The organism is Streptomyces sp. NBC_01283 (genome assembly GCF_041435335.1).
Classification (GTDB): domain Bacteria; phylum Actinomycetota; class Actinomycetes; order Streptomycetales; family Streptomycetaceae; genus Streptomyces.
In genome coordinates this window covers 5,503,429-5,618,771 of sequence record NZ_CP108430.1, presented here as the reverse complement: position 1 = coordinate 5,618,771, position 115,343 = coordinate 5,503,429, and the positions used below count along the sequence as shown (strand labels likewise).

Annotated in this window: 81 protein-coding genes, 3 rRNA genes and 1 pseudogene (2 of these 85 only partly in view); 35 read left to right on the top strand and 50 right to left on the bottom strand. The window is 70.6% G+C overall.

The genetic code is table 11. The features are described 5' to 3' along the window. The 6 genes from OG302_RS25565 to OG302_RS25540 form a co-directional block, all read right to left on the bottom strand. Positions 1-1,467, bottom strand: partial view of a CDP-glycerol glycerophosphotransferase family protein gene (locus OG302_RS25565; RefSeq protein WP_371528910.1) — the 5' portion only. 1,350 nt of this gene lie to the left of the window's left edge; only the first 1,467 of its 2,817 coding nucleotides appear in the window; it begins with the start codon at positions 1,465-1,467; the stop codon falls past the left edge of the window. Next, positions 1,464-4,958, bottom strand: a complete 3,495-nt coding sequence (locus tag OG302_RS25560) for a CDP-glycerol glycerophosphotransferase family protein (RefSeq protein ID WP_371528909.1) — start codon at positions 4,956-4,958, stop codon at positions 1,464-1,466. Before OG302_RS25560 ends, OG302_RS25565 begins: the two co-directional genes overlap by 4 nt. Before the next feature lie 219 nt (positions 4,959-5,177). Continuing rightward, the gene (locus OG302_RS25555; RefSeq protein WP_371528908.1) at positions 5,178-5,999 is read right to left on the bottom strand and encodes a TylF/MycF/NovP-related O-methyltransferase; all 822 of its coding nucleotides are present in this window, start codon (positions 5,997-5,999) and stop codon (positions 5,178-5,180) included. 56 nt (positions 6,000-6,055) lie between these two features. Then, entirely contained in the window at positions 6,056-6,796 is a 741-nt protein-coding gene (locus OG302_RS25550; RefSeq protein WP_371528907.1) for a class I SAM-dependent methyltransferase, read from the bottom strand. Between the two features lie 71 nt (positions 6,797-6,867). Beyond that, positions 6,868-8,040, bottom strand: coding sequence for an acyltransferase family protein (locus OG302_RS25545; RefSeq protein ID WP_371528906.1), 1,173 nt, complete (start codon positions 8,038-8,040; stop codon positions 6,868-6,870). Continuing rightward, positions 8,037-9,773 carry a hypothetical protein gene (locus OG302_RS25540; RefSeq protein ID WP_371528905.1) on the bottom strand — a complete coding sequence of 579 codons (1,737 nt, stop codon included), beginning with the start codon at positions 9,771-9,773 and terminating at the stop codon, positions 8,037-8,039. Before OG302_RS25540 ends, OG302_RS25545 begins: the two co-directional genes overlap by 4 nt. A 133-nt stretch (positions 9,774-9,906) precedes the next feature. Between OG302_RS25540 and OG302_RS25535 the strand changes: the two genes are divergently transcribed. Then, positions 9,907-10,875, top strand: coding sequence for a hypothetical protein (locus OG302_RS25535; RefSeq protein ID WP_371528904.1), 969 nt, complete (start codon positions 9,907-9,909; stop codon positions 10,873-10,875). A gap of 24 nt (positions 10,876-10,899) precedes the next feature. Then, the gene (locus tag OG302_RS25530; RefSeq protein WP_371528903.1) at positions 10,900-13,749 is read left to right on the top strand and encodes a stealth conserved region 3 domain-containing protein; all 2,850 of its coding nucleotides are present in this window, start codon (positions 10,900-10,902) and stop codon (positions 13,747-13,749) included. Positions 13,750-13,771: 22 nt separating this feature from the next. On the opposite strand, the gene OG302_RS25525 is transcribed toward OG302_RS25530, so the two are convergent. Both OG302_RS25525 and OG302_RS25520 read right to left on the bottom strand, forming a co-directional pair. Next, positions 13,772-14,200 carry a hypothetical protein gene (locus tag OG302_RS25525; protein ID WP_371528902.1) on the bottom strand — a complete coding sequence of 143 codons (429 nt, stop codon included), beginning with the start codon at positions 14,198-14,200 and terminating at the stop codon, positions 13,772-13,774. 119 nt (positions 14,201-14,319) lie between these two features. Next, positions 14,320-16,404 (bottom strand): CDP-glycerol glycerophosphotransferase family protein, encoded by a 2,085-nt coding sequence (locus OG302_RS25520; RefSeq protein ID WP_371528901.1) that lies wholly within the window; start codon positions 16,402-16,404, stop codon positions 14,320-14,322. Positions 16,405-16,567: 163 nt separating this feature from the next. Between OG302_RS25520 and OG302_RS25515 the strand changes: the two genes are divergently transcribed. From OG302_RS25515 to OG302_RS25495, 5 genes are all read left to right on the top strand, one after another. After that, positions 16,568-20,050 (top strand): CDP-glycerol glycerophosphotransferase family protein, encoded by a 3,483-nt coding sequence (locus tag OG302_RS25515; RefSeq protein WP_371528900.1) that lies wholly within the window; start codon positions 16,568-16,570, stop codon positions 20,048-20,050. After that, positions 20,047-21,654: a hypothetical protein gene (locus tag OG302_RS25510; RefSeq protein ID WP_371528899.1), complete on the top strand. Its 1,608-nt coding sequence runs from the start codon at positions 20,047-20,049 to the stop codon at positions 21,652-21,654. The genes OG302_RS25515 and OG302_RS25510 overlap by 4 nt, the downstream gene beginning before the upstream one ends. A 35-nt stretch (positions 21,655-21,689) precedes the next feature. After that, the gene (locus tag OG302_RS25505; protein ID WP_371528898.1) at positions 21,690-23,327 is read left to right on the top strand and encodes a glycosyltransferase family 2 protein; all 1,638 of its coding nucleotides are present in this window, start codon (positions 21,690-21,692) and stop codon (positions 23,325-23,327) included. A 108-nt stretch (positions 23,328-23,435) separates the two neighbouring features. Further along, positions 23,436-24,419 carry a UDP-glucose 4-epimerase GalE gene (galE, locus tag OG302_RS25500; protein WP_371528897.1) on the top strand — a complete coding sequence of 328 codons (984 nt, stop codon included), beginning with the start codon at positions 23,436-23,438 and terminating at the stop codon, positions 24,417-24,419. Positions 24,420-24,450: 31 nt separating this feature from the next. Continuing rightward, entirely contained in the window at positions 24,451-24,618 is a 168-nt protein-coding gene (locus tag OG302_RS25495) for a hypothetical protein (RefSeq protein WP_371528896.1), read from the top strand. 42 nt (positions 24,619-24,660) lie between these two features. Here the strand turns inward: OG302_RS25495 and OG302_RS25490 are convergent, their stop codons facing one another. Further along, positions 24,661-25,281 (bottom strand): TetR/AcrR family transcriptional regulator, encoded by a 621-nt coding sequence (locus OG302_RS25490; protein ID WP_371528895.1) that lies wholly within the window; start codon positions 25,279-25,281, stop codon positions 24,661-24,663. Between the two features lie 142 nt (positions 25,282-25,423). Here OG302_RS25490 and OG302_RS25485 point away from each other — a divergent pair, with 142 nt between their 5' ends. Together OG302_RS25485 and OG302_RS25480 are read left to right on the top strand one after the other, a co-directional pair. Next, entirely contained in the window at positions 25,424-26,344 is a 921-nt protein-coding gene (locus OG302_RS25485; RefSeq protein WP_371528894.1) for an ABC transporter permease, read from the top strand. A 19-nt stretch (positions 26,345-26,363) separates the two neighbouring features. After that, positions 26,364-27,170: an ABC transporter ATP-binding protein gene (locus OG302_RS25480; RefSeq protein WP_371750228.1), complete on the top strand. Its 807-nt coding sequence runs from the start codon at positions 26,364-26,366 to the stop codon at positions 27,168-27,170. A 22-nt stretch (positions 27,171-27,192) separates the two neighbouring features. Here OG302_RS25480 and OG302_RS25475 read toward each other — a convergent pair whose 3' ends face one another. The 3 genes from OG302_RS25475 to OG302_RS25465 all read right to left on the bottom strand — a co-directional run bounded on the left by OG302_RS25475 (position 27,193) and on the right by OG302_RS25465 (position 36,347). Continuing rightward, complete coding sequence (locus OG302_RS25475; protein WP_371528893.1) at positions 27,193-28,353, bottom strand: glycosyltransferase; 1,161 nt, start codon at positions 28,351-28,353, stop codon at positions 27,193-27,195. Further along, positions 28,350-31,238, bottom strand: a complete 2,889-nt coding sequence (locus OG302_RS25470; protein WP_371528892.1) for a CDP-glycerol glycerophosphotransferase family protein — start codon at positions 31,236-31,238, stop codon at positions 28,350-28,352. The genes OG302_RS25475 and OG302_RS25470 overlap by 4 nt, the downstream gene beginning before the upstream one ends. A gap of 162 nt (positions 31,239-31,400) precedes the next feature. Next, positions 31,401-36,347 carry an NAD-glutamate dehydrogenase gene (locus OG302_RS25465; RefSeq protein ID WP_371528891.1) on the bottom strand — a complete coding sequence of 1,649 codons (4,947 nt, stop codon included), beginning with the start codon at positions 36,345-36,347 and terminating at the stop codon, positions 31,401-31,403. A gap of 516 nt (positions 36,348-36,863) precedes the next feature. Between OG302_RS25465 and OG302_RS25460 the strand changes: the two genes are divergently transcribed. After that, positions 36,864-37,430, top strand: coding sequence for a DJ-1/PfpI family protein (locus tag OG302_RS25460; RefSeq protein ID WP_371528890.1), 567 nt, complete (start codon positions 36,864-36,866; stop codon positions 37,428-37,430). A 6-nt stretch (positions 37,431-37,436) separates the two neighbouring features. On the opposite strand, the gene OG302_RS25455 is transcribed toward OG302_RS25460, so the two are convergent. Together OG302_RS25455 and OG302_RS25450 are read right to left on the bottom strand one after the other, a co-directional pair. Then, positions 37,437-38,117 (bottom strand): HAD family hydrolase, encoded by a 681-nt coding sequence (locus tag OG302_RS25455; RefSeq protein ID WP_371528889.1) that lies wholly within the window; start codon positions 38,115-38,117, stop codon positions 37,437-37,439. A gap of 661 nt (positions 38,118-38,778) precedes the next feature. After that, positions 38,779-39,291, bottom strand: coding sequence for a hypothetical protein (locus OG302_RS25450; RefSeq protein ID WP_371528888.1), 513 nt, complete (start codon positions 39,289-39,291; stop codon positions 38,779-38,781). A gap of 355 nt (positions 39,292-39,646) precedes the next feature. Between OG302_RS25450 and OG302_RS25445 the strand changes: the two genes are divergently transcribed. After that, positions 39,647-40,126 carry an Rv3235 family protein gene (locus OG302_RS25445; protein ID WP_371528887.1) on the top strand — a complete coding sequence of 160 codons (480 nt, stop codon included), beginning with the start codon at positions 39,647-39,649 and terminating at the stop codon, positions 40,124-40,126. Between the two features lie 70 nt (positions 40,127-40,196). Here OG302_RS25445 and secA read toward each other — a convergent pair whose 3' ends face one another. Continuing rightward, positions 40,197-43,040: a preprotein translocase subunit SecA gene (gene secA / locus OG302_RS25440; protein WP_371528886.1), complete on the bottom strand. Its 2,844-nt coding sequence runs from the start codon at positions 43,038-43,040 to the stop codon at positions 40,197-40,199. Between the two features lie 223 nt (positions 43,041-43,263). On the opposite strand from secA, the gene OG302_RS25435 reads away from it, so the two are divergent. Together OG302_RS25435 and OG302_RS25430 are read left to right on the top strand one after the other, a co-directional pair. Continuing rightward, complete coding sequence (locus tag OG302_RS25435; RefSeq protein ID WP_371528885.1) at positions 43,264-43,863, top strand: GNAT family N-acetyltransferase; 600 nt, start codon at positions 43,264-43,266, stop codon at positions 43,861-43,863. A 61-nt stretch (positions 43,864-43,924) separates the two neighbouring features. Next, positions 43,925-45,112, top strand: a complete 1,188-nt coding sequence (locus OG302_RS25430) for a winged helix-turn-helix domain-containing protein (protein WP_371528884.1) — start codon at positions 43,925-43,927, stop codon at positions 45,110-45,112. Here the strand turns inward: OG302_RS25430 and OG302_RS25425 are convergent. The 7 genes from OG302_RS25425 to mtnA all read right to left on the bottom strand — a co-directional run bounded on the left by OG302_RS25425 (position 45,105) and on the right by mtnA (position 53,807). After that, positions 45,105-45,848: a response regulator gene (locus tag OG302_RS25425; RefSeq protein ID WP_371528883.1), complete on the bottom strand. Its 744-nt coding sequence runs from the start codon at positions 45,846-45,848 to the stop codon at positions 45,105-45,107. The genes OG302_RS25430 and OG302_RS25425 overlap by 8 nt on opposite strands. 198 nt (positions 45,849-46,046) lie before the next feature. Then, positions 46,047-46,739 carry a ribosome hibernation-promoting factor, HPF/YfiA family gene (gene hpf / locus OG302_RS25420; protein WP_371528882.1) on the bottom strand — a complete coding sequence of 231 codons (693 nt, stop codon included), beginning with the start codon at positions 46,737-46,739 and terminating at the stop codon, positions 46,047-46,049. A gap of 315 nt (positions 46,740-47,054) precedes the next feature. Continuing rightward, positions 47,055-47,822, bottom strand: a complete 768-nt coding sequence (locus OG302_RS25415) for a ComF family protein (RefSeq protein ID WP_371528881.1) — start codon at positions 47,820-47,822, stop codon at positions 47,055-47,057. 102 nt (positions 47,823-47,924) lie between these two features. After that, positions 47,925-49,778, bottom strand: coding sequence for an LpqB family beta-propeller domain-containing protein (locus OG302_RS25410; RefSeq protein ID WP_371528880.1), 1,854 nt, complete (start codon positions 49,776-49,778; stop codon positions 47,925-47,927). Continuing rightward, a complete protein-coding gene (mtrB, locus tag OG302_RS25405) occupies positions 49,768-51,894 on the bottom strand; it encodes an MtrAB system histidine kinase MtrB (RefSeq protein ID WP_371528879.1) in 2,127 nt (708 codons plus the stop codon). Before mtrB ends, OG302_RS25410 begins: the two co-directional genes overlap by 11 nt. A gap of 1 nt (position 51,895) precedes the next feature. After that, complete coding sequence (gene mtrA, locus OG302_RS25400) at positions 51,896-52,585, bottom strand: two-component system response regulator MtrA (protein ID WP_361836743.1); 690 nt, start codon at positions 52,583-52,585, stop codon at positions 51,896-51,898. A gap of 4 nt (positions 52,586-52,589) precedes the next feature. After that, positions 52,590-53,807, bottom strand: coding sequence for an S-methyl-5-thioribose-1-phosphate isomerase (gene mtnA / locus OG302_RS25395; protein WP_371528878.1), 1,218 nt, complete (start codon positions 53,805-53,807; stop codon positions 52,590-52,592). 140 nt (positions 53,808-53,947) lie between these two features. On the opposite strand from mtnA, the gene OG302_RS25390 reads away from it, so the two are divergent. From OG302_RS25390 to OG302_RS25370, 5 genes and pseudogenes are all read left to right on the top strand, one after another. Then, complete coding sequence (locus OG302_RS25390) at positions 53,948-55,309, top strand: glycerophosphoryl diester phosphodiesterase membrane domain-containing protein (protein ID WP_371528877.1); 1,362 nt, start codon at positions 53,948-53,950, stop codon at positions 55,307-55,309. Positions 55,310-55,343: 34 nt separating this feature from the next. Beyond that, a complete protein-coding gene (locus OG302_RS25385) occupies positions 55,344-56,039 on the top strand; it encodes a DUF4129 domain-containing protein (RefSeq protein WP_371750227.1) in 696 nt (231 codons plus the stop codon). Positions 56,040-56,905: 866 nt separating this feature from the next. Next, positions 56,906-58,075 (top strand): annotated as a pseudogene (locus OG302_RS25380) (DUF4350 domain-containing protein); the annotation flags it as partial. Next, positions 58,075-59,055, top strand: a complete 981-nt coding sequence (locus OG302_RS25375; protein WP_371528876.1) for an AAA family ATPase — start codon at positions 58,075-58,077, stop codon at positions 59,053-59,055. The pseudogene OG302_RS25380 and the gene OG302_RS25375, both read left to right, overlap by 1 nt. Continuing rightward, positions 59,055-60,365, top strand: coding sequence for a DUF58 domain-containing protein (locus OG302_RS25370; RefSeq protein ID WP_371528875.1), 1,311 nt, complete (start codon positions 59,055-59,057; stop codon positions 60,363-60,365). The genes OG302_RS25375 and OG302_RS25370 overlap by 1 nt, the downstream gene beginning before the upstream one ends. A 110-nt stretch (positions 60,366-60,475) precedes the next feature. Here OG302_RS25370 and rrf read toward each other — a convergent pair. From rrf to OG302_RS25350, 4 genes are all read right to left on the bottom strand, one after another. Continuing rightward, positions 60,476-60,592: ribosomal RNA gene (rrf, locus tag OG302_RS25365) — 5S ribosomal RNA — on the bottom strand. Positions 60,593-60,683: 91 nt separating this feature from the next. Then, a 23S ribosomal RNA gene (locus OG302_RS25360) occupies positions 60,684-63,808 on the bottom strand. Positions 63,809-64,106: 298 nt separating this feature from the next. Further along, positions 64,107-65,632 (bottom strand): 16S ribosomal RNA (locus OG302_RS25355). The 16S, 23S and 5S rRNA genes sit together here, the layout of an rRNA operon. A gap of 593 nt (positions 65,633-66,225) precedes the next feature. Next, positions 66,226-67,233, bottom strand: coding sequence for a stage II sporulation protein M (locus tag OG302_RS25350; protein ID WP_371528874.1), 1,008 nt, complete (start codon positions 67,231-67,233; stop codon positions 66,226-66,228). Positions 67,234-67,322: 89 nt separating this feature from the next. Between OG302_RS25350 and OG302_RS25345 the strand changes: the two genes are divergently transcribed. Then, positions 67,323-68,255, top strand: a complete 933-nt coding sequence (locus OG302_RS25345) for an RDD family protein (protein ID WP_371528873.1) — start codon at positions 67,323-67,325, stop codon at positions 68,253-68,255. 12 nt (positions 68,256-68,267) lie between these two features. On the opposite strand, the gene OG302_RS25340 is transcribed toward OG302_RS25345, so the two are convergent. Together OG302_RS25340 and ahcY are read right to left on the bottom strand one after the other, a co-directional pair. Beyond that, positions 68,268-68,882 (bottom strand): hypothetical protein, encoded by a 615-nt coding sequence (locus tag OG302_RS25340; protein ID WP_371528872.1) that lies wholly within the window; start codon positions 68,880-68,882, stop codon positions 68,268-68,270. Between the two features lie 566 nt (positions 68,883-69,448). Continuing rightward, positions 69,449-70,906 (bottom strand): adenosylhomocysteinase, encoded by a 1,458-nt coding sequence (gene ahcY, locus OG302_RS25335; RefSeq protein WP_371528871.1) that lies wholly within the window; start codon positions 70,904-70,906, stop codon positions 69,449-69,451. A 395-nt stretch (positions 70,907-71,301) separates the two neighbouring features. Here ahcY and OG302_RS25330 point away from each other — a divergent pair, with 395 nt between their 5' ends. After that, a complete protein-coding gene (locus tag OG302_RS25330; RefSeq protein ID WP_371528870.1) occupies positions 71,302-73,407 on the top strand; it encodes a fructose-specific PTS transporter subunit EIIC in 2,106 nt (701 codons plus the stop codon). A gap of 78 nt (positions 73,408-73,485) precedes the next feature. Here the strand turns inward: OG302_RS25330 and OG302_RS25325 are convergent, their stop codons facing one another. The 7 genes from OG302_RS25325 to OG302_RS25295 form a co-directional block, all read right to left on the bottom strand. Next, positions 73,486-74,445: a cation diffusion facilitator family transporter gene (locus OG302_RS25325; RefSeq protein WP_361832756.1), complete on the bottom strand. Its 960-nt coding sequence runs from the start codon at positions 74,443-74,445 to the stop codon at positions 73,486-73,488. A 105-nt stretch (positions 74,446-74,550) separates the two neighbouring features. After that, on the bottom strand, positions 74,551-75,705 hold the full coding sequence (gene manA, locus OG302_RS25320; RefSeq protein WP_371528869.1) for a mannose-6-phosphate isomerase, class I: 1,155 nt from the start codon (positions 75,703-75,705) through the stop codon (positions 74,551-74,553). Positions 75,706-75,881: 176 nt separating this feature from the next. Next, positions 75,882-77,090: an SIS domain-containing protein gene (locus tag OG302_RS25315; RefSeq protein ID WP_371528868.1), complete on the bottom strand. Its 1,209-nt coding sequence runs from the start codon at positions 77,088-77,090 to the stop codon at positions 75,882-75,884. 124 nt (positions 77,091-77,214) lie between these two features. Beyond that, positions 77,215-77,391 (bottom strand): Trm112 family protein, encoded by a 177-nt coding sequence (locus OG302_RS25310; protein ID WP_361832750.1) that lies wholly within the window; start codon positions 77,389-77,391, stop codon positions 77,215-77,217. A gap of 388 nt (positions 77,392-77,779) precedes the next feature. Continuing rightward, positions 77,780-79,144 (bottom strand): phosphomannomutase/phosphoglucomutase, encoded by a 1,365-nt coding sequence (locus OG302_RS25305; RefSeq protein WP_371528867.1) that lies wholly within the window; start codon positions 79,142-79,144, stop codon positions 77,780-77,782. 143 nt (positions 79,145-79,287) lie between these two features. After that, complete coding sequence (locus tag OG302_RS25300) at positions 79,288-80,904, bottom strand: L-lactate permease (RefSeq protein WP_371528866.1); 1,617 nt, start codon at positions 80,902-80,904, stop codon at positions 79,288-79,290. A gap of 188 nt (positions 80,905-81,092) precedes the next feature. After that, the gene (locus tag OG302_RS25295) at positions 81,093-81,467 is read right to left on the bottom strand and encodes a DUF3499 domain-containing protein (protein ID WP_371528865.1); all 375 of its coding nucleotides are present in this window, start codon (positions 81,465-81,467) and stop codon (positions 81,093-81,095) included. A gap of 365 nt (positions 81,468-81,832) precedes the next feature. Here OG302_RS25295 and OG302_RS25290 point away from each other — a divergent pair, with 365 nt between their 5' ends. Continuing rightward, positions 81,833-82,297 carry a metallopeptidase family protein gene (locus OG302_RS25290; RefSeq protein ID WP_371750226.1) on the top strand — a complete coding sequence of 155 codons (465 nt, stop codon included), beginning with the start codon at positions 81,833-81,835 and terminating at the stop codon, positions 82,295-82,297. 64 nt (positions 82,298-82,361) lie between these two features. Here the strand turns inward: OG302_RS25290 and OG302_RS25285 are convergent, their stop codons facing one another. The 3 genes from OG302_RS25285 to OG302_RS25275 all read right to left on the bottom strand — a co-directional run bounded on the left by OG302_RS25285 (position 82,362) and on the right by OG302_RS25275 (position 88,008). Continuing rightward, positions 82,362-83,879, bottom strand: coding sequence for a DUF5719 family protein (locus OG302_RS25285; RefSeq protein WP_371528864.1), 1,518 nt, complete (start codon positions 83,877-83,879; stop codon positions 82,362-82,364). Continuing rightward, the gene (locus tag OG302_RS25280) at positions 83,876-87,553 is read right to left on the bottom strand and encodes a glycosyltransferase (protein ID WP_371528863.1); all 3,678 of its coding nucleotides are present in this window, start codon (positions 87,551-87,553) and stop codon (positions 83,876-83,878) included. The genes OG302_RS25285 and OG302_RS25280 overlap by 4 nt, the downstream gene beginning before the upstream one ends. A gap of 191 nt (positions 87,554-87,744) precedes the next feature. Beyond that, on the bottom strand, positions 87,745-88,008 hold the full coding sequence (locus OG302_RS25275) for a WhiB family transcriptional regulator (protein ID WP_016642094.1): 264 nt from the start codon (positions 88,006-88,008) through the stop codon (positions 87,745-87,747). A 714-nt stretch (positions 88,009-88,722) separates the two neighbouring features. On the opposite strand from OG302_RS25275, the gene OG302_RS25270 reads away from it, so the two are divergent. From OG302_RS25270 to OG302_RS25260, 3 genes are read left to right on the top strand one after another with little or no spacing between them, the layout of a single operon-like run. Next, positions 88,723-89,238, top strand: coding sequence for a cysteine dioxygenase family protein (locus OG302_RS25270; RefSeq protein WP_371528862.1), 516 nt, complete (start codon positions 88,723-88,725; stop codon positions 89,236-89,238). Between the two features lie 34 nt (positions 89,239-89,272). After that, complete coding sequence (cofD, locus tag OG302_RS25265; protein ID WP_371528861.1) at positions 89,273-90,229, top strand: 2-phospho-L-lactate transferase; 957 nt, start codon at positions 89,273-89,275, stop codon at positions 90,227-90,229. Beyond that, positions 90,226-91,536, top strand: a complete 1,311-nt coding sequence (locus OG302_RS25260; RefSeq protein WP_371528860.1) for a coenzyme F420-0:L-glutamate ligase — start codon at positions 90,226-90,228, stop codon at positions 91,534-91,536. The genes cofD and OG302_RS25260 overlap by 4 nt, the downstream gene beginning before the upstream one ends. 31 nt (positions 91,537-91,567) lie before the next feature. Here the strand turns inward: OG302_RS25260 and OG302_RS25255 are convergent, their stop codons facing one another. From OG302_RS25255 to OG302_RS25245, 3 genes are all read right to left on the bottom strand, one after another. After that, positions 91,568-92,572, bottom strand: coding sequence for a DNA-3-methyladenine glycosylase (locus OG302_RS25255; protein WP_371528859.1), 1,005 nt, complete (start codon positions 92,570-92,572; stop codon positions 91,568-91,570). Positions 92,573-92,614: 42 nt separating this feature from the next. Beyond that, complete coding sequence (locus OG302_RS25250; RefSeq protein WP_371528858.1) at positions 92,615-93,697, bottom strand: sugar phosphate nucleotidyltransferase; 1,083 nt, start codon at positions 93,695-93,697, stop codon at positions 92,615-92,617. 117 nt (positions 93,698-93,814) lie between these two features. Beyond that, positions 93,815-95,191 carry an N-acetylmuramoyl-L-alanine amidase gene (locus tag OG302_RS25245; protein ID WP_371528857.1) on the bottom strand — a complete coding sequence of 459 codons (1,377 nt, stop codon included), beginning with the start codon at positions 95,189-95,191 and terminating at the stop codon, positions 93,815-93,817. Between the two features lie 137 nt (positions 95,192-95,328). On the opposite strand from OG302_RS25245, the gene OG302_RS25240 reads away from it, so the two are divergent. The 4 genes from OG302_RS25240 (at position 95,329) to OG302_RS25225 (ending at position 101,220) form a co-directional block, all read left to right on the top strand. Continuing rightward, complete coding sequence (locus tag OG302_RS25240; RefSeq protein WP_371528856.1) at positions 95,329-96,084, top strand: TIGR03089 family protein; 756 nt, start codon at positions 95,329-95,331, stop codon at positions 96,082-96,084. A gap of 158 nt (positions 96,085-96,242) precedes the next feature. Beyond that, positions 96,243-97,547 carry an LCP family protein gene (locus OG302_RS25235; RefSeq protein ID WP_371750225.1) on the top strand — a complete coding sequence of 435 codons (1,305 nt, stop codon included), beginning with the start codon at positions 96,243-96,245 and terminating at the stop codon, positions 97,545-97,547. Positions 97,548-97,775: 228 nt separating this feature from the next. Further along, positions 97,776-99,506, top strand: coding sequence for an LCP family protein (locus OG302_RS25230; protein ID WP_371528855.1), 1,731 nt, complete (start codon positions 97,776-97,778; stop codon positions 99,504-99,506). Between the two features lie 73 nt (positions 99,507-99,579). Further along, a complete protein-coding gene (locus tag OG302_RS25225) occupies positions 99,580-101,220 on the top strand; it encodes an LCP family protein (RefSeq protein ID WP_371528854.1) in 1,641 nt (546 codons plus the stop codon). A 74-nt stretch (positions 101,221-101,294) separates the two neighbouring features. On the opposite strand, the gene OG302_RS25220 is transcribed toward OG302_RS25225, so the two are convergent. Further along, positions 101,295-102,335, bottom strand: a complete 1,041-nt coding sequence (locus OG302_RS25220) for a glycosyltransferase family 2 protein (RefSeq protein WP_371528853.1) — start codon at positions 102,333-102,335, stop codon at positions 101,295-101,297. A gap of 287 nt (positions 102,336-102,622) precedes the next feature. Here OG302_RS25220 and OG302_RS25215 point away from each other — a divergent pair, with 287 nt between their 5' ends. Continuing rightward, positions 102,623-103,990: an LCP family protein gene (locus OG302_RS25215; RefSeq protein WP_371750224.1), complete on the top strand. Its 1,368-nt coding sequence runs from the start codon at positions 102,623-102,625 to the stop codon at positions 103,988-103,990. Between the two features lie 46 nt (positions 103,991-104,036). Here OG302_RS25215 and OG302_RS25210 read toward each other — a convergent pair whose 3' ends face one another. Then, positions 104,037-104,585 (bottom strand): acyl-CoA thioesterase, encoded by a 549-nt coding sequence (locus OG302_RS25210; RefSeq protein ID WP_361832714.1) that lies wholly within the window; start codon positions 104,583-104,585, stop codon positions 104,037-104,039. 129 nt (positions 104,586-104,714) lie between these two features. On the opposite strand from OG302_RS25210, the gene OG302_RS25205 reads away from it, so the two are divergent. Together OG302_RS25205 and OG302_RS25200 are read left to right on the top strand one after the other, a co-directional pair. Then, entirely contained in the window at positions 104,715-106,043 is a 1,329-nt protein-coding gene (locus OG302_RS25205) for an LCP family protein (RefSeq protein WP_371528852.1), read from the top strand. A gap of 162 nt (positions 106,044-106,205) precedes the next feature. Then, on the top strand, positions 106,206-107,315 hold the full coding sequence (locus OG302_RS25200) for a dipeptidase (RefSeq protein ID WP_371528851.1): 1,110 nt from the start codon (positions 106,206-106,208) through the stop codon (positions 107,313-107,315). 13 nt (positions 107,316-107,328) lie between these two features. Here the strand turns inward: OG302_RS25200 and OG302_RS25195 are convergent, their stop codons facing one another. Both OG302_RS25195 and OG302_RS25190 read right to left on the bottom strand, forming a co-directional pair. Beyond that, on the bottom strand, positions 107,329-107,736 hold the full coding sequence (locus tag OG302_RS25195; protein ID WP_371528850.1) for a VOC family protein: 408 nt from the start codon (positions 107,734-107,736) through the stop codon (positions 107,329-107,331). Positions 107,737-107,750: 14 nt separating this feature from the next. Beyond that, positions 107,751-108,119: a VOC family protein gene (locus tag OG302_RS25190; RefSeq protein ID WP_371528849.1), complete on the bottom strand. Its 369-nt coding sequence runs from the start codon at positions 108,117-108,119 to the stop codon at positions 107,751-107,753. A gap of 92 nt (positions 108,120-108,211) precedes the next feature. Between OG302_RS25190 and OG302_RS25185 the strand changes: the two genes are divergently transcribed. Next, entirely contained in the window at positions 108,212-108,778 is a 567-nt protein-coding gene (locus OG302_RS25185) for a CGNR zinc finger domain-containing protein (RefSeq protein WP_371528848.1), read from the top strand. Here OG302_RS25185 and OG302_RS25180 read toward each other — a convergent pair. Beyond that, positions 108,748-110,091, bottom strand: coding sequence for a UDP-glucose/GDP-mannose dehydrogenase family protein (locus tag OG302_RS25180; RefSeq protein WP_371528847.1), 1,344 nt, complete (start codon positions 110,089-110,091; stop codon positions 108,748-108,750). The genes OG302_RS25185 and OG302_RS25180 overlap by 31 nt on opposite strands. Positions 110,092-110,280: 189 nt before the next feature. On the opposite strand from OG302_RS25180, the gene OG302_RS25175 reads away from it, so the two are divergent. After that, positions 110,281-111,438, top strand: coding sequence for an acyl-CoA dehydrogenase (locus tag OG302_RS25175; protein WP_361832700.1), 1,158 nt, complete (start codon positions 110,281-110,283; stop codon positions 111,436-111,438). A gap of 80 nt (positions 111,439-111,518) precedes the next feature. Here OG302_RS25175 and OG302_RS25170 read toward each other — a convergent pair whose 3' ends face one another. Next, on the bottom strand, positions 111,519-111,968 hold the full coding sequence (locus tag OG302_RS25170) for a MarR family winged helix-turn-helix transcriptional regulator (protein ID WP_371528846.1): 450 nt from the start codon (positions 111,966-111,968) through the stop codon (positions 111,519-111,521). Between the two features lie 110 nt (positions 111,969-112,078). Here OG302_RS25170 and OG302_RS25165 point away from each other — a divergent pair, with 110 nt between their 5' ends. Together OG302_RS25165 and OG302_RS25160 are read left to right on the top strand one after the other, a co-directional pair. Further along, on the top strand, positions 112,079-112,636 hold the full coding sequence (locus tag OG302_RS25165; RefSeq protein ID WP_371528845.1) for a quercetin 2,3-dioxygenase: 558 nt from the start codon (positions 112,079-112,081) through the stop codon (positions 112,634-112,636). Continuing rightward, positions 112,633-113,490 (top strand): alpha/beta hydrolase fold domain-containing protein, encoded by an 858-nt coding sequence (locus OG302_RS25160; protein WP_371528844.1) that lies wholly within the window; start codon positions 112,633-112,635, stop codon positions 113,488-113,490. The genes OG302_RS25165 and OG302_RS25160 overlap by 4 nt, the downstream gene beginning before the upstream one ends. Positions 113,491-113,547: 57 nt before the next feature. Here the strand turns inward: OG302_RS25160 and OG302_RS25155 are convergent, their stop codons facing one another. The 3 genes in view from OG302_RS25155 to OG302_RS25145 are tightly spaced (at most 5 nt apart) and all read right to left on the bottom strand, a layout consistent with a single transcriptional unit that may run on beyond the window. Beyond that, on the bottom strand, positions 113,548-114,738 hold the full coding sequence (locus OG302_RS25155) for a dipeptidase (protein ID WP_371528843.1): 1,191 nt from the start codon (positions 114,736-114,738) through the stop codon (positions 113,548-113,550). Between the two features lie 5 nt (positions 114,739-114,743). Beyond that, positions 114,744-115,286 carry a 5-(carboxyamino)imidazole ribonucleotide mutase gene (gene purE, locus OG302_RS25150; RefSeq protein WP_371528842.1) on the bottom strand — a complete coding sequence of 181 codons (543 nt, stop codon included), beginning with the start codon at positions 115,284-115,286 and terminating at the stop codon, positions 114,744-114,746. After that, positions 115,283-115,343, bottom strand: the end of a protein-coding gene (locus tag OG302_RS25145) for a 5-(carboxyamino)imidazole ribonucleotide synthase (RefSeq protein WP_371528841.1). Its footprint extends 1,127 nt past the window's final position; 61 of the gene's 1,188 nt are visible here — the last part of the coding sequence; its start codon lies beyond the right edge, outside the window — the gene reads right to left on this strand; the stop codon is at positions 115,283-115,285. Before OG302_RS25145 ends, purE begins: the two co-directional genes overlap by 4 nt.

Sequence of the window (115,343 nt, the reverse complement as noted above, 5' to 3'; positions counted from 1 at the left end):
GCCCTGGCTCTCCCCCACGGTCTCGGGCTCGGCGACGAGTTCGGTGGTCACGTCCTGGCCGCCGGCGGCCAGGTGCAGCCGCGGCTCCCACGCGCGGTCGCGGATGCCGAGGTCGCGCAGCCGGGCGGTGAGGACCGCCGTGGCCCGCCAGAGGACCGCGCCGCCGTCGTAGTGGACCTCCTCCACGGGTACGCGGAAGCCGCGCCGTCCGGTGCCGTGCGCCCGTACGTCGAGCCAGGCGGTGAGCGGCGGCCGGTCGGGCAGCAGGCCGCCGGGCAGCACGACGTGCCCTTCGAGGACCGCAGTGCCGCCGTCGACGTCGCACCGGGTGAGGCGGTTCAGGAGCCGGACCTCGTCCAACTGCCGGTGCTGGTGGCCGAGTTCGGTGACGTCGAGCAATTCTCGTACCTGGGGGTCGTCGAGTCCGTCCGTGCGCCAGTAGACCTTGCCCTCGCGTTCGGTCAGTTCCGAGACGACGACCCCGGGCCGCCCCAGCGCGTACGCGGCGGCGAGGACGCCGTCCGTGTCGCCCTCCGCGAGCAGCCGCACGCACACCCGCTCCACGGGGTCGAGGGCGTCCAGGGCGCGCAGGTCCGCGCGGCCTTCGAGACGCGGGGCGACGCGGGCCGTGGCCCGGCGCCGCTCCTCGGCGGTGAGCTGCGGGAACGTACGGGCGCAGGGCAGCACGTGGTCGACGAGGAAGGCCCGTTCGCGCCGGTCGGCCAGGTCGAGGCGGCCCAGGCTCACGAGGAGCCCGGCGACGCGGTCGTTGGCGGCGGCGAGTGCGGGGGTCTCGCGGGCCGGGTCGGCTGCCGCGCGGCGGGTGGTGATCAGGTTGGGCACGAGGGTGATGGCGCGGACCACGAGGGCGGCCTCGACGCCGAAGAGGACCTCGCTGTGGGCGAGGTCCTCCGCGTACCGCAGGTGTGTCCGGTGCAGGAGGTCACGGCGAACGCAGAAGCCGGTGACCAGGGAGTCCCTGGCGACGAGTTCGGGGGCGTCGGCGAGGTCCCCGACCGTCCGCGTCCTCGCGTGCAGCGGGGCCTGCCAGCCGGGGCCCCGCTCCTTTTTGCCGTTGCCGGTGAGCCGCGTCCAGCGCCCCGCCACCAGGTCGGCCCCGCTGGAGCGGGCCGCGTCGAAGAGGTTGCGGCAGGCGTGCCGCTCCAGGAGTTCGCCGTCGCCCAGCACGATGACGTACCGCCCGCGTGCCGCGTCGAGCCCGAGGTTCCGTGCGGCGGCGACCGGCAGTTCGCTGTCGGCGCCGACCAGGCGTACCCGGTGCGGGTGTTCGGCGGCGAGCTCCCGCGCCGCGGCGCGGGCGGGGGCGTCCGTCCCGGGGTCGACGACGACCGCCTCGACGTTGCCCATCGTCTGGTCGAGCACGGACCGCACCGATTCGCGCAGCGCCTCGGTGTCCGGTCCCGCGACCACGACGCAGCTCACGTCGTGCAGTTCCGGCGTGCTCATGCGCGGCCTCCTTCGAGCATGGCGTCCGCCACCCCTGCGGCCGCGCGCCCGTCGTCCAGGTCGCAGAAGACCTCGCGGAACCTGTCGTAGGCGTCGGCGTACGCGGCGGTGGCGGCGTGCGGGTCGCGCAGCGCCGCGATCACCTCGTCGCCGGTGCCGAGCAGCGGTCCTGGCGCCTGCGCCGCGAAGTCGAAGTAAAAGCCGCGCAGGGTGTCTCGGTAGTGGTCGAGGTCGTAGGTGTGGAAGAGCATCGGGCGCCCGGTCTGCGCGAAGTCGAACATCAGGGACGAGTAGTCCGTCACCAGGACGTCGCTGATCAGGAGCAGTTCGCTGACGTCGGGGTGGCGCGTGACGTCGCGCACGAAGTCCGATTCGGGGACGGAGCCGCCGACGAGGTAGTGCCTGCGGACGAGGAGCGTCTGGTCGTCACCGATGGCGCGTTCGGCGGCTTCGAGGTCCAGCTGGAGGTCGAGGGCGTAGCGGCCGGCCTGCTTGGGCTGGTTCTCGCGCCACGTGGGCGCGTACAGGACGACGCGTCTGCCCTCGGGGATGCCGAGCCGTTCGCGCACGGAGGCGGCGACCTTCGCGCGGTCGGCGGCGTGCAGCAGGTCGTTGCGCGGGTAGCCGCGTTCCAGGACCTCGCCGGTGTAGCCGAAGGCGCCGCGCAGGACGGGCGTCGAGAAGCGGTTAGGGGAGACGAGCACGCTCCACTGGTCGGCGCGGCCGGGCAGGGTCGCCATGTAGGCGCGGTCCCCGGAGGCGTGGCCCGCGAGGTCGCGGCCGATGCGCTTGAGCGGGGTGCCGTGCCAGGTCTGCACGACGTACTGGCCCTCGGCGCGCTCGAACCATTCGGGCAGCTGGGTGTTGGTCACGACGTAGCGGCAGCGGGCGAGGGCCTCGTACCACTCGGCGCTCCACAGGGCGACCGGCGTGGCGCTCCCGGGCAGCGCCACCTGCTGGTCGCGGACCACCCACAGGTGCTCCAGGTCGACGCCTCTGGCGACCAGTTCCTCGTGCACGGCGCGGGGCGAGTCCGAGTACTGGCGTCCGTCGAAGCTGCAGTACAGGACGGCGTCCCGGAGCGGGCCGCCGCGCCGGACCGCGTACTCCTCGCGCAGTCTGCGCTGGCGCGGGCCGCCCCGGTCGGCGTCGGGCAGCGCGGAGCCCGAGCGCAGGTGGAGGCCGTCGTGGGCGTGCCGCTTCAGGCTGATGTCGCGGCCTGACCTGGTGCGTACGAGCGGCAGTTCGCGGCCCTTGCCCGGCGCCACGCACACAGGCGTGTACTGCTCGGGGTCCGTCGTGCCCCGCTCGCGCAGGAAGAGGTTCCAGCGTCCTTCTGCGAGCGGCAGCGTGCCTCCGGGGCCGGGCACGGCCTCGGGACGCAGCGCGGACGAGAACCGGCCGTCCGCGATCCGCACCGGCACCACGGCCTCGTCGCCGTGTCCGGCGTGCACGAGGACCAGTTCCCCGGTGCGGGTCTCCGCGTCGGGGTGGCTGCCCTCGATGCGCAGCTCGTCGTCCCAGGTAACGGTGGAGACGAGCGGTCGCACCGTCTGGTCGCGCAGCTCCAGGTTCCCCGACGCGTTGGCGAGGACGAGGAGTTCACGCCCCGGCAGCAGTCCGTAGCGCCCCGCGGCTACCTCGGGGCAGGCGGCGAGCGGGGTGCGCTCGCCGCCCTCGCGGACCAGTGCGACGCCCCACGGGTCGGCCTTGCGCGGCTCGCCGGTGCGCTCGTCCGTACCGGCGTGGAAGAGGCCGAGCGGCACATCGGCGCTGAAGTCGCGGCCGTTCACCAGGGCGGGGACGTAGTGCGCCTCCTTGGTGGCCCAGTTCTCGACGCGCAGGGCATCGACGGCCTGCGACTCCCCGGGCGCGAGCCGCCCGTGCAGCCGGACGGCGGTGCCGCAGCCCTCGTGCGTGACGAGCCGCGCCGCCACCCGCTCCGTGCGCAGCCGCAGCCGCCCCTTGCTGAGGGTGACGGCCGCCCGCAGGAACTCCTCCAGATACCGCACGGGGAGCCGCGGCGGGCTGCTCGTCCTGACCGGCCCGGTGCGCGGCAGGAATCCGCTGACCACGCCCATCTCCACCTTCCAGGTGGTGCTGCGCCGCTTGGTCACGGTCCTGCGGGGGTCGATGACCGTCTCGAACCCCGACCGGTCGTAGCTGTGCAGGCCCTGCTTGGAGCGGTACGTCGCCTCGCGCGCCCGCACCGTGCGCAGCGCCAGCGGCAGCACGCGGCGCCGTCCCGACCGCAGCCAGGCGACCCTGGCGCGCGCCCCGACGCGCCCCGCGGGCAGGTTGGGGATGTAGGCGAAGCCCTTGAGCCGCAGCCTGCCCTGCTCGTCCCAGGCGATGTGCGTGAGTTGTGCGGTGAGCGGCAGATCGGAGCGTTTCAGGGCGACGGTCTCGCGCGGCAGTCCGCCGATCCCGGGGAACTCGGCGCGGCGCCCGCGCAGGCCGCGGACCCGGAAGGCGTCGGGGTGGGACTTCTCGTACGCCATGAAGGTGAGCAGGTCGGTGACCCGGCGCTGGCGGATGAGCTGCCAGCGCACGCGCAGCGGGGGCGGCAGTGCGGCGACGACCGCGGGGTCGACGGTGTCGGCGAAGGCGTTGGCCTGCTCCATGAAGACGTCGTGGTACGTGGAGTCGCCGTGCGGCAGGGCCTCCATGAACAGCCACAGGTCCCCGGACAGGACCGTGGTGTCGTAGCGCCGCTTGGCCTTCGCGAACACCACCCCCCGCGGGGTGCCCGCCGCCTCGGCGGCCCGCGCCGCGAGGAAGCCGCTGGCCGCAAGGACGGCGGCGGTGCGGTCGCGGACGGCGCGGGGCTTGGCGCGGCGGGTGGTGATGGAGCCGTCGCGGTCGCGCCAGAGGTAGACGGGTTCCTTCAGTACGTCGACGGCACCGGCGAGGAAGTGGGCGGGGATCATGACGGGGGTGTCCTCGAAGAGCACGCCCTCGGGGAAGGTGAAGGCGTGCTTGTCCCAGAAGTCCCTGCGGAAGACCTTGTTGCAGGCGATGCGGTCGCCGAGCAGGTCCCAGTCGCGGGTGACGTGCGTGCCGCTGCGGTCCTTCTCCATCATCTTGCGGAACATCGGCGACTGCTCGCTGCGGCCCGCGGAGCGCAGCCGGTGGACGTTGCCGGTGACGAAGTCGGAGCCCGACTCCTCCAGTGCGGCGAGCATCCGCTCGTACGCGTCCCGTGGGACGACGTCGTCGCTGTCGACGAACGTCAGGTACGTGCCCCGCGCCTCGCGCACCCCCGCGTTGCGGGCCGCCCCGAGCCCCGCGTTCTCCTGCTCGATCAGGCGGAATCTGGTGTCCCCGGCGGCGAACTCGCGGGCGATGCGTGGACTCCCGTCGGTGGAACCGTCGTTGACCATGACGACCTCGAGGTCCGGCATGGTCTGCTCGGCCAGTGACCGGAGGCAAGGGGCGAGAAACTCCTCGACGTTGTAGACGGGGACGACGACGGCGAGTCGGGGTGTCATGCGCTGCGCACATTCCTTCCGGAGAGCTGACGGGCACGGCTGCGCGTCCTGCTGAGGGCCACCCGGTTAACAACGACCGCCCTTCCGGGTCACCCGCACAGAGCCATTCGGGTGATCACGCGGGCAGGCCCGGTACCCGGCGGCGCGGGGCCGCCGGGCACTGGGCCCGCTCACATGCCTGACGTATTCGGTTGGTCCGGGCCGGGGCGCGCCGCCGGGTCAGGGCTTCACGGCGATGCGGCCCTCGTCCATGCGCAGGAGCAGCAGCCGTTCGCCGGTCTTCTCCATGAACTCGTCGACCGCCTGGCGGGACCCCTGCCAGTAGCCGTAGTCGTCGATGAGCAGGACGCCGCCGCTGACCAACCGTGCGTACAGGTGCTCCAGTTCGTGCTTGGTGGAGGCGTACCAGTCGGTGTCCAGGCGCAGGACGGAGATCTGCTCGGGCGCCTCGCGCGGGACGGTCTCCTCGACCCTTCCCTGGACGTAGTGCACGCGCTCCTTGGGGTAGGGCACCTTCTCGAAGCCGGACCTGACGTCGTCGAGGGAGGCGACCGCCCAGATCGGGCGGTCCTTCCCCTGCGCGTTGAGCAGCTCCTCGGCGGACTTGCCGTCGAGGCGCAGGTCCTCCTCGGTGGGCGGGGTCATGCCCTCGTACGTGTCGAAGAGGTACAGGTCGCGCTCGGTGTCACCGGCGGCGAGCAGCGCCTTGGCGCACGCCTGCATCGAACCGCCGCGCCACACACCGCACTCGACGATGTCGCCGGGAATGTTGTGCCGGACGACGTGCCGGGTCGCCAGGATGAAGGCGTTCAGCCGTTCGGGAGAGGTCATCGTGTACGGCTTCACCGCACGGATGATCTCCTTCGCCTCGTCGTCGTAGTCGGCGGGGAGGTTCAGGGCCTTCGGCTTCGGCTTGGGCTTCGATGCCGGGGCGGGCTTCGGCACCGGGGCCGCCGCGCGCTGGGCCGGCACCGGGGTGCGCCTCAGCTGGTATCCGGTCAGTTGCTTCAATGCGCCATTCACAACGCGTCGCCATGCCATGGGAGCGGACAGTACGCGCAAAGTCACCCGTGATGCCACATTTCGTCAACATAGTTTCATCTGGCGTCACTTGCGGCCGAAACGGACTGCTCGTCCTCCTCGCGCGGTGCCACCACCTTCGGCCTGCCGCAGTCGGCGCGGCCGTCGACGGGCTTCGGCAGCGGGACGCCGTCGACCCCGCCGATCCTGTTCGCCCACCAGGTGGTCGTGGAGCGCACGAAGGCCATGGTGAGGGCCGGGTAGTTCTTGGGCCGCTGGAACACGCCGACGGAGTCACCCCAATAGGCGTGCTTGGCGTCGATGCTCCCGTACGCGTGGCGGATGCCCTTCATGGGCGGGAAGTCCGTGTAGGCCTCGCGGAGTTCGAGCCGGGTGTACGCGGCCAGGGCGCGGAACCCGTCGGGGTAGTAGCGCCAGCAGTCCTGCGCGTCGTGCACATGGCCGCGCGAGGGCGCCGTCACGAAGGCGATGCCCTGCGGCTTCAGGACGCGGGCGATCTCCAGCATCGTCGCCCAGAAGAAGGGGATGTGCTCGAAGGCCTGCCCGGAGATGACGAAGTCGGCGCTGCGGGACTTCACGGGGATGCGGTACGGCTTCGTCATCACCGCGTCGACGTTGCGGCCGTCGAGGACGTCGACGCCCACGTACTCGGTGTCACGCCCTTCGAGCAGGGTCTTGTGGGTGCGGGTCTGCCCGTCGGAGACCCGGGCCCCGAGGTCGATCACCCGGTGGCGCTTCCCCGCGGGCATGTACTGCTCCACACAGAGTTCCATCTGTTCGTACGCGGACTGGTGCACGTATCCTCCGAGATTGGTCGTATCCGGGCGCTGATCGCTTTCAACGCCCACTCGCCGAATGGGTCACGCCGTCACCTCACGTCCGCCGCCGCTCTTTTACGGCTCCATGCGCGCGGGGTCCGCCGGAGGCACCACTTCCTGGCCGGTTCCTCGACGAAGGTGAACATCGCCCAGGACAGCGCGAGCACGGTGACCCCGACGCCGAGGAGCGTGAACACCGCGAAGTTCTCCGGCTGCGGGCGGCCCCAGGTGTCGAGGATCTGCCGGTTGACGGTCTGGTGCAGCAGATAGAAGGCGTACGACCAGAGCCCGAGCAGCACCATCGGGCGCGAGCAGAGCCAGCCGCGGTGCCCGGCGAGCTCGCGCTGGACGTAGGCGGCGATGAAGAGGACTGCGAAGAGCGCCGCGACCGAGCGCAGGGCCCAGGTGAGCTGGCCTGCCGCGTACGGGCCGAACAGCTCCGCACGGTGGCTGTGCAGGACGGCGTACGCGACGAGGCAGGCGAAGAGCACCGGCGGGTCGAGGCGGATGCGGTGTCCGCGGCGCAGCGCCAGGGCGCAGGCCATGCCCACGCCGAACTCCGGCAGCCGGGTCAGCGGGTGCCGCATGACCCATTCGCTGGCGAAGGGCGAAAGGTGGGTGGCGGTCCACCAGTTGAGCAGCCACATCGCGATGAGCCCGCCGACCGCGAGCAGGGCCAGGGTGCGGGTGCGCAGGCGCAGGACGCCGCGGATCGCGAACGGGAAGAGCAGATAGAAGAAGACCTCGACGCTGAGGGTCCAGGCGACGCCGTTGCCGGGGAACATCGGGGTGACCCCGGGAAACCACGTCTGCACGAGGAACAGCGAGGAGACGAAGCTGAGGGCGTCCGTGGGGACGCCGCCCCAGAGGTAGAAGACCCAGATGCAGGGCACGGTCGCGACCAGGTGGGCGGGCCAGATGCGGCCGAACCTGCGCCAGTAGAAGAGGCGGGCACGGGCGCCGGGGCGGTGTCCCCAGGTCAGCAGGAACCCGGAGAGCACGAAGAAGAAGTCGACACCGGTCGCGCCCAGCCTGGAGTACGGGAAGAGCAGCGGCGCGTGGGCGACACCGCCGTACGCGCTGAGTCCGGTGAAGTGGTGCACGAACACCGCGAAGGCGGCGAGGAAGCGCATCCCGGTGAGGGAGTCGACCCGGGCCGCGGGGTCGGCGGAGGGGCCGGGTCCGGGGAGGGGCCGGGTCTGCCGCGGGAGAGCTGTCGTCATGCCGGGGCCCCCTCTCCCGCGCGCAGGGTCGGTCCGCAGCCGGCCGGGCGCATCTCGGCGGCCATGGCCTCCAGGGTGGGGCGCACACGCTCGCGGAGGGCGGTGATCCGGTCCGGGTCGCGCACCGCGTCCGCCCGGACGTAGTCGCCTCCGTTGCCCTCGGTGTAGAGCGGGACGTATCCCGCGGCGCCGAGGCGGGCCGCGGTCAAGCCCGACTTGGCGGTCCAGGCGGCGTGGACGTGGAGCAGTTCGGGGCGCACGCCGTTCAGGACGTGGTGGCGCAGGGCTGCCGTGTCGCGGGCCGCGTACGCGTCGGCCACGCGGCGGTCGGTCAGGCCTGCCAGGTCGAGGACGCGCAGTCGCGAGGTCAGCAGGGTGCCTCCCAGGTCGGGCAGGGCTACGGTGCCGTCGCGCAGGCCCAGATACCCGGCGTACGCGTTGAAGGTGTGGCCGTAGCGCTCGACCACGAAGCACATGGACAGGGTCGGGCGGTGGACGAACCTGTCGTTCCGCGCGGCCTGTCCGGTGACCGAGAGCAGCAGGGCGCCCGCGAGCGCGCAGCCGGTCAGGGCCCGCGCGCGCGGGCCTTCCGCGCGCCAGACGGCGCCCGCGGCCAGGGCGAACGCCGTCGCGGCGAGCACCCACACCGGGGTCGCGAAGCGGTACAGCGCCATCCAGTCGCGGCCGAGCACGCCGTACGCGACCAGGGTCAGGGCCAGCGGGACGAGCAGCGCGGCCAGGGCTCTGCGGGGCGGCCCCGGGCGGGCGAGCGCGATGCCGGCGCAGGCCGCGCCAATCAGGGCGAGCGCCCAGCCGCCGTACGTCAACAGCTCACCCGCGGTGGCCAGTTGGCCGAGGCGCGGGGGCTGCTGCGCCTTGGCGACCGCCGTGTTGGGCACCCAGAGGCCGAAGGTCGCGCGCCGCCACAGCAGGAACGCCGCGTACGGCAGCGCGAACGTGGCACTGCTCAGCGCCACCGCCCGCACGGCCCGCGCGAGGCCGTCCCGGCGCAGGTACAGCAGGACGGCCACCGGGTACGCCGCGGCGAGCACCGCGCCGTCCGGGCGGGTCAGCGCGGCGAGCAGGGCGACGGCTCCCGCGGTCGCGGCGACGACGGGCCGCAGCAGGGTGCCGCGCACGGCTCCCCGGACGAGCAGCGCCCCGGTCGCGGCGGCGGTCAGGGCGTACAGCGGGTTCTCCAGGCCGGAGAAGGACCACGCCACGTACGACAGGTTCGCGGCGAGGAGACCGCCGGCCAGCAGCGTGACCGCCCAGGACCGGCCCGGCAGCACGGCCCGCGCCGCCACGGCGACACAGGCGAGGACGCCCGCCGTGCAGAGCAGCGCCAGGGCCTTGGGGTAGAGCACCAGGTCGCTGACGCCGAGGAGCGCGCCGTGGTCGAAGAGGCCGAGCCTGCGGCCGATGACGAGCAGGGCGAGCCAGGAGGGGTTGGAGTAGCCCTCGACGGGGTCGGCGCCCGGCTGCTGGACGGGGCCGAGGCCCTCGTCGACGCTGCGGGCGTAGGCGAAGGTGATCGCCGCGTCGTCGACGATCCACTGGCCGAGCGCGCTCGCGCGCCAGGCGACGAGCAGGGTCGTGAGGGTCACGGCCGTCGGGTCGGCCCAGCGGCGGCAGAGGGCGAGGGCGGTCGGTCTGCGGGCCGAAGAGGGGGCTTCGGCCGGTGGTACGGAGGGTTCCTTGCGGCGCTGGAACTGCGCGAGGGGACTGATCATTAAGGGGCTAACCTACACAAACACCCTCAGGTCACTCTCCCGTCCGCCAGGCGGGTGACCCGTACGCGGCCACACGCTCCCCTGGGGCGAACTACGGGCAAAGTGGCCCAATGCACCACATTGGGTTCACCCCATGACCCCGGCTCTGCCGCCCGCGGCCCGGCGGCTCATCGCCACCGCACGGACCGCCCGCTTCCGCGCGGAACGCGCCGCCGCGGGCCGGGTGGGCGGGGGCCGGTTCGGCGGTGGGGCTCCGGCGCTCGTGGGGCCCGTGCATCTGTCGATCCGGGACAGCCGCACGCTCAACGTCGCCGTCGCCGCCCTCCCCGAGGAGCGGGTCGAGCGGGCCCAGCTGATCGTCTCGCGCGGTCACCGCCGGTTCCGGATCCCGCTCGCCTTCGAACAGCACGCCCACGGTGGCCTGCTGCTCGCCGGGACCGCCACCCTGCGCGATCCCGGCGAGGGTGTCTGGCGGCTCACGGTCGTCACCGCCGACAGCGGCGGACGCGTACGGCGGCGCGGCATCGGCATCGACGGGGACACCGACCTGCCGCCCACGCCCACCGTCCGGCACGCCCCCGACCCCCGCACCGGCACGCTCATCCGCGTCGTCCGGTGCCGCAGTGGGCGCGCCGTGCTGCAGGTGACCCGGTCCAGGCCGCGCGCCGAGCTGGTGCGGTTCGTACCCGGCGGTGACGGCATCGTCGTGCACGGGCGGCTCGTCAGGGCGGGATCGTCGCGGCGCTGGCGGGCCAAGGCGGTGCGGCGGCGGGACGGGGTGACCGTGCCGGTCGGGGCGGTGTGGGAGGGCGCCGAGTTCAGCTTCCGGCTGCCGCTGGGCGAGATGGCGGGGGCGAGCCCCGGGCAGTGGGTGTGGGACTTCCACGTCACCGGGGACACGGGCAACGCGGCGGACACGGACGGGCCTTCGCTGCCCCTCGGCCGCTGGCTCTCCGACGTACGCGACCCCTCGGCCGCCTACCCGACCCCCTTCCGCGTGTTCGCCCTCCCCGGCGGCTCCCTCGTCCGCGCCCACGCGCACTTCACCAAGTCCGGCGCCTTCGCGGTCACGTGCTGGGACATCACGGATCAGACCTCATGAACGAGACCTCGTGAAGGAGTCCTCATGAAGATCACGTACCTCCTCGGCTGGGGCGACGAGATGGGCGGCACCGAGCTGGCCACCTACACCCAGGCGCAGCACCTGGCGGACCGGCACGACGTCGAGGTCATCTCCGTCTTCCGCACCCGCCCCGAGCCGTTCTTCCCCGAGGCCCGCAGCCTCCCCGTGCGCTATCTCGTCGACCGCACGGCGTCCCCCGAGCGTCCGGTGCGCGGCACGCGCCTGGGCGAGGCCGCCTGCCGCACCCTGGCCTCGCTCCCCAGCGAACTGATCAAGCCCTCCTGGGAGTCCGCCTTCGACCGCCTCTCCGACATCGAGATGGCCGCCGCCCTGACCACCCTGGACACCGACGTCCTGGTCACCACGACGCCCGCCCTCATGGCCGCGGCCGTCGGGCTCGTCCCGGCCAGGGTCGTCACCGTGCACCAGGAGCACCGTCCCACCCAGCGCCGCGGCCCCTCCGGCGAACCCCTGCTCCTGCACGCGCCGCGCCTGGACGCCCTGGTCACGCTCACCGAACGCACCCGCGACTGGATCGCGGAGTCCCTCGGCGCCACCGCCCCCGAGCTCGCGGTCATCCCGAACGCCGTGCCGGACGGCTTCCGGCCGCGCGCCGACGGCGAGAGCAAGGTCATCGTCATGGCCGCGCGCCTCACCGGCGAGAAGCGCGTCGACCACGCCGTACGGGCCTTCGCCGAGGTCGCCGACGCCTACCCGGACTGGACGCTGCGCGTCTTCGGCGGCGGCCACCGCGAGCAGCACCTGCGCCGCCTGGTCGACGGCTTCGGTCTCCAGGACCGGGTCGAACTCCTCGGCCCCTGCCAGGACATGGCCGCCGAGTGGGCCAAGGCGGGGCTCACGCTGATGACCGCCGGGCACAACGAGGCGTTCCCGCTGGTGCTGCTCGAAGCACTCGCCGCGGGCGTGCCCGTGGTGGCGTACGACGTGCTCACCGGGCCCGCCGAGATCGTCAGGCACCGCGTCGACGGCCTGCTCGTGCCGCCCGGCGAGATCAGTGAACTGGCCGCCGCCATGAGCGAGTTGATGGGCGACCCGGAGACGCGGCGCGGCTATGCGCACGCGGCCCGCGAAGGCGTCTACGCCCGCTTCTCCTCCACGGACGTCACGGCCCGCTGGCAGGAGCTGTACTCCCGGCTCGTGGCCCGGCGCGACGCCCCCGAGCGGCTCGACGACCGTGCGGACCGGGTGGCGCTCGGCGTCGCGTCCGGCGGCAGCGGATTCCGCCCGACGACGCCGTACACCCTGGACGCCGCGCCCGGCGCCGAGGAGCGTGCCCGCGAGGACGAGATCCTCGCGGCCGACACCAGCGGACTGCTCATCCGCTCGGTGGGCCGGCTCGCCGAGCGCCGCGACGACATCCTCGCGCCCGGCATGACCGACTGGAACCTCGAAATCGCCGCCACCGCCCTTGAGTCGGAGGACATCCCGTACGTCCTCGTCCGCACGTCGGGCACCACGCACACGCTCGCCGTGGCCGACGACGAACGCGACGGGGCGCTCAAGGCCCTCGCCGGGTCCCTGCACGGCCAGCCCGTCTACGCCGAGCTGATCCACCCCCGGGACGCGGCCCCCGGCGTCGTGCTCGCCGAACGGCTCGACGGCATCGGCGAGGTCGCGGGCGTCAAGCTCTTCAAGCCGGTGACCACGACGACGCTCTCCCTGCGGCACGGCGTCCAGCAGGCCTGCACGGTGGCGTTCTGGCCTCGGCTCGCGGCCGAGGGGGCGGAGGGGGCGGAGGGGGCCGGCGGCACAGACACCCGCCGGGCGCCCTTCGGCACCACCCTGGCCGGGTCCGAGCTGCCCTCGCTCGCGCCCACCGCCACGCTCCGCGTCGCCGACCGCACGTACCCCACGCTCGACGTGTTCTCCCAAGTCCTCATCGGGGACGTGGACTTCCCCATCGACGCGGTCTACACCTGGGTCGACGACTCCGACCCCGAGTGGCGCGCCCTCCGCGAGGCGGCCCTCGGCGGCCCCGACGACGGATCGTCGCCGGACCACGGCGCCGTCCGCTTCCGCAACCGCGACGAGCTGCGCTACTCGCTGCGCTCCCTGGCGATGTACGCGCCGTGGATCCGGCACATCTACCTCGTCACCGCGGGCCAGCGGCCGTCCTGGCTGAACGAGGAACACCCCGGCATCACGGTGATCGACCACCGCGACCTCTTCGCAGACCCCGATGCGGCGCTCCCCACCTTCAACTCCCACTCCATCGAGAGCCAGCTGCACCGCATCGAGGGCCTGTCGGAGCACTTCCTCTACCTGAACGACGACATGTTCCTGGGCCGCCCCACCACCCCGGAGACGTTCTTCCTCAGCTCGGGCACCGCCCGCTTCTTCTGGTCATCGGCGTCCGTGCCCGCGCTGCCCGTGTCGGAGGACGACGAGGGCTATCTCGCCGCCGCGAAGAACAACCGGGAGCTGCTGCGCCGCGACTTCGGCAGGACGACGACACACAGCTTCTTCCACGCGCCCTACGCCCTGCACCGCAGCGTCCTCGCGGAGCTCACCGAGCGGTACCCCGAGGAGCTCGAAGCCACCGCGCGCAGCCGCTTCCGCTCGAACAGCGACCTCGCCCTGGTGTCGTCCCTGCACCACCACTACGCGTACCTCACCGGCCGCGCCGTGCCCGCGGGCATCGCGTACGACTTCGTGGACATCGGCAGCCGGGCCGACCACGCGCGCCTGGGCCAGCTGCTCCAGGGCCGCAACAAGACGGCCTTCTGCATCGGCGAGTCCCCGGACAGCGAGCTGACCGACGAGGAGATGGCCCTCGCCATCCGGGCGTTCCTGACGGCGTACTTCCCCGTGCGGTCGCCGTACGAGGCGTGAGGCGGCCCGGCAGCCGGTGCCGTCAGCCGTGGATCTTCATCGGTGACGACGTCACGGTGCCGTTCGCACCGTGGAGGGACAGCCGCATGTTGATCGGCATGCCCTCGGGCACGTTCCTGGTCATGCACTTGACGTAGCCCGCGCCGTGGCCCTTGGTGCTCACGCGGTGGCCTTCGCTGGTGGTCGCGACGACGTACACCCCGTCGCGGTAGTGGTCCTTGACGCACAGCGTGTCGCCCTTGCTGCCGTCCGACATGGCGTCGATCTGCCATGTCACCGAGCCGCGCATCCGGCTGTCCTGCCACGCGTCGATCCCGGCGACGTTGGTGGCGCGCCCGTAGTCGAAGTCCACCCCGGCCGCGGCGGCGGGCGTGGCCGAAAGGCCCAGCAGGCCCGCGGCACCGACGGCCGTGGCCGCGGCCAGAGTGGTGACGGTCTTCTTCATTCGCATCAGGAGTACACCCCGTATGGCTTGGAACATGTGACACTTCGCGCGGCCGACGATGTCGCCGACCACTTGATCATCTTCACGTGCCCTGCCAACAGTTCCCCAACACCGGGGGTGCCGTTCTACGAGGTCAGGAACAGCCGCCGCACCACCCGCTCGGCAGCGCCCCCGTCGTCGTACGGGCAGAACCGCTCACGGAAAGCGGCCCGCAAGGCCGCCGCCTCCGCCGAGTTCCACCCCCCGCCCCGGAACAGCTCCGCCAGCTCCTCCTCGCTCGTCGCCACCGCGCCCGGCGTCTCGCCCGCGCGGCCGGACAGCAGGTCGAAGTACGTGCCACGGGCCAGCCGGTAGGCCTGCCAGTCGGGGGCATACGTCACGATCGGGCGGTCCAGGCAGGCGTAGTCGAACATCAGCGACGAGTAGTCCGTGACAAGGGCGTCGGCGGCCAGGCAGAGGTCCTCCACGCGCGGGTGCCCGGTGACGTCGACGAGCTGCGGGTGGCGGCCCAGGCCCGCGTCGGCGCCGTAGAAGTAGTGGGCGCGCACGAGCACGACGTACGAGGAGCCGAGTGAGCGCACGAAGCGCTCCAGGTCGATGCGGGGCAGGAAGCCCTTCTGGTAGTCGCGGTGGGTGGGCGCGTAGAGCAGCACCGTCCGGCCGTCGGCGATCCCCAACTCCTCGCGGATGCGGACGACTTCGCCCTTGCCCGCCGTGAAGTAGACGTCGTTGCGCGGGTAGCCCGCCTCCAGGGCCTGGTAGGCCGTCGAGGGGTAGACGCGCTCCCAGACCTCCGTGGAGTGCGGGTTCGCGGAGAGGCTGAAGTCCCACTGGTCGGTGTGGTCGAGGACCTTCTGGAAGCTGATGCCGTGCGTGCCCGCGGGGTAGCGGCGCTGGTCGAGGCCCATCTTCTTGAGCGGTGTGCCGTGGTGGGTCTGGAGGTAGACCTGGCCGGGGCGCTTGGTGAACCCGCCGGGGAAGCTGGAGTTGTTGATCAGGTACGTCGCCCTGGCCATCGTCTGCCAGTAGCGCCGCGAGCCCTCGATGACGTACTCGACCCCGGCGGGCACCCGGTGCTTGTTCCGCGAGGAGACCACCCACACGCCCCTGATGTGCGGGGCGAGTTCGCGGGCCTTGGCGTGGATGGCGGCGGGGTTGCAGGAGATCCCGCGGTTCCAGTAGGCGCCGTAGACCGCGAGGTGGGGGTCGAGGGGGCGGCGCAGGTCGGCGCGGTAGGCGAGGCGCATCGCGCGGGCGCGCAGCTTCTTCTTCTGTTCCTTGAGCTTGCGGGTGACGCCGTTCCTGCGGGAGCGGCTCTTGCGGTGCGCTTCATAAGCGGCGTACGAGGCGGTGGCGAGGGCCCGCTCCCCCGGGGTGGCCGCCGCGTCCGCCGGTCCGTAGGTCCGGTAGAGGCGGGCCGCCCCGCGGAAGAAGTCCCGGCGGTCGCCCGCCGTGACGCGCCCCGAGTCGTCGAGGACGGCGAGCAGATGGGCGGCCGCGTGCGGGACGAGGCGGGCGCGGTCGGCGGGGTCGGCGGCGGCGAGCAGCTCCTCGTACCGCCCGATGAGCGCGAAGTGCTCGCGGCCGGGGGTGGTGGCGAAGCTGCCGCCGCGCCGCTCGCGCCAGCGGACGCAGGCCTTGTCGAGGACGGCGGTGCGCGCGTCGGCGGCGAGGGCCGCGCGCCGCACGGGCACCACGTCCTCGTACGGTCCGTCGCTGAACGCCAGTCGGCGCTCGTGCCAGAAGTCGCGCCTGAAGACGCGGTTCCAGGCGGCGACGGTGACGCCCAGGGGGTCCCCGGTCAGGTCGTCGCCGCCCGTGCGGACGTTCTCCCACCAGTCGACGCGGTCGTGGCCGTAGAGCAGGACGTCCGGCTCCTCCGCCTCGTCCAGGGCTTCGGCGATCGCCTCCAGGGCGCCCGGCAGGAGCAGGTCGTCGCCGTCGAGGAAGAGGAGGTAGGTGCCGGTGGCGTGGTCGGCGCCGATGTTGCGGGCGGGCCCGGGGCCCGCGTGCGCCGGGCTGCGGACGAGTTGCACGCGCGGGTCGCGCTCCGCACACTCCGCGGCGATCGCGGCGGACGCGTCCGGCGACGCGTCGTCCACGACGATCAGCTCCAGATCGCCGGGGTTCTGGTCGAGCACGGAGTCCAGGCATTCCCTCAGGTAGCCCTGGACGCGATGGGCGGGGACGACAACCGAGAAGCGCGACATGGACACCGACGGTAGCCAGCTGGACACGCCCTGTCGAAGACCGCGCATCACTCATTGGGATGAAGCAAGGCAAAGAAATTGACCGGAACGGGCAAAAGGGATTAATACGCCCGTACTCCCATGATTACTCCCATGACTGGGAGCGTACGAAAGGCCGGTCTTCGTGCAGCCCCGTCTCAGCGTCGTCGTGCCCATCTACAACGTCGAAGAGTTTCTGGAGGAGTGCCTGGAGTCGATCGCCGGGCAGACCATGGCCGACCTGGAGGCCGTGCTCGTCGACGACGGCTCGACGGACGGCAGCCCGCGCATCGCACGTGAGTTCGCGGCGAAGGATCCACGGTTCGTCTATGTGCGCCAGCCGAACGCGGGCCTGAGCGCCGCCCGCAACACCGGGGTGCGGCACGCGACCCCGACCGCCGAATACCTGACGTTCGTCGACAGCGACGACGTCGTGCCGCACGACGCGTACGCCCGGATGACCGAGAGCCTGGACTCGACCGGGTCCGATTTCGCCAGCGGCAACGTCTGGCGCCTGAACGAGCGCGGACGCCGGCAGGCCTGGCAGTACAAATGGCTCACCGAACCGCGCTCGCGCACGCACATCAGCCGTGACCTGGAGCTCCTCGCCGACCGCGTCGCCTGGAACAAGGTCTTCCGCCGCGCCTTCTGGGACCGGCACGGCTTCACCTTCCCCGAGGGCAAGCTCTACGAGGACACGCCCGTCATGATCCCCGCGCACTTCCTCGCGGGCTCCGTGGACGTGCTCAGCGACCACGTCTACTACTGGCGGGTGCGCGAGGGCTCGATCACCCGGCGGCGCACGGACGTCAAGGGCGTACGCGACCGGATCGCGGCGTGCGCGCACGTCAGCGCGTTCCTCGCCGAGCACGACCCCGAGATGCGCAAGACGTACGACACCTCCTGCCTGCGCGACGACTTCGTGTACTTCCTGGAGGGCCTGCCGATGGGCGGGCCCGAGTACCGCGCCGCCTTCGTGAAGGGTGCCGCCGCGTTCCTGCGCCGCGCGGATCCCGAGGTGATCGCCGGGCTCCCGGTGTCCCTGCGCGTGAAATGGCATCTCGTGCGCGAGGGGCGCACCGCCGACCTGATCGACCTGCTCACCTTCGAACAGCGCAACAACAAGAGCGTCTTCCAGGTGCGCGGGGTGGTCCGGCGCAGCGCCGCGTATCCGAGGAGCTCGGGCAGCCACATCCGGGTGCCGCAGGAGCTCGCCCGGCTCCGGCGCGGCGAACTGCCGGTCATCGCCCGTGTCCGGGAGGCGAGTTGGAGCGCCGACGGGCTGCTGCGGATCAGCGGCTACGCGTACGTCCGCAACCTGGAGGCGACGCGCCCCGGGCACTCCCTCAAGACCGCCGTCCTCAAGTCGGCCCACAGCAGGGCCCAGTTCAGGAAGATCGCCACCCGCACGGTGGCCGCCCCGCAGGCCACCGAGAACTCCCGGCAGCAGCTGCACTGCTACGACCTCTCCGGGTTCGAGCTGACCGTCGACCCCGAGCAGCTCAAGACGGGCGGCCGGTGGCGTCCCGGCAACTGGCTGCTCGGCGTGGTCGTCGCGGGCCACGGCTCGGTGCGACGGGCCGCGGTGCGCCCCCTGGACGGATCGGCCGCGCAGTCCGTCGTACGCGAACTGGGCGACGGGCTCCGCCTGGTCCTCGGCTTCAGCAAGGGCCGCCTCGTGCTGAAGATCCAGGAATACGTGGCGCGGGTCGACGCCCATCACCGGGACGGCGGCGAGATGGTCCTGAGCGGCCATCTGCCGAGCCACCTGCGCCCGACGGCCCTGCGCCTGACGCACAAGCACTCGTCGGCGGAGTTCGACTACCCCGTCGCCCTGCCCGGCGACGACCGCTTCGACGTACGCGTGCGCCTCGCGGACCTGGAGGACGTCGCGCCGACCCCGCACCTGGCCCCCAAGGAGGTCGAGCCCCCGCACGGCGACCGCTGGCAGGCCAACCTGGTCCTGCCCGACGGCAGGCTCAAGTCCCTGGCGGCGGCCCTCGACCTGCCCCCGGGCCGCTACGCCTCCCGCGCGGAGGGACGCGAGCTGTGCGCCTCGGCGAACGACCAGGGCCAGCTCGTCATCGAGCTCACCCGGCAGCCGATCGCCGACCGGGTGGCGTGGAGCACGGACGGCACGCTGACCGTCGAGGGCACGGTGTCCGACGCGAGCTGGGACGCGGCGGAACTGGTGCTCCGGCACAGCGGCAGGGACGAGGAAGTGACGGTGCCGGTGGAACGTTCCGCCGGGCGCTTCCGAGGAGTGGTGACGCCCGGCGGCGGAACCCTCCGGGAGGGACGCTGGTACGCGTTCCTGCGGGAGGCGGGGGGCGGCAGCACCGCCCACGGCGCTTCGCAGGACGGCATGCCCGTAAGGCTGCTCACCTCCGTCTCCGCCGGGCTTCCGCTCCATCAGACCGTGGACGGGCGGGAGTTCACCGTCGACCGGCGGTTCGGCGACCGGCTGCTGCTCGAAGCCGGATCCGTCCTCACGCGCGGCGAGCGGGGCGCCTACCGGCAGCACCGGCTGCGCACCGCGCACTATCCGCACCGGCGCACCCAGCCCCTGCGGGACGCGGTGCTCTACTTCGACGGGGACTCCCCGCGCGCGGTCCACGAGGAGCTGATGCGGCGCGGCGCCGAGGTCGAGCACCTGTGGGTGACGCGGGACCAGCAGACACGGGTGCCCGTCGGGGCGAAGGGCGTGGAGGAGCACAGCACGGCCTGGTACGAGGCGCTCGCCCGCTGCCGGCGCATCGTCACCGCGGGCCATCTGCCCGACTTCTTCGAGCGGCGGGACGGCCAGACCGTCGTACAGACCTGGAACGGGGCGCCGCTCAAGCGCATCGGCACCGACCTCACCGACACGCTCTACGCCGACCACGGCCACCTCGACGTCCTGCCCAGGCTCTCGCGCCAGTGGGACGTGCTGGTGTCTCCGAACCGCTTCTCGACCCCGCATCTGGGGCGCGCGCTCGCCTACGAGGGCGAGGTCATGGAGGCGGGCTCGCCCCGCAACGACGTCTTCTTCTCCGACGACCGCGACAAGGTCGCCGAACGCGTGCGCCGCGAGCTGGGCATCACCCCGGACAAGCGGATCGTCCTGTATGCGCCGACCTACCGCGACCACCTCGCCTACTCCCCCGGCCGCTTCCGTTACGAACCCGCGCTCGACTTCGCCGCGGCACAGGACGTGCTCGGCGACGACCACGTCCTGCTCGTCCGCAAGCACCCGCTGACGGCGGGCCGCCTGCCCGGCGCGCACGCACCCTTCGTGCGCGACGTGTCCTCGCACCCCCGCACGGCCGAACTCCTGCTGGTCTCGGACGTGCTGGTGACGGACTACTCGTCCCTGATGTTCGACTTCGCGCACACCGGGCGCCCGATGCTCTTCCACGCCTACGACCTGGAGCACTACCGCGACACGGTCCGCGGCTTCTACCTCGACTTCGAGACCAGCGCCCCGGGGCCGCTGCTCGCCTCCACCGGCGAGGTCGTCGAGGCGCTGCGCGACCTGGACTCCCTCACGGCCCGGCACGCGGAGGCGTACGCGGCGTTCCGCGAGGCCTACTGCGACCTGGACGACGGCCGGGCATCGGCCCGGGTCGCGGAGAGGCTCATGCGATGACGATGGCCACACGGGGCGCCGCCCTCGTCAGCCGCCGCCAGGTCCACGGCTCGACGGCGCTGCACCGGCGCAGGCGGTGGCGGCCGAGCCCGTACGTCGTGTTCGGCGGTCTTTTCTGGATCGTCATGTCGCTCGCCTTCTGGCGGGTGCCGATGTGCTGCGACTTCGGGCAGCACGCGGCGGTGATCGAGCGGCTGAAGTCCGACCTGCTGCACCCGCGCCACCCGATGGCGGACCTGCCGGGCGCGGGCAGCCCGTACTACTCGCCGTACGCGGTGGCGCAGGGCGTCTTCGCGCGCGTGACGGGGCTCGCGGGCTGGGAGGTCGTGAAGCTGGCGGGGCCGCTGAACCTGCTGGTGCTGCTCACGGGGCTCGGCCGGTTCGTGAAGGTACTGACACCTCGTCAATGGGCGCCCGTACTCGCCCTGTTCGCGATGGTGGTGCTCTGGGGCACCCGGATGGCGTGGTGGAGCGGCTATCTCGGGCTGATGTCGATGACGGGGAACCTCGCCTATCCGTCGACGTTCGCGATCGGCCTGGCGTTCTGGGCGTGGAGCCTGGCGGGTCACCTCGCGGCATCGCCCCGGAGCGGCTGGGCGCACGTGGGTCTCGGTGCGCTGTGCGGGGTGATCCTGCTCGTCCACCCGATCTCGTCGGTGGCGGCGGTGATCGGGGTGGTGGCGTTCGCTGCCTCGTCCCGGCGCCCCTTCGCGGGGCTGTGGAAGTGGGCGGCGACCGCCGTGACGGCGGCGGCGGTCGCGGCGAGCTGGCCCTACTACTCCGTCTTCTCGCTCGTCGGCGACGAGAGCGTCGACTGGATCCACCGGCAGCTCTACACCGAGATGCCGCAGCGGTTCTGGCTCGCGCTGATCGGCCTGCCCGCGCTCGCCCTGAGGTTCCGCAAGAACCGGCGCGACCCGCTGGTCCTGATGTTCGCCCTGGACTGCGCGGTCGTGGCGTACGGCTGGCTGAGCGGCCACTACACCTACGGCCGCATCCTGGGCCTGACGCTGGTCCCGCTCCAGTTCGCCCTCGCGATCGAGCTGGCCGCGCCCCGTCCCTGGCGCCGGTGGCGGATGGCCCTGGGCGGCGTCGCGGCCACCGGGGCGGCCATCGGCTTCTTCACGCTCCAGGCGGGCGCGGTCGTGCCGCGCGCGCTGGACCCGGTGGGCTTCGACCAGCCGCCGCGCTGGCCGGGCTACGGCTGGGCGGTGAGTCAGATGCGCAAGGGCGATGTCGTCCTGACCAACGGCTACTACCCCACGCGCTCCGTCCCGGCGTACGGCGTCAATCTCGTCGCCCCCGCCTGGCCGGACGCCTCGCTCGCCGAGGACACCCGCAACCACCGCCTCCAGGAGGTGCGCGACTACCTCTCCCCCGAATCGACCCGCGCGGAGCGCAAGCGGATCGTCCGCCGCTACGACGTGCGCTGGCTGCTGCTCTCGCCCGACCAGAAGGTGCCCGCCGAGGCGGTCGTGGTGGCGTGGGGGCCGCGGACGGGCGAGGTGCTCGCGCGGGTGAGCGGCGGGCATACGAGCCGGAGCAGCGGGCACACGAGTCCGGGCGACGGAGATCACAACACGAACCGGTCGAAGACCCCCTAATCGGATAATTACCAGCAACCTCTAAAATTTCCCCCGTGGATCCCTCTCTGTCTCTCTCGCCCCCGTCGCCCCAGGTCTGCGTCGTCGTGATCGGCTACAACGACTCCGCGCACGTCACGGACGCGGTGCGCTCGGCGCTCGCCCAGGGACCGGCCGTCCGCGAGGTGATCGCCGTCGACGACTGCTCGACGGACGGCAGCGGCGAGCTGCTCGCGGCGCTCGCCCAGGAGGACCCGCGCGTCAAACCCATCCGCCGCGCCACCAACAGCGGCGGCTGCGGCACTCCCCGCAACGACGGGATCGAGGCCACGACGTCCGCGTACGTGATGTTCCTCGACAGCGACGACATCCTGCCGCCGGGCGCGGTGGACGCCCTGCTCAAGGCCGCCGCGCGGCACGACGCCGAGGTGGTCACCGGCCGCTGCGTGCGCCGCGAACTGCCCTCCGGACGCGAGACGGCCTGGCAGCCCATGCTCTACACGAAGCCCCGCCTCATCGCCCGCCCCGAGCTGCGCACCCGCCTGGTCCACGACACCCTCTGCGTCAACAAGCTCTACCGCACCGACTTCCTGCGCCGGCACGGCCTGCGCTTCCCCGAGGGCGCCTTCACGTACGAGGACTTCGTCTTCACGGCCCGCGTCCTGGCGGCCGGCCCGCGCATCGCGCTGATCACGGACCCCGTCTACGTGTGGAACGTGCGCCGCACGGCGGCCAAGCTGTCGATCTCCCTGGACCGCTCGGGCATCGCCAACTGGCAGGCCCGCCTTGAGGCCCACCGCCAGTCGGTCGACATCCTCCGGGAGGCGAGGAGCGCGTCGGGCGACGCGGGCAAGCGGCTCGCACGGGCCGCGCGGGCCAAGTTCATCGACCACAGCCTGCGGATGTACACACGCGAGCTCACCACCAGGAGCCCGGAGTACCGGCAGGAGTGGTGGACGGCCACGCGCGCGTACCTCGCGGCCTTCGACACGGCCGACCTGGACGCGGCGCCCGCGCCGGGCCGGATCATCGCCCGCGTGATCCTCGCGTCCCCCGAGCCGCGCGACCTGACCCGCCTCCAGGAGGTGGCGGCCCGCCCCGCCCGCCTCTCACCCCCGTACGCGCTCGCGGCGGACGGCACCACTCCCGTCTGGTCCGAGGACCTCCCCCAGGTGACCCTGGAACACCTCCTCGTCCGCCCCATCCGCCTCCTCCCGCTGGCGGTGGACGCGGAGCTGCGACCGCGCGCGGGCGGCAGCCGCCTCACGCTGCGGCTGCACGAGCTGTACGGGCGGGTGGCGGACGCGGGTCCGACGACGGTCGACGTGGAGCTCGTGCCCAGGAGCGGCGAGGGCCCGGTGCTGCGCCGCACGGCGGCGTTCGGCCCCGCTGACGGCGCGACCTGGCTGACCGAGGTCGTCCTCGACCTGGGCTCGCTCGGCGGCGGCGTATGGGATCTGCGGCTGCGCCTGCACTTCGGTGACGGGACGGCGCGCGAGACGACGGCGCGGGCGGTGGCGGGCCCGGGTCTGCTGCGGCGCACGGCGCTGCCGTCGCGCCGGGGGCTGCTGCTGGCCCAGCCGTACAAGACGCAGGCGGGGAACCTGGCGGTGCGGCTCGCGCCGGGGCTGCGGGGTGTGTTCGGGGTGGTGCGCAGGCGCCTGGCGCGGTGGGTGGGCGGCGGCGGGCACTGACGCGGGCCGTACGCGGAGCTCTGCGACACTGCACGTCCGAACTGCACGTCCGGACGCCGACCGGCGTCACCGCGGGGAAGAACGAAGAACAGGGAAGGCACACTGACGATGACCTGGCTGATCACCGGCGGCGCCGGATACATCGGGGCACACGTGGTCCGCGCCATGACGGAGGCGGGCGAGCGGACGGTGGTCTACGACGACCTGTCCACGGGCCTCGCCGAGCGCGTCCCCCAGGGCGTACCGCTGGTGACCGGGTCGACGCTGGACGCGGAGCTGCTGTCCCGCACGCTGACGGAACACGCCGTCACCGGTGTCGTGCACCTGGCGGGCAAGAAGCAGGTGGGCGAGTCGGTGGAGCTGCCGCTGCACTACTACCACGAGAACGTGGAGGGGCTGCGGGTCCTGCTGTCGGCGGTGACGGAAGCCGGTGTCGCGTCCTTCGTCTTCTCCTCGTCGGCGGCCGTGTACGGCATGCCCGACGTGGACCTGGTGACGGAGGAGACCCCCTGCCTCCCGATGAGCCCGTACGGCGAGACGAAGCTGGCGGGCGAGTGGCTGGTCCGCGCGACGGGCCGCGCGCACGGCCTGTCGACGGCGTCGCTGCGGTACTTCAACGTGGCGGGCGCCGCGAGCCCCGCGCTGGCCGACACGGGCGTCTTCAACCTGGTCCCGATGGTCTTCGAGAAGCTCACGGCCGACGAGGCGCCGCGCGTCTTCGGCGCGGACTACCCGACGCCGGACGGCACGTGCGTACGCGACTACATCCACGTGGTGGACATCGCGGAGGCCCATGTGGCGACGGCCCGCAGGCTGGCCGCCGCGCCCGGCGGCACCGACCTGACCCTCAACATCGGCCGCGGCGAGGGCGTCTCGGTCCTGGAGATGGCCACCCTGATCAACGAGGTCACGGGGTACGACCTCCCGCCCACCGTGGCACCCCGGCGCCCCGGCGACCCGGCCCGGGTGGTGGCATCGGCGGACCGCATCGCCACGGAGCTCGGCTGGTCGGCCAAGCGGGACGTGCGCGAGATGGTGGCATCGGCGTGGGCGGGGTGGGTGCGGCTGCATCCGGGGGCGGGCCGGAAGTAGGCAGCAGGAACCGGTCCCGCACACTTGCCCTATGAAGATCTTTCTCTGGCTCGGTCTCGCCGTCGCTCTCCTCGTCAACGTCTCGTCCAGCTTCGTCATCGAGGACGACACACGGCAGGCCCTCGTCAGCGTGGGCACCGGTGTCATCGCCCTCGCCTGTGGCGCGACGCTGTTCGTCAAGCGCGAGAAGCGGTCCTGACCCGCCCCCCGTCCCCAGGTCCCCGCAGCCCCGCAGCCGCCCTCACAACGCCCGCAGCGCCGCCGCCGTAGCCGTGGCGAGGCTGCCCAGGTAGCCCTTGGGCAGCTTCGCCCGCACCACCACGGAACGCCAGTAGAGCGGCCCCGACACCAGGTCGAGGGCGAGGTCCTCGTCGACCCCCTCCCGTACCTCCCCCCGCGCCACGGCGGCCCGCACGATGCCGTTCGCCACCCCGTGCTGCCCCTCCCTCAGGGCCTTCTGCATGGCTTCCGCGATCTCCGGGTTGCGGGCCGCCTCCGCCTGCAGGTCCGGGATCACCTGCGAGGCCACGGGATGCCGCAGGGCGCGCGACGTCACCTCGTACAGCAGGCGCAGATCGCCCTCCAGGGAGCCGCTGTCCGGCATCGGGAGGCCCTGCACCGCTATCGCCGACACCAGGTCGAGCACGAGGTGCAGCTTGGAGCGCCAGCGCCGGTAGACGGCGGTCTTGCCGACCCCCGCGCGGCGCGCGATGCCCTCGATGGACATGCGCGCGTACCCGACCGCCGCCAGCTCCTCGAAGACGGCGGACCTGATGGCCTCGGTCACGTCCTCGCGGAGCACCGCGGCCCCCGCGGGCACCCTGCGGCGCGGCTGTTCATCTCCTGGCCTGCTCGTCGTCATGCGGACAGCATAGAACGTGACGACGATACGGTTGCGTTCCGACGTCGCATGGACCTACTCTCGACGTTGCGACGATACGGACCCGTCCCGACGTAAGTCCGGAGCGATCGCACCCCATGGCTCCCGAGTGAAAGCAGCGGACGTGAGTCAGGTCCTCGACGCTCCATCCCGCCCCGCCGCCACCGCGGTCACCGCACCCGACGCCGCCGAGCTCGCCGCCCGGCACGGCCTGACCGTCAGCGGCGCCCGCCCCACGCTCTCCGGGTACGTCCGGCAGCTGTGGCAGCGCAGGCACTTCATCACCGCCTTCGCGACCGCCAAGCTCACGGCCCAGTACAGCCAGGCGAAGCTCGGCCAGGTCTGGCAGGTGATGACGCCGCTCCTGAACGCGGCGGTCTACTACTTCATCTTCGGCGTGCTGATGAACACCAAGCACGCCGTCCCCGACTACGTCCCGTTCCTGGTCACCGGCGTCTTCATCTTCACGTTCACGCAGAGCTCGGTGATGGCCGGCACCCGCGCCATCGCGGGCAACCTCGGCCTGGTGCGCGCCCTGCACTTCCCGCGGGCCGCGCTGCCGATCTCGTTCAGCCTCCAGCAGCTCCAGCAGCTCCTGTTCTCCATGGGCGCGCTGGTCGTGATCCTGCTCTGCTTCGGTGTCCCGCCGACGCTGTCGTGGTTCCTGGTGCTCCCGGTCCTGGTCCTGCAGTTCACGTTCAACACGGGCCTGGCCCTGGTGATGGCGCGCCTGGGCAGCAAGACGCCCGACATCGCCCAGCTGATGCCGTTCGTGCTGCGGACGTGGATGTACGTGTCCGGGGTGATGTGGAGCATCGACGCCGTCCTCAAGGACCAGCACCTGCCGCACGTGGTCAAGCTCCTCCTTGAGTGCAACCCCGCCGCCGTCTACATCGACCTGATGCGCTTCGCGCTCATCGACAGCTTCCAGGCGGGCCAGCTCCCCCACCACGTCTGGGCGTGGGCCGTCGGCTGGGCGCTGCTCGCCGGGGCCGGCGGATTCATCTACTTCTGGAAGGCAGAGGAGACGTACGGCCGTGGCTGAGACGACACTGATCCCCGCAATGACCCCCGCGGCGACCCCCGCCGTGCCGCCCGCCCCCACCGTCATCGTCGACCAGGTCGACATCGTCTACCGGGTGCACGGCGCCGGGTCCCCCTCGGGCCGCGGCAGCGCGACCGCGGCCCTCGGCCGCATCCTCAGGCGCGGCAAGGGCGGCGAGGAGGCCGGCGTACGAAAGGTGCACGCCGTCAGGAAGGTCTCCTTCACCGCCCACAAGGGCGAGGCCATCGGCCTGATCGGCACGAACGGCTCGGGCAAGTCGACCCTCCTGAAGGCGATCGCGGGGCTCCTGCCCGTCGAGAACGGCCGCATCTTCACCGACGGCCAGCCCTCGCTCCTCGGCGTGAACGCGGCCCTGATGAACGACCTCACCGGCGAGCGCAACGTCCGGCTCGGCGGCCTGGCGATGGGCATGACCCGCGAGCAGGTCCAGGAGCGCTACCAGGACATCGTCGACTTCTCCGGCATCAACGAGAAGGGAGACTTCATCACGCTCCCGATGCGTACGTACTCGTCCGGCATGGCAGCACGTCTCCGCTTCTCCATCGGCTCCGCCAAGGACCACGACGTCCTGCTCATCGACGAGGCCCTGGCGACCGGCGACCGCTCCTTCCAGAAGCGCTCGGAGGCCCGTATCCGCGAGCTGCGCAAGCGCGCGGGCACGGTCTTCCTGGTCAGCCACAACAACAAGTCGATCCGCGACACCTGCGAGCGCGTGCTCTGGCTTGAGCACGGCGAGCTGCGCATGGACGGCCCGACGGCGGACGTGCTCAAGGAGTACGAGCAGTTCACCGGCGGCAAGAAGTAGCCGCCGGGCCCGCCGCCCCGCCCTACCGCTCCAGAAAGGCGAACAGCTCCTCCCAGCGCCGCACGACCTCACCCGTCGTGTAGCGCTGGATGTTCACCCTGGCCAGCTCTCCCATCCGGTCCCGCAGCTCCTTGTCGGACATCAACGTGTCCAGCCTGCGGGCCAGTTCGGCCGTGTTGCCGAGCCGCGCGAGCAGCCCGTCCACGCCGTCCTGGACGATCTCGTGCACGCCCGGCGCGCAGTCGAAGGCGGCGCACGGAACCGCGGTGGCCATCGCCTCCATCAGGGCGAGCGGGAAACCCTCGCCCCGCGACGACTGCACGAACACCGAGCCGCCCCGCAGCGCCCCCGGCACGTCGCTCGTCCGCCCCATCCACTCGACGGAGTCGTCGAGCCCGAGCGCCGTGCACTGCTTCTTGAGCATCTCCTCGTCCTCGCCGGAGCCGTAGATCCGCAGCTTCCAGTCCGGGTGCAGCGGCGCGACCTCCGCCCAGGTGTCGAGGAGCATGTCGATGCCCTTCTGGTCGTGCAGGCGGCCGATGCTCGTGACGACCTTCTCGGTGCGCCGCGAGGGCACTGCGGGCATGAACGGCAGCGGGTTCGGCATGAAGGACGCGTTGTCCAGGCCCTGTCTGATCCACAGGTCGGCGTCCTCGCGGGTCAGCGCGAGCATCCGGTCGACGCCCTGGTAGTGCTTGCGCACGCGCGGGCCGCGCGAGGACGCCCGCGAGTAGGCGAACGACTCATGGCTCATGCCGATGACCAACAGGCCGCTGGTGTCGGCCAGTTCGACCCACTCCATCGCCCACACCTGCGTGACGATGACGACGGCGCCGGGCCCGGCCTGCGCGAACAGCGCGGTCAGTTTGGCGGCCTGCTCGTGCATGCCCTGCTCGCGCCGCGTGCGCAGCCGGTGCTCGGCCACGTTGAGCCGCCCCTTGATGCCGCGCGCGGGGCCGACGCGCGGCGGGTGCTCGTCGTACAGCGTCGTGGTGGGGTAGGGCAGGTCCGTGCCGACGTCCTGCGGGACGCCGGGGTCCGTGATGCCGATGACGTGCACGCGATGGCCGCGCTCGACGAAGAGGCGGGCCATCTGGTGGGACCAACTGGTGATCCCGCCCAGTTCGTTGACGCTGTTGGAGACGAAGAAGATGTCCCGCGTCGGATCCGCTGTCTGACTCACTTGGCGCTCCAGTGCGAGAAGAACTGCTCGACGACGCTTTTGGCGGCATTTCCCCGGTCGTACTCACCGAACTCGGCCACGAACCGTGCCCGCGCAGCCGCGTACTCCAGGGCCTGCTCGTCCAGCGCCTTCAGGGCGGCGAACAGCCCGTCCTCGGTCTCGACCACCGGGCCGGGAGCCCGTTCCCGCAGGTCGAAGTAGGTGCCTCGCCCCTCGTGCACGTACTCCTCGTAGTCGTACGTGAAGAACAGCATCGGCCGGTCGAGGAGCGCGTAGTCGAACATCACGGACGAGTAGTCGGTGATCATCGCGTCGGCGAGCTCGTAGAGCGGCGTGACGTCGTGGTGCGCGGACACGTCGATGACGCGGCCCCGCACGGACGGCGGGAGGACGACGTGGTTGAGGTAGTGCGAACGCACGAGCAGCACGTACCGGTCGCCGAACTCCTCCGCGAACCTCTCGACGTCGAAGGGCAGTTCAAAGCGCCCGTGCCGACCGCCGTGCCTGCGGAACGTCGGCGCGTACAGCAGCACCCGCTTGTCCTCGGGGATGCCGAGCTCCGCCGCCAGCGGTCCGCGTGCGCGCACACCGCTCGCGTCCTCGGCCCGCTTGGCCCGCACCAGCGCGTCGTTGCGCGGATAGCCGACCCGGAGCAGCACCTTCTCCTTGAGGCGCAGGGCCTTCGCCAGCGTCCGCACGTCGTGCTCGGAGCGGATCAGGAAGCGGTCGAAGCGGTCGAGGACCCGCTGCTGCTCGTCCTGTCGCGGCTTGCTGCGCAGCTTCCACGCGGGTTCGTCGAAGCCCATGCGCTTGAGCGCCGAGCCGTGCCAGGTCTGGATGTACGTCGTCTCGGGGCGCTTGGTGAGCTTGAGCGGGTAGCTCTGGTTGTCGACCCAGAACTCGGCCTGCGCGAGGGCCCGGAGATAGGGCAGCGACCAGCGCCGCACCAGTGTCGCGTCCCTCGGGAAGCCCTCCGGACTGCCCGTGTAGGACCACACGGCGTCGAAGTCGAGGCCCTGGCGCCGCATCTCCTCGTAGATCGCCCGGGGGCTGTCGCTGTACTGCTTGCCGAGATGGCTCTCGAAGACGACCGTGCCCTTCTTCACGGGCAGGCGGCTGAACACCTCGTCGTACACGCGCAGTCTGCTCTGCCCGGAGGTGACGTCCTTGCGCAGCTTCTTGGCCCTGCGGAAGCCGGACTTGGCAAGGCGCCCCGGCACGCCCTGCGTCCCGCGGGCCACCAGGTCCTGGATCCGGCCGCTCGCCGTCTCCCGTGTGACGAGCCGGAACGCCAGGTGCCCGCGCTGCGAGACCTCGGGCTCCATGTGGTCGGCGACCAGCCGGGTCAGCCGCGGCCGCACCGGGAGCTTGCCCTCGGCAAGCCCCGGGTCGCATGCGGTGAGCCGCGTCCTGGTGCGCACGCCGTCGGCGGTGAGGTGCAGGCGCACGTCCCACACGGCGTCGACGACACCGAGCGGGCGCAGCCGCCGCGCGAGGTCGGCGGTGGCCTCCCAGACGATGACGTCACCCTCGTACCGCACGGCGGGGACCGGGAAGCGGAAGGTCTGCAGGCTGCGGCGGCGCGCGCTGAACTCCAGCTCCGCGGTGAGCGCGGAGTCCGGCCCGACGACGCCGAGCGGGTTGGTGATGCGGCCCGCCATGCGGACGGTCCCCGCCGACTCCTCGTACCGCGTCAGGACGTTGCGCAGGAACATCTGGTCGAAGCGCTTGCTGTGATAGCCGAGCTCTGTCACGTCCAGGACCCGGCGCCCGAACGGGTCGTCGAGGTGTTCGGCGCACCAGTACACGCGCCCGTCCCGCTCGGCGAGCGGCGAGGAGATCTTGTCGCGGTTGGTGAGGGTGTCGACGGCGGGCAGGAGGTTCTCCCAGTCGCCCTCCTCCAGGAGGTAGGCGCAGATGGCCTGAATGGGCTGCACCTCGTCGTAGGCGGCGCGGTCGAGCCCGCCGAGGTAGCCGCGCGCGAGCCCGGCGAACTCCTGCCGGTAGGCGGCGTCGCGGAACGGCAGGTCGCGCAGGTGGAGCACCAGGTCGTGCTTGAGGAACTTGATGTCCTTCGCGAGCCGCAGCTCGTCGAGGCCGCGCTCCGCGAGCAGCACGTCGATCCGGCGGTGGATCTCCATCCGGTGCTCGAAGTTGGTCATCTCGTGCCGCCGGTTGGTCACCGACTTCGCGGCGGCGCGCTCGTGGACGTGCCAGTAGTAGACCTGGTTGGGGATGAGGGTGATGCGCCCGGCCGCGAGGTAGGCCTCGGCGATGAACATCAGGTCCTCGTAGAACATGCCCTTGGGGAAGCGGAGGGCGTTCTCGACGAGGAAGTCGCGGCGGTAGAGCTTGTTCGTGGAGAGGGTGTCCCAGACGAACAGGTCGGGCAGCTCGGTGACGGACTCCAGGGTGCGGGTCGTGGCGTAGAGCCAGGGATACCACTGGTCGCGCTTCTTGTTGCGGGTGTCCATGGAAAGACGCACGCAGAGCCCGGAGACGATGTCGGAGCCGTCGCGCTCGGCGGCTTCGAGGAGGTTGCGGCAGGCGTTGCGCTCCAGGACGTCGTCGCTGTCGAGGAACATCACATGGGTGCCGACGGTGTGTCCGATGCCCACGTTGCGGGGTTCGCCGCCGGCGCCGCTGTTCTCCGGCAGCTGGTAGGCCCGCACCCGCTCGGGGTGCTCGGCGGCCAGGCGCCGCGCCGTCCCGTACGAGTCGTCCGTGCTGCAGTCGTCGACGATGACGACCTCGACGCCGCGCAGCGTCTGGTCGAGCACCGACTGAACGGCGGTCGGCAGCCGCTCGGCGTCGTTGTAGACGATCACCACTACGGACACATCGGGTCGCTCTTCCGGCGTCCCCCGCTCACCTATCGCTCCCATGCGTCCCTCCAGTCAGATGCCAGCTCATCCTACTAATTATCTCTAATGCCCGATTGGCGCTCTTCAGGGGGGTGTGATCGGCCTAGTCCCGATACGCGAAAGGGGCGTCCCGGGCCATCAGGCCCGGGACGCCCCATCGGCGTACGACGGATTACGCGAGGACTACGAGTGGGTCCGCAGCAGCGTCCTCATGGTCCGCATGGCGACCGACAGGTTCGCCAGGTCGAACGCGTCCGAGCTCTGGATCTCGTCCAGCGTCGTCCGCGACCGGCTCAGGATCGCCGCGTTCTTCTCCTCCCAGGCCTTGAAGCGCTGCTCGGGAGTGTCCTCGCCGTTCCCGGCGGCCAGCACGTCGGCCGTCAGGGCGGCGTGCGCCGCGTACAGGTCCTCGCGGATCGACGCACGCGCCATCGACTGCCAGCGGTCGGCCCGCGGCAGCTCGATGATGCGGTCCATGAGCTGGGTGATCCGCAGCCGGTCGGCGAGGTCGTAGTAGACCTCGGCGACCGCCATCGGGTCCTTGTCCGTACGGTCGGCGATCGCGACGATGTCGAGCGACGGGAAGGCCGAGGAGAACCCGGCCACGCGCTGGGCGAGTTCGTCGGGGACACCGACGCCCGTCAGCTCGTCGCGGATGCTCTGGTACCACTCCTGATCGGAGCCGCGCAGCAGCTTCGGCAGCTCGGTCCAGACCTCGGCGACTCCCTCACGGAAGAAGTCGATGGTCTCGGCGAGCTGGAGCGGCTGCGGCCGGTTGTTGAGCAGCCAGCGCGTGCCGCGCTCGACGAGGCGGCGCGAGTGCAGCCGGATGCGCGTCTGGACATCGGCGGCCACCACGTTGTCGAGTGCCTCGACCGCGTCCCAGACCTTGCTCAGACCGAAGATCTCGCGGGCCGCGAGCTGCGCCCGCACGATCTCCTCGAGCGAGGCTCCCGTCTCCTCGCGGAGGCGGTGCAGGAACGTCGAACCACCCGTGTTCACCGTGTCGTTGACCAACACCGTGGTGATGATCTCGCGGCGCAGCGCGTGCCCGTCGACCTGCTCGGGGAACTTCTCCCGCAGGGCCTCGGGGAAGTACGCGTGCAGCAGCCCGCGCAGGTAGTCGTCGTCCGGCAGCGTCGTCTGGATCAGCTCGTCGGCGGCCGTGATCTTCGTGTACGCGAGGAGCACGGCGAGCTCGGGCTGGCTGAGCCCGCGGCCCGAGCTCAGGAGCTCACGGATCTGCCGGTCGGTCGGCAGGAACTCCAGACCGCGGTCCAGGTGGCCGTCACGGCCCAGGCGGCGCATGAAGCGCTGGTGGGCGTGGAGCAGGGACGGCGACTGGAAGACCGCGTTCGACAGGGCGGTGTTCTGCGCGTAGTTGTTGCGCAGGACCAGGGTGCCGACCTCGTCCGTCATCGCGGCGAGGAACTTGTTGCGCTGCTTGACGGTCATGTCGCCGTTCGCGACGACCGCGTTGAGCAGGATCTTGATGTTCACCTCGTGGTCGGAGGTGTCCACGCCCGCGCTGTTGTCGATGGCGTCGGTGTTGATGTGCCCGCCGGACCGCGCGAACTCGATGCGGCCGAGCTGCGTCAGACCGAGGTTGCCGCCCTCGCCGACGACCTTGACGCGCAGGTCGGCGCCGTTGACGCGGATCGCGTCGTTCGCCTTGTCGCCGACGTCGCTGTTCGACTCGGCCGACGACTTCACGTACGTACCGATGCCGCCGTTCCACAGCAGGTCCACCGGGGCCTGCAGGATCGCCTTCATCAGGTCGGCCGGGGTCATCTTCGCGACGCCCGTCTCGATGCCGAGTGCCTCGCGGATGTGGGCGTTGAGCTGGATCGCCTTGGCGCTGCGGGGGAAGATCCCGCCGCCCGCGGAGAGCAGCTCCTTGTTGTAGTCGGCCCAGGAGCTGCGCGGCAGCTCGAAGAGACGACGGCGCTCCGCGTAGGAGGTCGCGGCGTCCGGCCGCGGGTCGATGAAGATGTGCCGGTGGTCGAAGGCGGCCACCAGGCGGATGTGCTCGGAGAGCAGCATGCCGTTGCCGAACACGTCACCGGACATGTCGCCGACGCCGACGACCGTGAAGTCCTCGGACTGGGTGTCGGTGCCCAGCTCCCGGAAGTGCCGCTTGACGGACTCCCAGGCGCCACGGGCGGTGATGCCCATGCCCTTGTGGTCGTACCCGGCGGAACCGCCGGACGCGAAGGCGTCACCGAGCCAGAAGTTGTAGGACTCGGCGACCTCGTTCGCGATGTCCGAGAACGTCGCGGTGCCCTTGTCGGCGGCGACCACGAGGTACGTGTCGTCCTCGTCGTGGCGCACGACGTCCGCGGGCGGCACGACCTCACCGGCGACGAGATTGTCGGTGATGTCGAGCAGCGCCGAGATGAACGTCTTGTAGCAGGCCACGCCCTCGGCCAGCCACGCGTCACGGTCCACGGACGGGTCGGGCAGCTGCTTGGCGACGAAGCCGCCCTTGGCGCCGACGGGCACGATGACGGTGTTCTTCACCATCTGCGCCTTGACCAGGCCGAGGATCTCGGTGCGGAAGTCCTCACGCCGGTCGGACCAGCGCAGACCACCGCGGGCGACCTTGCCGAAGCGCAGGTGGACACCCTCGACGCGCGGCGAGTACACCCAGATCTCGTACGCCGGACGCGGCGCGGGAAGGTCGGGGATGGCCTGCGGGTCGAACTTCATGGAGACGTAGGTGTGCGGCTTGCCGCCCTCCGCCTCCTGGAAGAAGTTCGTGCGCAGCGTCGCCTTGATGACGGTGAGGAAGGACCGCAGGATCCGGTCCTCGTCCAGGGACGCGACCTGGTCGAGCGCCCCGTCGAGCTCTTCGAGGAGCCCGTCGGTCAGCTCGGTTCCGGCGCGCTGGCGGTCCGGGGACATCCGCGCCTCGAAGAGCGAGACGAGAAGGCGGGTGGTGTGGACGTTGTTGCGGAGGGTGTCCTCCATGTAGTCCTGGCTGAAGGTGGAGCCCGCCTGGCGCAGGTACTTGGCGTAGGCGCGGAGCACCATCGCCTGACGCCAGTTGAGCCCGGCCCGCAGGACCAGCGAGTTGAAGCCGTCGACCTCGGCCTCGCCCGTCCAGGCGGCGGCGAAGGCTTCCTGGAAGCGCTCGCGGCCGTCGTCGCCCAAGTAGTCGCCGTTGCCGTTCTGCGGCTTGGGCATGCGAAGCCCGAAGTCGTAGATCCAGGCGTTCGTACGGTCCGTGCAGCGCAGCTCGTAGGGCCGCTCGTCGGTGACCTCGACGCCCAGGCGCTGGAGGACCGGCAGGACCGCGGAGAGGGAGACCTGGCCGCCCGAGCGGTAGATCTTGAAGCGGCGCTCGCCGGGGGCGGCGCCCACCGGCTCGTACAGGCTGAGCGCGAAGTCCTCGCGCCCGTGCTTGAGCTGCTCCAGGTGCTGGAGGTCGGCGACGGCGGCACGCGGCGTGTGGTCCGCCTTGTAGCCCTCGGGGAAGGCGCCCGAGTAGCGGCGAAGCAGCTCGGCGGCGCGCTCCTCGCCGCACTCGGCGGTCAGCGCCTCGGCGAAGCCGTCGGCCCAGGAGCGGGCGGCCTCCACGAGGCGTGCCTCGATGCGGTCGGTGTCGGCGTCGGTGAGCTGCGGAAGCCCGCCGCCCGGCGCGACACGGACCACGAAGTGCAGCCGGGAGAGGATCGACTCGGTGTTCCAGGCGGTGAAGTCGACGCTGTCGCCGCCGAGCTCCTCCTTGAGGATGTCGATGATCCGCAGCCGCACGCCGGTGGTGTAGCGGTCACGCGGCAGGTAGACCAGGGCCGAGTAGTAGCGGCCGTACTCGTCCTTGCGCAGGTACAGCCGCAGCCTGCGGCGCTCCTGGAGGTAGAGGACGGACGTGACGATGGACCGCAGCTCGTCGGGCGGGGTCTGGAAGAGCTCGTCGCGCGGGTACGTCTCCAGGATCTGCAGCAGGTCGCGGCCGTCGTGGCTGTTGGGCGAGAAGCCCGCGCCCTTGAGGACTTCCTGGACCTTGCGCCGGATGACCGGCACGCGGCGCACGGACTCGGTGTACGCGGCGGACGAGAAGAGGCCGAGGAAGCGGCGCTCCCCGATGACGTTGCCGTCGGCGTCGAACTTCTTCACGCCCACGTAGTCGAGGTAGCTGGGCCGGTGCACGGTGGCACGGCTGTTGGCCTTGGTGAGCACCAGGAGCTTGTGCTCACGGGCCTTCGCGCGCGCGTCCGCGGGCAGCCGGCTGAAGGAGGGGCTGACCGGATGGTCCTCCTCCCCGTCGTGCTGCGGGTCGGCGCGCAGGATGCCGAGGCCGGTGCCGGGCACCGCGGAGAGCGAGTCGTCGTCCGTCAGGACGTACTCACGGAAGCCGAGGAAGGTGAAGTGGTTGTCGGCGAGCCAGCGAAGGAGCTCGCGGGCCTCGTCGACCTCCTGGTCGCGCAGGTCGTCCGCGGTCGGCTCGGTGGGGAGCTCATCGGCGATGCGCAGCGCGGCGTCGCGCATCTTCTCCCAGTCCTCGACGGTCTCGCGTACGTCGGAGAGGACCCTGATCAGATCGGCGCTGATCTGCTTCAGGTCCGCGCGGTCGGTCTCGCGGTCGGTCTCGACGTGGATCCAGGACTCGGTGACCGCGTCGTGCGGGCGCTCCGTGCCGGGGTCGGTGAGGACCTCCAGGAGCTTGCCGGTCAGGTCCCGTCGTACGACGACCTGGGGGTGGATGACGACATGGATGCCGCGGCCCTGCCGCGAGAGCTCATTGGTGACCGAATCGACCAGGAAAGGCATGTCGTCCGTGACCACCTCGACGACGGTGTGGCTGCACGTCCAGCCGTTCTCCTCGACGGTCGGGGTGTGCACACGGACGTTGGCCGTGCCCTGGGGGCGGTTCTCGGCCAGCCGGTAGTGGGAGAAGGCTGCTCCGAAGACGTCGACCGGGTCACGGTCGGCGAGGTCCTCCGGGGCGGTGTGCAGGTAGTAGCGCTGGAGGAACGCAAGGGCCATGTCCTCGTCAGGAGTGGCCCCGTCGCCCTTCGACCCGGTCGGTGCCCCATTCGGTAGGCGGCCACCGACCGGGCTGTTCTCAGCTACCCGGGCCGCCCTGGTGAGCAGCTCGGCTTTGGCTTCGTCCAGCTTGGTCTGCATTGTCCTCTGACTCCTGTCGCGCGCCGTTGCGTGACGTAGAAGGAAGTGATTCGACGTAACGCCACGACGCGGGGTCTCCGGTCGAAGTCGACGTTATGCCGCGGGGAAAGATGGGCGGGCGGTTATTCGCCATTTTCAGCGGTTTCGCTGACCGATGGCCGGGATGTGTTGGCCGGCCGCACCGCCAAGAAGCGTCAGCGACGTCCCGGGCACGGATGTCCTCCGTGTTCCCCGGGCGCAGGGCGGGGGCGTACACGCCCCCGCGGGATATCGCGCTGATCACGGGTCAAGGCTATCGCCCTCCACCCGGGAGCCGTCATGAGCCGTATGTGTACAAAAGCAGGGGTGGAACTTTGACACTCTGCACAGAGACTTTCGCGCCATCTGTCGGCGACGGATCCCCTCGGCGGACCGGTGGACCCCCTTGGCAAACCGGACGGGCGGATGCACGTTGAGCGGGACGGACGGACAGCACGCGACGGACGGACCCGGTCCACGAGTGGGGAGCGAGCACCGATGGCAGCGAAGATCCTGATAGTGACCGGCGACGCGGCGGAGTCACTCGAAGTCCTCTACCCCTACCAGCGGCTGCGCGAGGAGGGGTACGACGTCCACATCGCCGCCCCCGCCCGCAAGAAGCTGCAGTTCGTGGTGCACGACTTCGAGCCGGGCTTCGACACGTTCACGGAGAAGCCCGGCTACACCTGGCCCGCGGACCTCGCCTTCTCCGAAGTCGATCCCGGCCAGTACGCCGCTCTGGTGATCCCGGGCGGCCGGGCCCCGGAGTATCTGCGCAACGACCCGGAGCTCCGCAAGATCCTCAAGTCGTTCTTCGACTCGGACAAGCCGGTCGCCCAGATCTGCCACGGCCCGCTCCTGACCGCGGCGATCGGCGGCCTGAGCGGTCGCAGGGTCACGGCGTACCCGGCCCTGGAGCTGGACATGCAGACGGCGGGCGCGACGTTCCAGGACTCGGAGGTGGTGGTCGACGGCACCCTGGTCTCGGCCCGCGCCTGGCCGGACCACTCGGGCTGGATGAGGGAGTTCCTGACGGTGCTACGAGCGAAGGCCCCGGTGACGTAGAGGCACCTAGGCAGCAGCCAACCGCTCGGCCACGTCCACGGCCTCGGCGAGACTGTCGACCACAGGAACCTCCACCCCCACCGCCTCCAGGCTGGCCCTGCTGTGGGACCCGCCGGTGTAGAGGACGGCCTGCGCCCCCACGTGCGCCGCGGCGACGGCATCATCGACGGCGTCCCCGATGACGACGATGCGCTCGGCTGCGGCGATGCCCTCCAGAGCGGCCAGGTGCCGCACCATCCGCTCGGCCTTGCCCGCGTGCGAGGTGTCCGTGCGCCCGTCGATGCGCACGAAGTGCTCCTCGATCCCGTGCCGCCGCACGATCGGCACCAGGTGCTCGTGCGGCGCGAGCGAGAGCAACGACTGCGTACGTCCGGCCGCGCGCCGCTCCGCGAGCAGTTCGGCGGCGCCGTCGGCGAGACCGCAGGCCTCGGCACGCGCCCAGTAGTGCTTGTGGAACACGGCGTCCATGACCTGCCACTCGGCGTCCGTGGGCAGCCGCCCCATCAACCGCTCGTAGAAGAGCGGGACGGGCACGCAGTACAGGTCGCGATACCGCTCCAGCGTGATCGGGTCCAGCCCGATCTCCGCGAACGAGGCGTTCGTCGACTCGATCACCGCATGAATGTCATGCAGAAGCGTGCCGTTCCAGTCCCACACGATATGCGCCCCGCGCTGCAACGTCCCCATACCAAAACGGTACCCGCCCCCTCCTACCCCCCACTCCAAAACCCCCGCCCCCGACAAGCAGGGCCAGTCCCTCCCACCTTCCCCCGGAGAGCGCCCTCCGCCCGAACAAGCCTTTCCCGCCCACCCACCCGATTGCCCCGCAGCACCCCTGCACGAACAACCGAGAAGCAGCCGCCCTACGCACGCGAGGGGACGTGCCGGCATGTCCGCCCGGAGCACGGCTCGCGGCACTCCGGTGGCGAAGTAGGTGGGCGGCCACCGGACGATAGCGAGGACGGACATACCGGCACGGCACCGCACCCACACCCGGTAGACCCCGCAGCCCACACGCACCCGCAGCCGGCAACGCTCGCGAGGGGACGTGGCGGTATGTCCGCCCGGAGCACGGCTCGCGGCACTCCGGTGGCGAAGTAGGTGGGCGGCCACCGGACGATAGCGAGGACGGACATACCGGCGCGGCCCCGCACCCCAAGACGGACGACACCGCACCGGCAAACACCCGCAGTCGGCAGCGAACGCAAGGGGACGTGCTGGTATGTCCGCACGGCTCGCGGCACCGGCACCGCACCGCACCCACACCCGGACAGCCCCGCACCGCCCGAAGCCGCACCCGCACCCGCACCCGCACCCCGCAGAACCGCCCCAGCCCCGCAGGGACCCCTCAGCCGATCAGCCCCGGAATCTCCTGCGTCGCGAACCACAGCAGCTCGTGCTCCTCGACCCCCTCCACAGCGAACCGCGCGTCCTCGTCCCCCTGATCCGCGGCCCCCATAGCCTCCGCCCCCGCAGCGACATCCCCCTCCGCGTCCTGCGCATCCACATGCACGGCCGCGACCTTCTTCAACCCCAGCACCCCGGCAACCCGCACCTCACCGAGCCCATCCGAAGCCGCACCCGAAGCCGAAGCCTCGCCCCCCTCCAGCCCCCCGTCCGGCACATCCGCAGCCAGCACGACCCGCCGCCGAACCGCCCCCGAGTCCCCCGCGATCAGCCGCAGCGAGGCAAGAGCCGCCCGACTCAGGGCGGCGTACTCCAGCTCCTCCATGTCATCCGTGGCGTACCACTCACGCAGAGCGGGCGTCACCGCATAGGCCGTCAGCGGACCCGGCGCCAGCTCGCCCGCCTTGTACGCCTCGGCGAGACGGCTCAGGGTCAGGGGAACGTAGACGCGCATGACGGCCCGCTTTCACAGTCGGAACAACAGAATCGGCAGGGCTCATCGAAGGGCCCGCAGGGGAACGGAACAGGCCCCAGAATACGTGCGGACGTCCCCCTTCGAGCTGCGCCCCACACCCACCCCCCACGTCACCCCCCGCACCCGCCCTTCACCCGGCCCACCCCAACGCCCCCAAGGAATCCCGCACCCCCGACCACCCGGATAGGTGACTCCTCCGGCCCCCACCCCCCACACCCGCGGCCCCTTGCGACCACCACCCCGCTCCCCGTACAAGATCTCCGACGGAAGTTACTCCCCGGTACCACCACGACCGGGACACCGAAGCCGGAGGCGACACGGCATGCACAAGGTGATGACCAAGGTAATGACCAGGCCCCGCACCCGCCCGGTGACCACCCGCCCACCGGCCCGCACGGACCCCCGCCGCCCCTCGGCGGCCCGCACCCCCTCGGCGGCCCGCACGGCACCACGCACCCCCGTGCGCCCCGTCAGGACCCCGCCCCAGCCCCCTCCGCACCCCACGGAGCTCTTCACGGAGCGCCTGCTCCTGGTGCTCAGCGGCCAGAAGCCGGTCCACTGGGCGGCACGCCACATCGCCCACACCGCCTTCGACGACCTGACCCGCCTCGCCGAGCAGACCCCCCTGAACGTGAACGGCCGGCGCCCCACGATCCACCGGATCGGCCACTACGAACCACGCCCCGGCGTCTACGAGGTCTTCGCGAGGATCGGCGCGGGCCCGGCCCTCAGGGCCCTGGCGTTCCGCCTGCACCTGGGCGAGGACCAGCGCTGGCGCTGCACGGCGGTGGAGGTCGGCAACCGGACCCCGTGACAACGCGAAGGGCCGGGCACACCCCGTGCCCGGCCCACGTCAACCAACACTGCAAAAGCTCAGCGCAGCGCTACTTCTTACGGCGACGCCCACCCTTCTGAGCCTTGCGCCGCTCCGCCCGCGTCATCCCGTCCGACTCCGACCGCACACCCGCGTCCTCGGTCTCGAAGTCCCCTTCGTCGACCCCGCCCTCGGCGTTCGGCGCCTGGAAGTGGAGACGGTCGGGCCGCTGCGGGGCGTCGAGCCCCTTGGCGCGGATCTCGGGACGGCCACCGCCCGCAGGCACGGCGTCCTTCTTCTGGAGGGAAGCCCCGCCCTCGGCCGAGTCCGTCACCGGAACCTCCTCGACCTGCTGCTCGACCTGGACCTCCAGGTTGAACAGGTAGCCGACGGACTCTTCCTTGATGCCGTCCATCATGGCGTTGAACATGTCGAAGCCCTCGCGCTGGTACTCGACCAGCGGGTCCTTCTGCGCCATGGCACGGAGGCCGATGCCCTCCTGGAGATAGTCCATCTCGTAGAGGTGCTCGCGCCACTTGCGGTCGAGCACCGAGAGGACGACCCGCCGCTCCAGCTCACGCATGATCTCGGAGCCGAGCTGCTCCTCACGCGCCTCGTACTGCTGGTGGATGTCGTCCTTGATGGAATCGGAGATGAACTCGGCGGTCAGACCGGCGCGGTCACCCGCGTCCTCCTCCAGCTCCTCGACGGTGACCTTCACCGGGTAGAGCTGCTTGAAGGCGCCCCACAGCCGGTCCAGGTCCCACTCCTCGGCGAAGCCCTCGGCGGTCTCCGCCGCGATGTACGCGTCGATCGTGTCGTCCATGAAGTGCGTGACCTGCTCCTCGAGGTTCTCACCCTCCAGGACCCGGCGACGCTCGCCGTAGATGACCTCGCGCTGCCGGTTGAGGACCTCGTCGTACTTCAGGACGTTCTTGCGCGTCTCGAAGTTCTGCTGCTCGACCTGCGACTGGGCGGACGCGATCGCGCGCGTCACCATCTTGTTCTCGATCGGCACGTCGTCCGGGACGTTCGCCATGGCCATCACGCGCTCGACCATCTGCGCCTTGAAGAGACGCATCAGGTCGTCGCCGAGCGAGAGGTAGAACCGGGACTCGCCGGGGTCGCCCTGGCGGCCGGAACGACCGCGCAGCTGGTTGTCGATGCGCCGCGACTCGTGGCGCTCGGTGCCCAGGACGTACAGCCCACCGAGTTCCTTGACCTCCTCGAACTCCGCCTTCACGGAACGCTCGGCCTTCTCCATGGCGGCGGGCAGTGCCGCGGCCCACTCCTCGACGTGCTCGACGGGGTCGAGGCCGCGCTGGCGCAGCTCCGCCTCGGCGAGGTCGTCGGGGTTGCCGCCGAGCTTGATGTCCGTGCCTCGTCCGGCCATGTTCGTGGCGACGGTGACGGCGCCCTTGCGGCCGGCCTGGGCGATGATCGGCGCCTCACGGTCGTGCTGCTTGGCGTTCAGGACCTCGTGCTGCACCCCGCGCTTGGAGAGCTGCTGGGAGAGGTACTCCGACTTCTCGACGGAGGTCGTGCCGACCAGGATCGGCTGGCCCTGCTCGTGCTTCTCGGCGATGTCGTCGACGACGGCGGCGAACTTGGCGACCTCGGTGCGGTAGATCAGGTCCGACTGGTCGGCGCGGACCATGGGCCGGTTCGTCGGGATCGGCACGACGCCCAGCTTGTAGATCTGGTGGAACTCGGCGGCCTCGGTCATGGCCGTACCGGTCATGCCGCAGAGGCCGGAGACTTCCTTGCCGTCGTGGTCGTGGCGCTTGTAGAGGCGGAAGAAGTTCTGAAGGGTGATCGTGGCCAAGGTCTGGTTCTCGTCCTTGATGTCCACCCCTTCCTTCGCCTCGATCGCCTGGTGCATGCCCTCGTTGTAGCGGCGGCCGGCGAGGATACGGCCGGTGTGCTCGTCGACGATCATGACTTCGCCGTCGATGACGACGTAGTCCTTGTCCTTCTTGAAGAGTTCCTTGGCCTTGATGGCGTTGTTGAGATAACCCACCAGCGGCGTGTTCACCGACTCGTACAGGTTGTCGATGCCCAGCCAGTCCTCGACCTTGGAGACACCGGACTCGTGGATGGCGACGGTGCGCTTCTTCTCGTCGACCTCGTAGTCGCCGGTCTCCTCGATGCCCTTGAGCTGGTTGCCGGGCTCGCCCTTGGTGAGGCGGGTGACCAACTTGGCGAAGTCGCCGTACCACTTGGTGGCCTGGTCGGCGGGGCCGGAGATGATCAGCGGCGTACGGGCCTCGTCCACCAGGATCGAGTCGACCTCGTCGACGATCGCGAAGTTGTGGCCGCGCTGCACCAGTTCGTCCTTCGACCACGCCATGTTGTCGCGCAGGTAGTCGAATCCGAACTCGTTGTTCGTGCCGTACGTGATGTCGCAGTTGTACTGCTCGCGGCGCTGAGCCGGCGTCATGTTGGCGATGATGCAGCCGACGGACAGACCGAGGAACTTGTGGACGCGGCCCATCATCTCGGAGTCGCGCTCGGCCAGGTAGTCGTTGACCGTGATCAGGTGCACGCCCTTGCCCGACAGGGCGTTCAGGTAAGCGGGGAGCGTGCCGACGAGGGTCTTGCCCTCACCCGTCTTCATCTCGGCGACATAGCCGAGGTGCAGCGCTGCGCCGCCCATCATCTGGACGTCGTAGTGCCGCTGGCCGAGGACGCGCTTGGCGGCTTCACGCACCGTGGCGAAGGCCTCGGGGAGGAGGTCGTCAAGGGTCTCGCCGTCGGCGTAACGCTCCTTGTACTCCTCGGTCAGGGCGCGCAGCTCGGCGTCGGAGAGGCTGACGAAGTCCTCTTCGATGGACTTGACCTGGTCCGCGATGCGGTGCAGCTTGCGCAGGATCTTGCCTTCGCCTGCACGCATGATCTTCGAGAGGACGGACACGAGGGTTGGTCTCCTTGCCGGTCGGGCCTGGCATGGTCGGTTTACTCATAGGGCAACGGCCATCGTAAGCGAGGAGCGGGCCGCGCCGGGAGGTCTGCCGATACGTCAACGGACGGGGGGCCTGGAAGGTGCCGGGTTGTGCCGGTCGGCGCTCGGCGAAATGCGGGTGAATGCTCGGCGGAAAACACTGGCCCGTGGAGCCCGGCCCCCGCAGAATCACCGGATGGAGCCCGTCACTCTCACCACCGAACGCCTGATCCTGCGCACTTTCACGCCCGCCGACACCGACGAGACGTACGAAGCCTGCCAGGACCCCGACATCCAGCGCTGGACCACGATCCCCTCGCCCTACGCGCGCACGGACGCGGAAGGCTTCGTCACGCGCATGGTGCCGGACGGCTGGCGCCACGACACGGAGTACACCTTCGCGGTACGTCCCCGGGGCGGCGGCCCCCTGATCGCCGCCGCCAGCCTCCACCACCCGCGCTCGGGCGCCTGGGAGGTCGGCTTCTGGACGGCGAAGGAGCACCGGGGCAGCGGCTATATGACGGAGATCGTCCTCGCCCTGGCCAGGTGGGCCTTCACCGACCTGGGCTGCAACCGCCTGGAGTGGCGCGCCGAGGTCGGCAACACCGGATCGCGCGCGGTGGTGGAGAAGGCGGGCTTCACCTTCGAGGGCACCCTGCGCGGCGCCCTCCTGAACAAGGCCACGCTCCGTGACTGCTGGGTGGGCGCCCTGCTGCCCGGCGACATCGGCCTGTCGTCGATCCAGCCGTACCTGCCCGCGAGAGACGTGCAGGCAGCCCGCGACGGCAAGGGCTGAGGTCCGCCCCGGCCGGACGGATCCGGCGGCGTTGTCAGTGCCGCCAACTATCGTTTCCGGCATGACGAGCCTGCCGCGCCCCGCCATCGACCTGTCCGCCGACGAGGCCCGCCGCATCGCGCTCCGCGCCCAGGGATTCCTGGGCGCGCCGGACCGCAGGTCCGGTGTGCGGGGCGTGCTGCGGCATCTCGGCGCGGTCCAGCTCGACACGATCTCGGTCCTCGCCCGCTCCCACGAGCTCATTCCGTACGCCCGTCTCGGCGCCGTCGGCCGCGACCGGATCGAGGCGGCGTACTGGGACGGGGCGTCCGGCACCGGCCCCGCCCGGCCGCACGCCTTCGAATACTGGTCGCACGCCGCGTGCATCCTGCCCATCGAGGAGTGGCCGCACTTCGCCTTCCGGCGCCGCGCCTACCGCACCCGCCCGCACTGGCACCACGACCTGCCGGACGGTGCGTACGACACGGTCATCAAGCAGCTCACCGCCGAAGGCCCCCTCACGGCGACGGAGTTGGGCGGCGCGAAGAACAAGGGCGAGTGGTGGGACTGGTCGGACGCGAAGGTCGCCGTCGAGCGGGCGCTGATGTACGGCGAGGTGGTCTGCACCGAACGGCGCAGCTGGAAGCGGGTGTACGACCTCGCGGAGCGCGCGATCCCCGAGACGCTGCTCCATGACGACCTGGACGACGGGGAGTGCCTGCGCCGTCTGGTCCGCCTGGCGGGCCAGGCCCTGGGCGTCGGCACGCGCGCGGACATCGCGGACTATCACCGCCTCAAGGGCGAGCAGTTCGACGCGGTGGTCGCGGACTCGGGCCTGGTCCCGGTGACGGTGGAGGGCTGGGACAAGCCCGCCTGGGCCGACCCCGCGGCCCTGGCGACGGCCCCGCGCGGCCGCCACCGCACGACGCTCCTCTCGCCCTTCGACTCCCTGATCTGGGAGCGGGCCCGCACGGAGCGGATCTTCGGCTTCACCCACCGCCTGGAGGCCTACGTCCCCAAGCCGAAGCGTATCCACGGCTATTTCGCGATGCCGGTCCTGGCCGGGGGCCGGCTGGTCGGCCGCGTTGACCCCGCCCGCGACGGCAGCACGCTGGTCGCCAAGCAGGTGTCACTGGACGGCCCCAGGTCCGTGCCCGCGGTGGCCCAGGCCCTGCGTGAAGCGGCGACCTGGGTGAACTGCGATTCCGTACGGGTGGAGCGCGTGGACCGTCCCGAGCTGACCGCCGAGCTGGTCCGCGCCCTCACCTGATCTCGAGGATCTTCTCCCGCATCGCGTAGACGACCGCTTCCATCCTGGAGTGCAGCTGCAGCTTCTCCAGGATGTTGCGCACGTGGTTCTTCACGGTGTTCTCGGAGATGAACAGTTCCTTCGCGATGTCGCGGTTGTTCATGCCCGTGGCGACGAGCTTCAGCACCTCGAGCTCGCGGTCGGTCAGCCGCGGCGCGGGCACCAGTCTGCGCTCGTCGGTGCGCTGGATCATCGACTTGAACTCGGTGAGCAGTTTCGACGCCATGGACGGGCTGATCTGCGACTGCCCGTCGGCCACCGCGCGAATCGCCGTGGCCACCTCGTCCGTGGAGATCTCCTTGAGGAGATAGCCCGTGGCGCCCGCCTTGATCGCGTCGTAGAGGTCGGCCTCCTCGTCGCTGATCGTCAGCATGATGATCTTCGCGCTCGGCGCGACCTCCTTGATGGAGGTGCACGCCTCGATGCCGCCGCGTTTGGGCATGCGTACGTCCATGAGGACGATGTCCGGCAGCAGGTCGGCTGCCTTGTCCACCGCCTCGGCGCCGTCGCCCGCCTCCCCGACCACCTGGATGTCCTCCTCGGCCGCGAGGACGATCTCCAGGCCCCGGCGGAAGAGCGCGTGGTCATCCACCACAAGGACCCGGATGGGCTCCTTGCGTGGTGCGCCCGTGTCCGTGCCGATGCCGATGCCGTCGTCGTCGTCGGCATCCCGCATCGGTCCGAAGCTGTCCGCCATCGTTCCCTCCCCCTGAAGGCCATGGCCCTTTGTGCGTCCGCTGCCGCCAACCGGAGGCAGCAGCACACCGGTTGGCCGGCTCCGCCCATGATTTCATGCCCGGACCGCCGCGCGGTGCCCGCAGGGGTCGCATGATGATGCCCCTGGGGGCGCACACGCGCTCCAGGGGCATCATCTCGGACCTCCGCCGACCTGGGGTCAGCCGCCGAGGGCACCGCCGCCGCCGGCGGACTCGGCCCGCGCGACCATGGGGTCGGTGTTGAGGCGGATGACGCCGTAGTCATAGGCGTGGCGCCGGTAGACGACACTCGGTTCCTTCGACTCCGAGTCGACGAACAAGTAGAAGTCGTGCCCGACGAGTTCCATCTCGTAGAGCGCCTGGTCGAGCGTCATCGGGGCTGCCACGTGGCTCTTCTCGCGAACCACGAGGGGGCCTTCGCCCTGGATCTCCAGTGAGCCGATCCGCTTGACGGGCACGCCGTCCGGCTCTTCCTCCCGCACGAGCGAGCCGTCCCCGTTGAGAGTGGCCGCGTCCGGCACCCGCTCGGCCACCTCGGCGGCGGAGAGCCTGCCGGTGCCGCGCCGGTTGTGGCGCTTCTCGTGCTGCTTGCGCAGCCGTGCGTCGAGCTTGGCGGTGGCCAGGTCGAGCGCCGCGTACGGATCGGTTGCCGATGCCTCCGCGCGGATCACGGGTCCACGTCCGCGGAGTGTGATCTCCACGCGGTCGGAACGGTCGGCCTGCCGCGGGTTGGCTTCCTTGGACACCTCGACGTCGAGGCTGATCACCTTGCCGTCGAGCTTCTGGATCTTCTCCAGGTTCAGCTTCTCGGCCACGTGCTTGCGGAACCGCTCGGGCACCTCGGTCTTGCGGCCCTTGACGACGATGTCCACGCAGAACTCCGTTCCCGGATCGCTCCGCTTCGGCGGCGGAGCATCTCCCTTTTGCACCAGGCCCCGGTGACTCCCGGAGCCTCGGACTCGGTGACTTCCACCTCCTCCTCCCCCGCGAACAAGATCTCCACCCCGACCGGCCCGGGTGATTGCGAAAAACCCGGCGACCGGCATTCCGATATGCGAGGGTCGGCGTCCGCCATTCCTCACAACCGAACATATCTCGCCCGGACGGATGTCGTCACCCTCTACCGCCGCATACCTCCATTCAGGTGCATTGACCCTCTCACTACCTGCAACGATGCAAGTTCCCAGTCAGTTCCGGTTTATTCCGAAAGAATCCGGTGAGGAGGCAACAACAGCTGCGGTGATCGTGTTCTCACAGGTAATTTCACGGGCTGTTACCAAAGAGGTCTGCCCTTTACTTTCCGTGCGTACGTCACGTATTGCGCGCGCCGCCTCCGCCAAAGTCGCGCCCGTCGTCATCAGGTCGTCCACGATCACGACCCGCCCACCGGCGACGAGCCGCCCACCGCCGGCGGTCACCTCCAGGGCTCCCCGCAGATTCGCCTGCCGCTGACGGGAGTTGAGCCCCGCCTGGTCGGCCACGGCACGCCGGTGGCGCAGCACGCCGAGCACCCGGGCCCGCACACCGCCCCGCCGCAGCTCACCCGCCGCGGCCAGCGCGATCCGCCGTACCGGATCGTGCCCTCGCGCCCGCACGGCCGCGCGAGCCGACGGCACGGGCACCAGCAGTACCGGAGCGTCACCACCGCCCCGAGCGGCATCGTCCGGCAGCCCGGCACGCACCGCCCCGGCCAGCACCGCGCCCAGCGGCACCGCGAGTCCCAGAGCGCCCCGTTCCTTGTGCGCGAGCAGCACCGCCCGCACCGAGTTCCCGTACGGAGCCGCCGCATGCACCACCGGCAGCCCCGGCGGCCGGGGATCAGGGCTCACCCGGCACGGCACGGCCCCGCACAGGGCCTCGCGGCACTGGGCGCAGAGCGCCGCACGAGGCCTGCCACAGCCTCCGCACTCGGCCGGCAGCACCAGATCGGTGAGGTCCTGCCACCACCCCGGCATGCCCACCACTGTGCCAAGCCGCGAGCGGCCCTGCCACCCCTGTGGACAACCCCCCGTGGACAACTCCGCGGCACAACTGGAGGCGTTACTACGAGGACGACGTCACCCCGGATAGACCGGAGCCGTCCCCTCCTTGACCACCGTCTGCCACTGCGCACCCGTCGGCAACTGCACGATCCCGTCGTCCGAGTGCGCCACCAGCGGCAGCCGCTCGTCCTCGGACGCCGCGATCTCCTTCACGCCGGTGAGGCCGGGCAGCGTCGCACCGGCGGGCACCGAACCGTCGCTCTGGACGTACCGCATCTGCTGCACGCCGCCGGACTCGCGCCCGACCACCACGAGGCGGCTGCCGCCCGCCCACGACATGGCGGTGACCTCCTCCATCTGCGGTGCCGCCTGGCGCAGTCCGTCCACGGAGATCTGCGGCTGCTCGCCCTTGGCGCCCGTCCGCTCGACACGGCCGATCTGCAGGGTCGTCTTGCCGTCCTTCTTCACGAGCAGCGCGATCCGCACGCCGTCGGCCGAGACCCGCACCGCCTCGATCCGCCCGTCGAGGTTCGCGGTCTTGACCGACAGCGGCTCTCCAGCCCCCTGCGCGAGCCAGAGCAGCCGCGGCCGCTTCAGGTCGCGGTCGGCCACCCACAGGTCGCCCCGGCCGTCCCAGCTCGGCGTCGAGAGACCGTCCTTCTCCGACTTGGCCTTGCTGCGCACCTCCGGCTTGCCGAGCGCCCCCTCCGAGACCAGCGACCCCATGTACAGCGAGCGCCCGTCGAGCGACACCCCGGCCGCCCGCTCCTCGTCCCGCGACACGGCGGCCGAACGCAGCGGCTGCCCGCCACTGCCCAACTGCCCCTGCACGGGCTGCGCATCGCCCTTGCCACCCGCGCCGGCACGCATCCGCACGAGGCGCCGCTTGTCGTCGATGAGGTACTGGTAATCGGGGTGCTCCGCGGTGCGGCGCGAGGCGACGGACTCGGCCCGGTCCTTGCTCAGGACGCACAGCTGCGAGCCGTTGCGGCGCTGGAGCTCCACCTCCTCGACGCCGGACGACGTCAGGTCCTGGAGCGTGAAGAGCAGTTGCGCGGCCATCTCCGTGCACCGCTCCTGCCCTATGGGATCGGCCTTCCCGTTCAGCGGCACCGTCAGCTTGCCCTGGTCGTCGGGCGCCAGCGTCTTGGTGTCCGCCTTGAGCCGCGTACCCGTCGGGAAGCGCGTGCCCACAACTTGCTTGAGCCAGGTGGTGGGCCCGTCGAGCACCGCCTTGACGGTCTCCGTCACCGGGTCTATTCGCTGGCGTATGTAGACGGGGTCGGCGACGAGCCCTTCCTGGCCGCCACCGGTCGAACCGGAGGAACGCGTCGCGAAGTAGTACTTGTTGACGGACCAGTAGATGCGCTGGAAGTCGGACTGCCCGAGCACGACGCCCTGCGGCACCCCGTCGATCCGCCACTCCTTGCCGTTGGGGCCCGCCTGCTGGGTGAGGTGGACGACCTGGTTGTACGCGGCGTTGTCGAGCTGGTAGGCGTGCTCCTTGTCCACGGTGGCGACCTTGCGCCCGGTCAGCGGGAACGAACGGCCGGTGTCACCGCCGTCCGCGACACTGCCCGTACCCGTGCTCGGCCCGCTCTCAAGGACCGTGGTCTGCACATCGGGGTTCCAGCCCTTGGAGGCTTCCTTGGTCAGATACTTGCGCGCCATCGCGAACTCGGGATCGTCACTGGTCAGCGCCTCGAGAAACCCCTGGACGATCTCCTCGGGGCCTGCGTCCTCACCCGGCGGCATCGCGTAGACCCGGACCTGCGACTGCGAGTCGGGCCGCTGGGAGGCGTCGACCGCCTTCAGGTTCCCGCTGTCGGGCATCGAGGCGCACCCCGCGAGCAGCACCCCGCAGGAACCGAACAGCACACCGGCCCGCAGCGGACGCCGACGGGCGCGGCGATCGTGGTCAGCGCCCACGAGAGGCCTCCCCTTCCCTGGCGGAATCCGTTTCCGTCCCGCTCGCGCGATCCGTGTCCGTCGCGCCGTCCGCCGCCCGTTCACCGGAGCTCCGGTCCGCGCGGGGGCCGTCGGGCTCCTCCTCACGCGGCATGTCGTCGTCCAGCGGCCGCCGCGGCACGACCCGCGAACCGCTGCCCGGCAACGCGGTGGGATCCGCCGTCGTGGCCGCCTGGGCGAGCCGCGGCGCGATCGGCGCCCTCGCCGGGACGGGCGGCGGCACCCGCTCCGACACCGAAGGCTGCGCGGGCACCGTGGCGAGCTTGTTCGCGCCGCCGAGCGGCAGACCCGCGTCGTTCAGGCCGCGGTGGCGCCGCGAGTCGTCGGGCTCCAGCGGTATCGGCGATCCCCGCAGCGCCTCGTCCGCCGTGCGCGGCAGCGTCAGGCGGAACTGCGAACCGCCGCCCGGCTCGCCCCACGCCTGCAGCCAGCCGCCGTGCAGCCGTGCGTCTTCCAGTGCGATGGAGAGACCGAGGCCCGTACCCCCGGTGGTACGCGCGCGTGCCGGGTCGGCCCGCCAGAAGCGGCTGAACACGCGGGTCGCCTCGCCGGGCTTGAGCCCCACTCCGTAGTCCCGCACCGCGACGGCGACCGCGCCGCCCGCCACCGCGAGCCGCACCACGACGTCCTGGCCCTCGCCGTGCTCCACGGCATTGACCACGAGGTTGCGCAGGACCCGCTCCACACGGCGCGCGTCGGCCTCCGCGACCACGGGCTGCTGGTCCCCGACGATCCGGATGTGCGTCCCCTTGCGGTCCGCGAGCGGCTCCGCGCCGCCCACGACCCGTCGTACGACCTCACGCAGGTCTATCGGCTCGGCCTCCAGGGCCGCCGCGCCCGCGTCGAACCGGCTGATCTCAAGGAGATCCGCGAGCAGCGTCTCGAACCGGTCCAGCTGGTCGGCGAGCAGCTCGGCCGACCGCGCGGTCACCGGATCGAAGTCCACGCGCGCGTCGTGGATGACATCGGCCGCCATCCGGACGGTCGTCAGCGGCGTACGCAGCTCGTGCGAGACGTCCGAGACGAACCGCCGCTGCATCCGCGAGAGCTCCTCCAGCTGCTGGATCTTGAGCTGGAGGTTCTGCGCCATCTTGTTGAAGGCCTCGCCGAGCCGCGCGATGTCGTCCTCGCCGGTGACCTTCATACGTTCCTGGAGGCGCCCGGCGGACAGCCGCTCGGCGATGCCCGCGGCCATCCGTACCGGCGTGACGACCTGGCGCACCACCAGCCAGGCGATGGCACCGAGCAGCACCACGACGAACAGACCGGCGGTGGCGAGCGTCGTCCTGACGACACCGAGGGACTCCTCCTCCTGCGTCAGCGGGAAGAGGTAGTACAGCTGGTAGGGATCGCCGTTCAGGTCGTTCAGGCGCTTGCCTATGACGAGGCCGGGCTGTGCGTCACGGCCGTCGTTGAAGACGATGCGCGTATTGCTCTGGTACGCCCTGGTGCCCTTGTCGACGCTGTCGCGCAGCGACTCGGGCACGCTCTGGATCGGGTCCACGCCCCCGGAGGCACGCGGCCCGCGCACGCTGGCACCGCCCGGCGTGGACGTGGGACTCAGCGTCACCACGTTGAACGCGCTCTGACCACCGCTGGAGAGCTGCTCCACCAGGTCCGACATCCACACGGCGGTGGGCGGTGTGGTCCCTCCGTCGGCCGTGCCGCTGTCCTGCCCGGAGCGCGGCCGAGCGGAGTTCGCCTCGTCCTGGGCCGCCCGGAATCCACCGTCGGCCTGGCTCTGCGAGGCCTTCACCTTGGCCTTGAGCAGGCCGTTGTTCACGGAACTCATGACGGCGAAGCCGAGCATCAGCACGACGCCGAGCGACATGAGCAGTGTCGTGACGACGACTTTCAGCTGGATGTTGCGCCGCCACAACCGCACGGCGGGCAGCAGCGGACGCCGCACCCAGCGCACGAAGAGCCTCAGGACGGGGCTGCCCTGCACCCCGTCCTGCAACAGCAGACCACCGTCGAGCAGCCGCCCGAACGTGGTGCTGCGCCGTCCTCCAGTCCGCCCCGGGCGTCCGCCCGGAGCCGGAGCCCCGGGCGGTGCGGGGGAACTGTCCCGGGACATGTCAGCTCGGTCCGGCCTTGTAACCGACACCACGGACGGTCACCACGATCTCCGGGCGCTCGGGGTCCTTCTCGACCTTCGAGCGCAGCCGCTGGACGTGCACGTTCACCAGACGGGTGTCGGCCGCGTGGCGGTAGCCCCAGACCTGCTCCAGGAGCACCTCACGCGTGAACACCTGCCACGGCTTGCGGGCCAGCGCGACCAGGAGGTCGAACTCCAGCGGGGTCAGCGCGATCGACTGGCCCTCCCGCTTCACGGAGTGCCCCGCCACGTCGATGACCAGGTCACCGATGGTCAGCTGCTCCGGCGCGGGCTCCTCGGACCTCCGCAGCCGCGCCCTGATGCGGGCCACGAGCTCCTTCGGCTTGAAGGGCTTCACGATGTAGTCGTCGGCGCCGGACTCCAGGCCGACCACCACGTCCACCGTGTCGCTCTTGGCCGTGAGCATGACGATCGGCACCCCGGACTCCGCCCTGATCAGGCGGCACACCTCGATGCCATCACGGCCCGGCAACATCAAATCCAGCAGTACAAGATCCGGCTTTGCCTCCCTGAAAGCGGCCAGCGCCTTGTCGCCATCAGCTACGAACGACGGCTCAAAACCTTCACCACGCAGCACAATCCCGAGCATCTCGGCCAGTGCGGTGTCGTCGTCGACGACAAGGACTCGTCCCTTCATGCCTGACATCATCCCATTAGCTCATCGTTACCTGGCGTGACCTGGCACACAGCTCGTCCAGGCCCCCTGCTGTCACGGGCGACACGACGCCTTCCTCGGTGACGATCGCCGTCACCAGCTCCGGTGGTGTCACGTCGAACGCGGGGTTGTACGCCTGGGTCCCCAGAGGTGCCACCGCGATCCCGCCTCCTGCTTCAAGCCCGGTCATCGGCACATAGGGCACCGTGACCTCCGTCACTTCATGACTCGACCGCTGCTCCACCTCGATGGACGCTCCGTCCGGGGTGTCCGGGTCCACGGTCGTGACCGGCGCCACCACGATGAACGGCACGTGGTGGTAGCGGGCGAGCACCGCGAGCGGATAGCTCCCCACCTTGTTGGCCACCGAACCGTCGGCCGCGATGCGGTCGGCGCCGATCAGCACGGCATCCACCTCACCCGCCGCGAACAGCGACCCCGCCGCATTGTCCGTAAGCAAGGTGTACGCCATTCCGGCCCGCGCCGCCTCATACGCGGTCAGCCTCGAACCCTGCAGCAAGGGACGCGTCTCGTCCACCCACAGCCTGCGAAGATGTCCCTTCCGGTGCGCGGCAAGGGCCACCGCGAACGCCGTGCCCTCCCCGCCGGAGACCAGCGCTCCCGTGTTGCAGTGCGTGAGGATCCGGTGACCGCCGCCGGGCAGCATCTCGTCGAGCAGCGCCAGACCGTGCGCCGCCATCCGCCCGCTGGCCTCGGCGTCCTCCCGGTGCAGCTCCCGCGCTGCCGCAAGCGCCGCGGCGCCCGCCCGCTCCTGGTCGGCCCCGTCCGCCACCGCCGCGCGGTGGGCCGTCAGGGCTCTGCGTACGCCGTGGCCGAGGTTGACCGCGGTGGGTCTGGCCCCCGCGAGCGCGCCCGCCGCCTCCTCCACGTCGAAGCCGCGTACGGCGGCCAGCGCTACCCCGTACGCACCGGCGATGCCGAGCAGCGGCGCCCCGCGCACCGCCAGCGTGCGGATCGCCTGCACCAGGGCCGGCGCGTCCGTGCACACCAGCTCGGTCTCCTCGCCGGGCAGCCTGGTCTGGTCGAGGAGGACCAGTACGGGGCCCTCCGGCGGCTCGGCCCAGCGGATCACGGAAATCGCCGGATGCGCCGCGTTCCCTGCGTTCTTGCCCTCGCTCCTGCCCTCGTTCAGTGAGCTCGTCGGGGTGTCGGTCGGCCGTATGTCCTCGCCTGATTGCGCGTACTGATCAGCCATCCGCCCAGTCTGCCCCTTACCTGACGGACAATTGAAGGTGTGCAGCCCATACGCTGCCCGGTCACCGCACGGGTGTGCCGTGGCACGATGGCTGGCAACCTGCCGCCGCGACCGCGGGCGGGCACCGTGAAGGAGCGACGATGAACGACACTCCGGGCTGGGCTTCGCCCGGATCTGCCCCCTCCGACGACGGACAGGACTCCGGCAAGCGCGAACCCGCCGAGCCCGCCGAGCCCGCCGAGCCCGCCGAGCCCGCTGAGCCCGCTGAGCCCTCCGCGGCCGCCGGCCGGCCCGACGGTCCGGCCTCGAAGTGGTCCAAGGAGCAGCCGCCGCCCGCCCAGTGGTCCGCCCCCAGCCCGCCGGCACCCGGTCAGACCCCGCCTCCTCCGCCGCCGCCCGGCAGTGGCTGGGGCGGCGGACGCCCCGGCGGCCCCGGCCCCGGTGGACCCGGCAGGCCGGACGGACCCGGCGGCTACCCCGGCTGGGGCGCCTGGCAGGGCCCGCCGCCCGCCGCCAAGCCCGGCGTCATCCCGCTGCGCCCCCTCGGCGTCGGCGAGATCCTGGACGGCGCGGTCTCCACGATGCGTACGCACTGGCGCACGGTGCTCGGCATCTCCCTCGCCGTGGCCGTGTTCACGGAGATCATCGTCATCCTCTTGCAGGGGCTCGTCCTCGACGACAGCGCCTCCACGGACGCCCTGGACGACCCGAGCGCGACCGTCGGCGAGCTGACCCGCGCCCTGGGCGACACCCTGCTGAGCTCCGGCGTGCTCCTGCTGATCACCCTGCTCGGCACGATCGTCGCCACCGCCCTGCTCACGATGGTCACCAGCCGTGCGGTGCTCGGTAAGTCGGTCACCACGGCCGAGGCCTGGCAGGACGCCAGGCCGCGGCTGCCGAAGCTGATCGGCCTGACGCTGCTGCTGCCGCTCATCGGCATGGCGATCGTCGCCGCGGGCACCCTGCCCGGCGTGCTGATCGCGGTGGCAGGTGCGTCCGACGCGGGCATCAGCCTCGCCGTCCTCGGTGGATTCGCGGCCGGTGTCGTCGCCATCTGGCTGCTGGTCCGCTTCTCGCTCGCCTCGCCCGCCCTCATGCTGGAGAAGCAGGGCGTGAAGAAGTCGATGACCCGCTCGGTGAAGCTGGTCCGCGGCTCCTGGTGGCGGGTGTTCGGCATCCAGCTGCTCGCCGCGGTCATCGCCAACGTAGTGGCGTCGATCATCGTCATCCCCTTCACGCTCATCGCGGGCGCGCTGAGCGGCGACGGAGTCACCGGCTTCCTCGACGGCGGCACCGGCGACCTCGGCTGGACCTTCCTGATCGTCAGCGGCATCGGCTCGATCATCGGCTCCATGCTGACGTTCCCGATCACCGCCGGCGTCACGGTCCTCCTTTACATCGACCAGCGGATCCGCCGCGAGGCCCTCGACCTCGAACTGGCACGCGCGGCAGGCCTCCAGGGCGACAACGGCTCCAACGCCCCCGGCACCAACGGGAGCTGATGCGGTGACGGGGTCAGTGCTGCACGGTTCAGGACTGCTCGCACAACTCACGCGACTCGCACAACTGGCACGACGCACCGGCGGCAACGACGACCCCCCGGTGACGATCCCGCGCAACCCCGCGCGGGAGGCAGCCGAGCGTGAACTGTCCAAGCCGCCCTATCACGAGAACGACCCCGGCCTCCTGCAGCGCGCCCTGGACGGCTTCTGGGACTGGGTCGACGGACTGTTCACCGCCGCCTCGGGGGCGACCCCGGGCGGCACCCTCGGCCTCCTGGTCATCGTCATCGCGGTCCTTGCCCTCGCCGCGGCTCTCTGGTGGCGCCTGGGCACCCCGCACCGCGCCCCCACCTCTTCGGCCCCCGCCCTCTTCGACGACCGCCCGCGCACCGCGGCGGAACACCGCGCCGCCGCCGAGGCACACGCCGCCCAGGGCCACTGGAACCAAGCCGTCCAGGAGCGCATGCGGGCGATGGTCCGTGCCCTGGAGGAACGCGCCCTCCTGGACCCCCGCCCCGGCCGCACAGCGGACGAAGCCGCGGCGGAGGCCTCGCTCCCCCTCCCGGCCCACGCCTCCGAACTCCACGCGGCGGCGCAGGTCTTCGACGCCATCACGTACGGCGCCCGCACCGCCACGGAGCCGATGTACGACCGCCTGACCACCCTGGACAAGTCCCTCACCCAAACAAAACCAATCCTGAGCCCCACCCCCCAGGGAGCCCCGAATTGACGGCCCCCCAGGACCCCAACAGACCCGAGAACATCGCCGACGCCAAGACGACCGGCGACAAGGACGAGCCCACCCCCAGCACAGGCGACAGCGCGACCAAGAACGAACACGAGACCGACCCCAGCCCCAACGAGAACACACACCAGCCCGAAACCAGCGTCAGCCCCGCCAGCAGGACAGACAAAGACGACACCAACACCCGGCCCAGCAGCGACGATGACGGCAGCGGCGAAGGCGGCAGCAGCGGCGACGGCGGCAGCGGCGAAGGCGGCAGCAGCAGCGACGACGGCAGCGACGACGACGGCAGCAGCAGCGACGACGGCAGCGACGACGACGGCAGCGGCGGCAACCACGACGACAGCGACGGCGGCAGCGACGACGGCAGTAGCGGCAGCGACGACAGCTGCAGCAGCCACGGCGACGACGACAGCGGCAGCGACAGCGACAGTGACGGCGGCAGCGGCAGCAGCCACGGCGACGGCGGCGACGGCGGCAGCAGCGGCAGCCACGACGACAGCGGCAGCAGCAACGGCAACGGCGAAAACACCACCCGCGCCAGCGGGCGGCCGCGCCGGAGCGTGAGCGACAACGGCATCTCCACCGGAGCCACCGCAACCGCTCCCGCGACCCCCGCCACCACAACGACCGCCCGCAAGGCCACGGCACCATCCACCACAGTGCTCACCCCGGAACCCAACACCGAGCCCAGCAACGGCGGCAGCGACAGCAGAGACAGCGACGCCAACACCGGCACCCGCACCCGCACCCGCACCCGCACCGACGCCAACACCCGCACCGACGCCAACACCGGCACCGGCACCAACGGCTCCCCCTCCCCGTCCCCCGCCCCAAGGTCCCCCGCCCCCACCTCCTCAGCCCCCACCCCCCGCCAACTCTGGACCAAGACCCGCGGCATCCTCCTCGCCCTGGTCGTCCTCCTGGCAGCCGCCATCGCCCTCGCGGCCGTCCGCTCCAGCGGCCAGCACGGTCGCCTCGACCCGCGCTCGGCCGACACCTACGGCAGCCGCGCGGTCGCCGAACTCCTCGCCGACCGCGGCGTATCCACCCGCGTGGTCACCACCTCCGAAGAGGCCAGGGCAGCGGCAGGACCGGACACCACGCTCCTGGTGACGACCCCCGACCGGCTCACCGAGCGCCAGCAGTCACGCCTCCGCGAAGCCACCAAGGGCTCCCGAGGCCGCACCGTGCTCCTCGCCCCCGGCACCCCCTCGGTCAGCGCCCTCGCGCCCGGAGTCACCGCGGACGCCACCCCCAGCCTCGACTCGACGCTCTCCCCCCGCTGCTCCCTGCCCGCCGCCGAACGCGCGGGCTCAGCAGACGCGGGCGGCCTCCGCTACGACACCCTCGCTCCGAACGCCGAAGCCTGCTACCTCAGCGACGGCCTCCCCAGCCTGCTGCGGCTCCCGGCCGCCGACGGGCCCGGCGACACCGTCGTACTCGGCGCCCCCGACATCCTCTTCAACGACCGCCTCGACAAGCAGGGCAACGCCTCACTGGCCCTGCAACTCCTCGGCTCCCGCCCCCACTTGGTGTGGTATCTCCCCTCGCTCTCCGACAACGCGGCGACCGACGACAACGCCGACCGCGGCTTCTTCGACCTCATCCCCGCCGGCTGGCGATGGGGCACCCTGCAACTCACCATCGCCGCCGCACTCACCGCCCTGTGGCGCGCCCGCCGCCTCGGCCCGCTGGTCCTCGAACGCCTCCCCGTGGCCATCCGCGCCTCCGAGACCGTCGAAGGCCGCGCCCGCCTCTACCGCAAGGCGAACGCCCGCGACCGCGCCGCCGCAGCACTCCGCTCGGCCACCCGCACCCGCATCGCCCCCCTCATCGGCGTCTCCCCCGCCCAGGCGCACGCGCCCGAGACCCTGCTCCCCGCCCTGTCCGCCAGGCTCCGCACCCCCAACCAGGACCTGCACCCCCTCCTCTTCGGCCCGCCCCCGGGCAACGACGCAGCCCTCATCACCCTCACCGACCAACTCGACGCCCTCGAAAGAGAGGTACGTACTTCATGATGGACCCGACCACTGACAACGCCGGGAGCTCCGGCAGCGCCCGCTCCTCCCTGGAGTCCCTGCGCACCGAGATCTCCAAGGCCGTGGTCGGCCAGGACCCCGCGGTGACGGGCCTCGTCGTGGCCCTCCTCTGCCGCGGCCACGTCCTCCTCGAAGGCGTCCCCGGAGTGGCCAAGACGCTCCTCGTGCGCGCCCTCGCCGCATCCCTCGAACTCGACACCAAGCGCGTCCAGTTCACCCCCGACCTGATGCCGAGCGACGTCACCGGCTCCCTCATCTACGACGCCCGCTCCACCGAGTTCTCATTCCAGCCGGGCCCCGTCTTCACCAACCTCCTCCTCGCCGACGAGATCAACCGCACCCCTCCCAAGACCCAGTCCTCCCTCCTCGAAGCGATGGAGGAACGCCAGGTCACCGTGGACGGCACCCCGCGCCCGCTCCCCGAACCCTTCCTCGTCGCAGCCACCCAGAACCCGGTCGAGTACGAGGGCACATACCCTCTTCCCGAAGCCCAGCTGGACCGTTTCCTCCTCAAGCTGACCGTCCCCCTCCCCTCCCGCCAGGACGAGATCAACGTCCTCACGCGCCACGCGGAAGGCTTCAACCCCCGCGACCTGCACGCCGCCGGCATCCGCCCCGTGGCAGGCCCCGCCGACCTGGAAGCCGCCCGCGCCGCGGTCGCCAAGACATCCGTCTCCCCCGAGATCACCGCGTACGTGGTCGACATCGTCCGCGCCACACGCGAGTCCCCGTCCCTCACCCTCGGCGTCTCCCCCCGAGGCGCGACCGCGCTCCTCTCGACGGCCCGCGCCTGGGCCTGGCTGACGGGCCGCGACTACGTCATCCCGGACGACGTGAAGGCCCTCGCCCTGCCCACCCTCCGCCACCGCGTCCAACTCCGCCCGGAGGCCGAGATGGAGGGCGTGACAGCGGACTCCGTGATCAACGCGATCCTCGCCCACGTCCCGGTCCCCCGCTGATGGCCCTCACCGGCCGCACAGCGCTCCTGGCGGCCCTGGGCAGCCTCCCCGTGGGCATCTGGGACCCCAGCTGGACAGGCATCCTCGCCGTGAACGCCCCGCTGGCCCTGGCCTGCGCCTGCGACTTCGCCCTGGCCGCCCCCGTACGCCGCCTCGGCCTGACCCGCGCAGGCGACACCTCCGTACGCCTCGGGGAATCCGCCGACGTCGAGCTGACCGTCACCAACCCCTCCGGCCGCCCCCTGCGCGCCCGCCTCCGCGACGCCTGGCCCCCCAGCAGCTGGCAGCCCGGCACCGAAGTCGATGCCTCCCGGCACCGCCTGACGATCCCTCCGGGCGAGCGCCGCCGCCTCACCACCCGCCTGCGCCCCACCCGTCGAGGCGATCACCAGTCCGACCGCGTCACCATCCGCTCGTACGGTCCCCTCGGCCTCCTCACCCGCCAGGGCAGCCACCAGGTCCCGTGGACGCTCCGGGTCCTGCCCCCCTTCACCAGCCGGAAGCACCTCCCGTCCAAGCTGGCCCGCCTCCGTGAACTCGACGGCCGCACCAGCGTCCTGACCCGCGGTCAGGGCACAGAGTTCGACAGCCTCCGCGATTACGTCCCCGGCGACGACACCCGCTCCATCGACTGGCGCGCCACCGCCCGCCGGTCCACGGTCGCCATCCGCACCTGGCGCCCCGAACGCGACCGCCACATCCTGCTGGTCCTCGACACGGGCCGCACCTCAGCGGGCCGCGTCGGCGACGCCCCGCGCCTCGACGCCTCGATGGACGCGGCCCTGCTCCTCGCGGCCCTGGCCTCCCGGGCGGGAGACCGAGTGGATCTCCTCGCCTACGACCGCCGCGTACGCGCCCTGGTGCAGGGCAAGGCAGCAGGCGACGTACTCCCCTCTGTCGTCAACGCCCTGGCCACGCTCGAACCGGAGCTCGTCGAAACGGACGCCAGAGGCCTGACCTCAACAGCTCTCCGCACCGCGACCCGCAGCTCGCTGATAGTGCTGCTGACCAGCCTGGACGCAGCCCCCATCGAGGAAGGCCTGCTCCCGGTGCTCTCTCGACTCACCCAACGCCACACAGTCCTCCTGGCATCGGTGGCCGATCCTCACATAGAGGAAATGTCCAAGGCCCGCGGAACAACAGAAGCCGTGTACGAAGCTGCGGCCGCCGCCCAGGCCCACGCGGAACGCCACCGCACGGTAGAACAACTCATTCGCCACGGAGTCACAGTCGTGGACGCCACCCCCACCGATTTGGCCCCCGCCCTGGCAGACGCATACCTGTCCCTAAAGGCAGTCGGCCGCCTCTGACTGGAGAGACTGGACAGAGAAATAGAAAAAGGCCCTTCGACGGCGTCGAAGGGCCTGGAACGCAGAAAACCCCCGCACCCAGAGGGTGCGGGGGTTTCCCGTCAATAATAGTTCGGCGGCGTCCTACTCTCCCACAGAGTCCCCCCTGCAGTACCATCGGCGCTGTGAGGCTTAGCTTCCGGGTTCGGAATGTAACCGGGCGTTTCCCTCACGCTATGACCACCGAAACACTATGAAACTGTCAACCGCACCGTAGTCGTGGCCCGACATACGGGGTTGTTCGTGGTTTCAGAACCAACACAGTGGACGCGAGCAACTGAGGACAAGCCCTCGGCCTATTAGTACCAGTCACCTCCACCCGTTACCGGGCTTCCAGATCTGGCCTATCAACCCAGTCGTCTACTGGGAGCCTTAACCCCTCAAAGGGGGTGGGAATACTCATCTCGAAGCAGGCTTCCCGCTTAGATGCTTTCAGCGGTTATCCTTTCCGAACGTAGCCAACCAGCCATGCCCTTGGCAGGACAACTGGCACACCAGAGGTTCGTCCGTCCCGGTCCTCTCGTACTAGGGACAGCCCTTCTCAATATTCCTACGCGCACAGCGGATAGGGACCGAACTGTCTCACGACGTTCTAAACCCAGCTCGCGTACCGCTTTAATGGGCGAACAGCCCAACCCTTGGGACCGACTCCAGCCCCAGGATGCGACGAGCCGACATCGAGGTGCCAAACCATCCCGTCGATATGGACTCTTGGGGAAGATCAGCCTGTTATCCCCGGGGTACCTTTTATCCGTTGAGCGACGGCGCTTCCACAAGCCACCGCCGGATCACTAGTCCCGACTTTCGTCCCTGCTCGACCCGTCGGTCTCACAGTCAAGCTCCCTTGTGCACTTACACTCAACACCTGATTACCAACCAGGCTGAGGGAACCTTTGGGCGCCTCCGTTACTCTTTGGGAGGCAACCGCCCCAGTTAAACTACCCATCAGACACTGTCCCTGATCCGGATCACGGACCCAGGTTAGACATCCAGCACGACCAGAGTGGTATTTCAACGTTGACTCCACGAACACTGGCGTGCCCGCTTCAAAGTCTCCCACCTATCCTACACAAGCCGAACCGAACACCAATATCAAACTGTAGTAAAGGTCCCGGGGTCTTTCCGTCCTGCTGCGCGAAACGAGCATCTTTACTCGTAGTGCAATTTCACCGGGCCTATGGTTGAGACAGTCGAGAAGTCGTTACGCCATTCGTGCAGGTCGGAACTTACCCGACAAGGAATTTCGCTACCTTAGGATGGTTATAGTTACCACCGCCGTTTACTGGCGCTTAAGTTCTCAGCTTCGCACACCCGAAAGTGCACTAACCGGTCCCCTTAACGTTCCAGCACCGGGCAGGCGTCAGTCCGTATACATCGCCTTACGGCTTCGCACGGACCTGTGTTTTTAGTAAACAGTCGCTTCTCGCTGGTCTCTGCGGCCACCCCCAGCTCACGGAGTAAATCCGATCACCGGTGATGGCCCCCCTTCTCCCGAAGTTACGGGGGCATTTTGCCGAGTTCCTTAACCATAGTTCACCCGAACGCCTCGGTATTCTCTACCTGACCACCTGAGTCGGTTTAGGGTACGGGCCGCCATGAAACTCGCTAGAGGCTTTTCTCGACAGCATAGGATCATCCACTTCACCACAATCGGCTCGGCATCAGGTCTCAGGCTTAATGCGTGACGGATTTACCTATCACACGCCCTACACCCTTACCCCGGGACTACCACCGCCCGGGCTGAACTACCTTCCTGCGTCACCCCATCACTCACCTACTACCACCTTGGACCGGCGGCTCCACCACTTCCCTTTGCCCGAAGGCTCCAGGACGGCTTCACGGCCTTAGCATCAATGGGCTCGATGTTTGACGCTTCACAGCGGGTACCGGAATATCAACCGGTTATCCATCGACTACGCCTGTCGGCCTCGCCTTAGGTCCCGACTTACCCTGGGCAGATCAGCTTGACCCAGGAACCCTTAGTCAATCGGCGCACACGTTTCTCACGTATGTATCGCTACTCATGCCTGCATTCTCACTCGTGAACCGTCCACCACTAGCTTCCGCTGCAGCTTCACCCGGCACACGACGCTCCCCTACCCATCACAGCACCCGTTGGGGCTTATTACTGCAATGACACGACTTCGGCGGTACGCTTGAGCCCCGCTACATTGTCGGCGCGGAATCACTTGACCAGTGAGCTATTACGCACTCTTTCAAGGGTGGCTGCTTCTAAGCCAACCTCCTGGTTGTCTCTGCGACTCCACATCCTTTCCCACTTAGCGTACGCTTAGGGGCCTTAGTCGATGCTCTGGGCTGTTTCCCTCTCGACCATGGAGCTTATCCCCCACAGTCTCACTGCCGTGCTCTCACTTACCGGCATTCGGAGTTTGGCTAAGGTCAGTAACCCGGTAGGGCCCATCGCCTATCCAGTGCTCTACCTCCGGCAAGAAACACACGACGCTGCACCTAAATGCATTTCGGGGAGAACCAGCTATCACGGAGTTTGATTGGCCTTTCACCCCTAACCACAGGTCATCCCCCAGGTTTTCAACCCTGGTGGGTTCGGTCCTCCACGACCTCTTACAGCCGCTTCAACCTGCCCATGGCTAGATCACTCCGCTTCGGGTCTTGAGCGCGCTACTGAATCGCCCTATTCGGACTCGCTTTCGCTACGGCTTCCCCACACGGGTTAACCTCGCAACGCACCGCAAACTCGCAGGCTCATTCTTCAAAAGGCACGCAGTCACGACTGTATGTGCAAGCACATACAGCGACGCTCCCACGGCTTGTAGGCACACGGTTTCAGGTACTATTTCACTCCGCTCCCGCGGTACTTTTCACCATTCCCTCACGGTACTATCCGCTATCGGTCACCAGGGAATATTTAGGCTTAACGGGTGGTCCCGCCAGATTCACACGGGATTTCTCGGGCCCCGTGCTACTTGGGTGTCTCTCAAACGAGCCGCTGATGTTTCGACTACGGGGGTCTTACCCTCTACGCCGGACCTTTCGCATGTCCTTCGCCTACATCAACGGTTTCTGACTCGTCTCACAGTCGGCAGACTGTGAAAGAGAGATCCCACAACCCCGCACACGCAACCCCTGCCGGGTCTCACACGTATACGGTTTGGCCTCATCCGGTTTCGCTCGCCACTACTCCCGGAATCACGGTTGTTTTCTCTTCCTGCGGGTACTGAGATGTTTCACTTCCCCGCGTTCCCTCCACACTGCCTATGTGTTCAGCAGCGGGTGACAGCCCATGACGACTGCCGGGTTTCCCCATTCGGAAACCCCCGGATCAAAGCCTGGTTGACGACTCCCCGGGGACTATCGTGGCCTCCCACGTCCTTCATCGGTTCCTGGTGCCAAGGCATCCACCGTGCGCCCTTAAAAACTTGGCCACAGATGCTCGCGTCCACTGTGCAGTTCTCAAACAACGACCAACCACCCGTCACAGCCCGCCGAAGCAGACTTACACCGGGGTCGGCAGTGAAGGCAGCCATACGGCCATACCCTCAGATACCCAACAGCGTGCCCGACCCGACCCATCCAAGATCCTGTTTTCCACGCCGAAGCAGTACTTACAGTCCTCAAACCGATCGTGCCGAATAGTCAACGTTCCACCCATGAGCTAACCACCGTCGAACATTTGCCGACGTAGTGGCTCTGGATTCCTTGCGGAATCTAGATGCTCCTTAGAAAGGAGGTGATCCAGCCGCACCTTCCGGTACGGCTACCTTGTTACGACTTCGTCCCAATCGCCAGTCCCACCTTCGACAGCTCCCTCCCACAAGGGGTTGGGCCACCGGCTTCGGGTGTTACCGACTTTCGTGACGTGACGGGCGGTGTGTACAAGGCCCGGGAACGTATTCACCGCAGCAATGCTGATCTGCGATTACTAGCAACTCCGACTTCATGGGGTCGAGTTGCAGACCCCAATCCGAACTGAGACAGGCTTTTTGAGATTCGCTCCGCCTTGCGGCTTCGCAGCTCATTGTACCTGCCATTGTAGCACGTGTGCAGCCCAAGACATAAGGGGCATGATGACTTGACGTCGTCCCCACCTTCCTCCGAGTTGACCCCGGCAGTCTCCTGTGAGTCCCCATCACCCCGAAGGGCATGCTGGCAACACAGAACAAGGGTTGCGCTCGTTGCGGGACTTAACCCAACATCTCACGACACGAGCTGACGACAGCCATGCACCACCTGTATACCGACCACAAGGGGGGCACCATCTCTGATGCTTTCCGGTATATGTCAAGCCTTGGTAAGGTTCTTCGCGTTGCGTCGAATTAAGCCACATGCTCCGCTGCTTGTGCGGGCCCCCGTCAATTCCTTTGAGTTTTAGCCTTGCGGCCGTACTCCCCAGGCGGGGAACTTAATGCGTTAGCTGCGGCACCGACGACGTGGAATGTCGCCAACACCTAGTTCCCACCGTTTACGGCGTGGACTACCAGGGTATCTAATCCTGTTCGCTCCCCACGCTTTCGCTCCTCAGCGTCAGTAATGGCCCAGAGATCCGCCTTCGCCACCGGTGTTCCTCCTGATATCTGCGCATTTCACCGCTACACCAGGAATTCCGATCTCCCCTACCACACTCTAGCCTGCCCGTATCGACTGCAGACCCGGGGTTAAGCCCCGGGCTTTCACAACCGACGTGACAAGCCGCCTACGAGCTCTTTACGCCCAATAATTCCGGACAACGCTTGCGCCCTACGTATTACCGCGGCTGCTGGCACGTAGTTAGCCGGCGCTTCTTCTGCAGGTACCGTCACTTTCGCTTCTTCCCTGCTGAAAGAGGTTTACAACCCGAAGGCCGTCATCCCTCACGCGGCGTCGCTGCATCAGGCTTTCGCCCATTGTGCAATATTCCCCACTGCTGCCTCCCGTAGGAGTCTGGGCCGTGTCTCAGTCCCAGTGTGGCCGGTCGCCCTCTCAGGCCGGCTACCCGTCGTCGCCTTGGTGAGCTTCTACCTCACCAACTAGCTGATAGGCCGCGGGCTCATCCTGCACCGCCGGAGCTTTCAACCCCCTCCCATGCGAGAGGGGATATCATCCGGTATTAGACCCCGTTTCCAGGGCTTGTCCCAGAGTGCAGGGCAGATTGCCCACGTGTTACTCACCCGTTCGCCACTAATCCACCCCGAAAGGCTTCATCGTTCGACTTGCATGTGTTAAGCACGCCGCCAGCGTTCGTCCTGAGCCAGGATCAAACTCTCCGTGAATGTTTACCGGTAATCCGGTGCACATCCGCGTTGAGCGGAACCAGGAAGAGGAATAATCTTCCGGTTCACAGCGTCCTCGCTGATGTTTTCTTCAAAGGAACCTCGCCACCAGAACAATGTTCCGGTAGACGGGGTATCAACATATCTGGCGTTGACTTTTGGCACACTGTTGAGTTCTCAAGGAACGGACGCTTCCTTTGTACTCACCCTCTCGGGCTTTCCTCCGGGCGCTTCCCTTCGGTGTTTCTTTTGTCTTGCTGTTCTTGCGTTTCCGACTCTATCAGACTCTTTCGTGTCCGATTTCCTCGGTGCCTTTCCGGTTCCCGCTCCGGCCTTTCGGCTTTCGCGTTTCCCTTTCCGGCGAGTCCGACTTTATCAGAAGTTTTCGGCCGGTCTTACCGGCCTGGATTTTCCGATTTATCGGGGTGCGGCTTCTTGGCTTATGAGAATCAAGAAGCAGGCAGATATTAACTGCCGCCGCTGGACTTGTCCAGCTCTAGGCAACTGTTCGAATCTACCTCCCCAGTCCCTCCGTGTCAACGGTTTTCTTGGGGCGTCGAGGAGACTAGCAGGCCAGCGGGGGCGGATGCACATCACGCCGCGGTGGGGACCGTGGCGCTGCGCTCGGTGGGGTCCAGGTCGCCCGTGGCGCCGGCTCGTACCGCCCTGCCGCCCAGGACGTATACGTAGGCGAGGAAGGCCAGTTCAGCGGCGATTCCGATGCTGATGCGGGCCCAGGTGGGCAGGCCGGAGGGGGTGACGAAGCCTTCGATGGCTCCGGAGATGAACAGGACCAGGGCCAGGCCCACGGCCATGCCCAGGGCCGCTCGGCCCTCTTCCGCGAGGGCGGTTCGGCGTGGGCGCGGGCCCGGATCGATGAGGGTCCAGCCGAGGCGCAGTCCTGTGCCGGCGGCTACGAACACCGCGGTCAGTTCCAGGAGGCCGTGCGGGAGGACCAGTCCCAGGAAGGTGTCGAGGCGGCCGGCGGAGGACATCAGGCCGATGCCGACGCCCAGGTTCAGCATGTTCTGGAAGAGGATCCAGATGACGGGGAAGCAGAGAAAGGCGCCCAGGACCAGGCACATGGCTGCTGCTTGCGCGTTGTTCGTCCACACCTGGGCGGCGAACGAGGCCGCCGGGTGGCTTGAGTAGTACGTCTCGTACTCACCGCCGGGGCGGGTGAGCTCGCGCAGTTCGCCGGGGGCCGCGATGGAGGACTGGACCTCCGGGTGCGTGGCGATCCACCAGCCGATGACGGCCGCGAGGAGCGTGGAGAGAAGAGCTGTGGGCACCCACCAGTGGCGGGAGCGGTAGACCGCTGCCGGGAAACCGTGGCTCAGGAAGTGAGTGGCGTCGCGCCAGGAAGCCCGGCGGGTGCCTGTCACCGCACTACGCGCGCGTGCCACGAGGCGGGTGAGCCGGCCGGTGAGCTGCGGGTCCGGGGTGCTCGACTGGATGAGCGAGAGGTGGGTGGCGGTGCGTTGGTAGAGGGTGACCAGTTCGTCGGTCTCGGCTCCGTTGAGGCGGCGCTGGCGGCGCAGCAGGGCGTCGAGTCGGTCCCACTCCGCTCGGTGGGCGGACACGAAGACGTCGAGGTCCATCAGGTGGCTGCTCCTCGTACTGCGGCGCGATGCTGCCTCAGCTTGGCAGACTGGCCGTTCCGAGGGCAGGGCAGGGAAGGGCGGCTGGCGTGAGTGAGCTTGTGACGGGCGAGGCGGTGGCGCTCGAGCTGCGCCCGGCGAAGCTGCCGAGTCGTGGGCTCGCCGTACTGATCGACCTGGTGGTGGCGGTGGCGGTCTACCTGGGGGTGACCGTGGCGATCGTGGCTTCCACGTCTTCGTTGGACGACGCGGCGGCCGCGGCGGTCGCCGTAGCCAGTTTTGTGCTGATCCTGGTCGGTGGGCCGATCGCGGTGGAGACGCTCAGCCATGGGCGGTCGCTGGGCAAGATGGCGTGCGGGCTGCGGGTGGTGCGGGACGACGGGGGCCCGATTCGTTTCCGGCACGCGTTGGTGCGAGGGGCGGTGGGAGTCATCGAGATTCTGGCGACGTTCGGGGCCGTCGCCTGCATCGCTTCGCTGGTCTCGGCGCGTGGGCGGCGCCTAGGGGATGTGTTCGCGGGGACGCTGGTCGTACGGGAGCGGGTGCCTGTCGGGCAGACGGCTTTCATTCCTCCGCCGCCGCCTTGGCTCGCGGGGCGGTTCTCCGGGCTCGATCTGTCCGGAGTGCCTGAGGGGCTGTGGCTCGCGATCAGGCAGTACCTGACGCGGATGGGGCAGTTGGACCCGCAGGTGGGCTGGGCGATGGCGGAGCGGCTTGCGGGAGATCTCGTGGAACGTACGGGGGCTCCGGCTCCGCAGGGTGTTCCGCCGGCGGCGTACCTGGCCGCGGTCGTGCAGGAGCGGCAGGCGCGGGATGCTCGGCGGGCGTTCGGCGCAGCTCCCGAATACACGGTGCCAGGAGGTGCTGTGCCTGGGGGTTGTCCGGGAGGTGCTGTGCCGCCGGGGCCTGTCTCTCAGCCGGCTCCCCTGCCTCAGGCTTACCCGGTCCATCCGGCCGGGCCGGAAGAGGCGAAGGGCGCGGAAACCGCCCCGTCCGGCACCGGGTTCGTGCCGCCCGCGTAGGGAGGGCCTGGGTCAGGCGAACGTCGAGGGTGGGGATTCGAGGTTCTCGAGCTCGAGGCCGGGGGCGGAGAGGACGACGTCGCCGGCGATGTGGATGGCGTGCTGCTCGCCGGTGTCCAGGGCTGTGACCTGGTATTCGTCCACGATCAGGGGGCCGTTGTCAGTGGCGTGTGCTTCGCTTTTCAGCAGGGCCCAGGACTGGTCGAGGGTGCGGGGGGCGAGGACCGGGTCGGTGAAGGCGACGAGCCGTACGCGGGTCGCGGGGGAAGCGGGGGTGAGACGCAGGAGTCGTGTGGTCGCGACGAGGAAGGCGGGGGATGTGCCGGTGAAGGCGTGGGCGGGGGCGTTGTCCTCGGTGGCGTGGGTGCCGGTGGGGTCGGTGCGTACCCACGTGACGCCGTCGATCGCCGCGGCGCGGATCTGCCAGTCCCCCGCGTGCAGTTCGAGCCGGATGGGGCGGCCGAGTTCGTCGAGCGCGAGGTCCACGGAGCCGGTGGGCTCGCCTGAGGGCGCATTGCGCTGAGAGACGTAGCGCCAGCCGGAGGGGCCGGGGGCGCAGTGGAAGTGTTCTTCACCCAGGGGGGTGTGATCGTGCGGATCGTGAAGCGAATAGTGGCCGCGGGGCATGGGGCTCGGTCCTTGTCGGGGGCGGGGTCTAGCCGGGGGCTGGGCCGGGGGGCCCGCTTCTAGGCCGCGGCCAAGGCGCGGTCTCGGCCGGGGACGCGTTCCGGGTACCTGAATTCTCGTCGGAGGGCTGGGTCGGTTGTGGGCCGGGTCGGCTGTAGGCCTGGCCGGCCTGCGGGGAGAAGCCCACTGCGGGCCGAGGTCTGCGGTGGAGGCGAGGTCTGCTGTGGGCCGGGGCGACTACGGGACGGAGTCGGACTGCGGGGCGGGGCGGCCGAGAGGAGTCCCGCCGGGGCCGGGGGCAGCTGTGGGCCGGGTTCGCCGTGGGGCAGGGCTTCTTCGCTCGGCGTGGGGTTCGAGGTGGGTCCGTAAGGCTTCTGGGTGCTCATGTCGGCGGGTGGCCCAGGTGCACCCTGGGCGGTCCGCACTTCTGGTCAGGAGCAACTGCGGGTCCGCAGCCGTGCTGGGCCAAGGCTGGCGCCGCTACGGGTGCAGGCCCCCGCCCGGGTGGGTGGGGGCCTGCGGGTGATGTGGGCCGGGGTCCTTGGTGGGGCCTCGGTCGGGGTGGGTCAGTAGCGGTAGTGGTCGGGCTTGTACGGGCCCTCTACCTCGACGCCGATGTACGCGGCCTGCTCCGGGCGGAGGGTCGTGAGCTTGACGCCCAGCGCGTCCAGGTGGAGGCGGGCGACCTTCTCGTCCAGGTGCTTCGGGAGCACGTAGACGTCGGTCGGGTACTCCTCCTGCTTGGTGAACAGCTCGATCTGGGCCAGGGTCTGGTCCGCGAAGGAGTTGGACATCACGAAGGACGGGTGGCCCGTGGCGTTGCCCAGGTTCAGCAGGCGGCCCTCGGAGAGGACGATGAGGACCTTGCCGTCGGGGAACGTCCAGGTGTGGACCTGCGGCTTGACCTCGTCCTTGACGATGCCGGGGATCTTGGCGAGGCCGGCCATGTCGATCTCGTTGTCGAAGTGGCCGATGTTGCCGACGATCGCCTGGTGCTTCATCTTGGCCATGTCCGAGGCCATGATGATGTCCTTGTTGCCGGTCGTGGTGACGAAGATGTCGACCTTGTCGACGACCTCGTCGAGCGTGGTGACCTGGAAGCCGTCCATCGCCGCCTGCAGCGCGCAGATCGGGTCGACCTCCGTGACGATCACGCGCGCGCCCTGGCCGCGCAGGGACTCCGCGCAGCCCTTGCCCACGTCGCCGTAACCGCAGACGAGAGCGGTCTTGCCGCCGATGAGGACGTCCGTGGCGCGGTTGATGCCGTCGATCAGCGAGTGGCGGCAGCCGTACTTGTTGTCGAACTTCGACTTCGTCACGGCGTCGTTCACGTTGATCGCCGGGAAGAGGAGGGTGCCGTCACGGTGCATCTCGTACAGGCGGTGGACGCCCGTCGTGGTCTCCTCGGTCACGCCGCGGATCTCCGAGGCGAGCTGGGTCCACTTCTGCGAGCCCTCGGTGATGGTGCGGTTGAGGAGCTGCAGGATGACGCGGTGCTCGTCCGACTCGGCGGTGTCCTCGGACGGGACCTTGCCGTCCTTCTCGTACTCGACGCCCTTGTGGACGAGGAGGGTGGCGTCGCCACCGTCGTCCAGGATCATGTTCGGGCCGCCGGTGGGGGTGTTCGGCCAGGTCAGCGCCTGCTCCGTGCACCACCAGTACTCCTCGAGGGTCTCGCCCTTCCAGGCGAAGACCGGGATGCCCTGGGGGTCGTCCGGGGTGCCGTTCGGGCCGACGGCGATGGCCGCGGCCGCGTGGTCCTGGGTCGAGAAGATGTTGCAGGAGACCCAGCGGACCTCGGCGCCCAGGGCGACCAGGGTCTCGATGAGGACGGCGGTCTGCACGGTCATGTGCAGCGAGCCCATGATGCGGGCGCCGGCCAGCGGCTGGCTGGCGGCGAACTCCTTGCGGATCGACATCAGGCCGGGCATCTCGTGCTCGGCGAGGGTGATCTCCTTGCGGCCGAAGGCGGCCAGGGAGAGATCGGCGACCTTGAAGTCCTGGCCGTTGATGAGAGTCGACATTGGTGAGCTGCTCCTCGGGGGATCGATCGAGGGTGGGTGGACATGGCTGACCTGCGACGACGGCACAGAAGAGCACCGGCGCGCAGCAGCGCAGTCCGTCGGAGGCCCTCTCTCCCTCGGACGGTGCCCATGCAGGCCCCGCCCGACCGCCATCAGCAGCGACGTCTGGCTCGGTCACAAAGCTACACCGATTGGCCCAGCGAGCCCCAGCCCGCCTCCCCCGGCGCGCGGGCGGGTGCGCTGCCGCCTCCGCGCCTGCGGACAGGGCGACGGACCTGCACATTCGGGACCTTTGCGCTTTTGAACCTGCGCGCGCGTGTTGCAGGATGCCTTGAGATCGGGAACATTTGCGCGATCTTGTTTGACGAAGGCGTTAAAGGCGTTAGGAGATCCACGTGACCCGTCCGGCCGATCCCCCCATAGGCGGGAGCGACGGCGAGCAGAAGAAGCTCAAGCTGCTCGCGGTGACCGCCTGTCCGACCGGTATCGCCCACACGTACATGGCGGCGGAGAAGCTCTCGCAGGCCGCGGAGAGCCTCGGCGTCGGCATGAAGGTGGAGACGCAGGGCTCCATCGGGGCTGAGAACGTCTTGACTGACAACGATGTCAGGGATGCTGACGGCATCATCATCGCCGCCGACAAGGACGTCGACCGCAGCCGTTTCGTGGGCAAGCGCGTGCTGTCCGTCGGCGTGTCCGAGGGCATCAGCCACCCGGAGCGGCTCATCGAGCAGGTGCGGAGCGCGCCCGTGCACGGCGGAGGCGGTGGCGGCGGATCCGCCGGGACTGCCTCCGGCGGTGGCGGGGGCGGCGGCAAGGAGCGGAGCCTCGCGTACAAGGCGCTGATGAACGGCGTCTCGTACATGATTCCGTTCGTCGTGGTCGGGGGGTTGCTGATCGCGATCTCGCTGTCGCTCGGCGGACACACCGACCCCAAGGGCGGGCTCGTCATTCCCGACGACTCGTTCTGGATGCACGTCAACCAGATCGGCGTCATCGGCTTCACGCTGATGGTCCCGATCCTGTCCGGCTACATCGCGTATGCCATCGGCGACCGGCCCGCCCTCGTGCCCGGCATGATCGGCGGCTGGATCGCCAACACCGGTGACCTCTACGACTCCAAGGCGGGCGCGGGCTTCATCGGCGCCATCGTGACCGGCTTCCTCGCCGGTTATCTGGTGCTGTGGATCAAGAAGATCAAGGTCCCGAAGTTCGCCCAGCCGATCATGCCGATCATCGTGATCCCCATCATCTCGACCACGGCACTCGGTCTTTTCTTCATCTACGTCATCGGAAAACCGATCTCGTGGATCTTCGAGCATCTGACCAGCTGGCTCAGCGGCATGACCGGGACCAGCGCGATCCTGCTCGGCGCGATCCTCGGTCTGATGATCGCGTTCGACATGGGCGGTCCCGTCAACAAGACGGCGTTCCTGTTCGGCGCGGGGCTCATCGCGACCGGCAACCAGACCGTCATGGGCATGTGTGCCGCCGCGATTCCGGTCATGCCCCTCGGGCAGGGCCTCGCGACGCTGATCCGCAAGCGGCTCTACAGCGAGCAGGAACGGGAGACCGGTCTGGCCGCCTTGTTCATGGGCTTCTTCGGCATCTCGGAGGGAGCTATCCCCTTCGCGGCGGCCCGGCCCGCGCAGGTCATTCCCGCGAACATGCTCGGTGGCGCCGTCGCCGGTGCGATCGCCGGTCAGGCGGGCGTCGAGGACGCGGTGCCGCACGGCGGGCCGATCGTGGCGGTCCTGGGCGCCGTCGGCGGCGTGCCGATGTTCTTCATCGCTGTCGCCATCGGTGCCGTCGTCACCGCCCTCACGACGGTCGCCCTGGTCGACATCAGCGAGCGCAAGCGCCGTGGGGCGCCGGTCGTCGACGTACCGGGTGGTCCCGAGCCGGTGCTCGCGGGCGTGGGTGCCGCAGCTGTCGGTTCCGGGGCGTCCGGTTCAGGGGCGTCCACGACCCCGCAGAAGGCCGCTGCCGCGCCTGCCCCGGCGGCAGCCGCACCCGTAGCCGCCGCCTCCCCCACAGAGGACGACGAGGTCCTCTCCGGCTATCTCACCGAGCGGACCGTGAAGGTCCGGCTGGATTCCGCCGACAAGGACTCCGCGATCCGTGAGATGGCGAACCTCCTCGCCGCCACCGGCAAGGTGAACGACGTCGAGGAGCTCGTGCAAACCGCTCTACGCCGCGAGGCCCAGGGCACCACGGGGCTCGGCGAGGAGATCGCCATCCCGCACGCCAAGACCGACGCGGTGGCCTCGCCGGTCGTCGGATTCGCGCGGTCGGCGGAGGGCATCGAGTGGGGTGCGCTCGACGGTACGAAGGCCAAGCTCATCTTCATGATCTCCGTGCCGGAGGCCGCCGCGGGCGACGAGCATCTACGGATCCTCGCGCTGCTGTCGCGGAAGCTGATGGACACCGGGTTCCGTGAGCGTCTTGAGGCGGCGCCCGACGAGGCGGCGATCCTCGCGGTGCTGCGCGAGGTGCGGTGACCGGTGGGTGAGTTACGTCGATGGGGCCCCGCACCTGCACGGTGCGGGGCCCCATCGACGTACGGGAACAGCGGAAGGTCAGTGGCCGCCCGGTGCCTTCGCCGGGTTCGTGCCCTCGGCTGCCGCCGCCTCGCTGTAGATGTCGGGCTCCAGGTAGATCACGCGGGCGATCGGGACCGCCGCGCGGATGCGCTCCTCGGCGGCGTTTATGGCGGCGGCCACCTCGGCGGCCGTGTCGTCGTGCTGCACGGCGACCTTGGCGGCGACGAGGAGTTCCTCGGGGCCGAGGTGCAGCGTGCGCATGTGGATGACGCGGGTGACCGTCTCGCCGTCGACCAGGGCCTTCTCGATCTTCTGGACCTCCTCCGTGCCCGCGGCCTCGCCGAGGAGCAGGGACTTGGTCTCCGCCGCGAGGACGATCGCGATCACGATCAGCAGGATGCCGATGCAGAGGGTGCCGATGCCGTCCCAGACGCCGTCGCCGGTGCCGAGCGCCAGGCCTACGCCGATCAGGGCCAGGACCAGACCGACCAGCGCGCCCAGGTCCTCCAGGAGCACGACCGGCAGCTCGGGGGCCTTCGCGCGGCGGACGAACTGCGTCCACGTCAGGCTGCCGCGCGTGTGGTTCGACTCCTTGATGGCCGTACGGAAGGAGAACGCCTCGGCGATGATCGCGAACACCAGGACGCCGACCGGCCAGTACCAGTGCTCGATCTCGTGCGGGTGCTTGATCTTTTCGTAGCCCTCGTAGATCGCGAACATGCCGCCGACCGAGAAGAGCACGATGGAGACCAGGAAGGCGTAGATGTAGCGCTCGCGCCCGTACCCGAAGGGGTGTTGCGGGGTCGCCTCGCGCTGCGCCTTCTTGCCGCCGAGGAGCAGCAGCCCCTGGTTGCCCGAGTCCGCGAGCGAGTGCACGCTCTCGGCGAGCATCGACGACGAGCCACTGAAGATGAACGCGACGAACTTCGCCACCGCGATCGCGAGATTCGCGCCGAGTGCCGCGACAATCGCCTTTGTTCCGCCTGACGCGCTCATGTGTGCCCGTTGTCCCTTCGCCTGCGTACGTTCATCGTCCACTGCCGCCGCTTTGCCCGGCCTTTGCGGTGGGTCATTGTTGCAGCACGAGGGACTGGTGGTGAGTCAGGCCACCACAGTGGCACGGAATACCGTGCCCACTCCGGACACTTCGGCCTTTTCGTCGGCGGGGACGAACACGGACTGTCCGGGCGTGAGTTCCCCGGCGTCGCCCACCCGGACCGTGCCCGCGACGCAGAGCAGGATCTGCGGTGTGGCGTCGGTGAGGTCGTGCGATGCGGCGCCCTCGGACAGGACGAAGCGGGAGAGGCGGAACTCGTCGATCGGGGTGTCGTAGACCTCTTCGCCGTCGGGCGCGGCCTCTGGGCGCAGGACTCCGGGCTCGGTCGGCTCGAAGCGGACGATGCGCAGGAGTTCGGGTACGTCGACGTGCTTGGGGGTCAGGCCGCAGCGCAGCACGTTGTCCGAGTTGGCCATGATCTCGACGCCGAGGCCGTCGAGGTAGGCGTGCGGGACTCCGGCGCCGAGGAACAGGGCCTCGCCGGGCTGCAGCCGGACGTGGTTGAGGAGCATGGCCGCGATGACGCCTGCGTCGCCGGGGTAGTGGTGCGCGATGCCCGCGTACGGGGTGTACGCGCCGCCGAGCCGCTCGGCGGCCTCGGTGACCTCGGTGACGGTCGCGGCCATCTCCTCGGGGTCCGCGGTCAGGACGGCCGTCAGGACCTCGCGCAGGGCGCCGTCCTCTGGCTTGGCGTGCAGCAGATCGACGTACGGCTTCAGGGAGTCGACGCCAAGTCCCGCCAGGAGGTCCGCGGCCTCGACGGGGTCGCGGAAGCCGCAGAGGCCGTCGAACTCGGTGAGCGCGCAGATCAGTTCGGGCTTGTGGTTGGCGTCCTTGTAGTTGCGGTTCGGGGCGTCGATCGGGACGCCGCGGCTCTCCTCGTCCTCGTAACCCTCCCGCGCCTGCTCAAGGTCGGGGTGCACCTGGAGGGAGAGCGGGGCGCCCGCGGCGAGGAGCTTGAGGAGGAAGGGCAGGCGCGGGCCGAACTTGGCGACCGTCGCCCGGCCGAGCTCGTGTCCCGGGTCCTCGTCGATGACTTCGTCGAGTGGGCCGCGTTCGGTGCGCGAGGGGGCGCCGGGGTGGGCGCCCATCCACATCTCGGCCTGCGGCTCACCGGTCGGCTCGACGCCGAGGAGCTCCGCGATGGCGGTGGTGGAACCCCAGGCGTAGGGGCGGATGGTGTTGGTGAGGCGGTCCACGGAGGGGTTCTCCCTTACGTACGTACGCGGTGCGAGGCGGTGCAGTGCGGTGGAGTGGAGTGCGCTGCGGTGTGCGGTGCCGCGAAGCTGTGCGAGTCGGTGCGGGGCGATGCCGTGCGTGGCGGTGCCGTGCGTCGGCGTGCCGTGCCGGGTCTCAGGTCATGACCGGGCTGGGGTCATGATCCGTCCTTCGGGGCGAGCGCCAGGTAAACGGCGGCGAAATCCGTGACGGCGATCAGCTCCGCGAGGGCTTCCAGCTCATCGCCGTCCTCCGGCTCGAGCTCGCTGATCGCGATGTCGTGGCCGTGGGCGAGCTCGCGGGCCGCGGGTGCGGCGCTGAGGCCTCCGGCGTCGATCGGGCGGTCGCGGAGCAGGACGACGCGGGCACGGAGCTGCTGGGCGTCCTCGACGCGGTCACGGAAGAAGTCGTCACCGCTTCCGTCGCCGTCGCCGCTCGGGGCGAGATTGCCCGCGAGCAGGGCGCCGTGCGCGGGCAGGGATTCGGGCAGCTCGCCCGCGACCGCGGGGTGTCCGGCGAGCTCGGCGAGAGCGGCGGCGAAGCGGCGGCCGACCGGGCCCGCGATCCTGCCCTCGGTCCAGATCACCGGGAGGGCTTCGGCGAGTTCGGCGGCGAGCGTCTTGGCGGGGTTGCTGTACGTCGCGATGACCGGGCCGCAGCGTTCCGCGACGTGGTCGAGGCGGTCGGCGATCTTCTCCAGGGTTTCGGCCGGTGCGGTGATCAGGCCGGTGCGGTCCAGGAGGATGAGGAGCGGGGTGAGCAGGGCCCAGAGGGTGGCGGGGGCTGAAGCGGCGGCCTCGTCGTCCAGGCGGCGCGCCTCGTACGACTCGGAGGCGCGTTCTCCGTCGTGCGGGGCTTCGTACTCCCCGTACGGGGAGGTGGCCATCGCGACCGTGAGGCCGTGCGAGCCCTCCACGCCCTCGGCCAGCGGGGAGCGGGCGGGGGCGACGGCCACGACCGTGCAGCCGCGGCGGTAGGCCTGCTCCGCGAGGAGTTCGAGGCCCGGCTCCGTGCCGTCCGGGGTGGCGATGAGCAGCAGGTCCAGGGGGCCCGCCCAGCCGGGGAGCGCCCAGCGCAGGGCGCCTGCCGCGGGGGCCACGCCGGTGGGGGCGAGGCGGATGACCGGGCAGCCGGCTCCCGCGAGGGTGCCGAGCAGGTCCGCCACGGCTGTGGCGGCCGTGCCGGGGCCCGCGATCAGGATGGCTCGGGGGCGGCCGTCCGGCTTGAGCTGTGTGAGCCCGGCCTCCGTGGCGTGCCGCACCGCTGTGCGGACACGGGCGCCTGCCTCCGCGGCACCGCGGAGGAGGCCGCGGCGGTCGGCCACGGCGAGGGCCTCGGGGGCGTCGAGGAGCGATTCGTCGAGCATGGGGTCGGGCCTCCGATTCGCCGGGCGACGGGGCGGGGGGCCGCCGGTCGCACCTCTTGTCGTTACGCCGGGCCTTGCGGGGCCGTTTTGCGGGGCCTTGTGCGGCCTCGGCCTTGCGGGGCCCTTACGCGGGGCGGCGGGCCTCGTCGACGAGGAGTACGGGGATGCCGTCCCGGACGGGGTAGGCGAGGCCGCAGTCCTTCGCGTCCGCCGTGCAGACCAGCTCCGTGTCCGCCTCCTTGAGGGGGGCGTGGCAGGCCGGGCAGGCGAGGATCTCCAGGAGGCCGGCTTCGAGCGGCATGGGGTGGGTCCCTTCGAGCGGGTGAGGTGAGGGATGTCGCCTGGTCAGCCTACCGCTGGCCCGGAGCCTTGAGTGGGCGCACGGCCGGGGCTTCGCCTCGGGTCCCCTTGGGTGGGGCGGGCGCGGGGCTTCGCCCCGGGTTCCCCCGGGGGCCCGGGGCCGCCCCTCACACCGGGGCTTCGCCCCAGGCCCCCGGGTGGGGCGACTGTCGTTGCTCATCTGCGGTCCGGTGGGCGTTTGTGCCCACCCGTTCCGCCGTGCGGAACGCCTGCCCACGAACGGGGCGGACTGGGTGGTCAGGCGCGGCACGGCGGCTGGCGACAGACATGGCAGCCGGGGTGGGCGGGCGTCGGCGAGCGGGCGCCCACCGAGGCCGTAGGCGGAGGGGTCAGGCTCGGATGATGGTCAGGGCCTCGTCCCTTGTCCTCGTCATGGTGGCCTCGTCGCGGGCTTCCACGTTCAGGCGCAGGAGGGGTTCCGTGTTGGAGGCTCGGACGTTGAACCACCAGTCCGTGGACGTCACCGTGAGGCCGTCCAGCTCGTCGAGGGTGACGCCCTCCTGGTCGGCGTACTTCTCCTTGATCGCGGCCAGGCGCGCCGTCTGGTCGTCGACCGTGGAGTTGATCTCGCCGGAGCCCGCATAGCGGTCGTACTGGGCGACGAGGCCCGACAGCGGGCCGTCCTGGCCGCCGAGCGCGGCGAGGACGTGGAGCGCGGCCAGCATGCCGGTGTCCGCGTTCCAGAAGTCACGGAAGTAGTAGTGCGCCGAGTGCTCGCCGCCGAAGATCGCACCCGTCTTGGCCATCTCCTCCTTGATGAAGGAGTGCCCCACGCGGGTGCGGACCGGCGTGCCGCCGTTCTCCCGGACGACCTCGGGGACCGACCAGGAGGTGATGAGGTTGTGGATGACCGTGCCCTTGCCGCCGTTGCGCGCGAGCTCGCGCGAGGCGACCAGGGCGGTGATCGCCGACGGGGAGACCGGGGCGCCGTCCTGGTCGACGACGAAGCAGCGGTCCGCGTCGCCGTCGAAGGCGATGCCGAGGTCGGCGCCCTCCTCGCGCACCCGCTGCTGCAGGTCCACGATGTTCTTCGGGTCGAGGGGGTTGGCCTCGTGGTTCGGGAACGTGCCGTCCAGTTCGAAGTACATCGGTACGAGCGTGAGCGGCAGGCCCTCGAAGACCGTCGGGACGGTGTGCCCGCCCATGCCGTTGCCCGCGTCGACGACGACCTTGAGGGGGCGGATGGAGGTCAGGTCCACCAGGCCGCGCAGGTGCGCCGCGTAGTCCTTGAGGGTGTCCCGCTCGGTGAGGGCGCCTGGCGTGGCCGCCGGCTCCGGGGCTCCGGTCTCCGCCCAGCCCTCCACGAGCGCGCGGATCTCGGCGAGGCCGGTGTCCTGGCCGACTGGGGCGGCGCCCGCGCGGCACATCTTGATGCCGTTGTACTGCGCGGGGTTGTGCGAGGCCGTGAACATCGCACCCGGCAGGTTCAGCGCACCCGACGCGTAGTAGAGCTGGTCCGTCGAGCAGAGGCCGATCTCCGTGACGTCCACGCCGAGCGCGGCGGCCCCGCGCGCGAAGGCCCTGGAGAGGCCGGGCGACGACGGCCGCATGTCGTGCCCGGTCACGATCGCGTCCGCGCCCGTCACCTTCGCGAAGGCCGCGCCGAACAGTTCGGCGAGGGACTCGTCCCACTGGTCCGGGACCACCCCGCGCACGTCGTACGCCTTCACGATCTGGGACAGATCAGCAGTCACGGCCAACCCTCTCTGCAGGTTCTGCGAGTTCAGCGATTCCGGGATTCCGGCGAGTGCTCGCCGGTCACCCCAAACTACCCGCAACAACTGACAACCAGCTGTGAGCGGCGTCAAGCCACTGCCGGCCACACCTCAGGTTCTCGTCACGGCAGCATCCAGCCGAGCACCACCGTGCTCTGTCCCACCACGATCAGACACATCACCAGCAACAGGCCGAGGCTCCAGGGCAGCACCTTGCGCAGCAGATCGCCCTCCTTGCCCGCGAGTCCGACCGCGGCGCACGCGATCGTCAGATTCTGCGGGGAGATCATCTTGCCGAGCACACCGCCCGAACTGTTGGCCGCCGCGAGCAGTTCGGGCGAGAGCCCGGACTGCTGGGCCGCCGTCACCTGGAGCGCGCCGAAGAGCGCGTTGGCCGAGGTGTCCGAGCCGGAGACGGCGACACCGAACCAGCCGAGCACCGGCGACAGGAAGGCGAGCCCCGCGCCCGCCGCCGCCACGAAGTGGCCGATGGTGGCGGCCTGCCCGGACAGGTTCATCACGTAGGCGAGGGCGAGCACGGAGGTCACGGTGAGGATGGCGAACCGCAGTTCGTGCACGGTAGCCAGCCATTCCCGTACCGCCACGCGCGCGTGCACCCCGATGATCGCGGCCGTGCCCACGCCGGCCAGCAGGACGAGCGTCCCGCCCGTCGCCACGAGCGGCAGCGAGAAGAGGTTGCCGCCCACCGGGTCACCCTCGGGGTTGGCGACGTCCAGGAAGGGCCAGTCGAAGGTCCGCGTCGCCTTGGCCAACAGATCCTTGACCGGCGGGATTTGGGCGACGGAGAAGATGGCGACGATCAGGGCGTACGGGGCGTAGGCGCGCAGGATCTCCGGGCGCGGGTCGTCGTGGTCCAGGTCTTCGCTGCGTACGCCGGTCAGGACCGCGACGCGTACGGGCTCCGCGGCGGGCTTCCGCGCGCTCGGCACGGCGACCAGCGCGGCGGCGCCCGCCAGCGCGGCCCCGATGTCGGCCAGCTGGGCGGAGACGTAGTTGGACGCGGCGAACTGCGCGGCGGCGAACGCGAATCCGCACACCAGGGCGGGCACCCAGGTCTCGCGCAGGCCGCGCCGCCCGTCCACCAGGCCGACCAGGAGCAGCGGCACGACCAGGGCGAGCAGCGGCGTCTGGCGGCCGACGACCGTGGCGACGGTGTCCAGCGGAAGCCCGGTGACCTGCGCGAGCGTCACCACGGGGGTGCCCATGGCGCCGAAGGCGACGGGCGCGGTGTTGGCCACGAGGGCGACGACCGCGGCCTTGACCGGGTCGAAGCCGAGCGCCACCAGCATCACCGCGGAGATCGCGACGGGCGCCCCGAAGCCGGCGAGGGCCTCCAGGAGCGCCCCGAAGCAGAAGGCCACGACGAGTGCCTGGATGCGCGGATCGTCCGAGAGCCGTCCGAAGGAGCGGCGCAGGATGTCGAAGTGCCGGGTGCGGACCGTCATCCGGTACACCCACAGGGCGTTGACGACGATCCACAGGATGGGGAAGAGCCCGAAGAGCGCGCCTTGCGCGGCGCCGGAGGCGGTCTGGCCGATCGGCATCCCGTACGCGGCCCAGGCGACCAGCGCGGCGACGCCGAGGCCGATGAGGCCGGCGTGGTGGGCCTTCATGCGGACGACGCCGAGCAGGACGAGAACCGTCAGGAGGGGCAGGGTCGCGACGAGTGCGGACAGGCCGAGCGAATCGGCCACGGGCTCCAGCTGCTGCACGTACACGGGCGGCTCCCCGGTTTCCGTGATGCGGAAGGTGATCTCTCACAACTGGGGGAATGGTCGTGTCGGCGCCATGGGCACGTCAATGGGTTGTGCGGCAGGAGTTGTTCACCGCTAAACGACAGGGGTCTACGGAGAGGGCCGGTCGGTCCCAAAGGGAACAGCCGGAAGAAGCAGCCGGAAAGCCGGGCTCAGGAATCCGGCGAGCGCAGCACCCGCAGATGGCCGCGGCGCGCGACCTCCATCGGGTCCGCCCTGCGCGGGCCGCCACCGGCCTCGGCGGCGCGCTCCTGCGGGCGGGCCGCCTCACGTACCGCGTTGGCGAGCGCTTCGAGGTCGTCACCGCTGGGGCGGGCCGGACCGGAGGCGTCGGCGAGGCGGACGACCTCCCAGCCGCGGGGCGCGGTGAGGCGCTCGGAGTGCTCGGCGCACAGGTCGTAGCAGTGGGGTTCGGCGTAGGTGGCGAGGGGGCCGAGGACCGCGGTCGAGTCGGCGTAGACGTACGTCAGCGTCGCGACGGCGGGACGGCCGCAAGCGGTGCGCGAACAGCGACGTACAGGGCTCACGATGTTGGACGGTACCGCACTCTTGAGCGGGCCGCGACGACTCTCCGCGAGGTCACCCCACCGTGTCGTGCTGTGATCCCCGCCACGGCCCGCTCGCACGACGCCTCGCTGACCTGCGGTGACGCAAGGGGCCTGGGTGACCAGTGGTGTTGAATCCGGTCACTGCTTGGCGCAAATCCCGTCATTCATCGCGAGATCGACGGTCCTGGAGAGATACGAAATCGGGCCCAACCCTGGCCGGAATGGTCATCGGGCGACATGCCGCGCGCCGGACGGAAGCCGTACGGGAGGAGTACGGACGCAGTACGGAAGGCCGGTGGAAGCTGTGCGGAAACGGCGATCTCGAGGACTACTCTTCGTCAGTGATGGACGACCCCGTACAGCCCCGCACCGCAGACCCGAGGCCCCGCCGCCGCGACCGCCACGGCAGGGGCATGCGCGGCCCCGTGGCGCCTCCCCAGGTGCCGCTGTCCGCCAGCCGTGCCGAGGTCTTCACCGACCTGGTGCAGGACTCCGTGGAGCGTCTCGAGCGGCGCTGGCCGCAGCTCAGCGAGATCGACTTCCTGGTCCTTGAGGTTCCCGCCCTGGGGCGGGGCGGCAACGGCGGTGCCGACGACGACTGGAGCGATGACGTCGTGCCGCTGGGCGGCACGATCGAGGCTTCCGACGGGCGGCCCGCCCGGGTGGTCATCTACCGGCGTCCGGTGGAGATCCGCACCAAGGGGCGCGACGAGCGGGCCGCGCTCGTCCACGAAGTGGTGGTCGAGCAGGTCGCCGAGCTCCTCGGCCTCTCGCCCGAGTCGGTGGACCCGCGGTACGGGGAAGAGTGAGGGCCCTGCCCCTCCCGTAGTCCCCCGCCCTGCGGGGCCAGGATGCGGACCCGGCCCGGAAGACCTACTTCTGCAGCACCTTCAGATCCTGTTCCGCCTCAGGCACCGACACCGTGCCCCTGTCGTCCGGCAGGGTCTGGATGGTGAACATCGGGACGCCGTCCTCCGGCTCCTCCAGCATGCGTGAGGCGTAGACGGCATCCCCCGCGCCCCCCGACACCGGTTCCACCGTGAGCGCGTACGTGCCCTTGAGGCCGCTCGGGACGGGCGCCTTGATCCCGAGGGTCGTGCCGCCCTTGACCGTGTACGTCTTGCTCGTCGACGAGCCGCCCTCGGAGCCCTCCGATGCCGTGACCTTCACCTTGCCGGTCTTGCCGGGGGCCACGAGGGACAGCGTGGAGCCCTTGGCGCGGTTGTCGGCCACCGTCGCGCGCGTGCCGATCGCGTTCGTGGCGGGGATGAACGCCGTCTCCTGGTCGGCGCCCTTGCCCCGGGTGACGCGCAGGGCCGCCACCACGGGTGCCGCGTCCTCCGTCGGCGTCAGGACCAGCGAGCCCGCCTCGCCCTTGGTGACGTCGCCGAGGTCGACGGCGGTCGTCATGCCGGACTTGACGTGCAGGTTCGCATGCCCGGCCGGGCTGATCGAGCCACTGGGCGAGGCCAGTTGGACCTTCAGGTCGGCATCGTCGGCACCGGGCGTGAAGGCGACCAGGCGTACCGAGGTGGCGTCCTTGGGGATGCCGGGCAGGACCACGCGGCTCGCGGGGTCCGCGGACGCGGGCAGCCAGTCGCCGCCGAGCTTGTCGTCCGAGGACTGCACGGCGGCGGCGACCCGGCCGCTGCGCGCGGTCACGTGCATCGTGAGGTTGGTCTGCTCCTTGGGCGAGAGCGTGGACAGCAGGACCGGCATGCTGGAGTGCGGCTGGACCTGGATCGCCTCCCCCACCTCGGTCTTGAGGGCGCCGTCCTTGCCGTACAGCTCGATGTCGACGACGGCCGCCGTGTCGTCCGGGTTCGTCAGGTGGACGTAGTCGCTGCGGTCCTTGGCGGAGCTCGTGCCCGGGAACCAGAAGTCCGTGTCGGGCGCCGCGCAGTTGGCGCCCTGGAGGCCGCGTCCGCTGCCCACCGCGTACTTGGTGGTCTGCTGGACGGTCCAGCCGGGGGCCAGCATGCCGTCGGCGGTGCCGAGGAGCGCGGGTGACTCTCCCCCGGTCTCCTCGCCGGTGACGGGCTTGCCCGGTGCCTTCGGGGTCAGGAAGGGCTTGACGGTCTTCTTCTTGTCCTTGCCGCCGTCGCCGCCCTCCTTCGGGGCGTCCGTCAATTCCCTCGTGGCGGGCAGCAGTTCCGCCTTGCCGGCCGTGCCGGATGCCTTGCCCTTGGGCGTGAACGCCGTGTACGAGGTCTCGGCGAGGTCGGACGCGCTGGGCACCGGGCAGAGCAGGCTGGTGCGTTCGACGGGCAGCCGCGCGGCTGCCTTCGCGTCGTCGTCGCCGCTGCCGTCGGGCGCGTTGGTCACGGCGAACCCGGTGACCGCGGCGAGCGCGGCCACGGCGGCGATCAGGGACTGGGTCGTGCGGTTCACTGCTGGCTCCCGTCGGGGCGCTCACTGTCGTCGCCGTGCGGCGGCTGCGGGGGCTGGGGCGGCATCGGCGGCTGCTGCTGCCCGTAGGTGGCGTCGAACGACTGCCCGTACTGCTCGCCGCCCTGTGCGCCTCCGTAGGCGTACGGGTCGTACTGGCCGCCCTGGTAAGGGTCCTGGTACGCCAACTGGCCTGACTGGTCGGACTGGTCGTAGGAGCCCGGCGCGTACTGCGCATCCTGGTACTGCTGTTCGCCCTGGTAGGTGCCGTAGTCGACGCCCGCGTGGGCGGGGGCCTCCCACTCCTCGTACGCCTGCTGCTGGGGCACCGCGGCGAAGGCCTCCTCCGGAGGAGGGGGTGGCGTACCGGCGTCGTCCTGTCCGGCATCTCCTTGCGCGGCGTCCTGCTCGGCCTGCGCGGCGCGCAGCCTGCGGGCCCTGCGCCCCTCGCCCTCGACCGGCTGCGCCGGGATGACGCGCTCGTCGGGGAGGTCGTCGTCCACGTCGCGGCGGCGTCCGGGAAGGGCGAGGACCACCAGGACCACGGCGAGCGCGCCCTGGGCCCACAGCCATCCCGTGTGGCCCGCGGGCGTCTCGTGCGTGACGTCCAGGCGGCCGCCCGACGCGGGCAGTTCGAAGCCCTGCGCCCAGCCGTCCAGGGTCGTGCCGGTCAGCGGGCGGCCGTCCAGGGTCGCCGTCCAGCCCTCGTCGGCGGCGTCGGCGAGCCGCAGGGTGCGGCCCTCCTCGCCGGCCGGGATGTTCGTGTGCAGCTCGACGGGGCCCGCGGCGACCGGCAGGGGGTCGCCGGACTCGGGGACGATCGCGGCGCGGGCGACCTGCCGGTCCACGCGCCACAGGGCGCTGCCGTCCTCCTGGCTGAGCCGGGTGAGGCCGGGGGTGGAGTCCAGGGTGCGGTTCATCTGGCGGGGCGCGCCGTCGCGTACGAGGACGTAGCGCACGGCGAAGCCGCCGAGCTGGTCGGCCTGGTCGGCGCCGGAGCCCGCGAGGAGCCGGGAGACGATCTTGTCCAGGCGCTTGTTCGAGCCGCCCGCGTCGGCGAGTTCGGCGTCACCGAGCCGCGCGCCCGAGCCGCGGACGAGCGTGTACGACACCTGGGCGGCCGACTCGCTGTCCAGGACGAGCGTGCGTGCCTGGTCCTGCGTGCCGCTCTCCTCGGCGACGAACGCGGGCACCTGCACCGGGTCGCGCCGCTCCAGGGGGCCGTCGGCGCCGCGGATCATCCACCCGGCGGCGACGAGCAGCGGCCCGGCGGCCGCCGCGAAGGCGATGAGGACGGCGACCGGCTGGCGCCAGCCGAAGCTCTGCTCGGCGACACGCGTGCGTGCACCGTCGGCGCCGAGCGCGGCGGCGGCGAGGAGCGCGATGCCGTAGCCGAGGGTCGCGGGGCCCGCCCACGCCGAGCCGTTCGAGAGCGCGGCGAAGACCAGCGAGACCAGCGCGGCGATCCACGCGGTGCGGACGGCGCGCTGCCGCTCGGTGCGGAGCAGGGCGGCAAGGGCGGCGAGCACGATGCCGATGAGCAGCAGGCCGTCCACGGTGCCGGGGCCGCCGGGGCTGCCCCCGAGCAGGTCGAGCCCGGTCGCGGAGCCGACGGAGAAGTCGAGCCCCGCCTCACGGAAGAAGCCGAAGGGCAGCAGCGAGAGGGACCAGGGCGCGAGGACCAGGATGGGGGTGCCGAGCGCGGCGAGGAAGCGCGGTCCGTACGCCGTGATGTCGCCCCTGCGTACGACGAGGAGCGCGAGGCCGAGCACCAGGGCGATGGGCCACACGATCGGTGTGAAGGCGGTGGTGAGCGTCAGGAGCAGGGCGAACGCCCAGGAGGCGCGCCAGCTCCCGCGCGTGCCGTTCGAGGAGGCGAGGCCGCTCGCCGCGATGCCCGCGCGCGCCATGAGCGGCAGCAGGATCGCGAGGACGGCGGTGCCGATGCGCCCGCCCGCGAGCGCGCCCGTGGCGGCCGGCAGGAAGGCGTAGGCGACCGAGGCCCAGGCGCGCAGCAGGCGCGACTCGACCAGCGGCCGTGAGGCGAAGTAGGCGGCGAACCCGGCCAGCGGCACCGAGCCGACCAGGAGCACGGTGACCGCGAGCCCGGTGGACCCGAACATCAGGGTGCTGAGCGCCGCGACGAGCGCGAGGTAGGGCGGCGCCGACTGCGTGCCGCCGGTTCCGACGGGGTGCCAGGCGTCGAGGTAGCGGTCCCAGAGGGCCGAGGAGTCACCGGGCGCGGGGAGCAGCGAGCCGCCCGCGAGCGCACCGCTGCCGAGGAGTTCGCGGCAGGCGATGAGCGAGACGAACAGCAGCACCACGAAGAGCATCGGTCCGGGCTTGCGGGCCAGGCGCTTGACCCGTGCGAACTGCTCGACCTGGAGGAAGTCCGCGTCGTCCCCGCCGGGTCCCGACTCGACGGCTCCGTGCCGGCCCGCGCCGGTGACGGCCTCGGGGTCGGAGCGGCCGACGACGCTGCCGGCGAGCTGTTCGAAGGTGGCGCGCACGGTGGCGCCGGGCGGCGGGAAGAGCGGCCGCATCTCGGCCGGTTCGAGCGCCGACTTGCCGCGTTCCTTGCGGGCGCTGACGATCCGTCCGGGCCGCAGCAGTGTCCCGAGGAGGCCGGCGACCTCGTCGACCGCCTGGCCGGGGACCTTGCCGACCAGATACGCGACGGTGCGCATCAGGGTGCCCACGACGAGCCGGAAGAGCACCCAGGGCAGCACGGCCGTGCGGGCGTTGACGAGCAGCGTGTAGGCGGCGCCCGCCTTGTCCACGCGGTGCGGTGACGTCGACGTACGCCCGACGCAGTCGACGGTGCGGCGCTCGCGCGAGGAGGCCTCGGCGTGCCGTACGACGGCTTCGGGGGCGACGAGGACGCGGTGGCCCGCGTTCTGGGCGCGCCAGCACAGGTCGACGTCGTCCCGCATGAGCGGAAGGCGCCGGTCGAATCCGCCCAGTTCGTCGAAGACGTCGCGCCGGATCAGCATGCCCGCGGTGGACACCGAGAGGACGGGCCGTACGTGGTCGTGCTGGCCCTGGTCCTGTTCGCGGCGGTCGATGCCGGTCCAGCGGCGGCCGCTGTTGGCGATGGAGACGCCGACCTCAAGGAGTTGACGGCGGTCGTACCAGCCGCGCAGCTTGGGGCCGACGATCGCGACGTCCTTGCCGACCTCGCGTTCGTTCTCCACGGCGCGCAGCAGTTCGGTGAGGGCGCCGGGTTCGGGCGCGCAGTCGTCGTGCAGCAGCCACAGCCACTGTTCGGGCTCGCCGTGCGGCAGTTCGGGTAGGTCGTAGGCGTCGTCGCGCCAGGACCGGCTGACCGGATCCCAGCCGCTGGGGCGCTTCAGATAGGGCAGCTCTTCCGGGGTCAGCACGCCGGCGATGCGGTTCGCCTCGTCGACGGCGGTGCCGAAGCCGGAGCGCCTGGCCAGGTGCAGGACGCGGTCGGGGCCGAGTGCCTCGGTGACCAGGCGGGCGGAGTCGTCCGCGCTGCCGGTGTCCGCGGCCACGGCGTTCTGCACCGGGCGGTCCTGGCCGAGCAGGCCGGCGAGGGCGTCGGGCAGCCAGCGGGCGCCGTCGTGGGAGACGATCACGGCGGTGACGACGTGCCGCGGGAACTCAGGAGCGGCAGCGTCGTGGTGAGCGGCTGCCGGATGGCTGTGCACGGACATCGAGGTACGGGCCCCGGTTCGATGGACTGCGGTGGACGCCTGCGCTTCATGGGGGCGCCGGGGCGTCTCGGACGGGGCCCCACACTAACGGCTGGCATCACAACAGCCCGCCGCCTGTGGATGACCCACGGGCGACGGGCTGTTCCTTACGTAGGGGTGTGTGCCGTTTGGTCGGGCGAACCGGCCGGTGTTCAGACAGCAGCCTTCTTCAGACGGCGGCGTTCCCGCTCCGAAAGACCGCCCCAGATACCGAACCGCTCGTCGTTCGCCAGTGCGTACTCAAGGCATTCCGAACGAACCTCACAGGCGAGGCAGACCTTCTTGGCCTCACGCGTGGAGCCGCCCTTCTCGGGGAAGAAGGACTCGGGATCGGTCTGGGCGCACAGCGCGCGCTCCTGCCAGCCGAGTTCCTCGTCCGCGTCCTCGACCAGCAGTTCCTGAACCAGCTCGGTCATGTGCGCCCCTCGTCTGTCTGTGCGTCCCCGTGGTGCTTGCCGTTACCGATTTCGGCTGAACGACACGAGTGAAATTACAAGTGTGCCGATCCGCGCCAGTCAAGCCGAGATCTGCTATTGGGTCCCTTATTCACCCTGCGGAACCAAGGTAATGCGGAAAGTGTTCAAATCGGGATAACCCTGACACTTGCCAATGGCCCATCCCGAGGCGCCCCGCGGCCGCCCTCACCAGGGAAGGACGTCGCGGAGATCGGTCCCGTTGCGACCGGTCCACCGAAGCGAAGGGGATCACATTCGGGTCACGGGAGCACGCCGGGGTTTACGCGCCGGTTCATGTGCCATGCGTAGCGATGCATCCCCTGGGTGTCCCGTGAACACGGTGCACAAACCTTTCGCCTTCCAGAACAACCGGATGAGGTGAAACATATCCCACATACCGGACATAGAGTTGACAGGGATGGTGTGAGCCGCTGTCCTAGTGGGCATGCTCGCAAACTTGGCACTCTCGACGACCCGCACCTGCGGGCTCCTCGGTGCTGCCCACGCGCGCTGTCTCTGTTCCTGTTCCAGCTGTTGAGCCTTCCCGCTTCCAGCTGTTGAGCCCGCTCCGGCGCTTCACCGCCCGAGCTGCTGAGCCGCCTGAGCTCCTCCCGCTCCATCGCTTCCCCCCTCCCTCGCGACACCCCAGCACTCACGTTGAGGAACCACCGCACCATGAACAGCGACAGCGACCTCCAGATCGCCGGCGACATCCTCGAAGTCACCCACCTCCTGCAGCCCGCCCGCGAGCATCCGGCCACCGTGGCCGAGTTCGTCGGCCTCGCCCGCACCCTCGCGGCCGACCGCACGCAATGGGCCCACCTCGTCGAGTACGACGCGACGAGCCGCTGGTACCACCGCCTGCGCACCGGCCCCGGCTACGAGGTCTGGCTGCTCTCCTGGGTGCCCGGGCAGGGCAGCGGAACGCACGACCACGGCCCCTCCTCCGGCGTACTCACGGTCCTGGAGGGCGAACTGACGGAGCGTACGGAGCGCGGGCAGCGCGCGCTCGGCGCCGGAACCCAACGCGTGTTCGCGCCCGGGTACGCCCACGACGTCGTCAACGACTCCCTGGAACCGGCCGTCAGCCTGCACATCTACTACCCCGGCCTGACCGAGATGCCGATGCACGCGGCGCGGTGCGGCGTGCGGGCCGCCGGTCCGGCGGCCGAAGATGTCGTAACCGCCTGACGCGCTGTCGTACCTGCCTGACATGCTTGGGCCCATGCGCATTGTGGTCCTGGCCGGCGGTATCGGCGGCGCCCGTTTCCTCCGCGGGCTCAAGAAAGCCGCGCCTGACGCGGACATCACCGTCATCGGCAACACCGGTGACGACATTCACCTGTTCGGACTGAAGGTCTGCCCCGACCTCGACACCGTGATGTACACCCTCGGCGGCGGCATCAACGAAGAGCAGGGCTGGGGACGTACGGACGAGACGTTCAAGGTCAAGGAAGAGCTCGCGGCGTACGGGGTCGGGCCCGAGTGGTTCGGGCTCGGCGACCGGGACTTCGCCACGCACATCGTGCGGACGCAGATGCTGGCCGCCGGTTTCCCGCTCAGCGCGGTGACGGAAGCGCTGTGCGAGCGGTGGCAGCCCGGTGTGCGGCTCATCCCGATGTCGGACGACCGCGTCGAGACGCATGTCGCCGTCACGGTCGACGGCGAGCAGAAGGCCGTGCACTTCCAGGAGTACTGGGTGCGGCTGCGGGCGTCCGTGGACGCGCACGCCGTGGTGCCGGTCGGCGCGGACCAGGCCAAGCCCGCGCCCGGCGTCCTGGAGGCGATCGCCGACGCTGACATCGTGCTCTTCCCGCCGTCCAACCCCGTGGTGAGCGTCGGGACGATCCTCGCCGTGCCGGGCATCCGCGAGGCCATCGCCGACGCGGGCGTGCCCGTCGTCGGGCTCTCCCCCATCGTCGGGAACGCGCCCGTGCGGGGCATGGCCGACAAGGTGCTCGCGGCCGTGGGCGTGGAGACGACGGCCGCCGCGGTCGCCGAGCACTACGGAAGCGGGCTGCTCGACGGCTGGCTCGTCGACACCGTGGACGCCGGGGTCGTGGAGCGCGTCGAGTCGGCGGGCATCCGGTGCCGGGCGATCCCGCTGATGATGAGCGACCTCGACGCGACCGCCGAGATGGCGCGCGCCGCACTCGCCCTCGCGGAGGAGGTGCGGGCGTGAGCGGTTCTCCCTCTTTCCGCGTCTGGGCCGTGCCCGGACTGCCCGAGGTGCGGCAGGGGGACGACCTCGCCAAGCTGATCGCCACGGCGGACCCGGGGCTCGTCGACGGGGACGTGCTCCTCGTCACCTCGAAGATCGTCAGCAAGGCCGAGGGGCGGATCGTCGAGGCCAGTGACCGCGAGGCGGCCATCGACTCCGAGACCGTGCGGGTGGTCGCGCGCCGCGGGTCCCTGCGCATCGTCGAGAACCGGCAGGGCCTGGTGATGGCCGCCGCCGGTGTCGACGCCTCCAACACACGTGCCGGGACGGTGCTGTTGCTGCCCGAGGACGCCGACGCCTCGGCGCGCGCGGTGCGGGACGGGCTGCGGGACGCGTTGGGCGTGGACGTCGGCGTCGTGATCACGGACACCTTCGGGCGCCCCTGGCGTGACGGTGTGACGGACGTCGCCATCGGGGCGGCGGGCGTGCGGGTCCTCGACGATCTGCGGGGCGGCGTCGACGCGTACGGCAATCCGCTGACCGGGACCGTCGTCGCCACCGCGGACGAGCTGGCCGCCGCGGGCGATCTGGTCAAGGGGAAGGCCGGCGGGCTGCCGGTGGCGGTGATCCGCGGGCTCGCGCACGTCGTCGGGGTGACCGGGGAGACCGATGAGGGGGCCCGGGCCATGGTGCGTCCCTCGCGTGACGACATGTTCCGGCTCGGGACGTCCGAGGCCGTGCGGGAAGCCGTGACGCAGCGGCGGACCGTGCGGGAGTTCACGGACGAGCCGGTGGACCCCGGGGCCGTGCGGCGGGCCGTGGCGGCCGCCGTGACCGCGCCCGCGCCGCATCACACGACGCCGTGGCGGTTCGTCCTGCTGGAGTCCGAGGAGTCGCGCGTGCGGCTGCTCGACGCGATGCGGGACGCCTGGATCGCGGATCTCCGTCGGGACGGGAAGTCTCCGGAGTCCGTCGAGAAGCGGGTGCGCCGGGGGGACGTCCTGCGCAAGGCGCCCTACCTGGCGGTGCCCTGCCTCGTCATGGACGGCTCGCACACGTATGGGGACGAGCGGCGGGACGCGGCCGAGCGCGAGATGTTCGTGGTCGCGGCCGGTGCCGGGGTGCAGAACTTCCTGGTCGCGCTCGCCGGGGAGCGCCTGGGGTCCGCGTGGGTCTCGTCGACGATGTTCTGCCGCGATGTCGTACGGGACGTCCTCGGGCTCCCGGAGTCGTGGGACCCGATGGGAGCGGTGGCTGTGGGACACCCCGCCGTCGAGCCCGCCGCTCGGGCCGCGCGTGATGCGGAGGACTTCGTAGAGGTCCGGTAAGCCCTTCAGAGGGCCGCTTCAGAGGGCGGGTTCAGAGGAGGGCGATGTCCGTCTTCGGCATCTTCGGTGTCCTGCGGGCCGGTGTGCGGCCGCTCAGGAGGATCAGGCGGGCCGCCCGGTGGCGCTGGCCCTCGTAGGGGGCGAGGAGCCGCAGCATCTCCTCGTCGTCCGCCGTGCGGTCGCCCGCCAGCGCGTACCCGACGATGCCCGGCAGGTGCAGATCGCCCACCGTGACCTCGTCCGGGGCGCCGTTGCTGCGCTGGACCGTCTCCGCCGACGTCCACGGACCGATGCCCGGGATCAGTTCCAGGCGGGCCCGGGCCCGGAGCGGGTCCATCGCCGCCGCCTCCTCCAGGCGCGCGGCCACCCGTGCCGCGCGCAGGATCGTCGACGCGCGCTTGTTGTCCACGCCTGCCTTGTGCCACTCCCAGGACGGGATCAGGGTCCAGGTCCTCGGGTCCGGCATGACGTGCAGGCGGAGCTGGGCGGGGGCCGCGCCGGGGGCCGGCTCGCCGAACTTGCGGACCAGGAGGCGCCATGCGCGGTACGCCTCGTCCGTCGTGACCTTCTGTTCCAGGATCGACGGGATCAGGGACTCCAGGACCAGGCCCGTGCGGATCAGGCGGAGGCCCGGCCTGCGGTGCGCCGTCGCCGCGACGAGGCGGTGGCGGGGGGTGAAGGCCGCGGGGTCGTCCGCGTCGCCGAGGAGCTGCGGGAGCTGGTCCAGGAGCCAGTCGGCGCCCTCGCCCCAGGCCTCCGCCTCCACCGTGCCGGAGCGGACGGCGACCCTGAGCGTGCCGGGACCCTGCGGGGTGCGGCTCGCCCGCCAGGCCGAGCCGTCCGGGGTCGTCCGGAACGTGGGGTCCGCGGGGCCTCTGCGCAGGGGGCCCACGGTCAGGGCCAGGTTCAGGGGGTAGGCCGGGGTCCAGGTGCGGGTGCGGGACGCCGTGGTCCGGCGGGGCACGCCCTGGGGGATCGCCGTTTCGCCGCCGCGCACCGTGGTGCCGGTGGGGCGAGGGGCGAAACGGGATGACATCTGTACGAGGGTAGGGGGTTCAGCCGCCGGCCGGGCCGGAAGTCACTGGTCCGACGAGAACCGCACGGCCCCCGCGGGCAGCCCCGCCCCGCACCACACCCGTACGCCGTCGCGCAGTTCGTTGTCGGCGCCGACGTCCGCGCCGTCGCCGATCACGGCGCCCGCGAGGACCGTGCGTGCGCCCACCTTCGCGCCCGCGCCGATCAGCGAGTCCGTGACGACCGCGTTCGGTTCGATGACCGCGCCCGCGAGGACCGTGCTGCCGGCCACCCGCGCGCCCTCGCCGATCACCGCGTGCTCGCCGACCACGGTGCCGGCGGTGAGCTTCGCGTCCTGGGCGACCGTGGCGGTCGGCAGGACCAGGCTTTCGCCGCAGCGCCCGGGGACCGCGGGGGACGGGGCGCGGCCGAGCACCAGGTCGGCGGAGCCGCGCACGAAGGCCTGGGGCGTGCCCAGGTCGAGCCAGTACGTCGAGTCGACCATGCCCTGCAGGTGGGCTCCGGAGGCCAGCAGGTCGGGGAACGTCTCGCGTTCGACCGACACCGGGCGGCCCGCCGGGATCGTGTCGATGACCGAGCGGCGGAACACGTACGCGCCCGCGTTGATCTGGTCGGTGACGATCTCCTCGGGGGTCTGCGGCTTCTCCAGGAAGGCCTGCACCCTGCCCGTGCCGTCGGTCGGCACGAGGCCGTACGCGCGCGGGTCGTCGACCTTCGTGAGGTGCAGGGAGACGTCCGCCCCCGACTCCTCGTGCGTCGTGACCAGGGCGCGGATGTCGAGCCCCGTGAGGATGTCGCCGTTGAAGATCAGGACCGGGTCGTCGGGTCCCGAGCGCAGGCGCGATGCCACGTTGCGGATCGCGCCGCCCGTGCCGAGGGGCTCGGTCTCCGTGACGTACTCGATGTGGAGGCCGAGCGCCGAGCCGTCCCCGAAGTACGGCTCGAAGACCTCGGCGAGGTACGAGGTCGCCAGGACGATGTGGTCCACGCCGGCCGCGCGGGCCCGCGCCAGCTGGTGGGTGAGGAACGGGACGCCCGCCGCCGGAACCATCGGTTTGGGGGTGTGCACCGTGAGCGGGCGTAGCCGGGTTCCCTTGCCGCCGACCAGGAGGATCGCTTCTGTCACCTGTCGTCTCTGCTTCCTGCTGGGGCCGGCCGAACTTGAGTCGCGGCCGGCCAGTGTATGCAGATGGCTTTGCAGATCGTGCAGTGCGCTGTGCGGGTCGTGCGGTGTGCCGAGGACTCAGCGGCCCTGGTAACGGGCCGAGGACGAACGGGCCTTGCCCAGCTTCTTGTAGAGGCGGATACCGGGGCATTCCGTGGCGAACCCGTCACGGTGTCCGGAGATCACATGGAGCCGGACGTTGCTGCCTTTCTTGTACAGATTTCCTCCCCCGGACCTCAGATATGTCTTGCCACGCGGGTTGGCGCCGTACAGGCCAAGCTTCCAGGCGGTCAGCTTGGCGATGGCGTTGACGGCGGCCGCGGGCGGGCTGGCGTAGCCGAAGCTGCCGAGGACGGCGATGCCCATGCTGTTGCTGTTGAAACCGAGAGTGTGGGCCCCGAGGACCGGCTTGGCCACACCTCCGGCACGTCCTTCGTAGATGTTCCCGCACTTGTCGACCGCGAAGTTGTAGCCGAAGTCACGCCAGCCGCTGCTCTTGACGTGGTAGCGGTAGATACTGCGCAGGACGGAGCTCGCCTGTGAGCAGCGGTAGTTGTTGCCGGACGCGCTGTGGTGCACGAAGGCGGCCTTCACGGTCTTCGTGTACGCGAAGTTCTTCTCGCGGAGCTTCTCGTTCGCCCCCCAGCCCTTGCGCGTGATGATGCGCGGCCGTGGCCCCACGTAGGGCCTGGCCTTGGCGGCGGCTCCCTCCGGACCACCGCGGGCCGCGATCAGGTCGTCCTCCGTCTCCTTCTTGGAGAGCGCCGGGATGACGGCGGAGCCGAGCGGGGCGAGGTCGGCGTTGACCGCGGAGGCGGCGGCGGTCTCGGCGGTCAGGGCCGGGGAGCGGGGGCCTTCGGGCGCGGCGCCCTGCGGGGGCGGCTCCGCTCCGGGGTCTACGAGTTCCAGACGCAGCCCCGCCGGAAGGGCCTGTCCCGCCGGGGGCCGTGCGACGCCGCGGCGCTGCTCGGCCTCGCCCCGTACGCGGATCTCGACCCCGTCCGAGTCGCCGACCCAGAGCGGCGCCGTGGAGCCGCGGACCCGGCCCGACGCGCGCTCCGGGTCGTCCGGGTCGGCGGCGTGATCGTGGTTGTGCGTCTCGACGGGCTGCCAGCCGGACCAGTTGCCGGTGCCGTTCGCCCGGGTGCGGACCTGGACGCTGCCGTGCAGTTCGTCGTCCGGGTCGTCCCAGATGACGCCTACCAGGGAGAAGGGCCGGACCTCCCGCTGGAGCAGGCCCTGTTCGCTTGACGCGCCGCCGCCGGGTGAGCGGTCGGAGCCGAGTGGGGTGAGGGCGAGGGACTGGGTGCTGCCCGGCACCGATTCCACGGAACGCCCGGTGGGCGACTCCGCGGCCGGGGTCGCGGCGCGGGCGCCGGACGACGGCAGGGTGAGGGGCAGGGCCAGGGCGGCCGCGCACGTGACGCCGATCGAGGAAGCTAGAAATCCACGCATACGTCTGATAGTTGGCATAGCGGGACAATTCTGTCCATTGGGGAATTGACGGTCCGTCGGTTCATGTCCGCCGAACCGGTGGCCCGCGCTCCCCCGCCACGCCCGGGGCAACGGAGCACGCGCGTACCCTTGCGCCCGTGAACGCCACCGACCGCACCCCTGCCGACCTGCTGCGATCCGCGCTCGCCGCGGACCCGGGCCGCCCGCTCATCACGTTCTACGACGACGCCACGGGCGAACGCGTCGAATTGTCCGTGGCCACCTTCGCCAATTGGGTGGCCAAGACCGCGAACCTCCTCCAGGACGATCTCGCCGCCGGGCCCGGCGACCGGCTCGCGCTGCTGCTGCCCGCGCACTGGCAGACGGCGGTCTGGCTGCTCGCCTGTTCGTCCGTCGGCGTCGTCGCGGATGTGGGCGGCGACCCGGCCGGCGCCGACCTCGTCGTCAGCGGGCCCGACTCGCTGGACGCGGCGCGGGCCTGCTCCGGGGAGCGGGTCGCGCTCGCGCTCCGGCCGCTCGGTGGGCGCTTCCCGCAGACCCCCGAGGGCTTCGTGGACTACGCGGTCGAGGTACCGAGCCAGGGCGACCGCTTCGTGCCGTACGCGCCCGTGGACCCGGACGAGCCCGCCGTGGCCGTCGGCGGGGCGGGCGAGCTGACAGGTGCGGAGCTGGTGGAGCGGGCCCGCGCCGATGCCGCCGCGCTGGGGCTCGCGCCCGGCTCCCGGCTCCTGTCGGGGCTGTCGTACGACACCTGGGAGGGCCTGAGCTCCGGCCTGTACGCCCCGCTGGCGGCGGGCGGCTCCGTGGTGCTCTGCCGCCACCTCGACCAGCTCGGCGAGGCGGCTCTGGCGAAGCGGATCGAGGACGAGCGGGTCACCGCCACGGCCAAGTAGCCACACCCCCCTCCCGCACCCCCCGCAGTCCCCCGTTCGGCCCACCCGAGCCCCTGGCCCGCAGGCCCCCGGCGTCACGTCGGTCCATGGTCGTAAGAGCGCACCATGCACCGACGTCGCTATGAGGGGTGGCCCTACACGTGTCCGACACCGCAGGCATGCCCACCGGACCGGAGCGCCCGGACCCGGACGGCACCCCGCCTGAGCCACCGGTCACGTACGCACCCGGCGCGGGCTCCAGCCCCACGGGTGCGGGCGTCGCCCGGCGCAGGCGGCGCTGGCTGCGCTGGACGGCGATGGGCGCCGCCGGTCTTGTGCTGGTCGCCGCGGGGGCCGGGTGGGCGGTGTACAACAAGCTCGACGGCAACATCACCAAGGACACCGACGCCGCGGCGGAGCTGGCGCGCTACGAGAAGGAGCGCCCCACACCGCTGGTGCACGACGCGCAGAACATCCTGCTCATCGGCTCCGACACCCGGGCCGGGCGGGGCAACAAGAAGTACGGCCGCGACCGGGGCACCCAGCGCTCGGACACCACGATCCTGCTGCACCTCGCGGCCGACCGGCGCAGCGCGACCGCGGTGTCCATCCCGCGCGACGTGATGGTGGACCTGCCCAGCTGCCGCAAGCCCGACGGATCGCGGACGCGGGCCCAGTTCGCCCAGTTCAACTGGGCCTACGAGTTCGGCGGGACGGCCTGCACCATTCGTACGGTCGAGAAGATGACGAAGATCCGCGTCGACCACCACATGGTCGTGGACTTCGCCGGGTTCAAGGACATGGTCGACGCGGTCGACGGCGTACAGGTCTGCCTCAAGCGTCCGATCAACGACTCCGACGCCCATCTGAAGATCGCGGCGGGCAGGCAGACCCTCAACGGCGAGCAGGCGCTCGGCTATGTGCGGGCCCGCAAGAGCATCGGCAACGGCAGTGACACCGACCGGATGGACCGCCAGCAGCAGTTCCTCGCGGCACTCGTCAACAAGGTGCAGAGCAATGACGTCCTGCTCAATCCGGCGAAGCTCTATCCGGTTCTCGACGCGGCCACTTCTTCGCTGACGACGGACCCGGGACTTGCGAGTTTGCGTGGTTTGTACGAACTGGTGCGCGGCATGCGCAACATCCCCACAGAACAGGTGCAGTTCCTCACGGTGCCCCGGCGGTCGTATGTCTACGACGCCAATCGGGATGAACTCGTCGAGCCCGCGGCGGCCGAACTCTTCACGCGACTCCGAACGGACGCACCCCTTCAAGTGACGCGTCAGGTGCCCGATCCCGCACCCCGCGACGAACAGGCCGAGGGCGACGAGGACTACTCGGAGGCCGAGCAGTACGAGGACTCACAGGACTACGACGGCTCCGGCGACTACGGGAGCGACGAGAAGCCCGACGACCCTTCCCATACGCCCAGCCCCGCTCCCACTTTCCGCGGCAACACGGCCGCCGGAACGACCTGCGAGTAAAGCCATCTTCAAGCGCAGGACCGCCGGAACAAAGAAATAGGGCGGATTGCCCAGTTGTATGGGAGTGGAGTTTGTCACCGGCGTCGTTCGACGCTGAACTGGCCGGATAGTGTGAGCGATCCGGTGCGCAGGTCCCTTCGTGGCCGCGCACCGGCTGGATGACTGACCGAGCGCCTTTCTTGAGGGGGGAATGGCGCCGCGTGGCCCCGACGGAGGACGCAGACAACCGTGGACGCGCAAGGCCGTGGGCGGGCGGAGAACATCGACCCCGCAGACCAGTGGGTGCTCAACCCGAACACCGGCGATTACGAACTGCGACTGAGCCCTTCCGCAGGGCAGTCGGCAGTGCCTGGACCCCGTAGATCCACGCGGTCCTCGCCACGTCAGGGAACGCGCGGCCGCGATGGCCGGCGCGACGAGCGCCGGGACGAGCAGCGCGACGTGCCGCCGCAGCGCAGGCGCCGGGCTCCGCAGCCGGAGGCGGCGGGCGGCCGGCGCAAGCAGAAGCCCAGGAAGTCCAAGGGCAAGAAGGCCCTGATGTGGACGGGCGGCTCGCTCGCCCTCGTCCTGGTCGCGGTCGGTGTCGGTGGATACGTCTACTACGAGCACCTCAACGACAACATCACGTCCATCGACGACGACGGCGCGGGCACCGGCGGCTTCAGCAAGGACCGCGCCATCAACATCCTGGTGATGGGCACGGACAAGCGCAGCGGCAAGGGCAACGAGAAGTACGGCGACAAGGGGAGCGTCGGCCACGCCGACACGACGATCCTGCTGCACGTCTCCAAGGACCGCACGAACGCCACCGCGCTGAGCATCCCGCGCGACATGATCACGGACATTCCGGACTGCCCGACCACGATGAAGGACGGCAGTAAGAAGACGATCACCGGCACGCAAGGCGCCCGCTTCAACGAGAGCCTCGGCCAGAAGGACCGCACGCCCAGCTGCACGATGCGTACGGTCACCAAGCTCACCGGCATCGTCCCCGACCACTTCATGGTGGCCGACTTCAACGCGGTGAAGACGCTCTCCAGCGCGGTCGGCGGCGTGGACGTCTGCCTCGCCAAGGACATCGACGACCCGGACTCGCATCTGAACCTGCCCAAGGGCAAGCACACGATCGAGGGAGAGGACGCGCTGGCGTTCGTCCGCACGCGGCACTCCGTGGGCACCGGCGGCGACTTGAGCCGCATCGAGCTCCAGCAGCAGTTCCTCAGCTCGCTGATGCGCAAGCTCAAGTCGAACGACACGCTGACCAGCCCGTCGAAGATGATAAAGCTGGCCGAAGCGGGCACCGAGGCGCTCACCGTCGACTCCAAGATCGCGGACATAATGAAACTCCGTGACCTGGGCATGGAGTTGGGCAAGCTCGACGTGAAGAACCTCAGCTTCGCGACCGTGCCCGTCGTCGACAACCCGGCGGAGAAGGTCCACACGACGGTCGTCCCGAACGAGGACAAGGCCGAGCAGCTCTTCTCCCTGATGCGCGCCGACACGTCGCTGACCGAGGTGAAGAAGAAGGAGAAGAAGGAGAAGTCGGCGGTCGCCGCCCGCCTCAAGGGCAGCAAGTCCGACTCCTCCGAGGTCCGGGTGAACATCTACAACGGCAGCGGGAAGACCGGCGCCGCTCAGACAACTCTCACGTACTTGCAGAACACTGAGGGCATGTCCAAGGCGAGCCAGCTCGGCAACGCGCCGTCCGACCTCAAGAAGACGACGTTGGAGTACGCGCCCGACCAGGCCGACCAGGCCCGGCGGCTCGCCGACGTCATGGGGCTCTCCGGCTCCGCGATGAAGCCCGGCAAGAGCGAGAAGAACTCGCAGGGGCTCCCCGCCATCAAGCTGACGCTCGGCAGTGACTTCAAGGGGGCCGGGGTACCGATCAGCGGCTCCTCGAAGGCTCCCAAGGACATCGACAAGGTCGAAGCGGACAAGACTGTGTGCGCCAAGTGACCTCAGGCGGCCATTCTGCGTCTAACTGGGCGCAGGATGGCCGTATTTCGGGGTAGCGCGGGAGGGGCAGGGGATGGGGAAGAGCAGCGTGCGTGGGGAGGGGGCGCGACCACGCGCCCCGCACGCCAGTGATCTTGGCTTGGAAGGAGGCCCGTCGCGCGAGGGAGGGGAGCCCTCGGCGGACGGCGGGCACCGCAGGCGCCGCCGTGGGGGTGGTGGCGGGCGTGCACCGCGTCCAAGACGGCGGATACTCCGCTGGTCGGCGACGATCCTGTCGGTGCTGATCCTTGGCACGGCCGGCGCCGGGTATCTCTGGTACCGGCATCTGAACAACAATCTGCAGACCGACGACCTGAACCTCGGCGAGCACCGGGCCCCCGAGCCCACGCCGAACGCGGCGGGCCAGACCCCGCTGAACATTCTGCTGATCGGTTCGGACGCGCGGGACTCCAAGGAGAACCAGAAGCTCGGCGGCGCGAAGGAGACGTTCGGGGGCACCCCGCTCGCCGACGTCCAGATGCTGCTGCACCTGTCGGCCGACCGCACGAACATGTCGGTCGTCAGCATGCCGCGCGACACCCTGCTCGACATCCCGAAGTGCACCGACCCGGACGACGGCAAGGTGTACGAGGCGTCGACGCAGCGGACGATGACGAACCAGACGCTCGGCCGCGGCGGCCCCGGCTGCACGGTCGCCACCTGGGAGAAGCTCACCGACATCCACATCGACCACTTCATGGAGGTCGACTTCTCGGGCGTGGTCTCCATGGCGGACGCCATCGGCGGCGTACCGGTCTGTGTGGACGCCAACATCCACTCGCGCGACAGCCAGGGCCATGGCTCCGGCCTGAAGCTGAAGAAGGGCACCACGGACATCAAGGGCAAGCAGGCCCTGCAGTGGCTGCGCACCCGCTACGGCTTCGACGGCGGCACCGACATCAGCCGCGCCAAGGCCCAGCACATGTACATGAACTCGCTGGTGCGCGAGCTGCGGAACAACGCCAACCTGAGCAGCCCCAACAAGCTGCGCAGGCTCGCCGAGACGGCCACCAGCGCGCTCAAGGTCGACGACGGCCTGGGCACCGTGAAGAAGCTCTACGACCTCAGCAACGAGCTCAAGAAGGTCTCGCCGGACCGGACCACGATGACGACGATGCCCTACGAGTACGTGGGCGCGCGCGTGATCCCCAAGCCGGGCGACGCCGAGCAGCTCTTCCGCCTCGTGCGCGACGACATCTCACTGGACGGCAAGGGCAAGAAGAAGCCTGCCGAGGAGAAGCTCTCGGACGATCCGGCGGCGGCTGACGAGGAGATCGCCGTGCAGGTGCAGAACGGCACCCGTACGGACGTCGAACCGCCGGTCAGCGGGCGCGCGAGCGCCGTCACGCAGATCCTCGCCGGGAAGGGCTTCAGCAAGGCGTCGGCGGACACGGCGACGGCTCTCGCGCAGGACAAGACCGTCATCAGGTTCCCCAGCGCCGACCTGGAGGGCGACGCCCAGCGGGTCGCCAAGTCCCTCGGGATGAAGCTGAGTTCGGTGAAGAAGTCGACGGACGTCTCCGGGGTGACCCTGGTCGTCGGCGCCGACTGGCGGGAGGGGAACGCTCCCCCCAAGTCGAAGCAGAGCGACAAGACGCCGGACTCGGCCGAGGCGCTCAACGGCTCGGACAAGAAGGCGTGCATGCACGTGGACCCGCAGTTCACCTGGAAGTGAGGTCTGCCCGGACGTGCTCAGGCCCGGCCCACCAGGTGGTGGGCCGGGCCTCCGGTCGTTCTCGGGTCCTGCCCTCAGGCCTCGCTCAGGACAGCCGGGCGGCGGGAGGCGATGACCTTCTTGGCCAGCGAGCGCGGGCTGGTCAGGAAGCCCCAGCCCCACGACATGTGCATGGTCGCGAGGGCCACCGGGATCTGGAGGCGTGCCTTCAGCGGCAGGCCCTTGCCCGCGGGCAGTGAGCCCGCCGTGATCGCCGCGAGGTAGCCGGCGGGGACGACGAAGCCCCAGGGCGTGACCAGGGCGCCCACGACGATGCCCGCCGCGATCGCGCAGACCGCGGTCGGCGGCGCGAGGTAACGCAGGTTGATGGAGCCCTCGTGGTAGCGGGCGACGACGTGCCGCCAGCGGCCGTAGTCCTTGTACTGCTTGGCGAGCGCCTTCACGCTCGGCCGGGGGCGGTACTGCACCTTCAGCTCGGGCGAGAACCAGATGAGGCCGCCCGCCTCGCGGATGCGGAAGTTCAGCTCCCAGTCCTGGGCGCGGATGAACTCCTCGTTGTAGCCGCCCTGCTGTTCGAGGGCTTCGCGGCGGAAGACGCCGAGGTAGACGGTCTCCGCCTGCTGGGCCTCGCCGCCGGTGTGGAAGGCCGCGTTGCCGACGCCGATCTTCGACGTCATGGCGGCGGCGACGGCGTGCTCCCAGTCGTTCTCGCCCTCGGCGTGCATGATGCCGCCGACGTTCTGCGCGCCGGTCTCCTCCAGGAGGCGTACGGCCGTCGCGATGTAGCCGGGGGACAGGATGCCGTGGCCGTCCACGCGCACCACGATCGGGTGACCGGAGGCCTTGATCGCGGCGTTCAGGGCCGCGGGCGTGCGGCCCGTGGGGTTCGGGACGGTCTGCACCCTCGCGCGGTGGCCCGCCGTCTCGGCGACGAGCTCGGCGGCGATCTCGTTCGTGCGGTCCGTTGAGGGACCCAGCGCGACGACGACCTCCATCTCACCGTCGTACTCCTGCTCGAGGATCGCGGAGACGGCAGCACGGAGGTGCCGTTCCTCGTTGAGCACCGGCATGATCACGGATACGGCAGGAAGCTGCTCGTCGGGCGTCGCGTTCATCGGCGCCACGTTACCGCGAATGGGGGACACGGGCGCGCGCCGCCCGGCCTGCTGCCCCGGGTCGCAGATCGTATGGGCCTACGGTTCTCGCGTTCCCCGGCCCATCACGAGTCCCCCTGGCCGCCCGGCAAGTCCGTCTCACCGCGGAGGTGTCCCCCCACGTGCCCACACCGCCCCGCCGCTACCCCACCCCGCCCCCGCACGGCCCGCGCCCGCCTCGTGCGAGGCAGCCCGCGCAGCAGTCGGCGGGACGGCCGGTCAAGCAGCGCAGGCGGCCACGGTGGGCGATGCGGGTGGCGATCACGTTCTCGGTGACGGTGCTGGCGGCGGCCGGGATCGGGCACGGCGTCGTCACCAGTCTCGACACGGAGATCAGCCGGGTGGACGCCTTCAAGGACATGAAGAACCGGCCCAAGGGCGGCAACGGCATGAACGTCCTGCTCGTCGGCACCGACGGCCGGGACAAGATCACCAAGGCGGAGAAGCAGAAGTACCGCCTCGGCGGTGCGCCCTGCCACTGCACGGACACGGTCATGATCGTGCACCTCTCGGAGGACCGGGACCGCGCCAGCGTCGTGAGCCTGCCCCGGGACAGCTACGCCGAGATGCCCGAGCACGTCGACCGGAACTCCGGCGACAAGCACAGGCCGCATCCGGTCAAGCTGAACGCGGCGTACGCGGAGGGCGGCCCCAACCTCACCGTGCGGACCGTCGAGAACATGACGAAGGTCAAGATCGACCACTATCTGGAGGTCGACTTCACCAGCTTCATGAAGACCGTGGACGTGGTCGGCGGCGTGGAGATCTGCACGACCCGCCCGCTGCGGGACTCCTACACCGGGCTCAACCTGTCCGTCGGCACGCACCGGCTCAACGGCGGCGCGGCGCTCCAGTACGTCCGCACGCGGCACGTCGACGGCACGTCGGACCTGGGGCGGATGCAGCGCCAGCAGCGGTTCCTCGCGGCGCTGATCTCGAAGGCGACCAGCAGCGGAGTGCTGCTCAACCCGCTCAAGTTCCGTGACGTGTCCAGGACGCTGCTCGGCTCGGTCCGGGCCGACCGGGGCTTCGGCACGAACGAGATGCTCGCCCTGGGGCGGGCGATGCGCGGCTTCTCGCCGTCGTCGTCGGAGTTCACCACCGTGCCGCTGCGCAGCAAGGGCGTACTGGTGCCGGGCATCGGGTCGACGCTGAAGTGGGACCCGGCGAGGTCCGCGAAGCTCTTCCAGGCGCTGCGCGACGACCGTCCGCTGGCCGCGCACAACACCGGGCGCAAGGCCATCGTCGACGTGTCGCCGCAGCAGATCCGGGTGCAGGTCGACAACGCCACGGGGCTGCCGGGCCTGGGCAAGCGGGCCGACAGCGCTCTGCGGGCCACCGGCTTCCGTACGTCGCGGGTCCCGGGGAATCTGCCGGGCAATCCGCTGAAGCGCACGGTCGTCGCGTACGACCCGCGCTGGGACCGCTCGGCGAAGTCCCTGTCGACGGCGCTGCCCGGCAGCCTGATGCGGCCGGTGAAGGACCAGGGCGCGACCCTGAAGGTGTACGTGGGCCAGGACTTCAAGCGGGTCAGGCCGGTACGGGCGGAGGACGCCTACCAGGGCGAGTTCGGGGCGCTGACCGGCGACCAGGTGGTGTGCCGGCAGGACGCGTGACCTGGGCGGCAGGGCTTCGGCGGACGCGCCCGCGGCCGGCCCTCAGTCAGTCGTCGAGGCCCTCGGCGGCGCGTGCCTGCCGCAGCTCCTTGATGGCCCGGCGCCGCGCGAGGCGGTGCGTGCGCCGGATCTGCGCCTCCTGGTACCGGCGGCGGTCCCGCTCGGTCTCCGGGAGCACCGGGGGCACGCCCCGCGGCTTGCCGTCCGCGTCGACGGCGGCGAAGACGAGGTAGGCCGACCCCACCTGCTGGGCAGGCGTCGACTCGTTCCAGCGCTCGGCCAGGACCCGGACGCCGACCTCCATGGAGCTGCGGCCCGTCCAGTTCACCTGCGCCTTCACATGGACGAGGTCGCCGACCCGCACCGGCTCCAGAAAGGCCATCTCGTCCATGGACGCGGTGACCGCGGGCCCGCCGGAGTGCCGTCCCGCGACCGCCCCCGCCGCGTCGTCCACCAGTTTCATGATCACACCGCCGTGCACCGTCCCGAGGAGGTTGGTGTCGGCGTGGGTCATGATGTGGCTGAGAGTCGTGCGGGATGCCGAGGTCGGCTTGCCCGGAATCTCCGATTCCGTGCCAGGGGCCAGGTCTGTCATGGGCTCCACCCTATGTCTGACGCAGGACACGGCAGCGCCCGGTCGCTTTGCATCAGCTCTGCAACAGCCCTGAACCGAAATCACGTCTGCCCTGTGAGGCACGTAGGTGGAGACGGCAGACTGAGCCACATGAGCGATTGGCCTGACGACCAGGGCAACGGCCGGGGATACGGCCGTGGCAGCGGGAGCGCGCAGCCTGAGGGCGCCCGCAGGATGCGGCATGTCCAGCGCGGCGGCCAGCCCGGCCGACCGGGCCGGCAGCAGGCTGGGGTGCCGCAGCAGCCCGCGTACGACGACGGGTACGGCCAGCCTTACGGCGACGCGCGCGACGACATGTTCGAGCCCCGGAACGCCCGCCAGGACGGCTACGACAGCGGCTACAACACCGGGCAGGTCTACGGCGGCGCCCCGAACGGGCCGGGGCAGGGCCAGGGCGGCGGTGGCGACGGCTACGGCACGCGCGCGCCCCGTCCCGCCCCGAACTGGCGCCGCCGCATCAAGATCGGCTCGATCACCCTGGTCGTGGTGCTGCTCGCCGTCTCCATCGGCACGTATTTCTGGGCCGACTCCAAGCTCAAGCGCGAGGTCGACCTCTCCAAGGTCATCGAGCGCCCCGACGGCGGCGACGGCACGAACTACCTGATCGTCGGCTCCGACAGCCGCGAGGGCATGTCCGACCAGGACAAGAAGGACCTCCACACGGGCTCCGCCGCGGGCAAGCGCACCGACTCGATGATGATCCTGCACGTCGCGGACGACGGCGGGAACACGATGATCTCGCTGCCCCGCGACTCGAACGTGACGATCCCGTCCTTCAAGGGCGCCGAGTCCGGCAAGCTCTACCCGAACCAGGGCCGCCAGACGAAGCTCAACGCGGCGTACGCGGAGGACGGCCCCGAGCTGCTCGTCCGCACCGTCGAGTACAACACCGGCCTCAGGATCGACCACTACGCCGAGATCGGCTTCGGCGGCTTCGCCAAGATCGTGGACGCGGTCGGCGGCGTCGAGATGGACATCCCCAAGGGCTTCAAGGACGAGAAGTCCGGCGCCGACTTCGAGGCGGGCAAGCAGACCCTCGACGGCAAGCAGGCCCTGGCCTTCGTCCGTACGCGCTACGCCCTGCCGGGCAGCGACCTGGACCGCACGAAGAACCAGCAGAAGTTCCTCGCGGCCCTGGCCAACCAGGCGGCGACGCCGGGCACGGTCCTCAACCCGTTCAAGCTCTACCCCACGATGGGCGCGGGCCTTGACACGCTGGTCGTCGACAAGGACATGGGCCTGTTCGACGTGGCGTCCATGTTCTGGGCGATGAAGGGCGTCACCGGCGGCGACGGCAAGTCCATGAACATGCCGCTCGCGGGCTCCACCGGCGGCAACCTCCTGTGGGACAAGGCCAAGGTCAAGCAGATGGTGTCCGAGCTGAACAACGACGAGAAGGTGACCGTCTCGGGCGGCTGAGCCGTCTCCCGAACACCTCGAAGGGGCCCCGCCGGCGGATCGGCGGGGCCCCTTCGCGTGCCGACGTCACGCCCTCGTCCCCCGAACGCTTCGCCCGCCGTGAAGCCGCGCCTCCCGCGTGTCACGGTGGACCGGACCCACCCTGAAGTCCGGAGCACCGCCATGGCAGAACTGCAGGCCGCACTCGACACCACCGCCGAAGCCGGAGATCTCGACCGGCCCCCCGCGCGGCCCCCCGAGCCCCCGCCCATATCCGAGCCGGGACCGGAGCCGCCCGCGCCCGACCCGCTCCGGCACGCCCGATCGCTGCTCGCCGCGCATCCCGTCGCCGACGGCTGCAGCGGACTGCCCTGGGCGCTGCGCGGACTGCCCTGGTACGACCTGGAGCTCGGCGACAGCGCCGTGGACGCCGACGTGCCCCGGCTGCGGGCCGGCGGCGTGGGGGCGCAGTTCTGGTCCGTGCACGTGCCGGACGGCGTCACCGGTGACCGCGTGCTCGGCGCGACCCTCGAACAGCTCGACCTCGTCAAGCACGTCGTCGGCGGCCACTCCGAGGGGCTGCGCCTGACCCGCACCGCGTCCGAGGTGGCCGACGCCCGCCACTGCGGCCGCATCGCCATCCTGATCGGCCCCGCCCGCGCGGAGGCACTCGGCGACTCGCTCGCCACGCTGCGCGCCCTGCACGCGCTCGGCCTGTGCTCGCTCACGCTCTCCGGTACGTCATGGGCGGGCCCACAGGGGCTGGCCCCGTTCGGCGAGGAGGTGGTGCGCGAGCTGAACCGCCTCGGGGTGCTCGCCGAGCTCTCCGGCGCGTCCGAGGCCACGGCGCACCGGGTGCTCGCCGTCTCCAAGGCTCCGGTCCTGTTCAGCCGCTCGGGAGCCCGCGCGCTGCGGGACGCCCCGGGGAACCTCCCGGACGACCTGCTCACCGCGCTCGGCGCCGCCAAGGGCCTGTGCCTGGTGCCCCTGGCGGCCGAGCAGACGGGTTCCTCGATCGGCGAGGTCGCGGACCACCTCGACCACGTACGCCGCCTCGCGGGCCCGGAGTGCGTGGGCCTCTCGGGGACGTACGACACCCCGGCCGCGCACCCCGACGGTCTGGCCGACACGTCGCGCTATCCGCATCTGGTCGCCGAGCTCGTCGGACGTGACTGGTCCGACGACGACCTGGCCCGCCTGACGTGGGGCAACGTCCAACGGGTGCTGCGCGGTGCGGACTTCACGGCGCGGGCGGCACGGGACAGGCGACGGCGGCAGCAGGCGACGGCCTGAGACCCGGCGCCGCTCAGTCCGCGCCGATCCGGCAGAGGCAGAAGGGGTGCCCTGCCGGATCGGCGTAGACACGGAAGTCGCGCTCGCCGTCGCCGTCGTCGACGTCGAGCGGCTTGGCGCCCAGGGCGAGTACGCGCTCCTCGGCGCGCTCGATGTCCTGGACGGCCGGGCCCACGTCGATGTCGAGATGGGCCTGCTGGGAGCCGGCCTCCGCGTGCGGCCAGTCGGGCGGGCGGTGGCCGGGGGCCGCCTGGAAACAGACGCGCAGGCCGCCCGGCACGGTGAGCACGACCCAGTCCCCCTCTTCCTCCTCGACCTCGATCTCTAGCTCACCGCCGATCAAGTGACGGTAGAACATGCCGAGTTGACGGGGGTCCGGGCAGTCGAGGACGACGTTGCGCAGGCGTCCGACGGGCGCCATGAGCGTTCCTTTCTTCAGCAGGCGCAGAGACAGAACGGGTGCCCGGCCGGGTCGGCGTACACACGGAAGCCGCGCTCGCGGTCCTCCGTGTCGAGCGCGGTGGCGCCGAGCGCGAGCACCTCCTTCTCGACGGCGTCCAGCTGCGCCCGGTCCACTTCGAGATCCAGGTGGAACTGCTGCGAGTGCGCGGCCTCGGGCCACTGCGGCGGTACGTGGCCGGGGGCCGCCTGGAACGCGAGCGGTGTGCCGCCGGGGACTTCGAGGTCCACCCAGCCCTCCCCGTCGTCCTTGGGGGTACCGCCGACGACGGCCGCGTAGAAGGTGGCGAGCGCGAGGGGGTCGGGACAGTCGAGCACGACGACGCCGAGTTTGGCGAGGGGCATGGCCTTCTCCTCAATCCTGTGCGGTTACCAGTACTCCACCGCTAGAGGTAACGGTTACTGCATACTCCCGCACTGGAGGTAACGTCGCAAGCATGAATGACAGAGCACCTGCTCCAGGGGGGCTCGCGCTGGTCCAGGCGCTGGTGAACACCCTGGACCTGGAGTCGGGCGCGGACGCGCTGGACACGTCGGAGGGACGCGCGCCCTTCGACCTCGCGCCGGGCCCGGAGGTGGCGGCGGCGAGGGAACTGCGGGAGTCACTGCGGGCGGCATGCCTCGCTCACGCGGGCCACGGCCCGCACACCACGGCGCCCGCGCTCTCCCGGCTCCTGGCGGGGGCGCCGCTGCTGGTGAAGGTCTCCGAGCAGGACGGCTCGGCGTCACTGGTCCCGGCGGAGCCGGAGGCCCTCGCCTCCCGGGTGGCCGCGGCCATCGCGGAGGCGGTGACCACGGGCACCTGGTCCCGCCTCAAGGCGTGCGAGGCCCCGGACTGCCACTGGGCGTACTACGACCGCAGCCCCGCCGGGCGCAGCCGGTGGTGCGACATGGGGGTGTGCGGGGCCCGCGCCAAGATGCGGGCCTACCGGGCACGGAAGGGTGCGGCCGGGGCCGCGGACACCGCGGGCCCTCAGGCCGAAGGCCGCCCCATCGCGCGGTAGGTCCACCCGGCCGCCCGCCACACCGTGGGGTCGAGCGCGTTGCGGCCGTCCAGGATGAGCCGGTTCGATGCCACCTCACCGAGCACCGCCGGGTCGAGCTCGCGGAACTCGCGCCACTCCGTGAGGTGCAGGACCACGTCCGCGCCCCGGACGGCGTCCACGGCCGTCTCCGCGTACGCGAGCGTCGGGAAGAGCCTGCCCGCGTTCGCCATCCCCTTGGGGTCGTACACGGTGACCTGGCCGCCCTGGAGGTGGATCTGCCCGGCGACGTTCAGTGCGGGCGAGTCCCTGACGTCGTCCGAGTCCGGCTTGAACGTGGCGCCGAGGACCGCGACCCGCTTGCCCAGGAAGGACCCGCCGCCGAGCGCCTCGCGCGCCATCTCCACCATCTGCCCGCGCCGCCGCATGTTGATGGAGTCGATCTCCCGCAGGAACGTCAGCGCCTGGTCGGCGCCCAGCTCCCCGGCCCGTGCCATGAACGCCCGGATGTCCTTGGGCAGGCAGCCGCCGCCGAAGCCGATGCCGGCCCGCAGGAACTTCTTGCCGATGCGGTCGTCGTAGCCGAGCGCCTCGGCCAGCTTCACGACGTCACCGCCCGCGGCCTCGCACACCTCGGCCATCGCGTTGATGAACGAGATCTTCGTGGCGAGGAAGGAGTTGGCGGCGGTCTTCACGAGCTCGGAGGTCGGGAAGTCCGTCACGACGAACGGCGAGCCCTCGCCGACCGGACCCGCGTACACCTCGCGGAGCAGCTTCTCCGCGTGCGCGCTGCGTACGCCGACGACGATGCGGTCCGGGTGCAGCGTGTCCTTGACGGCGAAGCCCTCACGGAGGAACTCCGGGTTCCAGGCCAGCTCGGCCTCGACGCCCGCCGGAGCCGCGGCGGCGAGCTCGCGCGCGAGCCGCTCCGCCGAGCCGACCGGCACGGTCGACTTGCCGACGACGAGCGCGGGCTTCGTCAGGTGCGGGGCGAGCTGCGCGAAGGCACTGTCGACGTAGCTCATGTCACAGGCGTACTCGCCGTGCTTCTGCGGGGTGTTCACGCAGACGAAGTGCACGTCGCCGAAGGCCGCGACCTCGGCGAAGTCCATCGTGAAGCGCAGTCGGCCGCTGGAGCCCTCGATCCCGGCGACGTGCTTGCGCAGCAGCTCCTCAAGACCGGGCTCGTACATCGGGACCTCGCCCCGCTGCAGCATCTCGATCTTCTCCGGCACGACGTCGAGGCCGAGCACCTCGAAGCCGAGCTCGGCCATGGCCGCGGCGTGCGTCGCACCGAGGTACCCGGTGCCGATCACGGTGATCTTGAGGGCCATGCGGTGCTCCAGGGGTCTACGGCCGTCAGTGCGGTGCCCGAGCATAGTCGGGCCCTTGAGCGGGCACGTTCCCGCTATTGCCGACCGCCGACCGCCCGCTGTCGGCAAGCTCACGTATCCCTCGCGTCGGCCGCCCTCTAAAATTTGGGTTACTTAACGGTAATTAGCATCCTTGGAGCGTGAGAGACCTTGGCCGGATCGGCTGATTTCGACCTGTACCGCCCGTCCGAGGAGCACGACATGCTCCGCGACGCGATCCGATCGCTCTCCGAGGCGAAGATCGCGCCGTTCGCCGCGGCGGTGGACGAGGAGGCCCGCTTCCCGCAGGAGGCGCTCGACGCCCTCGTCGCCTCCGACCTGCACGCCGTACACGTACCGGAGAGCTACGGCGGCACGGGTGCCGACGCGCTCGCCACGGTCATCGTGATCGAGGAAGTGGCCCGCGCCTGCGCCTCGTCCTCGCTCATCCCGGCCGTGAACAAGCTGGGCTCGCTCCCCGTGATCCTCTCCGGGTCCGAGGAGCTGAAGAAGAAGTACATGACGCCGCTCGCCAAGGGCGAGGGCATGTTCTCGTACTGCCTCTCCGAGCCGGACGCCGGTTCGGACGCGGCGGGCATGAAGACGAAGGCCGTCCGTGACGGGGACTTCTGGGTCCTCAACGGCGTGAAGCGCTGGATCACGAACGCGGGCGTCTCCGAGTACTACACGGTGATGGCCGTGACCGACCCGACGAAGCGCTCGAAGGGCATCTCCGCCTTCGTGGTCGAGAAGTCGGACGAGGGCGTCTCCTTCGGCGCCCCGGAGAAGAAGCTCGGCATCAAGGGTTCGCCGACCCGCGAGGTCTACTTCGACAACGTCCGCATCCCCGCCGACCGCATGATCGGCGAGGAGGGCACGGGCTTCGCCACGGCGATGAAGACCCTGGACCACACCCGCATCACGATCGCGGCCCAGGCACTCGGCATCGCGCAGGGCGCCCTCGACTACGCCAAGGGCTACGTCAAGGAGCGCAAGCAGTTCGGCAAGCCGATCGCCGACTTCCAGGGCATCCAGTTCATGCTCGCGGACATGGCGATGAAGATCGAGGCGGCCCGTCAGCTGACGTACGCGGCGGCGGCCAAGTCGGAGCGCGGCGACAGCGACCTGACCTTCGCGGGCGCGGCGGCCAAGTGCTTCGCGTCGGACGTCGCGATGGAGGTCACCACGGACGCCGTCCAGCTGCTCGGCGGCTACGGCTACACCCGTGACTACCCCGTCGAGCGGATGATGCGCGACGCGAAGATCACGCAGATTTATGAAGGCACGAACCAGGTCCAGCGGATCGTCATGGCCCGCAACCTGCCGTAACCCGGCGCGGTATCCATCGCCCTCTCCCTGCCACAGGGGGAGGGCGATTCGCGTTTTCCGGGGGCATCAGCGCTCCGACATCAGCCCTTGGGCGGGGCGAGGACCGGCGGGCTGCCCCACGGGAGTTCCAGCGCCGCCCGCAGCGCGAGCACGGTCTGCTCGCCGATCCGGTCGGCGAGCTCCTGCTCCACGCGGCGCAGGACCAGCTCCGCCCTGCGGTGCGTGCGCGCGCCCTCCTCGGTCCGGCGGATCAGCCGCTGCCGCGCGGAGGAGGGGTCGGGGGCCTGTTCGAGCAGCCCCGCGGCGACCAGGCCGTGCACCGCCTGGTGGGCGGTCTGCCGGGTGACGCCCATGCGGCGGGCCAGCTCGGACACGGTGGTGCCCTCCGCGTCCAGGACGGCGAAGAGGCCCGCCTGCGTCGGGGACACCGGGGCCTCCCCCGCCTCCTCCAGGGCCGCGAGGAGCGCGTCCTCGAACCAGCGGCGGGCGTCGCCCAGGAGTTGCGGGAGGTTGCGGCCGGTGGCGTGCATGCCGTGAGCCTATGGGTTCGGGGCCGGCGCTTGCCCGTCGTGGACTCATCATGTCAGGCTGCCTGACATTCCTCCATGTCCCCTCACTCAGCCATCGCCCCGGGAGAGCCATGACCATCGAGTACGCCACCCGCCACCGGCGCTCCTCACGCATCCCCGCCGAGCCGGGCAAGCCCTACGTCATCGAGAAGGGCGAGGGCGACCGCGCCCATCTGTTCGGCGACCTGATCACCATCTACGCGGGCGGCGAGCAGACCGAGAACGCCTTCAACTTCTTCACCGTCGAGGGCCCCAGGGGCAACGTCATCCCCGCCCACCTGCACCCCGACACGTACGAGGTCTTCTACGTCACCCAGGGCGCCGTCCGCCTCTTCGTCGAGGACCTGGAGGGCGAGCAGCAGGAGAAGCTCCTCACCCCCGGCGACTTCGGCTTCGTACCGAAGAACTGCCCGCACGCCTACCGCATGGAGCGCCATCACAGCCAGGTCGTCGGCGTCGCCGCGGGACCCGGCGGCACCTTCGAGCGGTTCTTCGAGACCCTCGGGGCGCCCGCCGAAGGTCTCGGACTGCCGCGTGAGCCCGTCGTGCCCACGCCCGACAAGTTCGCCACCGTCCCCGAGCGGTACGACGTGCGCTTCCTGCCCGAGCACCAGTGGCGCACCCGGTGAGCGAAGAGCCGCGGGCGCTGATCGCCGCTCCCCACCCGGACGTCGCGCCGCTCCCGGCACCGGCCCCGCGGGTCCTTCGCGGTGTCCCGTACGGCGAGGTCGAGGGCGGCCGTCCGCTGGAGCTCGACCTCTGGCTGCCGGAGGCCGGGCGCGGGCCCGCCCCGCTCGTCCTCTTCGTGCACGGCGGCGCCTGGCGGCGCGGGCGCCGTGACGACATGGGCCTGCGGACCCGGCACTGGAACCCGGGCCCCTTCGCACGCATCGCGGCGGCGGGCTTCGCGGTGGCCTGCGCCGACTACCGGCTCAGCGGCGAGGCCCTCTTCCCCGCCCCGCTGGACGACCTGCGGACGGCGCTGCGCTGGCTGGAGCTGCGCGCGCCGGAGCTCGGCGTCGACACCGCGCGGACCGTGGTGTGGGGCGAGTCCGCGGGCGGGCACCTGGCCTCGCTGCTCGCGCTTGACCCCGCGGCCCCGGCCACCGGCGCCGTCATCTGGTACGCCCCGAGCGACCTGACCGTCCCCCGCGGCCCGTTCGACCCGCACAGCGCCACGACCCCGGAGGCCCTGCTGCTCGGCGCCGCCCCCGCCACCGTGCCCGAGCGGGCCCTTGCGGCCAGCCCCGTCGCGCGGGTCCACCGCGCCGCCCCGCCCTTCCTCCTGGTCCACGGCGAGCGGGACACGATGGTCCCGGCCACGCACAGCGAGGCGCTCGCGGCGCGGCTGCGGGAGGTGGGCGCGCCGGTGGAGCTGCATACGGTGCCGGGCGCCGACCACGGTTGGTACGGAGTGACCGACGACGCCGTGGAAGACCTCTTCGCCCACTCACTGCGGTTCGCGCAGGGGCTCGTGACCTGACGTACGCAAAGGGCGGGGGCTGCCGATCGGCCGCCCCCGCCCTGATGTCGTACGCCCTCAGCCGTCCAGCTGCTGAAGCGTCGCGTTCGACGGACCGCGCCGGGACCGCACGTCGCGTGCCACGTCCTCCGCGGCGCCCAGGACGCGCACCGCGTTCCGCCACGTCAGCTTGGCCAGGTCGTCCTTCGACCAGCCGCGGGTCAGGAGCTCCGCGATCAGGTTCGGGTAGCCCGCGACGTCGTCGAGGCCGTCCGGGGTGAACGCCGTGCCGTCGTAGTCACCGCCGATGCCGATGTGGTCGATGCCCGCCACCTCGCGCATGTGGTCGAGGTGGTCGGCGACCGTCGCCGCCGTGGCGACCGGGCGCGGGGTCGACTCCTCGAAGGCCGCGTGGACCTTCATCGCTTCCGGCTTCGTGTCCAGGTGGTGGAAGCCGTGCGCCCGCATGTTCTCGTCGGCCGCCGCCGTCCAGTCGACCGCCGCCTGGAGCACGAACTTCGGCACGAAGGTGGCCATCGCGACGCCGCCGTTCGCGGGCAGCCGCCCCAGGACGTCGTCCGGGATGTTGCGCGGGTGGTCGCACACCGCGCGCGCCGAGGAGTGCGAGAAGATCACCGGCGCCACGGAGGTGTCCAGGGCCGCCCGCATCGTCGTCGCCGCCACGTGGGAGAGGTCCACGAGCATGCCGGTGCGGTTCATCTCGCGTACGACCTCGTGGCCGAACGGGGAGAGCCCGCCGACCCCCGGCTCGTCCGTCGCCGAGTCCGCCCACGCGATGTTGTCGTTGTGCGTCAGCGTCATGTAGCGGACGCCGAGCGCGTGCAACGCCCGCAGGGTCGCGAGGGAGTTGTTGATGGAGTGCCCGCCCTCGGCGCCCATCAGGGACGCGATGCGGCCCTCGGCCCGCGCCTCCTCCATGTCCGCGGCCGTCAGCGCACGCCGCAGGTCCTTCGGGTAGCGCGCGAGCAACTGGCCGACGCAGTCGATCTGTTCGAGCGTCGCGCTCACCGCGGCGTCGCCCGTCAGGTCCGTGCGGACGTACACCGACCAGAACTGCGCACCGACCCCGCCCGCCCGCAGGCGTGCGATGTCGGTGTGAAGGTGGCCCGTCTGGTCGCTCGCGATATCCAGGCGGTCGAGGTCGTAACCGGCCTTCTCGCGCAGTGCCCAGGGCAGGTCGTTGTGGCCGTCGACCACCGGGAATTCGGCGAGCAGGGCGCGGGCGTCGGGAAGAGCGGGAGACGTCATGCCGCTCACTTTCCCGAACCGAAGCCGAAGCCGGAACCCGCGCCTTCGACCTTGGCGCGCAGACGCTTCCCCTTCTCCGTGGCCTGCTCGTTCAGCTCCTGCTGGAACTCCCGCATACGGCCCAGGAGTTCGGGGTCGTGCGCGGCCAGGATGCGGGCCGCGAGGAGACCCGCGTTGCGCGCGCCGCCCACCGAGACCGTCGCCACCGGCACGCCCGCGGGCATCTGCACGATGGACAGGAGCGAGTCCATGCCGTCCAGGTACTTGAGCGGTACGGGCACGCCGATGACCGGCAGCGGCGTCACGGACGCCAGCATGCCCGGCAGGTGCGCGGCGCCGCCGGCCCCCGCGATGATCGCCTTGAGACCGCGGTCCGCCGCCTCCTCGCCGTACGCGACCATCTCGCGCGGCATCCGGTGCGCCGAGACGACGTCGACCTCGTAAGGAATCTCGAACTCGTCGAGGGCCTTGGCCGCGGCCTCCATGACCGGCCAGTCGGAGTCCGAGCCCATGACGATGCCGACTACAGGTCCTACAGGTGCGGTCATTCTGTGATCGTTCCTCTGAGATAGCCGGCCGCGTGACGCGCGCGCTCCAGCACGTCG

Excerpts from the sequence above, each read along its gene's own strand:
- OG302_RS25460 (WP_371528890.1), top strand. The coding sequence starts at position 36,864 with ATGGCAGCGAAGATCCTGATAGTGACCGGCGACGCGGCGGAGTCACTC.
- cofD (WP_371528861.1), top strand. The coding sequence starts at position 89,273 with ATGCGCATTGTGGTCCTGGCCGGCGGTATCGGCGGCGCCCGTTTCCTC.
- OG302_RS25325 (WP_361832756.1), bottom strand. The coding sequence starts at position 74,445 with ATGAGCGCGTCAGGCGGAACAAAGGCGATTGTCGCGGCACTCGGCGCG.
- OG302_RS25490 (WP_371528895.1), bottom strand. The coding sequence starts at position 25,281 with ATGACGACGAGCAGGCCAGGAGATGAACAGCCGCGCCGCAGGGTGCCC.
- purE (WP_371528842.1), bottom strand. The coding sequence starts at position 115,286 with ATGACCGCACCTGTAGGACCTGTAGTCGGCATCGTCATGGGCTCGGAC.
- OG302_RS25280 (WP_371528863.1), bottom strand. The coding sequence starts at position 87,553 with ATGTCCGTGCACAGCCATCCGGCAGCCGCTCACCACGACGCTGCCGCT.
- OG302_RS25165 (WP_371528845.1), top strand. The coding sequence starts at position 112,079 with ATGACCATCGAGTACGCCACCCGCCACCGGCGCTCCTCACGCATCCCC.
- OG302_RS25495 (WP_371528896.1), top strand. The coding sequence starts at position 24,451 with ATGAAGATCTTTCTCTGGCTCGGTCTCGCCGTCGCTCTCCTCGTCAAC.
- OG302_RS25350 (WP_371528874.1), bottom strand. The coding sequence starts at position 67,233 with ATGGACCTCGACGTCTTCGTGTCCGCCCACCGAGCGGAGTGGGACCGA.
- OG302_RS25255 (WP_371528859.1), bottom strand. The coding sequence starts at position 92,572 with ATGTCATCCCGTTTCGCCCCTCGCCCCACCGGCACCACGGTGCGCGGC.
- OG302_RS25340 (WP_371528872.1), bottom strand. The coding sequence starts at position 68,882 with ATGCCCCGCGGCCACTATTCGCTTCACGATCCGCACGATCACACCCCC.
- OG302_RS25435 (WP_371528885.1), top strand. The coding sequence starts at position 43,264 with ATGGAGCCCGTCACTCTCACCACCGAACGCCTGATCCTGCGCACTTTC.
- OG302_RS25375 (WP_371528876.1), top strand. The coding sequence starts at position 58,075 with ATGGACCCGACCACTGACAACGCCGGGAGCTCCGGCAGCGCCCGCTCC.
- OG302_RS25275 (WP_016642094.1), bottom strand. The coding sequence starts at position 88,008 with ATGACCGAGCTGGTTCAGGAACTGCTGGTCGAGGACGCGGACGAGGAA.
- OG302_RS25415 (WP_371528881.1), bottom strand. The coding sequence starts at position 47,822 with ATGCCGGGGTGGTGGCAGGACCTCACCGATCTGGTGCTGCCGGCCGAG.
- OG302_RS25170 (WP_371528846.1), bottom strand. The coding sequence starts at position 111,968 with ATGCACGCCACCGGCCGCAACCTCCCGCAACTCCTGGGCGACGCCCGC.
- OG302_RS25450 (WP_371528888.1), bottom strand. The coding sequence starts at position 39,291 with ATGCGCGTCTACGTTCCCCTGACCCTGAGCCGTCTCGCCGAGGCGTAC.
- OG302_RS25270 (WP_371528862.1), top strand. The coding sequence starts at position 88,723 with ATGAACAGCGACAGCGACCTCCAGATCGCCGGCGACATCCTCGAAGTC.
- OG302_RS25210 (WP_361832714.1), bottom strand. The coding sequence starts at position 104,585 with ATGACAGACCTGGCCCCTGGCACGGAATCGGAGATTCCGGGCAAGCCG.
- OG302_RS25560 (WP_371528909.1), bottom strand. The coding sequence starts at position 4,958 with ATGACACCCCGACTCGCCGTCGTCGTCCCCGTCTACAACGTCGAGGAG.
- OG302_RS25215 (WP_371750224.1), top strand. The coding sequence starts at position 102,623 with ATGCGGGTGGCGATCACGTTCTCGGTGACGGTGCTGGCGGCGGCCGGG.
- OG302_RS25525 (WP_371528902.1), bottom strand. The coding sequence starts at position 14,200 with ATGCGAATGAAGAAGACCGTCACCACTCTGGCCGCGGCCACGGCCGTC.
- ahcY (WP_371528871.1), bottom strand. The coding sequence starts at position 70,906 with ATGTCGACTCTCATCAACGGCCAGGACTTCAAGGTCGCCGATCTCTCC.
- OG302_RS25370 (WP_371528875.1), top strand. The coding sequence starts at position 59,055 with ATGGCCCTCACCGGCCGCACAGCGCTCCTGGCGGCCCTGGGCAGCCTC.
- OG302_RS25430 (WP_371528884.1), top strand. The coding sequence starts at position 43,925 with ATGACGAGCCTGCCGCGCCCCGCCATCGACCTGTCCGCCGACGAGGCC.
- OG302_RS25520 (WP_371528901.1), bottom strand. The coding sequence starts at position 16,404 with ATGTCGCGCTTCTCGGTTGTCGTCCCCGCCCATCGCGTCCAGGGCTAC.
- OG302_RS25310 (WP_361832750.1), bottom strand. The coding sequence starts at position 77,391 with ATGCCGCTCGAAGCCGGCCTCCTGGAGATCCTCGCCTGCCCGGCCTGC.
- OG302_RS25540 (WP_371528905.1), bottom strand. The coding sequence starts at position 9,773 with ATGATCAGTCCCCTCGCGCAGTTCCAGCGCCGCAAGGAACCCTCCGTA.
- OG302_RS25225 (WP_371528854.1), top strand. The coding sequence starts at position 99,580 with ATGGGGAAGAGCAGCGTGCGTGGGGAGGGGGCGCGACCACGCGCCCCG.
- mtrA (WP_361836743.1), bottom strand. The coding sequence starts at position 52,585 with ATGATGTCAGGCATGAAGGGACGAGTCCTTGTCGTCGACGACGACACC.
- OG302_RS25510 (WP_371528899.1), top strand. The coding sequence starts at position 20,047 with ATGACGATGGCCACACGGGGCGCCGCCCTCGTCAGCCGCCGCCAGGTC.
- OG302_RS25185 (WP_371528848.1), top strand. The coding sequence starts at position 108,212 with ATGAATGACAGAGCACCTGCTCCAGGGGGGCTCGCGCTGGTCCAGGCG.
- OG302_RS25195 (WP_371528850.1), bottom strand. The coding sequence starts at position 107,736 with ATGGCGCCCGTCGGACGCCTGCGCAACGTCGTCCTCGACTGCCCGGAC.
- OG302_RS25235 (WP_371750225.1), top strand. The coding sequence starts at position 96,243 with ATGCCCACCGGACCGGAGCGCCCGGACCCGGACGGCACCCCGCCTGAG.
- OG302_RS25200 (WP_371528851.1), top strand. The coding sequence starts at position 106,206 with ATGGCAGAACTGCAGGCCGCACTCGACACCACCGCCGAAGCCGGAGAT.
- OG302_RS25545 (WP_371528906.1), bottom strand. The coding sequence starts at position 8,040 with ATGACGACAGCTCTCCCGCGGCAGACCCGGCCCCTCCCCGGACCCGGC.
- OG302_RS25555 (WP_371528908.1), bottom strand. The coding sequence starts at position 5,999 with ATGGCATGGCGACGCGTTGTGAATGGCGCATTGAAGCAACTGACCGGA.
- OG302_RS25315 (WP_371528868.1), bottom strand. The coding sequence starts at position 77,090 with ATGCTCGACGAATCGCTCCTCGACGCCCCCGAGGCCCTCGCCGTGGCC.
- OG302_RS25455 (WP_371528889.1), bottom strand. The coding sequence starts at position 38,117 with ATGGGGACGTTGCAGCGCGGGGCGCATATCGTGTGGGACTGGAACGGC.
- OG302_RS25245 (WP_371528857.1), bottom strand. The coding sequence starts at position 95,191 with ATGCGTGGATTTCTAGCTTCCTCGATCGGCGTCACGTGCGCGGCCGCC.
- OG302_RS25480 (WP_371750228.1), top strand. The coding sequence starts at position 26,364 with ATGACCCCCGCGGCGACCCCCGCCGTGCCGCCCGCCCCCACCGTCATC.
- OG302_RS25190 (WP_371528849.1), bottom strand. The coding sequence starts at position 108,119 with ATGCCCCTCGCCAAACTCGGCGTCGTCGTGCTCGACTGTCCCGACCCC.
- OG302_RS25205 (WP_371528852.1), top strand. The coding sequence starts at position 104,715 with ATGAGCGATTGGCCTGACGACCAGGGCAACGGCCGGGGATACGGCCGT.
- OG302_RS25155 (WP_371528843.1), bottom strand. The coding sequence starts at position 114,738 with ATGACGTCTCCCGCTCTTCCCGACGCCCGCGCCCTGCTCGCCGAATTC.
- OG302_RS25290 (WP_371750226.1), top strand. The coding sequence starts at position 81,833 with ATGGACGACCCCGTACAGCCCCGCACCGCAGACCCGAGGCCCCGCCGC.
- OG302_RS25445 (WP_371528887.1), top strand. The coding sequence starts at position 39,647 with ATGACCAAGGTAATGACCAGGCCCCGCACCCGCCCGGTGACCACCCGC.
- mtnA (WP_371528878.1), bottom strand. The coding sequence starts at position 53,807 with ATGGCTGATCAGTACGCGCAATCAGGCGAGGACATACGGCCGACCGAC.
- OG302_RS25220 (WP_371528853.1), bottom strand. The coding sequence starts at position 102,335 with ATGAACGCGACGCCCGACGAGCAGCTTCCTGCCGTATCCGTGATCATG.
- OG302_RS25180 (WP_371528847.1), bottom strand. The coding sequence starts at position 110,091 with ATGGCCCTCAAGATCACCGTGATCGGCACCGGGTACCTCGGTGCGACG.
- OG302_RS25465 (WP_371528891.1), bottom strand. The coding sequence starts at position 36,347 with ATGCAGACCAAGCTGGACGAAGCCAAAGCCGAGCTGCTCACCAGGGCG.
- OG302_RS25470 (WP_371528892.1), bottom strand. The coding sequence starts at position 31,238 with ATGGGAGCGATAGGTGAGCGGGGGACGCCGGAAGAGCGACCCGATGTG.
- OG302_RS25390 (WP_371528877.1), top strand. The coding sequence starts at position 53,948 with ATGAACGACACTCCGGGCTGGGCTTCGCCCGGATCTGCCCCCTCCGAC.
- OG302_RS25425 (WP_371528883.1), bottom strand. The coding sequence starts at position 45,848 with ATGGCGGACAGCTTCGGACCGATGCGGGATGCCGACGACGACGACGGC.
- mtrB (WP_371528879.1), bottom strand. The coding sequence starts at position 51,894 with ATGTCCCGGGACAGTTCCCCCGCACCGCCCGGGGCTCCGGCTCCGGGC.
- OG302_RS25535 (WP_371528904.1), top strand. The coding sequence starts at position 9,907 with ATGACCCCGGCTCTGCCGCCCGCGGCCCGGCGGCTCATCGCCACCGCA.
- OG302_RS25530 (WP_371528903.1), top strand. The coding sequence starts at position 10,900 with ATGAAGATCACGTACCTCCTCGGCTGGGGCGACGAGATGGGCGGCACC.
- galE (WP_371528897.1), top strand. The coding sequence starts at position 23,436 with ATGACCTGGCTGATCACCGGCGGCGCCGGATACATCGGGGCACACGTG.